Annotated in this window: 74 protein-coding genes, 3 tRNA genes and 1 pseudogene; 43 read left to right on the top strand and 35 right to left on the bottom strand. The window is 61.1% G+C overall.

Annotation, left to right across the window (positions count from 1 at the left end; translation table 11 throughout):
* Positions 1–138 precede the first annotated feature (138 nt).
* From ACFOKJ_RS12600 to aroQ, 6 genes are all read right to left on the bottom strand, one after another.
* Entirely contained in the window at positions 139–684 is a 546-nt protein-coding gene (locus ACFOKJ_RS12600; protein WP_390280115.1) for a redoxin family protein, read from the bottom strand.
* Positions 685–933: 249 nt separating this feature from the next.
* Entirely contained in the window at positions 934–2,124 is a 1,191-nt protein-coding gene (locus ACFOKJ_RS12595; protein WP_390280113.1) for a DUF3426 domain-containing protein, read from the bottom strand.
* Between the two features lie 105 nt (positions 2,125–2,229).
* A complete protein-coding gene (prmA, locus tag ACFOKJ_RS12590) occupies positions 2,230–3,117 on the bottom strand; it encodes a 50S ribosomal protein L11 methyltransferase (RefSeq protein ID WP_390280111.1) in 888 nt (295 codons plus the stop codon).
* A 3-nt stretch (positions 3,118–3,120) separates the two neighbouring features.
* Positions 3,121–4,476, bottom strand: coding sequence for an acetyl-CoA carboxylase biotin carboxylase subunit (gene accC / locus ACFOKJ_RS12585; protein ID WP_390280109.1), 1,356 nt, complete (start codon positions 4,474–4,476; stop codon positions 3,121–3,123).
* 148 nt (positions 4,477–4,624) lie between these two features.
* On the bottom strand, positions 4,625–5,086 hold the full coding sequence (accB, locus tag ACFOKJ_RS12580) for an acetyl-CoA carboxylase biotin carboxyl carrier protein (protein WP_390280107.1): 462 nt from the start codon (positions 5,084–5,086) through the stop codon (positions 4,625–4,627).
* A gap of 27 nt (positions 5,087–5,113) precedes the next feature.
* On the bottom strand, positions 5,114–5,563 hold the full coding sequence (aroQ, locus tag ACFOKJ_RS12575) for a type II 3-dehydroquinate dehydratase (RefSeq protein ID WP_390280105.1): 450 nt from the start codon (positions 5,561–5,563) through the stop codon (positions 5,114–5,116).
* Between the two features lie 280 nt (positions 5,564–5,843).
* On the opposite strand from aroQ, the gene queA reads away from it, so the two are divergent.
* From queA to ACFOKJ_RS12530, 9 genes are all read left to right on the top strand, one after another.
* Positions 5,844–6,869: a tRNA preQ1(34) S-adenosylmethionine ribosyltransferase-isomerase QueA gene (gene queA, locus ACFOKJ_RS12570; RefSeq protein ID WP_390280103.1), complete on the top strand. Its 1,026-nt coding sequence runs from the start codon at positions 5,844–5,846 to the stop codon at positions 6,867–6,869.
* Positions 6,869–7,240, top strand: a complete 372-nt coding sequence (locus ACFOKJ_RS12565) for a gamma-butyrobetaine hydroxylase-like domain-containing protein (RefSeq protein ID WP_390280120.1) — start codon at positions 6,869–6,871, stop codon at positions 7,238–7,240. Before queA ends, ACFOKJ_RS12565 begins: the two co-directional genes overlap by 1 nt.
* 2 nt (positions 7,241–7,242) lie before the next feature.
* Positions 7,243–7,974: a bifunctional demethylmenaquinone methyltransferase/2-methoxy-6-polyprenyl-1,4-benzoquinol methylase UbiE gene (ubiE, locus tag ACFOKJ_RS12560; RefSeq protein ID WP_390280101.1), complete on the top strand. Its 732-nt coding sequence runs from the start codon at positions 7,243–7,245 to the stop codon at positions 7,972–7,974.
* Entirely contained in the window at positions 7,974–8,492 is a 519-nt protein-coding gene (locus ACFOKJ_RS12555; protein ID WP_390280099.1) for a M15 family metallopeptidase, read from the top strand. Before ubiE ends, ACFOKJ_RS12555 begins: the two co-directional genes overlap by 1 nt.
* A 28-nt stretch (positions 8,493–8,520) precedes the next feature.
* Positions 8,521–9,192 carry an OmpA family protein gene (locus tag ACFOKJ_RS12550; protein WP_390280097.1) on the top strand — a complete coding sequence of 224 codons (672 nt, stop codon included), beginning with the start codon at positions 8,521–8,523 and terminating at the stop codon, positions 9,190–9,192.
* A 165-nt stretch (positions 9,193–9,357) separates the two neighbouring features.
* On the top strand, positions 9,358–9,933 hold the full coding sequence (locus tag ACFOKJ_RS12545) for a ubiquinone biosynthesis accessory factor UbiJ (RefSeq protein WP_390280094.1): 576 nt from the start codon (positions 9,358–9,360) through the stop codon (positions 9,931–9,933).
* Between the two features lie 162 nt (positions 9,934–10,095).
* Entirely contained in the window at positions 10,096–11,628 is a 1,533-nt protein-coding gene (gene ubiB / locus ACFOKJ_RS12540; protein WP_390280092.1) for a ubiquinone biosynthesis regulatory protein kinase UbiB, read from the top strand.
* Between the two features lie 114 nt (positions 11,629–11,742).
* Positions 11,743–13,050, top strand: a complete 1,308-nt coding sequence (locus ACFOKJ_RS12535; RefSeq protein ID WP_390280090.1) for an NAD(P)/FAD-dependent oxidoreductase — start codon at positions 11,743–11,745, stop codon at positions 13,048–13,050.
* 435 nt (positions 13,051–13,485) lie between these two features.
* Positions 13,486–13,848: a hypothetical protein gene (locus ACFOKJ_RS12530; RefSeq protein ID WP_390280088.1), complete on the top strand. Its 363-nt coding sequence runs from the start codon at positions 13,486–13,488 to the stop codon at positions 13,846–13,848.
* A gap of 187 nt (positions 13,849–14,035) precedes the next feature.
* Here ACFOKJ_RS12530 and ACFOKJ_RS12525 read toward each other — a convergent pair whose 3' ends face one another.
* Together ACFOKJ_RS12525 and ACFOKJ_RS12520 are read right to left on the bottom strand one after the other, a co-directional pair.
* The gene (locus ACFOKJ_RS12525) at positions 14,036–14,386 is read right to left on the bottom strand and encodes a GlpM family protein (protein ID WP_390280086.1); all 351 of its coding nucleotides are present in this window, start codon (positions 14,384–14,386) and stop codon (positions 14,036–14,038) included.
* Positions 14,383–14,754: an Mth938-like domain-containing protein gene (locus tag ACFOKJ_RS12520; RefSeq protein ID WP_390280084.1), complete on the bottom strand. Its 372-nt coding sequence runs from the start codon at positions 14,752–14,754 to the stop codon at positions 14,383–14,385. Before ACFOKJ_RS12520 ends, ACFOKJ_RS12525 begins: the two co-directional genes overlap by 4 nt.
* Positions 14,755–14,883: 129 nt before the next feature.
* Between ACFOKJ_RS12520 and ACFOKJ_RS12515 the strand changes: the two genes are divergently transcribed.
* From ACFOKJ_RS12515 to ACFOKJ_RS12475, 9 genes are all read left to right on the top strand, one after another.
* Positions 14,884–16,113 carry a pyridoxal phosphate-dependent aminotransferase gene (locus ACFOKJ_RS12515; protein ID WP_390280082.1) on the top strand — a complete coding sequence of 410 codons (1,230 nt, stop codon included), beginning with the start codon at positions 14,884–14,886 and terminating at the stop codon, positions 16,111–16,113.
* A gap of 218 nt (positions 16,114–16,331) precedes the next feature.
* A complete protein-coding gene (locus tag ACFOKJ_RS12510; RefSeq protein WP_390280080.1) occupies positions 16,332–17,642 on the top strand; it encodes a homoserine dehydrogenase in 1,311 nt (436 codons plus the stop codon).
* Entirely contained in the window at positions 17,635–17,958 is a 324-nt protein-coding gene (locus ACFOKJ_RS12505; protein WP_390280078.1) for a hypothetical protein, read from the top strand. Before ACFOKJ_RS12510 ends, ACFOKJ_RS12505 begins: the two co-directional genes overlap by 8 nt.
* A 1-nt stretch (position 17,959) precedes the next feature.
* Entirely contained in the window at positions 17,960–19,366 is a 1,407-nt protein-coding gene (thrC, locus tag ACFOKJ_RS12500) for a threonine synthase (protein WP_390280076.1), read from the top strand.
* Between the two features lie 107 nt (positions 19,367–19,473).
* The gene (gene flgA / locus ACFOKJ_RS12495; protein WP_390280074.1) at positions 19,474–20,151 is read left to right on the top strand and encodes a flagellar basal body P-ring formation chaperone FlgA; all 678 of its coding nucleotides are present in this window, start codon (positions 19,474–19,476) and stop codon (positions 20,149–20,151) included.
* Positions 20,152–20,223: 72 nt separating this feature from the next.
* Entirely contained in the window at positions 20,224–20,511 is a 288-nt protein-coding gene (flgM, locus tag ACFOKJ_RS12490) for a flagellar biosynthesis anti-sigma factor FlgM (protein WP_390280072.1), read from the top strand.
* Between the two features lie 14 nt (positions 20,512–20,525).
* Positions 20,526–20,990: a flagella synthesis protein FlgN gene (locus ACFOKJ_RS12485; protein WP_390280070.1), complete on the top strand. Its 465-nt coding sequence runs from the start codon at positions 20,526–20,528 to the stop codon at positions 20,988–20,990.
* A 65-nt stretch (positions 20,991–21,055) separates the two neighbouring features.
* Positions 21,056–21,973 carry a CobD/CbiB family protein gene (locus tag ACFOKJ_RS12480; protein ID WP_390280068.1) on the top strand — a complete coding sequence of 306 codons (918 nt, stop codon included), beginning with the start codon at positions 21,056–21,058 and terminating at the stop codon, positions 21,971–21,973.
* Between the two features lie 111 nt (positions 21,974–22,084).
* A complete protein-coding gene (locus tag ACFOKJ_RS12475; RefSeq protein ID WP_390280066.1) occupies positions 22,085–23,530 on the top strand; it encodes a DEAD/DEAH box helicase in 1,446 nt (481 codons plus the stop codon).
* 241 nt (positions 23,531–23,771) lie between these two features.
* Here the strand turns inward: ACFOKJ_RS12475 and ACFOKJ_RS12470 are convergent, their stop codons facing one another.
* The 5 genes from ACFOKJ_RS12470 to ACFOKJ_RS12450 form a co-directional block, all read right to left on the bottom strand.
* Positions 23,772–24,338, bottom strand: coding sequence for a LutC/YkgG family protein (locus ACFOKJ_RS12470; RefSeq protein ID WP_390280064.1), 567 nt, complete (start codon positions 24,336–24,338; stop codon positions 23,772–23,774).
* Complete coding sequence (locus ACFOKJ_RS12465; protein ID WP_390280062.1) at positions 24,335–25,717, bottom strand: lactate utilization protein B; 1,383 nt, start codon at positions 25,715–25,717, stop codon at positions 24,335–24,337. The genes ACFOKJ_RS12470 and ACFOKJ_RS12465 overlap by 4 nt, the downstream gene beginning before the upstream one ends.
* Complete coding sequence (locus tag ACFOKJ_RS12460; RefSeq protein ID WP_390280060.1) at positions 25,714–26,469, bottom strand: (Fe-S)-binding protein; 756 nt, start codon at positions 26,467–26,469, stop codon at positions 25,714–25,716. The genes ACFOKJ_RS12465 and ACFOKJ_RS12460 overlap by 4 nt, the downstream gene beginning before the upstream one ends.
* A gap of 175 nt (positions 26,470–26,644) precedes the next feature.
* Complete coding sequence (locus ACFOKJ_RS12455) at positions 26,645–27,547, bottom strand: cation diffusion facilitator family transporter (RefSeq protein WP_390280058.1); 903 nt, start codon at positions 27,545–27,547, stop codon at positions 26,645–26,647.
* 73 nt (positions 27,548–27,620) lie between these two features.
* Positions 27,621–28,172 carry a hypothetical protein gene (locus ACFOKJ_RS12450; protein WP_390280056.1) on the bottom strand — a complete coding sequence of 184 codons (552 nt, stop codon included), beginning with the start codon at positions 28,170–28,172 and terminating at the stop codon, positions 27,621–27,623.
* Between the two features lie 61 nt (positions 28,173–28,233).
* On the opposite strand from ACFOKJ_RS12450, the gene ACFOKJ_RS12445 reads away from it, so the two are divergent.
* The 7 genes from ACFOKJ_RS12445 to mpl all read left to right on the top strand — a co-directional run bounded on the left by ACFOKJ_RS12445 (position 28,234) and on the right by mpl (position 34,104).
* Positions 28,234–29,220: a serine/threonine protein kinase gene (locus tag ACFOKJ_RS12445; protein WP_390280053.1), complete on the top strand. Its 987-nt coding sequence runs from the start codon at positions 28,234–28,236 to the stop codon at positions 29,218–29,220.
* 185 nt (positions 29,221–29,405) lie between these two features.
* A complete protein-coding gene (locus ACFOKJ_RS12440; protein WP_390280049.1) occupies positions 29,406–30,635 on the top strand; it encodes an aspartate kinase in 1,230 nt (409 codons plus the stop codon).
* A 59-nt stretch (positions 30,636–30,694) separates the two neighbouring features.
* A tRNA-Ser gene (locus ACFOKJ_RS12435) sits at positions 30,695–30,788 on the top strand.
* A 7-nt stretch (positions 30,789–30,795) separates the two neighbouring features.
* Positions 30,796–30,872 (top strand) — tRNA-Arg (locus tag ACFOKJ_RS12430).
* A gap of 4 nt (positions 30,873–30,876) precedes the next feature.
* Positions 30,877–30,952, top strand: a tRNA-Glu gene (locus tag ACFOKJ_RS12425).
* A 207-nt stretch (positions 30,953–31,159) separates the two neighbouring features.
* Entirely contained in the window at positions 31,160–32,554 is a 1,395-nt protein-coding gene (locus ACFOKJ_RS12420; protein WP_390280046.1) for a sodium:proton antiporter, read from the top strand.
* A gap of 170 nt (positions 32,555–32,724) precedes the next feature.
* A complete protein-coding gene (gene mpl, locus ACFOKJ_RS12415) occupies positions 32,725–34,104 on the top strand; it encodes a UDP-N-acetylmuramate:L-alanyl-gamma-D-glutamyl-meso-diaminopimelate ligase (RefSeq protein WP_390280044.1) in 1,380 nt (459 codons plus the stop codon).
* Positions 34,105–34,232: 128 nt separating this feature from the next.
* On the opposite strand, the gene ACFOKJ_RS12410 is transcribed toward mpl, so the two are convergent.
* From ACFOKJ_RS12410 to ACFOKJ_RS12375, 7 genes are all read right to left on the bottom strand, one after another.
* Positions 34,233–36,092 carry a GGDEF domain-containing protein gene (locus ACFOKJ_RS12410; protein ID WP_390280042.1) on the bottom strand — a complete coding sequence of 620 codons (1,860 nt, stop codon included), beginning with the start codon at positions 36,090–36,092 and terminating at the stop codon, positions 34,233–34,235.
* Positions 36,089–36,589, bottom strand: coding sequence for a PilZ domain-containing protein (locus ACFOKJ_RS12405; RefSeq protein ID WP_390280040.1), 501 nt, complete (start codon positions 36,587–36,589; stop codon positions 36,089–36,091). Before ACFOKJ_RS12405 ends, ACFOKJ_RS12410 begins: the two co-directional genes overlap by 4 nt.
* Before the next feature lie 9 nt (positions 36,590–36,598).
* Positions 36,599–37,447 carry a phosphoserine phosphatase SerB gene (gene serB / locus ACFOKJ_RS12400; protein ID WP_390280038.1) on the bottom strand — a complete coding sequence of 283 codons (849 nt, stop codon included), beginning with the start codon at positions 37,445–37,447 and terminating at the stop codon, positions 36,599–36,601.
* A gap of 127 nt (positions 37,448–37,574) precedes the next feature.
* Complete coding sequence (queE, locus tag ACFOKJ_RS12395) at positions 37,575–38,204, bottom strand: 7-carboxy-7-deazaguanine synthase (protein WP_390280036.1); 630 nt, start codon at positions 38,202–38,204, stop codon at positions 37,575–37,577.
* An 11-nt stretch (positions 38,205–38,215) separates the two neighbouring features.
* Positions 38,216–39,232 (bottom strand): 6-pyruvoyl trahydropterin synthase family protein, encoded by a 1,017-nt coding sequence (locus tag ACFOKJ_RS17040; RefSeq protein WP_449369341.1) that lies wholly within the window; start codon positions 39,230–39,232, stop codon positions 38,216–38,218.
* 2 nt (positions 39,233–39,234) lie between these two features.
* Positions 39,235–39,930 carry a 7-cyano-7-deazaguanine synthase QueC gene (gene queC / locus ACFOKJ_RS12380; protein ID WP_390280034.1) on the bottom strand — a complete coding sequence of 232 codons (696 nt, stop codon included), beginning with the start codon at positions 39,928–39,930 and terminating at the stop codon, positions 39,235–39,237.
* 337 nt (positions 39,931–40,267) lie between these two features.
* Entirely contained in the window at positions 40,268–41,179 is a 912-nt protein-coding gene (locus tag ACFOKJ_RS12375; RefSeq protein ID WP_390280032.1) for a diacylglycerol/lipid kinase family protein, read from the bottom strand.
* Positions 41,180–41,319: 140 nt separating this feature from the next.
* Here ACFOKJ_RS12375 and ACFOKJ_RS12370 point away from each other — a divergent pair, with 140 nt between their 5' ends.
* The 3 genes from ACFOKJ_RS12370 (at position 41,320) to ACFOKJ_RS12360 (ending at position 43,490) form a co-directional block, all read left to right on the top strand.
* Positions 41,320–42,084 carry a DeoR/GlpR family DNA-binding transcription regulator gene (locus ACFOKJ_RS12370; protein ID WP_449369340.1) on the top strand — a complete coding sequence of 255 codons (765 nt, stop codon included), beginning with the start codon at positions 41,320–41,322 and terminating at the stop codon, positions 42,082–42,084.
* A gap of 2 nt (positions 42,085–42,086) precedes the next feature.
* Positions 42,087–42,671: a uracil-DNA glycosylase family protein gene (locus ACFOKJ_RS12365; RefSeq protein ID WP_390280030.1), complete on the top strand. Its 585-nt coding sequence runs from the start codon at positions 42,087–42,089 to the stop codon at positions 42,669–42,671.
* Positions 42,672–42,737: 66 nt separating this feature from the next.
* Positions 42,738–43,490, top strand: coding sequence for a substrate-binding periplasmic protein (locus ACFOKJ_RS12360; protein ID WP_390280027.1), 753 nt, complete (start codon positions 42,738–42,740; stop codon positions 43,488–43,490).
* A 4-nt stretch (positions 43,491–43,494) separates the two neighbouring features.
* Here ACFOKJ_RS12360 and glpD read toward each other — a convergent pair whose 3' ends face one another.
* Positions 43,495–44,982 carry a glycerol-3-phosphate dehydrogenase gene (gene glpD / locus ACFOKJ_RS12355; protein ID WP_390280025.1) on the bottom strand — a complete coding sequence of 496 codons (1,488 nt, stop codon included), beginning with the start codon at positions 44,980–44,982 and terminating at the stop codon, positions 43,495–43,497.
* A gap of 153 nt (positions 44,983–45,135) precedes the next feature.
* A complete protein-coding gene (gene glpK, locus ACFOKJ_RS12350; RefSeq protein ID WP_390280023.1) occupies positions 45,136–46,638 on the bottom strand; it encodes a glycerol kinase GlpK in 1,503 nt (500 codons plus the stop codon).
* Between the two features lie 252 nt (positions 46,639–46,890).
* On the opposite strand from glpK, the gene ACFOKJ_RS12345 reads away from it, so the two are divergent.
* Positions 46,891–52,611: an EAL domain-containing protein gene (locus tag ACFOKJ_RS12345; protein ID WP_390280021.1), complete on the top strand. Its 5,721-nt coding sequence runs from the start codon at positions 46,891–46,893 to the stop codon at positions 52,609–52,611.
* A 51-nt stretch (positions 52,612–52,662) separates the two neighbouring features.
* Positions 52,663–53,808, top strand: a complete 1,146-nt coding sequence (locus ACFOKJ_RS12340; protein WP_390280018.1) for a response regulator — start codon at positions 52,663–52,665, stop codon at positions 53,806–53,808.
* Between the two features lie 331 nt (positions 53,809–54,139).
* On the opposite strand, the gene ACFOKJ_RS12335 is transcribed toward ACFOKJ_RS12340, so the two are convergent.
* From ACFOKJ_RS12335 to ACFOKJ_RS12325, 3 genes are all read right to left on the bottom strand, one after another.
* Positions 54,140–54,823 (bottom strand): type 1 glutamine amidotransferase domain-containing protein, encoded by a 684-nt coding sequence (locus ACFOKJ_RS12335; RefSeq protein WP_390280016.1) that lies wholly within the window; start codon positions 54,821–54,823, stop codon positions 54,140–54,142.
* Between the two features lie 323 nt (positions 54,824–55,146).
* Entirely contained in the window at positions 55,147–56,247 is a 1,101-nt protein-coding gene (nemA, locus tag ACFOKJ_RS12330) for an N-ethylmaleimide reductase (protein WP_390280015.1), read from the bottom strand.
* 86 nt (positions 56,248–56,333) lie between these two features.
* Positions 56,334–56,939: a TetR/AcrR family transcriptional regulator gene (locus ACFOKJ_RS12325; protein ID WP_390280012.1), complete on the bottom strand. Its 606-nt coding sequence runs from the start codon at positions 56,937–56,939 to the stop codon at positions 56,334–56,336.
* A 321-nt stretch (positions 56,940–57,260) separates the two neighbouring features.
* Between ACFOKJ_RS12325 and ACFOKJ_RS12320 the strand changes: the two genes are divergently transcribed.
* From ACFOKJ_RS12320 to ACFOKJ_RS12310, 3 genes and pseudogenes are all read left to right on the top strand, one after another.
* The gene (locus ACFOKJ_RS12320; RefSeq protein ID WP_390280010.1) at positions 57,261–59,000 is read left to right on the top strand and encodes a TniQ family protein; all 1,740 of its coding nucleotides are present in this window, start codon (positions 57,261–57,263) and stop codon (positions 58,998–59,000) included.
* A 20-nt stretch (positions 59,001–59,020) separates the two neighbouring features.
* Positions 59,021–59,458 carry a hypothetical protein gene (locus ACFOKJ_RS12315; protein WP_390280008.1) on the top strand — a complete coding sequence of 146 codons (438 nt, stop codon included), beginning with the start codon at positions 59,021–59,023 and terminating at the stop codon, positions 59,456–59,458.
* Positions 59,455–59,883 (top strand): annotated as a pseudogene (locus tag ACFOKJ_RS12310) (TniQ family protein); the annotation flags it as partial. The gene ACFOKJ_RS12315 and the pseudogene ACFOKJ_RS12310, both read left to right, overlap by 4 nt.
* An 875-nt stretch (positions 59,884–60,758) precedes the next feature.
* Here the strand turns inward: ACFOKJ_RS12310 and ACFOKJ_RS12305 are convergent.
* From ACFOKJ_RS12305 to ACFOKJ_RS12290, 4 genes are all read right to left on the bottom strand, one after another.
* Positions 60,759–62,027, bottom strand: a complete 1,269-nt coding sequence (locus tag ACFOKJ_RS12305; protein ID WP_390280006.1) for an AAA family ATPase — start codon at positions 62,025–62,027, stop codon at positions 60,759–60,761.
* Entirely contained in the window at positions 62,020–64,275 is a 2,256-nt protein-coding gene (locus tag ACFOKJ_RS12300; protein WP_390280004.1) for a hypothetical protein, read from the bottom strand. Before ACFOKJ_RS12300 ends, ACFOKJ_RS12305 begins: the two co-directional genes overlap by 8 nt.
* Positions 64,266–65,162, bottom strand: a complete 897-nt coding sequence (locus ACFOKJ_RS12295) for a TnsA endonuclease N-terminal domain-containing protein (protein ID WP_390280002.1) — start codon at positions 65,160–65,162, stop codon at positions 64,266–64,268. The genes ACFOKJ_RS12300 and ACFOKJ_RS12295 overlap by 10 nt, the downstream gene beginning before the upstream one ends.
* Positions 65,163–65,542: 380 nt before the next feature.
* Positions 65,543–65,824 carry a hypothetical protein gene (locus ACFOKJ_RS12290; protein ID WP_390280000.1) on the bottom strand — a complete coding sequence of 94 codons (282 nt, stop codon included), beginning with the start codon at positions 65,822–65,824 and terminating at the stop codon, positions 65,543–65,545.
* Between the two features lie 173 nt (positions 65,825–65,997).
* On the opposite strand from ACFOKJ_RS12290, the gene ACFOKJ_RS12285 reads away from it, so the two are divergent.
* Both ACFOKJ_RS12285 and ACFOKJ_RS12280 read left to right on the top strand, forming a co-directional pair.
* Positions 65,998–67,125: a hypothetical protein gene (locus ACFOKJ_RS12285; RefSeq protein WP_390279998.1), complete on the top strand. Its 1,128-nt coding sequence runs from the start codon at positions 65,998–66,000 to the stop codon at positions 67,123–67,125.
* A 466-nt stretch (positions 67,126–67,591) separates the two neighbouring features.
* A complete protein-coding gene (locus tag ACFOKJ_RS12280; protein ID WP_390279996.1) occupies positions 67,592–68,635 on the top strand; it encodes a GGDEF domain-containing protein in 1,044 nt (347 codons plus the stop codon).
* A gap of 241 nt (positions 68,636–68,876) precedes the next feature.
* Here the strand turns inward: ACFOKJ_RS12280 and ACFOKJ_RS12275 are convergent, their stop codons facing one another.
* Positions 68,877–70,193: an MFS transporter gene (locus ACFOKJ_RS12275; protein WP_189372343.1), complete on the bottom strand. Its 1,317-nt coding sequence runs from the start codon at positions 70,191–70,193 to the stop codon at positions 68,877–68,879.
* Between the two features lie 109 nt (positions 70,194–70,302).
* On the bottom strand, positions 70,303–71,472 hold the full coding sequence (locus ACFOKJ_RS12270; RefSeq protein ID WP_189372341.1) for a M20 aminoacylase family protein: 1,170 nt from the start codon (positions 71,470–71,472) through the stop codon (positions 70,303–70,305).
* Here ACFOKJ_RS12270 and ACFOKJ_RS12265 point away from each other — a divergent pair.
* The gene (locus ACFOKJ_RS12265) at positions 71,410–72,552 is read left to right on the top strand and encodes a LysR substrate-binding domain-containing protein (RefSeq protein WP_390279994.1); all 1,143 of its coding nucleotides are present in this window, start codon (positions 71,410–71,412) and stop codon (positions 72,550–72,552) included. The two genes, ACFOKJ_RS12270 and ACFOKJ_RS12265, sit on opposite strands and share 63 nt — an antisense overlap.
* 83 nt (positions 72,553–72,635) lie before the next feature.
* Here ACFOKJ_RS12265 and ACFOKJ_RS12260 read toward each other — a convergent pair whose 3' ends face one another.
* Positions 72,636–73,043, bottom strand: coding sequence for a peroxidase family protein (locus ACFOKJ_RS12260; protein WP_390279992.1), 408 nt, complete (start codon positions 73,041–73,043; stop codon positions 72,636–72,638).
* A gap of 198 nt (positions 73,044–73,241) precedes the next feature.
* Positions 73,242–73,856, bottom strand: a complete 615-nt coding sequence (locus ACFOKJ_RS12255) for a tyrosine-type recombinase/integrase (RefSeq protein WP_189375362.1) — start codon at positions 73,854–73,856, stop codon at positions 73,242–73,244.
* A 226-nt stretch (positions 73,857–74,082) separates the two neighbouring features.
* Here ACFOKJ_RS12255 and ACFOKJ_RS12250 point away from each other — a divergent pair, with 226 nt between their 5' ends.
* Positions 74,083–75,612 carry a hypothetical protein gene (locus ACFOKJ_RS12250; RefSeq protein ID WP_390279989.1) on the top strand — a complete coding sequence of 510 codons (1,530 nt, stop codon included), beginning with the start codon at positions 74,083–74,085 and terminating at the stop codon, positions 75,610–75,612.
* 163 nt (positions 75,613–75,775) lie between these two features.
* Here the strand turns inward: ACFOKJ_RS12250 and ACFOKJ_RS12245 are convergent, their stop codons facing one another.
* On the bottom strand, positions 75,776–76,690 hold the full coding sequence (locus ACFOKJ_RS12245; RefSeq protein WP_390279987.1) for a LysR family transcriptional regulator: 915 nt from the start codon (positions 76,688–76,690) through the stop codon (positions 75,776–75,778).
* Between the two features lie 211 nt (positions 76,691–76,901).
* Here ACFOKJ_RS12245 and ACFOKJ_RS12240 point away from each other — a divergent pair, with 211 nt between their 5' ends.
* The 6 genes from ACFOKJ_RS12240 to ACFOKJ_RS12215 all read left to right on the top strand — a co-directional run bounded on the left by ACFOKJ_RS12240 (position 76,902) and on the right by ACFOKJ_RS12215 (position 83,744).
* Positions 76,902–78,203, top strand: coding sequence for an MFS transporter (locus ACFOKJ_RS12240; RefSeq protein ID WP_390279985.1), 1,302 nt, complete (start codon positions 76,902–76,904; stop codon positions 78,201–78,203).
* A gap of 39 nt (positions 78,204–78,242) precedes the next feature.
* Positions 78,243–79,142 carry a L(+)-tartrate dehydratase subunit alpha gene (ttdA, locus tag ACFOKJ_RS12235; RefSeq protein ID WP_390279983.1) on the top strand — a complete coding sequence of 300 codons (900 nt, stop codon included), beginning with the start codon at positions 78,243–78,245 and terminating at the stop codon, positions 79,140–79,142.
* A complete protein-coding gene (gene ttdB, locus ACFOKJ_RS12230; protein WP_390279981.1) occupies positions 79,139–79,747 on the top strand; it encodes a L(+)-tartrate dehydratase subunit beta in 609 nt (202 codons plus the stop codon). Before ttdA ends, ttdB begins: the two co-directional genes overlap by 4 nt.
* 269 nt (positions 79,748–80,016) lie before the next feature.
* A complete protein-coding gene (locus tag ACFOKJ_RS12225; RefSeq protein WP_390279979.1) occupies positions 80,017–81,645 on the top strand; it encodes a methyl-accepting chemotaxis protein in 1,629 nt (542 codons plus the stop codon).
* A 119-nt stretch (positions 81,646–81,764) separates the two neighbouring features.
* Positions 81,765–82,625 (top strand): fumarylacetoacetate hydrolase family protein, encoded by an 861-nt coding sequence (locus tag ACFOKJ_RS12220; RefSeq protein WP_390279977.1) that lies wholly within the window; start codon positions 81,765–81,767, stop codon positions 82,623–82,625.
* Between the two features lie 42 nt (positions 82,626–82,667).
* Positions 82,668–83,744: a tartrate dehydrogenase gene (locus ACFOKJ_RS12215; protein WP_390279975.1), complete on the top strand. Its 1,077-nt coding sequence runs from the start codon at positions 82,668–82,670 to the stop codon at positions 83,742–83,744.
* Positions 83,745–84,023: 279 nt separating this feature from the next.
* Here the strand turns inward: ACFOKJ_RS12215 and ACFOKJ_RS12210 are convergent, their stop codons facing one another.
* Complete coding sequence (locus ACFOKJ_RS12210; RefSeq protein ID WP_390279973.1) at positions 84,024–85,031, bottom strand: LacI family DNA-binding transcriptional regulator; 1,008 nt, start codon at positions 85,029–85,031, stop codon at positions 84,024–84,026.
* Between the last annotated feature and the right edge of the window lie 313 nt (positions 85,032–85,344).

Raw genomic sequence — 85,344 nt, 5'->3', positions numbered from 1 at the left:
TGCTTCCAAAACAACGGCGGGGGCGTGAATGCCCCCGCGTTGTGAAAAAGCTGCCATCCCGTTACCCAACCAAACAGGTTCGATCTGCTAAGTGAACGGCATTACCCTCGGGTGCCTTTTTTTGTACGTGCGTGACTCTCAGGCGGTTTGCTGGCCACTGGGGGCGGGCAGGGTGGCCACCAGCGCATTGCGCAGCCGTGCAATGTCGAAATCGTCATCGGCATTGTCCAGCAGCTGTGCGTGCAGGATGCGGTCCTGTTCGTCCACCAGCCACAGTGCCGGACAGGTCATGCCGGCCAGCGGATAGTCCTGCAGCAGCACGCCGAAATGCTTGTGGAAGTCGCGGCCGCGCAGGGTGGACAGCAGCACCACATTGGGCAGGCCATGCTCCTTGCGCGCGCGGTGCAGGCTGAACGGTGAATCCACGCTGATCACGATGAACTGCAGCAGCGGCCAGCCTTCCAGTTTGCGTCGCAACTCCTGCAGCAGTGCCAGGCCTCCGGTTTCGGCATCCAGCGACAGCAGGGTCACCACCAGCTTGGTGCGCCCCAGAAAGGACTCCAGCGAGACATCCCGCAAGTGTTCGTCCACCAGCATGAAGCTGGGCAGGGTCTGCCCGGTGTCTGGAAAATTACCCGTTACCGCCAGGCTGTCATCGCCATATTGCAGGAAGTGTTGTGTCATGCCGGTCTCCATTCGGGCCTTGTTCTGGCTTTCATGGTGGCCCAGCCTGCATAAAAAGCAAGGTTGGCCGCGGCCAACCTTGTGCATGGCGGAATGTCGTCGTTACTTAGAGCGTGTTCACGATCTAGCGAGCTAGGGCGAGACAAGGCGAAAACGCCTGAGGAAGCGGAGTTTACACAGAGTAAATGCGCATACCTGAGTTGAACTTAACGCCGTATCGCCGACGCGCAGCAGATCGTGAACAGGCTCTCAGGGGTAGTAGAAATCCAGGCTGTAGCCCTGTGCCTTGCCCTCGGTCACCTCCATGCGCAGTTGCAGCTTGACCTCGCTATTGGCATTGAACTGCCCCAGTTTGAAGTCCTGCGCTTTCAGATACTGCTGTGGCAGCAACACCTTGCGCACCATCACCTGGTCGTTACCGTTTTTCAGGGTCAGCTCCAGCACCGGGTATTTCTGCGGGTAGGTCGCCAGGTTTTTCAGGGTGGCGTTCAGCTGGATCAGCTTGTCATGGCCGGGAATGAAGGACAGCTCCGACCATTCGGTGCGAATCAGCTGGCGATCGCCCGGCAGCGGCACGCTGCAGCCCAGCGGCGCGCATGCCGCCTCCAGCAGCGGGCGCAGCTCCGGCAGCTCGGCTGCGGCACGGGTACGGTTGACGAACAGGAACTGGGCCAGCAGCAGCGCCAGCAGCAGCAGGGCCAGCAGTGTCAGCAGCACGTTCTGCCACCACGGACGGCTACTACGCGGAATATCGGCGACAGGCTCCTCTGCCGGAGCTTGCTGCGCATCTGCTGCCACCTCCTCGAAGGCTTCGCGTTCTTCTGCCCATACCGGCGGTACTGCCGGGCTAGTGCTGACGGCGGGTGCGTCGGCAAACGGGTTGCTCGCCAGTGCTTCCACTGCCGGTTCCGGAGCTTTGTGCGGCCGCAATGCGGCTGCCAGCGCCTGCTCGAACTCCGCCAGCTGCTGGCGGCCGCCTTGTTGCTCGGCGTCCTGGGCGGCGGTGCGGAAATCCGGTGCGATGCTGCTTGCGACAGGCGCCGGTGCTGCCGGTGCCTCATGCTGGCGCAGCACGTCGTAGTCCGGCAGGGCCAGGTCTTCGTCGCGGAACACCGGGGTTTCCTCCGGCACTGGCGGGCTTGCAGGGGCTGCGGGGCGCTCTGGCTCTGCCTCGGCCTCCGGCTGGAAGTCCGGCAGCTCCAGCTCGAAATCATCCTCTTCCAGCGGGCCGGGCGCCGCGGTCGGCGTGGCGGGCGGTGCCGCCGGTGGCGGCAGCTCGATCTGCTCCGGCTCCTCGGCGCTCAGGGCTTCGAAATGGCTTGGAGCGTGAAACACATGATTGCAGCGACCGCAGCGCACCATGCCACCGGCCAGTGCCAGGTGGGCATCGGTGACTTTGAACTTGGTCTGACAGGCGGGGCACTGCGTGGTATGGCTCATGTCGATTCTGTATTGCCGTGTGGGGTTGGCCGCACCGGAGCGCGGGCATGCAAAAGGGCCGCTGGTATTACCGGCGACCCCGTGTTGCCTTGCCGAGCGCGACGCTCAGCGTTTGCGGCCGGTCAGGCGGGTCCAGCCTTCGTCAAACACTGCCGGTTCCATGTCGAACCATTGTGCGTAGATGGCGGACAGCTCGTCGGCCTGTTCGGCCAGGATGCCGGAAAGCACGATTTTACCACCGGTTTTCACATGGCTAGCCAGCAATTCGCCCAGCATGCGCAGCGGGTTGGCCAGGATATTGGCCAGCACTACGTCGTACTCGCCCGGCTGCAGGCTGTACGGCAGGCCGAAATCGCCGCTCACGCCGTTCTGTGCCGCGTTGTCGATGCTGGCGCGCACCGCCTGGGCATCGATATCGATGCCACGGGTGGCGCCGGCGCCCAGCTTCATGGCGGCGATCGCCAGGATGCCGGAGCCGCAGCCGTAATCGAGCACGGTTTCACCGCCCTGGATATTGCCATCCAGCCACTGCAGGCACAGCCGGGTGGTGGGGTGGCTGCCGGTGCCGAATGCCAGGCCCGGGTCCAGCTGCAGGTTGATGGCGCTCGGGTCCGGCGATACGTGCCAGGTCGGGGTGATCCACAGCCGGTCGGAGATGCGGATCGGGTCGAACTGGCTTTGTGTCAGCCGCACCCAGTCCTGCTCTTCCACGCGGCCCAGCTGGTACTGGGGTACCGCGATGCGGCAATCGTTGGCCGCAGCGGTAATCAGCAGTGCCACGTCGGCATCTTCGGTAAACAGCGCGTTGATCAGGCTGTGGCTCCACAGCTGGTCAACCGGTTCGCCCGGTTCGCCGAAAATCGGCTGTTCCTCGGCGGTGCCGGCCAGCGCATCCTCGATGGTGGCCGACAGCGCGCCGATATCCATCAGCGCATCGGCCAGCTTTTCGGCAATGGCCGAATCGGCCTGAATGGTGGCTTGCTGCCAGGGCATGGGTTAACTGCCTTTCTTCATCTGCGCCAGGCGCTCTTCCAGGTAATGGATGCTGGTGCCACCGTGGCGGAACTCGCCATCCATGAACAATTCCTGATGCAGCGGGATGTTGGTCTTGATACCGGTAATCACCATTTCCGACAGCGCCACGCGCATGCGGGCCATGGCCTGTTCGCGGGTATCGCCGTAGGCGATCAGCTTGCCGATCATGGAATCATAGTGCGACGGAATGGTGTAGCCCTGGTAAATGTGCGAATCGATGCGGATGCCAGGGCCGCCGGCCGGGTGATAGCTTTCGATCTTGCCCGGCGACGGAATGAAGTTGAACGGGTCTTCCGCGTTGATGCGGCACTCCATGGCGTGGCCCTTGAACACGATCTGCTCCTGGCTGAAGCGCAGCTTTTCGCCGAAGGCGATGCGAATCTGTTCCTGCACGATGTCGATGCCGGTGATCAGCTCGGAAACCGGATGCTCCACCTGTACGCGGGTGTTCATCTCGATGAAGTAGAACTCGCCGTTCTCGTACAGGAATTCAAAAGTACCGGCACCACGGTAGCCAATGCGGCGGCAGGCGTCGGCGCAGGCCTCGCCAATGCGCTGGCGCTGTTCATCGGTGATGCCCGGCGCCGGCGCTTCTTCAATGATCTTCTGGTGGCGGCGCTGCATCGAGCAGTCGCGCTCGCCCAGGTACACGGCATTGCCGTGCTGGTCGGACAGCACCTGGATTTCGATGTGACGCGGCTGCTCCAGGAATTTTTCCATGTACACGGTGGGGTTGCCGAATGCGGCACCGGCTTCGGTACGGGTCATGTTCACCGAGTTGATCAGCGCGGCTTCGGTATGCACCACGCGCATGCCGCGGCCACCACCACCACCGGCGGCCTTGATGATCACCGGGAAGCCGATCTTGCGGGCGATCTTGGTGATTTCCTTCGGGTCGTCCGGCAGCGCGCCGTCGGAGCCCGGTACGGTGGGCACGCCGGCTTCGATCATGGCGTGCTTGGCGGACACCTTGTCGCCCATCATGCGGATGGTTTCCGGACGCGGGCCGATGAACACGAAACCGGATTGCTCCACGCGCTCGGCAAAGTCGGCGTTTTCCGACAGGAAGCCGTAGCCCGGGTGAATGGCCTGGGCGTCGGTCACTTCGGCGGCGGCGATCAGTGCCGGCACGTTCAGGTAGCTCTGGCCGGACGGTGCCGGACCGATGCATACCGATTCGTCGGCCAGTTTCACGTACTTGGCGTCGCGGTCGGCCTCGGAGTGCACCACCACGGTCTTGATGCCCATTTCGCGGCAGGCGCGCTGGATGCGCAGCGCAATTTCGCCACGGTTGGCGATAAGGATTTTTTCAAACATGTTCGCTTCTCCCGGCAAAACCCCCCGGCACAGTCTTGCCTGCGCAACAGGGGGTTCGCCCGGGCTGTTCTGCCAGCCCTAACAACACGTCAAAAACGGAAAGGGCACCTTGTCGTGCCCTGTCGTCAGCATTCGATAAATTAGCTGCTTACTCGATGATGAACAGCGGTTCGCCGTATTCCACCGGCTGACCGTCTTCGGTCAGGATGGCCTTCACCACGCCGGCGCGCTCGGCTTCGATTTCGTTCATCAGCTTCATGGCTTCGATGATGCACAGGGTATCGCCGACATTCACGCTCTGGCCCACTTTCACGAACGGCTCGGCGTCCGGGCTCGGCTTGCTATAGAAGGTACCCACCATCGGGGATTTCTGTGCCTTGCTCATGTCGGTGGCCGGTGCGGCCTCGGCAGCCGGGGCGGCAGCGGCAGCTACCGGTGCAGCGGCCATCTGCGGCGCTACCTGGTAGTGCATCGGCTGAGCCATTGCCACGGCATGGTTGGCGGAGACACGGGTGATGCGAACTTTTTCTTCGCCTTCGGTCACTTCGAGCTCAGCAATGCCGGATTCCTCGACGAGATCGATCAGCTTTTTCAGTTTGCGCAGGTCCATGGTTTTCCTTCGGTAGTAATTCGGGTGTTATGCCGGCGTGGCCAGACGCTGCATCGCGTGGGCCAGGGCCAGCTCGTAGCCATGAGCGCCCAGGCCGCAAATCACGCCTACCGCCAGATCCGAAAAATACGAATGGTGGCGGAAAGGCTCGCGGGCGTGGACGTTGGACAAGTGGACTTCGATAAACGGTACCTTGACCCCGGAAATCGCGTCGCGAATGGCGACACTGGTATGGGTAAAGGCAGCCGGATTGATGATGATCATCGCCGTGCCATCGGTCAGGCAGGCGTGGATGCGTTCGATCAGGACATGCTCGGCATTGCTCTGCAGAACGTCCAGTTCGAAACCACCCGCCTTGGCCTGCTCACGCAGCCGGGTATTGATGTCATCCAGGGTGTCCCGGCCATAGTGCTGTGGCTCGCGCAGTCCGAGAAGATTCAGATTGGGGCCGTGCAGCACGAGGATTTTTCGGGTCAAGGTTGAGGTCCCTGTTTTGATATGGCCGCGAGTTTGCCGCAATTGTCAGCACGATGTCCAGCAATTGCCACATTTCAAACGGTTGTTTGCCGTGGCGACCTGTTGGTAAAAAACAGCGAATTGGAGCGAAAGCACTAGCTGCCGGCGGCATTGTAACGAGCTTGTCGCCTGACTGTGCCTGTCCATTTGGGCCGGCTTGATCCAGGGCAAGTTGCCACGGTTGATGCGCCGGGGCAGGCAAAAGGTATAATCCCGCGGTTTACTGAACCAGAAGCTTCACATGCACGTTTCCGATTTCGACTACCACCTGCCGGAGCAGTTGATCGCCCAGCACCCGCCGGCCGAGCGCGGCAGCAGCCGCCTGTTGCTGGTGAATGGCAGCACGCTGCAGGACCGCCGTTTCACCGAATTTGCCGACCAGCTGCAGGCTGGCGACGTGATGGTGTTCAACGATACCCGCGTGATCAAGGCACGGCTGTTCGGTGAGAAGGACAGTGGCGGCAAGGTGGAAGCGCTGGTGGAGCGGGTGCTCAACGAGCACGAGGTGCTGGCGCATGTGCGCGCCAGCAAGTCGCCCAAGCCGGGTACCCGCATCATCTTCGCCGGCCGCTGGCAGGCCGAGATGGTGGCGCGCGCCGACGAGCTGTTCCATCTGAAGTTTCTGGATGCGGCCAACGTGTTCGATATTCTGGATGCTTCCGGCAAGCTGCCGCTGCCGCCCTATATCGAGCGCGACACTGACGCCGAGGACGACGAGCGCTACCAGACGGTATATGCCCGCGAAAAGGGCGCGGTAGCCGCTCCCACCGCCGGTCTGCACTTTACCGATGCCATGCTGCAGGCGCTGCGCGACAAGGGCGTGCAGCTGTGCAATGTCACCCTGCACGTCGGCGCCGGTACTTTCCAGCCGGTGCGGGTGGACAACATCGCCGAGCACAAGATGCACAGCGAGATCTACGATGTGCCGCAGGCCACGGTGGATGCGATCCACGCTGCGCATGCGGCTGGCCGCAAGGTGCTGGCGGTAGGTACTACCAGCATGCGCGCGCTGGAATCCGCTGCCCGTGATGGCGGCCTGAAAGCCGGGCGCGGCGAGACAGACATCTTCATCACCCCGGGCTTCCGTTTCCAGGTGGTGGACATGCTGCTGACCAACTTCCATCTGCCCAAGTCCACGCTGCTGATGCTGGTGTCGGCGTTTGCCGGTTACCAGGAGATGCGCGCGGCCTATGCCCACGCGGTGGCGCAGCAATACATGTTCTTCAGCTATGGCGACGCCATGCTGCTGACACGCAAGGAACCATGATGAGCGGATTGCAGCACGACAGTGCCAGCCCGGTGGAAATCCAGCTGCACGCGGTATCGCAGCTGCTGGAAATCGGCTACGACGACGGCGCCAGCTTCAGCCTGCCGGCGGAATACCTGCGGGTGTACTCGCCATCCGCCGAAGTGCGCGGCCACGGTGTGGGCAACGAGGTGTTGCAGGTGGGCAAGAAGAATGTGGCCATTACCGCGCTGGAGCCGGTGGGGCATTACGCGCTGAAGATCGTGTTCAGCGACGGGCACGACAGCGGCTTGTACAGCTGGGCTTATCTATACGAGCTGGGCGTGAAGCACGACCAGTACTGGCAGGATTATCTGAATCGCCTCGCCGCCGCTGGCGCGAGCAGGGAGTAGACATGAGCAAGACCCACTTTGGTTATCAGAGCGTCGAGGAAAGCGAAAAGGCCGGCAAGGTGGCCGAGGTATTCCACTCGGTGGCGCAGAAGTACGACGTGATGAACGACCTGATGTCCGGCGGCCTGCATCGCGTGTGGAAGCACTTCACGCTCACCACCTCCGGCGTGCGCCCGGGTGACAAGGTGCTGGATATTGCCGGCGGCACCGGTGACCTGGCACGCGGCTGGGCCAAGCGCGTGGGCAAGAGCGGCGAAGTGTGGCTCACTGACATCAACAGCTCGATGCTGACCGTGGGGCGCGACCGCCTGCTGGACGAGGGCGTGATGCTGCCGGTATCGCTGGCCGATGCCGAAAAGCTGCCGTTCCCGGACAACTACTTCGATGCGGTGTCGGTGGCCTTCGGCCTGCGTAACATGACGCACAAGGACGCGGCGCTGAAGGAAATGTGCCGGGTGCTGAAGCCGGGCGGCAAGCTGTTCGTGCTGGAGTTCTCCAAGGTATGGAAGCCGCTGTCGCCGTTCTACGATTTCTACTCCTTCAAGGCACTGCCGATCATGGGCAAGCTGGTGGCGAATGACCCCGGCAGCTACCAGTACCTGGCGGAATCCATCCGCATGCACCCGGACCAGGAAACCCTGAAGCAGATGATGCTGGATGCCGGTTTCGGCCGCGTCGACTACCACAATATGACCGGCGGCGTGGTGGCGCTGCACAAGGGCGTCAAGTTCTGATGACGCCGCAACTGGCTGCGCGTCTGGCGGAACTCGGTATCGATCCGCAGCAGTTGGCCGCACGCGGCTTGCAGGAATACGCCGAACCGGAGGCGCTGGTGGTGGCGGATAGCAACGCTGCCGGTAGAATATTCGAACTGATTGCGCCGGCCGCTGTCGCATGGCAACGGCTGCGCGACGCGGCTGCTGCCGATGGCGTGACGCTGTTTCTGGTGTCCGCCTACCGCAGCATCGCCCGTCAGCACGAGATTGTCGCCGCCAAACTGGCGCGCGGCCAGAATATCAACGACATCTTGCGGGTCAGTGCCGCGCCCGGTTTCAGCGAGCATCACAGCGGACGTGCCATCGATATCGGCACCCCGGGCTCGCCGGTGCTGGAGCAGGCATTCGAGAATACGCCGGCCTTTGCCTGGCTGCTCGCCCATGCCGCGGAATTCGGCTATACCCTGAGTTATCCGCCCGGCAATGCCAGTGGCTATCTATACGAGCCATGGCACTGGTGCTGGCAAGCCGGCTGACCTGCCTTGCCCCCATGGAGTAACAAGCATGAACAAACGACTTTCCACTACCGCCCTGATCACCATGGTTTCCGCCGCGCTGCTGGCCGGTGGTTGCGCCAATATGGACCAGTACTCCAACAGCCAGACCGGCGCCGTGATCGGCGCGGTAGGCGGCGCGGTGCTGGGCGCCGCGGTATCCAGCAAGAAGGATCGCACCAAGGGCGCCATCATCGGTGCGGTGGGTGGCGGCCTGGCTGGCTACGCCGTGGGTACCTATATGGATAACCAGGCCAAGGATTTCGAAAAGCAGCTGGCGCCGCAGATCAAGTCCGGTGCCATCGAACTGCAGCGCAATGCCGACAAGAGCCTGACCGTGGTGATGACCTCGGCCACCGCCTTTGACAGCAACTCCGCCGCGCTGAAGTCCGGCTTCCTGCCGACGCTGGATACCATCTCCGGCATCGTGCGCAAGTACGGCAAGACCACGCTGGATATCGAAGGCCATACCGATGCTTCCGGCAATGACCGCATCAACCAGCCGCTGTCCGAGCAGCGTGCCGCCTCGGTAGAGCAGTACCTGCTGTCGCGTGGCGTGCAGCAGGAGCGCATGCAGGCTATCGGCTATGGTTCCAGCCGCCCGCGCGCCGACAACAAGACCGAAGCCGGCAAGCAGCTGAACCGCCGCGTGGAAATCCACATCGTGCCGGTAGTGCAGTAAGTCGTAGCGCAATGGCCATGCAGACCTCCGGTCTGTGCTGGCCGCTTGCTGCTGCAATCGGCGGCCGGGTTTACCCGGCCGTTGTCGTCATGGCCCCCGATAGGGGAAGCTTGTCGCAACTTTCGGCTGCATCATGTTATGTATCCGCAGATAAGGACATCAGGCATGGGTTTGCGCATTGCTACCTTTAATCATCTGCTGAACCAGCACCCGGAGGTGCGTGCCGAACTGGCGCAGCATGCCGGGCGCCGCATTGCCATTCACCTGCCGCCTGTCGAACTGGCCGGCGTGGTAACCAGCGATGGCTGGCTGGCTGCCTGCGAGGGCGAGCCAGAAGCGCGCTTGCGGCTGAAGCATGGCGTGGCGCTGGCACAGCTGACCGGGCGCGAGCCGGACCTGGCCGATATCGTGCTGGAAGGCGATGCCGAGCTGGCGGCCGAGGTTGGCCGCATCGTGCGCCGCCTGCAGTGGGATGCCACCGAAGACCTGTCGCGGGTGGTGGGCGATGTTGCGGCCAACCGCGTGCAGGGTTTCGTGCGCGGCCTGTTCGGCATCAAGGGCGAAATCGGCGGCCGGCTGCTGGAGAACTGGGTGGAGCACCTGCGCGAAGAAGCGCCGCTGCTGGCCAAAAAACAGGACGTGGCGACATTCGTGGCCGCGGTGGACGAGCTGCGCGAGGATGCTGACCGTTTCGACAAACGCCTGACGCTGTTGCAGCAGCGGCTGGATGGCGAGCGCTGACACCGCTGCCGCGTGAGATCTGGCCGGCGCCACCCGCCGGCTTTTTTGTTGCCGCCCAAGCTGCGGCATTGCCATGCCGCCCCCGCCGCGACTATGCTTCGCGCTTTGCGCGGTATGCCTCGTGGCGTGCTGCGGCCAACCTTATCCCCGACTGAATCCATCATGCGTATCGCGCGGCTCGCCAAGATCGTTGCCACTTTCTATCGTTACGGCCTGGACGACTTCCTGGTCGACCGCCCACGGGTGCGGCTGCTGCACTGGCTGTTCCGCCTCACGCCGGTACCGCGCGACCTGTCGCAACCGCTACCGGTGCGCGTGCGCCTGGCGCTGGAAAACCTGGGGCCGATCTTCGTCAAGTTCGGCCAGGTACTGTCTACCCGCCGCGACTTGCTGCCGGAAGACTACGCCGACGAGCTGGCGCGGCTGCAGGACAAGGTGCCGCCGTTCGAGGCTGCCACCGCCCGCGAGGTGATCGAGCGCAGTCTGGGCCAGCCGATTGCCGCGCTGTATGCCGAGTTTGACGACGTGCCGGTGGCCAGTGCCTCGGTGGCGCAGGTGCACCGCGCGCGACTGCATAGTGTTGGTAACACGCCGGGCCACCAGGTGGCGGTGAAGGTGCTGCGCCCGGCGATCAAACCGGTGATCCAGCAGGATCTGGCGCTGATGGCCACCCTGGCCGGGCTGGTGGAACGCTTCCTGCCGGACGGCAAGCGGCTGAAGCCGCGCGAAGTGGTTGCCGAGTTCGATCGCCACCTGCACGACGAACTGGACCTGATGCACGAGGCTGGTAATGCCAGCCAGCTGCACCGCAACTTTATCGGCAGCGACATGCTGATCGTGCCGGAGGTGTACTACGACTACAGCAGCCGCGACGTGCTGACGCTGGAGTGGATGGACGGCATTCCGGTAGGGCAGATCGAGCGCCTGCGCGAAGCGGGCGTCGACTTGAAAAAACTCAGCCGTTTTGGTGTGGAAATCTTCTTCACCCAGGTGTTCCGCCATGGCTTCTTCCATGCCGACATGCACCCGGGCAATATCTTCGTGGCCGACGATGGCCGCTATATCGCGCTGGATTTCGGCATCGTCGGCAGTCTCACCGAAACCGACAAGCACTACCTGGCGGTGAATTTCCTGGCCTTCTTCAACCGCGACTACCACCGCGTAGCCACCGCGCACATTGAATCTGGCTGGGTGCCCAAGGAAACCCGTGCCGAGGAGCTGGAAGCGGCGGTGCGTACCGTGTGCGAACCGATCTTCAACAAGCCGCTGTCGCAGATTTCCTTCGGCATGGTGCTGCTGCGGCTGTTCGAAACCAGCCGTCGCTTCAACGTGGAGATCCAGCCGCAGCTGGTGTTGCTGCAGAAGACGCTGCTGAATATCGAAGGCCTGGGTCGGCAGCTGGACCCGGAGCTGGACCTGTGGGACACCGCCAAGCCCTTCCTCACCAAGTGGATGAACGAGCAGATCGGCTGGCGTGGCCTGCTGCGCACTCTCAAGCACGAGGCACCGCAATGGGCCACCACGCTGCCGGCGCTGCCGCGCAAGCTGAACGAGGCGCTGTCCGGACAGACGACTGAACTGATGGTGCAGGGTTATATCCAACTGATGCGCGAGCAGAAGCGGCAGAACTTCCTGCTGATGCTTATTGCATTACTATTGGTAGTGCTGCTGCTCAGCGGCTGGCTGGGACACTGATATCCCTCTGCGGTTAAGCCACATCGGCTGGGCTGGCGCGAGAAGCGTTACCCCAGCCGTTTTGTTTATGCGGCAGGCGGCTGCGGTAACGCATTCTGATCATGAGGAGTTGTCATGTTGAGTCGCTCTGCAGTCTTGCCCAGTATTGTCATCGTCGGCGGCGGCGCCGGCGGCCTGGAATTGGCTACCCGCCTGGGGCGCAGCCTGGGTCTGCGTCACAAGGCGCGCATCGTGCTGGTGGATGGCGCCGCCACCCATGTCTGGAAACCGCTGCTGCACGAGGTGGCTACCGGTGCCCTCAACACCGGCGAAGACGAAGTGAATTACTTTGCCCACGGCTACCGCAACGGCTACGAATTCGAATTCGGCTACATGCAGGCGCTGGACCGGGCGCGGCGGGTGATCCGGCTGGCGCCGATCCATGGCAGCGACGGCCAGCTGCTGAGCCCGGAGCGGGAGGTGAGCTACGACTGGCTGGTGCTGGCGGTGGGAGCGGAGGCCAACGACTTCGGTACCCCCGGTGTGCGCGAACACGCGATGCAGCTGAACACCCCGGCCGATGCCGAGCGACTGCGGCATCGCCTGCTGGAACTGGCTTTCAAGTGCAGTAGCGGGCAGCAGACCGACCTCGATATCGCCATTGTCGGCGGTGGCGCCACCGGGGTGGAGCTGGCGGCAGAGCTCAATCATACCGTGCGCGAGATGCATGTTTACGGCGCGCGTCTGCAGCCGGCACAGGTGCATATCAGCGTGATCGAAGGCAGCGAACGGGTACTGGCGGCAGCGCCGCCGTCGCTGTCTGCCTATGCGCAGGAGCAGTTGGCCGCACGCCATGTGCGCGTGCTGACCGGCAGCCGGGTAGCGGCGGTGACCCCAGATGGCGTGTCGTTGCAGGATGGCAGCCTGGTGGCCGCCGACATCACGGTATGGGCGGCGGGGGTGAAGGCACCCGGCTGGCTCGCCACCCTTGGCGACCTGGCGGTGAACGGCATCAACCAGTTGCAGGTGGACGAGCGCTTGCGCTGCGCCGGCCAGGACACTATCTACGCGCTGGGCGATTGCGCGGCCTGCGACGGCGGCAATGGCCGCCCGCTGCCGGCCACCGCGCAAGTGGCGCATCAGCAGGCGAAGTGGCTGGCTACCGAACTGCAGCAGCGGCTGGCTGGACAGCAGGCGGTACTGTTCCAGTTCAAACCGCAGGGCATGATGGTGTCGCTGGGCAAGCACACCGCAGTGGGTAGCCTGGCAGCCATCGTCGGCCCCAAACGTGATTACTACGTGGAAGGGCGTGGCGCCAAGCTGATCTACGCCTCGCTGTACCGCATGCACCAGGCGGCGGTACACGGCTGGCTGCTGGCTACCTTGCTGTTTATCGGCGACAAGCTGCGGCGGGTGGCCAAGCCAGCGTTGAAGCTGCACTAGCCGCCAATCTGCCGCCGTAACGACAAGGCCGCCCGCGGGCGGCCTTGTGCTTTGCGATGCGGCCAACGTTGGCCGCAAAGGGAACTGCATCGATTTTACTGCCAACTTGCATGGACTATCCATTGTCATGGTTTGTGGCGGGTAGATTAATTTCTATGGCATGCTCCGCCCTGGCCCCAGCAGTACTTCATGAACCACTCGCAGCAAACACGTCATTTCATCGGAAGCTGCTAACGCTGGTGGTTATACCGAATCTCAACCTTCATAGGAAATCTCAGGGTGTATTGCATAAGCTGTGGTGAAAATAATCACGAAGGTTCCGCACGCTGTATCCGCTGCGGACACGATCTGGGGTCGCTGAGAGAGGGGCAATTCAAAAAAGCGCAGCTTGATTCATCCAGCATTGCACTGTGGAATCCTGATGTCGCAGCACTCTTGAGCCTGCTGTTCAGCCCAGCCTTCGGGGCGATTATCCATGCGTTAAATTGGCTCCGGCTGGGGCAGAGACGTCGAGCAACAAATGCCTGGCTATGGGCACTATTTATCTTGGTTGCAAAGGTCGTTTACTCTATTTATGCCATGAATGCCAACTCTGACAAACTCACCTGGAGTGACGGTTACAAGCTGATGCAGTTTGTGATGATCATTCTCTGGTATTTCTGTGCGGCGCGTAGTCAGGGCCAATATATCGCCCGCGAAATGCGCGGCGGCTATCGACGAGAGAGCTGGTTTATCCCTGTCTGCATCGCCATCATCATGTTTGGTTCTCTAGGGGTTCTGGCCGACTCGTTAGAGTAGCGGTCGAGTTTTCGCCGTTAATGCTGTCGCGCGAGTTACTGACCCGGATGCAAACCGTTCATCAGGTTGCGGCAGCTTTACCTGGCATGACAGTTGTCCTGCAATTGACAACGCCCCGCGTGAAACGGGGCGTTTGCTGTTTGCGAAGTGGGCCGGTTCCAATTTTACTTGCGGCCAACCCGCAGGCTCAATGCATCAAGTAATGCCAGCCCCACAGCAGCAGGCCGGCGGCCACGGCCCAGCAGGCGGTGGCGGCGAGCAGGGTGATTGGTAGCGATAGCCTTGTTGCCAGCCAGTACACCGCCAGCAGATACACCGCGTATGGCAGCAGCGAGCCAAGGCCGAACAGGGCGGTCTTGCGCAGTGCGTCGGCACCGCGTGCGCTGCCCACGATGTAATGGGCGATCAGCGCGAAAGTGGGAAACAGCGGCACCAGCCCGGCAATGTAGAAATAGCGGCTCTGCGACAGCAGGCTGATCAGCAGCACCGCCAGCGCGCCGAGCAGCGCCTTGCCGGCCAGCGCCAGGTCCGGCGTCATGACTCGCCCAGCAGCACGGCGATGACCTGGCGGTCTTCCGCCAGCAGGATATTGTAGGTGCGGCAGGCGGCATTGCTGTCCATCACCTCCACGCCGATGCCGGCATTACTCAGTGCGGCGGTCAGGCGCGGGTGCGGAAAGCGCAGCCGTTGGCCGCTGCCGAAGATCACCACCTCCGGCTGCAGCGCCAGCAGGTCGGCAAAATGCTCTGCGGCCAACGCTTCGAATGACGTCGGCGCCCACGGCTGTACGCTGTCGGCAGTCACGATCAGGCTGCCGCTGAAGCGCTCGCCGTTGATCTCGACATAACCCGCGCCGTAGGCGGTAAACAGCTTGCTTCCGGCGGTTTTCGCTTCGTGTAATTTCATGGTGGAGTCCTGTCGGTGCTTGTAGTGCAGTGCACCACGTATTGGGATAGGATTATAACCCGCCTGTACGCAGCAGACGTGCAGCGGGACAATTGCCGGATCCACCACCAAATAACAGTGACAGCCCCCATGCAGCCTATCCAGAAATCGCAAAAACTCGCCAATGTCTGCTACGACATTCGCGGCCCGGTCCTCGAACACGCCAAGCGCATGGAAGAGGAAGGCCACCGTATCATCAAGCTCAATATCGGCAACCCTGCGCCGTTCGGCTTCTTCGCGCCGGACGAGATCATCGAAGACGTGATCGTCAATCTGCAGAACGCCTCGGGCTATTGCGATTCCAAGGGCTTGTTTGCCGCGCGCAAGGCCATCATGCATTACGCGCAGCAGAAGCAGATTCCCAATGTGGGCATGGAAGACATCTACGTCGGCAACGGCGTGTCCGAGCTGATCGTGATGGCGATGCAGGCCTTGCTGGACAATGGCGACGAGGTGCTGGTGCCGGCGCCGGACTACCCGCTGTGGACCGCGGCGGTAAGCCTGGCCGGCGGCAAGCCGGTGCACTACCTGTGCGAAGAGGAAAAGGGCTGGCTGCCGTCGATTGCCGACATCCGTGCCAAGATCACCCCCAATACCAAGGCGCTGGTGATCATCAACCCGAACAACCCCACCGGCGCGCTGTACCCGGATTACATCCTGCAGCAACTGGTGGAGGTGGCGCGTGAGCATGGCCTGCTGCTGTACGCCGACGAAATCTACGACAAGGTGCTGTACGACGGCGCTACCCATACCTCCATCGCCTCGATGGCGCCGGACCTGATGGTGTGTACCTTCAACGGCCTGTCCAAGAACTACCGTGCCTGCGGCTACCGTGCCGGCTGGCTGATCCTGTCCGGCGACAAGCGCCGCGCCAAGGATTACATCGAAGGCCTCAACATGCTGGCCTCGATGCGTCTGTGCGCCAACGTGCCAGCACAGTACGCGATCCAGACCGCGCTGGGCGGCTACCAAAGCATCGACGACCTGGTGGCGCCGGGCGGCCGCCTGGCGCGTCAGCGTGACCTGGCGCACAAGCTGCTCACCGAGATTCCGGGTGTCAGCTGCGTCAAGCCGCAGGGCGCACTGTATCTGTTCCCGCGCCTGGACCCGGACATCTACCCGATCGAGGACGACCAGCAGTTCATCCTGGAACTGCTGCAACAGGAGCGCGTGCTGCTGGTGCAGGGCAGCGGCTTCAACTGGATTGCGCCGGATCACTTCCGCGTGGTATTCCTACCGAACAGCGACGATCTGACCGAAGCCATCGGCCGCATCGCCCGCTTCCTGGAAAACTACCGCAAACGCCACGGAACCGAATGATGCGCAATGTGCATGCCGCCTGCCAGCAACACCTTGTCAAAGCCAAGGTGGTGGTGGGCATGGCCGGTAGTTAACAAGGGGGCGCTTGCGCCCCCTTGTGCTGCCTGGAGAGAAGAGACCGCAGTACATGATGCAGACCATCGAGTCGGGCCGGTAATGCCGGCCCCGCTGGATAGCCTGAATCCAGGGACAAATAAACAGAACTTAGGAGTTTCACTATGAAGCCAATCAATATTGGCCTGATGGGCGTGGGGACGGTCGGTGGCGGTGTCGCCACCGTATTGAAGCGTAACGCTGAGGAAATCAGCCGTCGTGCCGGACGCGAGATCCGCCTGACCATCGCTTCGCGTCGCAATGTGGAAATGGCCCGCGATCTGGTAGGCCCGGACGTCACCGTGGTGGCCGACCCGTTCGAGGTAGTGAACCACCCGGACGTGGACATCGTGGTGGAACTGATCGGCGGCGATACCGTGGCCAAGGAGCTGGTGCTGCAGGCCATTGCCAACGGCAAGCACGTGGTAACCGCCAACAAGAAGCTGCTGGCGGTACACGGTAACGAGATCTTCGCCCGCGCCCAGGAAAAGGGCGTGATGGTGGCGTTCGAGGCTGCTGTAGCCGGCGGCATTCCCATCATCAAGGCACTGCGTGAAGGTCTGTCGGCCAACCGTATCGAATGGCTGGCCGGCATCATCAATGGCACTTCCAACTTCATCCTCACCGAAATGCGTGAGAAGGGCGCCGACTTTATCGACGTGCTGAAGGAAGCGCAGCGTCTGGGCTATGCCGAGGCCGACCCGACCTTCGACGTGGAAGGCCACGACGCCGGCCACAAGCTCACCATCATGGCGGCCATCGCCTTCGGTATTCCCATGCAGTTCGACAACTGCTACCTGGAAGGCATCAGCAAGCTGGAAGGCAAGGACATCCAGTACGCCGAGGAACTGGGCTACCGCGTGAAGCTGATCGGCCTGACCCGCCGCACCGAGGCTGGCGTGGAGCTGCGCGTGCATCCGACGCTGATCCCGGAAGACCAGCTGATCGCCAACGTCAACGGCGTGATGAACGCGGTGCTGGTGCGTGGCGACGCAGTGGGCCAGACCCTGTTCAACGGCCCGGGCGCCGGCGCGCTGCCGACTGCCTCCGCGGTGGTGGCCGACCTGGTGGACGTTACCCGCCTGATGACCGCCGATCCGGGGCACCGCGTGCCGCATCTGGCGTTCCAGCCGGATCAGCTGAAAAACCTGACTATCCTGCCGATCGACGAAGTAGTGAGCAGCTACTACCTGCGCATCCAGGCGGTGGACCGTGCCGGCGTGATGGCCGACATTACCCGCCTGCTGGCGGAGAACGGCATCTCCATCGAGGCGCTGATCCAGAAAGGTGCCATCGCCGATGGTTCCGCCGAGATCGTGATCCTGACTCACCGCGTGGTGGAAAAGGCCGTCAACAAGGCCATCGCCGCCATCGAGGCGCTGGACAGCGTGGCCGGCAAGGTGGTGCGTCTGCGCATGGAAGAGCTCAATGGCTAAGCACAGCATTGCCGTGTTGCTATGCCTGCTGCTGGCAGGCTGCGCCAGCCTGATGCCGCGCTCGGTGGCGGAGCAGAAGCTGGGAGAGGCTTGCCGAAGCAAGGTCAACAACACGCCATTGCTGCCGGTATTGCTGTCTAGCCAGAAGCGGGTGGACAGCTACTGTGGCTGCGCCAGCAACAAGCTGGTGAGCAGCCTTAGCGATGAGGAAATGCAGGAAGTCGCCAGCAAGGGCAAGGCCCTGCTGAGCGACCCGAAATGGCAGGGCCGCCTGCTGAACGTGGGCTTGCAATGCCTGGATACCCTGGTTGAATGATATGAAATACATCAGCACCCGTGGCGGCATGGCGCCGCTCGAATTCTCCGACACCATCCTGATGGGCCTGGCCCCGGATGGCGGCCTGGCACTGCCGGAAAGCTACCCGCAGGTTGGCCGCACCCAGCTGGATGCCTGGCGTGGTCTGTCCTACGCCGAACTGGCGTTCGAAATCATCCGCCTGTTTGCCACCGATATCCCGGAGGCAGACCTCAAGGACATTCTCGACCGCACCTATACCGCCAAGGTGTACGGCAGCGAGGCCATCACCCCGGTGAAGCGCCTGCATGACGGCCTGGTGATCCTGGAACTGTCCAACGGCCCGACGCTGGCGTTCAAGGACATGGCGATGCAGTTCCTCGGCAACCTGTTCGAGTACGTGCTGGCGAAAAAGGGCGAGCAACTCAACATCGTTGGTGCCACCTCCGGCGACACCGGCTCCGCCGCCGAATACGCGATGCGCGGCAAGGCTGGCATCAACGTGTTCATGCTCAGCCCGGACGGCCTGATGAGCCCGTTCCAGCGTGCGCAGATGTACAGCCTGCAGGATGCCAACATCCACAACATCGCCATCAAGGGCATGTTCGACGATTGCCAGGACATCGTGAAGGCGGTGCAGAACGATCACGCCTTCAAGGCGCAGTACAAGGTGGGCACCGTCAACTCCATCAACTGGGCGCGGGTAGTGGCGCAGGTGGTGTACTACTTCAAGGGCTACTTCAACGCCACCAGCAGCAACGACGAAAAAGTCAGCTTCTGCGTGCCGTCCGGCAATTTCGGCAACGTCTGCGCCGGCCACATTGCCCGCCAGATGGGGCTGCCGATCGAGCGCCTGATCGTGGCCACCAACGAGAACGACGTGCTGGACGAGTTTTTCAAGACCGGCCGTTACGCGCCGCGTGGCACCGCCAATACCTACGTTACCTCCAGCCCGTCGATGGACATCTCCAAGGCCTCCAACTTCGAGCGCTTCGTATTCGATCTGGTTGGCCGCGACGGCGGCAAGGTGAAGACACTGTGGGCCGAGGTGGATGGCGGCAAGGGCTTTGACCTGGCCGAACTGCTGGCGCAGGTGCGCGAGCAGTTCGGCTTCGTGTCCGGCAGCAGCAGCCACGCCGATCGTCTCGCCACCATCCGCGCGGTGGATGCCGAGGATGGCGTGGTGGTGGATACCCACACCGCAGACGGCATCAAGGTGGCACGCGAAGTGCGCCAGCCGGGCGAAACCATCGTCTGCCTGGAGACCGCGCTGCCGGCCAAGTTTGCCGACACCATCCGCGAAGCCCTGCAGCGCGAAGCACCGCGCCCGGCCGGCTTCGAAGGTCTGGAAGACCTGCCGCAACGCGTGACGGTATTCGACGCCGATGCCGAAAAAGTGAAGGCGTACATCCGCCAGGCGCTGGGCTGATCGCACAGCCACCCTGGCAAACCCATGGCCGGCATTGCTGGCCATGGGTTTTTTTACATTCCGATCCCGTCCTGCCCTGCTGGCACCGCACGGGGTAGAATGCGGACATGAAGCAATTTTTCCTATTCCTGCTGTGCTGCTGCCTGCTGCCTTCGGCCCTGGCGGCAGTGCAGGACACCCGCCAGCTGGAGCAGGCGGCCAACCGCTTTCTGCAGGCACAGCAGGGCAAGGACGGTTTTGCCTATCAGCTGCGGCTGCCTGCCCGCATGCCGCAGATGCAGCGCTGTGAACAGCCGCTGCAGGCGGCCTGGCCGGCGGGCGATGCCCGTCCACAGCGTAATGTGCTGCTCAGTTGTCCGACGCTGGGCTGGAGCCTGAGCCTGCCGCTGGATGCCACCGAGTTGCAGCAGGTGCTGGTGACTACCCGGCTGATTCGTGCCGGCGAGGTGCTGCAGGCGGGTGACATCCGCTTTGCCGGCATCAGCAACCGGGCGCAGCTACGCCAGGGGCTGACTGACGAGCGTCTGGTGATCGGTCAGATGGTGCGCAGTACCATGCCGGCCGGGGTGATGCTGACCAGCAACCAACTGCGCAGCCCCTACCTGGTGAGGATGAATCAGCCGGTGCGCGTGCTGGTGCGAGGCGATGGTTTCACTGTAAGCAGTGATGGCGTGGCGCTGGGCAATGCTGGCGCCGGCGAGCGGGTCAACATACGCGTAGCCAATGGCAAGGTGGTTTCCGCCCTGGTAGAGGCCGATGGTGCTGTCTCGATACAACTGCAGTAAAAAAAGCCATCAAGTTTCAGTTTTTTCAGGCGATAATAGGAATAACCGTTAAAAGATTCTGGCAGGTGAATCATGAAAATCGACAACTCAGGCAAGGTTGCAACCAACTTTACCGTTCCCAGCCGCACCAGCAGCAAGCCGGAAAAGCCCGCTGCCGGCAGCAATGGCGAGAGCGTTGCGATTAATCCGTTTGCAAGCCGCCTGCAGGGCATGGAGCAGGCCGCGGCCAGCGCGCCTGGCTTCGATGCCGACAAGGTGGCTGCCATCAAGTCCGCCATCGCCTCCGGCCAGTTCACCGTGCACCCGGAAGCGATTGCCGATGGCCTGATTGCCTCCGCCAAGGAATTGCTGGCGGGATGACCCGGCACTAGATCATGGATGTTTCCGCCCTGCTGGCCCTGTGCCAGTCTGAAATGGCCGCGCTGGATGCCCTGCAGCATACGCTGGAGGAAGAGCAGCGGGCCATTCTGCGTTTTGATGCCTTCCAGCTGGAGGAAATGGCGCATACCAAGCTGCGCCAGTTGGAAGAACTGACCGCCGCGCGCGAAAAGCGTCTGGCCTTGCAGACCGAGGCCGGGCTGGCGGATTCGCTGCACTGGCAGGCGTGGCTGCTACAGGCGCCTGCCGAGTTGCGCCAGCAATGGCAGGGCATGGAAAAGGCCATTATCCGTCTGAAGACGCTTAACGAAGTCAACGCTACCCTGGCCCAGGAGCGCATGCAGTTCGCCAGCGAGGTGCTGGATTCATTGCGCGCCTCCAGCCAGGCCATCACTGGCTACGGCCGTCACGGCAATCTGTCCGGCACACTGAGCGGCTCACGCCGTCTGGGTTCCGCCTAGCCCCGTCCTTCCTGCGGTTTTGTGGTATCTTCCACCGCGGGAAACCAACAACCATCCGCGTATCCATGACCCTGATTTCGCTGATCGCCGCACTGGCACTCGAACAACTGCGCCCGCTGGGTAACCGTAACCGCGTCTGGCTGCTGTTCATCCGTTACGCCAACCACCTGGAACGTAGCCTGAATGCGGGCTACAACCGCCATGGTGTCATGGCCTGGCTGGCAGCCATGCTGCCGGCACTGGCGCTGGCGCTGGGCGGCTATTACCTGCTGAACGCCATCAGCCCGGTACTGGCTTTTGCCTGGAACGTTCTGCTGCTGTACCTCACCATGGGCTTTCGTCATTTCTCCGGCTATTTTTCCGAGATTTCGCTGGCGCTAAACGAGGGCCGCGATTTCGAGGCACGCCAGGCCTTATCCAGCTGGATCAACCAGCCCACCAGCGAGCTATCGGTGGGCGAGGTGTCGCGCCTGGCTATCGAGCAGGGCGTGGTGGATAGCTATCGCCATGTGTTCGGCACCATGTTCTGGTTCGTGGTGCTGCCCGGCCCGTCCGGTGCGGTGCTGTACCGCTTCTCGCAGCTGCTGGCGCAAAAGTGGGGCCAGCGCGGTAGCGATGACCTGTTCGGCCGTTTTGCCGGTCGTGCCGGCGAATGGCTGGACTGGATTCCGGTACGCCTGAGCGCCATCAGCTTCGCCATCATGGGCGACTTCGAGGACGCGGTGTACTGCTGGCGCTCGCAGGCCCGCACCTGGGGCAACTACGCTACCGGCATCCTGCTGGCATCCGCCGCCGGTGCGCTGGGGGTGAAGCTGGGCGACCCGGTTCGCCAGAACTACACCATCAATTTCCGCCCGGAGCTGGGTGTTGGCGACGAAGCCGACCCCAACTACCTGAAGAGCGCGGTGGGGCTGGTGTGGCGTACCGTGCTGCTGTGGTTGTTCGTGATCCTGTTGCTGAGTGTGGTCAGCCTGTTCAGCTGAGCTGGCCCGAGACTGTGCGCCGCCGCGTAAGCCAGGCGGCGCTTCGCATTTTAATGATTTGCAGGTTTGCCGCCGCGAAAATGCCGCGGCAGGCCGATTGGAGTTGCTGACATGTCGTTTGCCGAGCTAGGCCTGGCACCTGAAATCCTGCGCGCCATCGACGAGATGGGCTACTCGGAAGCCACCCCCATCCAGGCCAAGGCCATTCCGCTGGTACTGTCCGGCCGTGACCTGTTGGCCGCGGCGCAAACCGGTACCGGCAAGACCGCCGCTTTCCTGCTGCCCATCCTGGAACGCCTGAAGAAATTCGCCAATCCCAGCGTATCGCCGGCTATGCATCCGGTACGCGCGCTGATTCTGTCGCCCACCCGCGAGCTGGCCGACCAGATCGGCGTCAACGCCAAGGCCTACACCAAGCACCTGCCGCTGCGCAGTACTACCATTTTTGGCGGTGTGAACATGGACCCGCAGGTAGCCGAGCTGCGCCGCGGTATCGAGATCGTGATCGCCACGCCGGGCCGTCTGCTGGACCACGTGCAGCAAAAGACCATCCAGCTCAACAAGGTTGACGTGCTGGTGCTGGACGAAGCCGACCGCATGCTGGACATGGGCTTTATCCAGGACATTCGCAAGATCATGTCGATGCTGCCCAAGGAGCGTCAGACACTGCTGTTCTCGGCTACTTTCGCGCCGGAAATCAAGAAGCTGGCCGCAGACTTCATGCGCGACCCGCAAACGGTGGAAGTGGCGCGCCAGAACTCCACCAACGCCCAGGTAGAGCAGCTGGTGTACGCAGTGGATGGCTACCGCAAACGCGCGTTGCTGTCGCACCTGATCCGCGAACGCGATATGAGCCAGGTGATCGTGTTCTGCCGTACCAAGATTTCCGCCGACCAGCTGTCGCGTGACCTGAAGCGCGACGGCCATGCCGCCGAAGCCATTCACGGCGACAAGGCGCAGAGCGCCCGCCTGGAAACGCTGACCCGCTTCAAGGCTGGCGAAGTGAAAGTGCTGGTGGCCACCGACGTGGCGGCACGTGGTCTGGATATTTCCGAGCTGCCGTTCGTGGTGAACTACGAAATGCCGAATTCGCCGGAAGACTACGTGCACCGTATCGGCCGTACCGGCCGTGCCGGCGCCTCCGGCGTGGCCATCTCGCTGATGTCGCCGGACGAGACCAAGCAGCACGAGGCCATCGAAAAGCTGACCAGGCAGACGCTGCCGCCGCAGACGGTGCAGGGTTACAGTGGCCGCCGCGAAGAGGGGAATGGCGAGGCCGCACCGCGTCGAGAACGTGCGGAACGTGGCGAGCGCGAAGATCATCGTGAACGCCGTGAGCCGCGCGAAGCACGCGACAGCCGCGAACGCCGCGAGCCGCGTGAGCGCGATAGTGGCCGCAGCCTGCTGCAGCCGACCGAGCGCCCGCGTGAACGCGACGACGGCGAAGGCCGCAAAGTGGTGAAAAAGCTGGGTGTTGGCGGACGCATACTGCCGCAGCGCCAGCGCGAGGTGCCGGCACTGCTGCTGCCGCCGCGTTACAAGGTGGAGCGCAGCTAAGCACTGTCCACCGGTATCACTCGCAAGGCCACGACTGTTGTCGTGGCCTTTCTCACGTTTGCGGCCAACGTTGGCCGCACACAAAACGGCGTCGTAGCCCGGATAAGCGCAGCGCATCCGGGAAGCAGCCGACAGTGTCGTTTCCCCGGATGCGCCTTTGGCTTATCCGGGCTACGTGCAACATTGCGCCAAAAAAAAACGGCCCCAGCGGGGCCGTGAAGCGAAGCAACAACGCAGTATTTCAGACAAAGATCACCAAGGCCGCCATGGCGCCATGCGCACCCATCACCAGGCTTTGCTCGATGTCGGCGGTGCGCGAGCTGCCGCTGATGAAGGCGCCGAAGCCGTGCTCGTCGATACGGATGCGGCTGTAGGCGTCGAGCATGGTGTCGACGATGGCATCGCGCGGCACCACCAAAACTAGCTTCTGGGTGAGGAAGTAGATCGAGCGCCAGTCGTTGCCGGCGTGGCTTACCCACACCGCGGCGTTTTCCGCCACCGCCAGCTGGCCCGGCACGATGGCGATGTCTACGTCCTGCCAATCGTGCGGGTTGGCCGCCTGTTCAGTGCCTTCCGCAGTGAGATCGATCAGGCGGCCGTGTTGCGGCCAACGTTGCCGCACCGCATCCAGCACGCTCTGGCCGTCGGCCAGGGTAATGGCTTCGCCGCCCAGGTTGCGGATCAGCCCGGCAAAGGCTGCCAGCTTGTCGTCGTAGCGGATGAAGGGTACGGCGTGGATGTCGGGCAGGGCGGGGCCTTGCGGGCGGTTCTGCTTCAGCTTGGCCAGTATCTGTTCGCGGCTGCTCATGCTTTTTTCTCCTGGCGCGCGCGCCACATGTCCTTGAAGCTCTGTGCCGGCATCTCCGGCAGCTCGCGCCCGGCGCGACTCCAGGCGCTGCCGGCAGTCAGTGCCTGCGGCACGATGGGCACCACCTTGCGCATCAGTTTGCCGCCGGCATCCATCAGCGTAGGGTGCTGCGTGAGGAAGCGCATCGCCAGCAGTCCCATCTTCTTGGCCGGCTTCAGCGTGCCGGCATCGAAGGCGCGCTTGCGCTGCAGGATCAGCTGCTCGTGCAGGTTGATCTTCACCGGGCAGACATTGCTGCATGAGCCACAAGTGGTACAGGCGAAGGCCATGCTGCCGTGTTTTTTGATGTCGCGGCTGGGGCCCAGGGTGGAGCCGATCGGGCCGGGGATGATGTAGCTGTAGCTGTGGCCGGAGGAGCGGCGATACACCGGGCAGGTGTTCATGCAGGCGCCGCAGCGGATGCAGCGCAGGCTCTGGTAGAAGTCGTCGTTGCCGAGGATGTCGCTGCGGCCGTTGTCCACAATCACGATGTGCATCTGCCCGCCGGGGCGCGCACGGTGGAAGTGCGAGGTGTAGGTGGTGACCGGCGAGCCAATGGCGGAGCGCGCCAGTAGGCGGGTGAACACGCCCAGGTGTTCCAGCTTGGGGATGATCTTCTCCAGCCCCATGCTGGCGATGTGAATGGGTGGCAGCGCGGTGCCGAGGTCGGCATTACCTTCGTTGGTGCACACCACCACGCCACCGGTTTCGGCAATGGCGAAGTTCACCCCGGTCAGGCCGGCATCGGCGGTAAGGAAATGTTCGCGCAGGTTGGCGCGTGCGGCGTGAGTGAGGTAGGTCGGATCGTTGTTGCCGGCCTCGGTGCCCAGCTCGCGGTGGAATAGCTCGGAAATCTGTTCCTTTTTCAGGTGGATGGCCGGCATCACGATGTGGCTGGGCGCTTCGTGGCGCAGCTGCACGATGCGCTCGCCAAGATCGGTGTCGATCACCTCAATGCCATGTTGCTCCAGGTAGGGGTTGAGCCCGCATTCCTCGGTGAGCATGGATTTGGACTTCACCAGCTTTTTAACGTTGGCCGCAGCCAGGATGGCGTGCACGATGCGGTTGTGCTCGGCAGCATCGGCGGCCCAGTGCACGGTCACGCCATTGCGCTCGGCATTGGCCTGGAATTCGGCGAGGTAGTCGTCCAGCCGCGACAAGGTGTGCGCCTTGATCTGCTGCGCCAGCGCGCGCAGCTGTTCCCACTCCGGCAGCTGCTGCGCCTGGGCGTCGCGTTTCTGCCGTACCCACCAGATGGCGCTGTCGTGCCAGCGCGCGCGCTCGCGGTCGGCCAGGAATTCGGCGGCGGCATCCGGGTGCTTGATGTTGTCGTCCTTCATGCCGCACCTCCGCGCCCGGTGAGGATTTCCACGATGTGCAGCGGGCGGATGGGTCGGCACTTGTTGCGGATGATGCCGCCCATGTGCATCAGGCAGGACGGGTCGGCGCCAACGATGAACTCGGCGCCGGTGGCTTCGTGCTGTGCCACACGGTCTTCGCCCATCGCCACCGATACTTCCGGCTCATCCACGCTGAAGGTGCCGCCAAAGCCACAGCATTCGTCGCGGCGCTCCGGCAGGAGTACTTCCACGCCGTCCACCAGCTGCAGGATGCGCTCCAGTCGCGAGTGGTAGGGAATCATCAGCTCGGACGGGGCGGCGTGCTGCAGCTCGCGCAGGCCATGGCAGCTCTGGTGGATGGACACCGCATGCGGGAAGTACACCGGCTTGGGCAGCTGTTCCACCTTGAGGATGTCCTGCAGGAATTCGATGATCTCGTACACCCGCGGCTGCAGCGCGCGGTAGGCGGCGTTGTCGGCGATGTACCAGCTGTAGTGGTGCTTGACGTAGGAGGTGCAGCTGCCGGAGGGCGACACCACGTAGTCGTAGTGCTTGAACAGCTCGGTAAAGCGGCTGGCGGCCTCGCAGGCGCCGCGGCTGTCGCCGTTGTTGCTCAGGGGTTGGCCGCAGCAGGTCTGCGCCAGCGGATAGTCGACCTCGATGCCGTAGCCCTCCAGCAGCTCGGCGGTGGCCATGGCGACATGCGGGTACAGCTCGTTGACGAAACAGGGAATGAACAGCGCGACTTTCATGGCGATTGGGAGTCTCCGATGCTTGCCCGTGGCGGGCTGGGGCCATGCTGTGGATTAAAGCCGCTGGCGGCGGGACTGCCAATGCGGACTTACCCTTGTTTATGCCGGCAGCGATGGCGACAGGCGTGAAAAAGCCGGGCTGGCCCCGGCTGTGGTGTTGGTAGTAAGCGGCGTTTTACACCGGGTCGACGTGTGTCATCACATCCAGCACCGGATAGGCTGCCATTACCCGCTGGCGGGCCTCCACCGCAATATCGTGGCCCTGGCGCACGGTCAGCTCGGCATCCAGTTCCAGATGCACGTCCACCAGAATCATGTCGCCCATGCGGCGGGTGCGCAGATCATGCAGCCCCAGCACGCCCGGCGTTTCCAGTACTAGCTGGCGGATGCCGCTGACGCTGTCTTCATCGGCGGAGCGGTCCATCAGGTCGCCCAGGGCTTCCCAGGCAAAGCCCCAGCCGGTCTTGCCGATCATGAAGCCCACCAGCAGTGCCGCCACCGGGTCCAGCCACGGGTAGCCCAGCAGGTTGCCACCGATACCCAGCGCCACCACCAGCGAGGAGGCGGCGTCGGCACGGGCGTGCCAGGCGTTGGCCACCAGCATGCTGGAGCGCACTTTCTCGGCAATGGCCAGCATGTAACGGAACAGCGCTTCCTTGCTGAGCAGGGTGATTACCGCCACTACCAGGGCGATAGGGTGCACGCTAGTCATTGGCGTGTTGCCGGCAAACTTGCTCGCCGCGGTCCATAGCATGCCGGCACCGGCGGCGAGCAGCAGCACGCCCAGAATCAGCGAGGCGGCGGTTTCGTAACGATGGTGACCGTAGTGGTGGTCGTCGTCGGCTTCCTTGCGGCTGTGATGGCCGGCCAGCATGGCCACGAAATCCGCCAGCAGGTCGGACAGCGAGTGCATGGCATCGGCCACCAGTGCCTGCGAGCCGGCAAACAGGCCCACCACTGCCTGTACCACGGTCAGCAGCAGGTTGAGTGCAACGCTCACCCACAAACTACGGCGGGCGGCAATATGTTCACGGGCATCAGTATGTTCGTGATCTGGCAGAGTGGGGATCAGGCTCATGGCATCGAAGGGAAAAATGGCTTGGTGGCATTCTAGTGGCGGAAACTTAAGGCGGCATGAATATTGACTCGGCTTATTCCGAATCATTGTCCTCGTCGTCGTCCAGCGGTGGCAGTTTGTCCAGCAGCGTGCCCAGCAGACTCTGGCTCAACCAGGGCGGCACCCCCTGCAATTCCCAGCCAGCCTGGTGGCCGCACATGGCGATGCCTCGCAGCAGGCGGTGAAAGCTGGCCCGGCTGAGCTTGAGATTGAGCGTGCTATCGCCGATCACGAAGCCGATGCTGGCGTAATCCTTGCCGGCCTTGGCATCCAGCCCGGTACACAGCCGGATGCCGCTATCGCTGGCGCGTGCCGGCGCCTTGCTGCTGTACTGCAGCGGGCTGCCGCCAGCGCTGTCCGGCAGATCCTCGCCATCCATCGCCATCTGGTGTTCCAGCGCAATGCGCTCTTCCTGGCTGCCGGTACCCGGCACCCCTTCGCCCGGTACCTGCGAGGCAAAGATGCCGGCAATGTCATGCACGATGGCCTGCGCCAGGCGCCGGGTCAGCCATAATTTGTGCTCGCCGGGTCTGATCACCACCAGGATGCGGTCTTCGGCTTCAAAGTAGCTAAAAGATGTGCTCATGACTGGATGGTAAGCGAGCCACCGGCATGCGCAAAGCCTGGTCGCAGCGCATAATGCCGGCATGAATACCTTACATCCCTATGCCGCGCTGACGCCGGACCTGATCCTGGATGCGGTGGAAAGCCTGGGCCTGCGCTGCGATGGCCATCTGTTGGCGCTGAACAGCTACGAAAACCGTGTCTACCAGGTGGGTATGGACGATGGCGCGCCGCTGGTAGCCAAGTTCTATCGCCCGCAGCGCTGGAGCGATGCACAGATCCTGGAAGAGCATCGTTTCGCCGCCGAGCTGCTGGCAGCGGAGATTCCGGTGGTGGCGCCGCTGGCCTTCGATGGTGAAACCTTGCTGCACTGGCAGGGCTATCGCTTCGCGCTGTTTCCGCGCCGCGGCGGCCGCGCGCCGGAGCTGGAAGACCCGCAGGTACTGCAGTGGCTGGGGCGCTTTCTTGGTCGCATCCACCTGGTGGGGGCAGCGGATGATTTCAGCCTGCGGCCAACCCTGGACAGCCAAAGTTTCGGTTACCAGGCGCTGGCGCGCATCCTGGCCTGCCCGCAACTGCCGGCGCACCTGGCTCCCAGGCTGGAGGCCGTGGCGCGCGAAGTGCTGCAGCAGGTGGACGCTGCCTTCGCCACGCTGCCTGACCTGCGCTGGCTGCGCAGCCACGGCGATTGCCATGCCGGTAACGTGATGTGGACGCCGGACGGACCGCATTTTGTCGATCTGGACGACAGCCGCATGGCGCCAGCGGTACAGGACCTGTGGATGCTGCTGTCCGGCGAGCGCCAGCTGCAGGCGGCGCAGCTGGCCGAACTACTGGCCGGTTACGAGGATTTTGCCGAGTTCGACTACCGCGAGCTGCGCCTGATCGAGCCCCTGCGCACGCTGCGGCTGCTGCACTACAGCGCCTGGTTGGCCGCACGCTGGGAAGATCCGGCCTTTCCGGCGGCGTTTCCGTGGTTTGGCAGCGAGCACTACTGGCTGGCACGCATTGCCGAGCTGCAGGGCCAGGCCGAAGCCATGCGCGAGCCGCCGCTGTTTGCCATGCCGTGATGACGGCATGCATACAGTTGCCGGCGAAATTTGCCATGCGGCTGTATCCGGCCGGCCATGTGCCATTTGCGCGTGGTGCATAGCAATAACCGCTATAAAAATCGGGCGCGAACGCCTTGCCAGCCGGGGCGGTCTCGGGCCAGAATCGTTGTCCGACATCCAAACCCGATCTGAAGAAAACAAACATGGCACTTATCGTACAAAAGTACGGCGGTACCTCGATGGGCTCCCCGGAGCGCATCAAGAACGTGGCCCGCCGTGTCGCCAAATGGAAAGCCCAGGGACATCAAGTGGTGGTTGTCGTGTCCGCGATGAGCGGCGAGACCAACCGCCTGATTGCCCTGGCCAAGGAAATCCAGGAATACCCGGACCCGCGCGAGCTGGACGTGATCATGTCCACCGGCGAACAAGTCACCATCGGCCTGCTGGCCATGGCGTTGAAGGAAATCGGCGTGCCGGCCAAGAGCTACTGTGGCTGGCAGGTGCGTGTCACCACCGACAACTCCCATACCAAGGCCCGTATCCAGTCCATCGACGACGCTGCCATGCGCGCCGACCTGGGCGAAGGCCGCGTGGTAGTGGTAGCCGGTTTCCAGGGTATCGATGAAGACGGCAGCATCACCACTCTGGGCCGTGGCGGCTCCGATACCTCCGCCGTGGCCATGGCCGCCGCGCTGGGTGCCGACGAATGCCAGATCTACACCGACGTTGACGGCGTCTACACCACCGACCCGCGCGTGGTGCCGGAAGCCCGCCGCCTGAAGACCATCACTTTCGAAGAGATGATCGAGATGGCCAGCCTGGGCTCCAAGGTGCTGCAGATCCGCTCGGTGGAGTTCGCCGGCAAATACAAGGTACGCCTGCGCGTGCTCTCCAGTTTCGAAGACGAGGGCGAAGGCACACTGATTACGTTTGAGGAAGATGAGAATATGGAAAAGGCCGTTGTTGCCGGTATCGCGTTTGATCGTAACGAAGCTCGCATCAATGTGAAGGGCGTGCCGGACAAGCCGGGCATCGCCTACCAGATCCTGGGCCCGATCGCCGATGCCAATATCGAAGTGGACATGATCATCCAGAACGTGGGTGAGAACGGCACCACCGACTTCTCCTTCACCGTGCCGCGCGGCGAGTTCCAGCGCACCCTGGCGATCCTGCGCGACGTGCAGACCCATATCGGCGCCGGCAAGATCGATGCCGATGACAAGGTTGCCAAGGTATCCATCGTTGGCGTGGGCATGCGTTCGCACTGCGGCATCGCTTCCACCATGTTCCGCACCCTGGCCGAAGAAGGCATCAATATCCAGATGATCTCCACTTCCGAGATCAAGGTATCGGTGCTGATCGACGAGAAGTACCTGGAACTGGCAGTACGCGTACTGCACAAGGCCTTTGGCCTGGACCAGGCGCAGGCATAAATTCTGCAAGCAAGGCTTGACAGAGGGCGCTATGTTAATTAATATGGCGTTCTCTTGACGGAGAAATGGCCGAGAGGTCGAAGGCACTTCCCTGCTAAGGAAGCATACGGGCTTAAACCTGTATCGAGGGTTCGAATCCCTCTTTCTCCGCCAGAACCGCGCACCCGTAGCTCAGTTGGATAGAGTATTTGGCTACGAACCAAAGGGTCGGGCGTTCGAATCGCTCCGGGTGCGCCACCCAGTCCCCATCGTCTAGAGGCCTAGGACACCGCCCTTTCACGGCGATAACCGGGGTTCGAATCCCCGTGGGGACGCCAGAATCAAGCAAAAAAGCCACCGCAAGGTGGCTTTTTTGTTTTGTTTCTCCAGAATGTCTGGCTTGCCCGCTGCCGGCGGTGAGCGCATTCTCGCACGCCGGGCGGTATTTCTTGGTGGCAGGGGAATTTCTGGCCGTGGCGGGGCTCGGATAATCTTGCCCGCTGCCTTGCCGGCGGCACGGCTTGCCGTGCTTACAAGGAGAATCCATGAACCGACTGCTTCCCGCTTTTGTCCTGCTGGCCGTGCCAGCGCTGGCCCAGGCTGCCACACTGGATGGCGCCAGCCTCAGCCTGGCCTGGGGTTTGCCGTTTGCCGGCATCCTGCTATCCATCGCGCTGTTCCCGATCTTTGCCCCGGGTGTGTGGCATCACCATTTCGGCAAGATCACCGCCGGCTGGACGGCACTGTTCCTGCTGCCGTTCGCCGTCAGCTTTGGCGCCGGTACCTCCGCCGCGCTGGTGGTGCATGCGCTGCTGGCCGAGTTCATCCCCTTCGTGGTGCTGCTGTTCGCGCTGTATACCGTGTCTGGCGGCATCCTGGTATGGGGCAATCTGCATGGTTCGCCGGCGCTGAACACCGGGCTGCTGGCACTGGGTACACTGCTGGCGTCCGTCATGGGTACCACCGGCGCGGCCATGCTGCTGATCCGCCCGCTGCTCAAGGCCAATGACAATCGCCGCCACAATGTGCACGTGGTGGTGTTCTTCATCTTTCTGGTGGCCAATATCGGCGGCGGTCTGACGCCGCTGGGCGATCCGCCGCTATTCCTCGGCTTCCTGAAAGGCGTGGATTTCTTCTGGACGCTCAAGGCAATGGCGCTGCCGGTGCTGCTGCTGGTGTCGGTGTTGCTGGCACTGTTCTACGCGCTGGACAGCCATTACTTCCGCAAGGAGGGCGTGCTGCCGCGCGACCGTACCCCGGATTCGGCAGTGAAGCTGTATGGCTTGCGCAATGTGCCGCTGCTGCTGGCCATCATCGGCGCGGTGCTGCTGTCCGGCTTCTGGCAGCCGGGCATCAGTTTCGATGTACTGGGCACACCGGTGGCATTGCAGAATCTGGTACGTGATGGCCTGCTGCTGCTGATTGCCGCCGTGTCCTTGCGCATCACCCCGGCGCAGGTGCGTGCCGGTAACGAGTTCAATTGGGCGCCGATGCTGGAAGTGGGCAAGCTGTTTGCCGGTATCTTCATTACCATCGCACCGGTGATCGCCATCCTGCAGGCCGGCCAGCAAGGCCAGCTGGCATCGCTGGTACGGCTGGTAACCGGCAGCGATGGCACGCCGGTCAACGGCATGTATTTCTGGATGACCGGCCTGTTGTCGGCGTTCCTGGACAATGCGCCCACCTATCTGGTGTTCTTCAACCTGGCCTCTGGCGACGCGGCACAGCTGATGGGGCCGCAGGCCGGTACGCTGCTGGCCATTTCCATGGGGGCGGTGTTCATGGGGGCGCTGAGCTATATCGGCAATGCACCCAACTTCATGGTAAAGGCCATTGCCGAGCAACGCGGTATCGCCATGCCCAGCTTCTTTGGCTACCTGCTGTGGTCGAGCAGCATCCTGCTGCCGCTGTTCCTGCTGCTGGGGTGGATGTTTTTCTGAGCCAGCGGTAGGGCGGAAGCCCGGTATTACCGGGCTTCCGCCGTGATGGGACGATGGCGGATCGCCCCTGCCGGGGCATCCGCCCTACCCGAGAGCATGGCCGCATGCGGCCAACTGTGCCGCTTTGCGGTATCCTTGCCGCTTTCCCGAATTTCTCGCGCTCTACCATCATGCATATCCACATTCTCGGTATCTGCGGCACCTTCATGGGCGGTATCGCCGCCATCGCAAAGGCTGCTGGCCACAAGGTCACTGGCTGCGACGCCAACGTCTACCCGCCGATGAGCACCCAGCTGGAAGCCATGGGCATCGAGCTGATGCAGGGCTTCGGTGCCGAGCAGGCGGATATCGGTGCCGATGTGTTCGTGATCGGCAACGTGGTGACGCGCGGCAAGCCGCTGATGGAAGAGATCATGAATCGCGGCCTGCCGTATATCTCCGGCCCGCAGTGGCTGGCCGAGAATGTGCTGCACGACAAATGGGTGCTGGCGGTGGCCGGCACTCACGGCAAGACCACCACCAGCTCGATGCTGGCGTGGATCCTGCAGGATGCCGGCCTGGAACCGGGCTTCCTGATCGGCGGTATTCCGGAAAACTTCGGCATCTCCGCGCGCCTGCCGGGCGCGCCGCGCCAGGATGCGGCCAGCGTGAGCCCGTTCTTCGTGATCGAGGCCGACGAGTACGACACAGCCTTCTTCGACAAGCGCAGCAAGTTCGTGCACTACCACCCGCGCACCGCGGTGCTGAACAACCTGGAGTTCGACCACGCCGATATCTTCGCCGACCTGGCGGCCATTGAAACCCAGTTCCACCACCTGGTGCGCACCGTGCCGGGCAATGGTCTGGTAGTGAGCAACGGCCGCGAGGCCAGCCTGCAGCGCGTACTGGAGCGTGGCTGCTGGACGCCGGTAGAACAGTTCGGCAGCGATGCCGGCTGGCAGGCCGGCGCGGCGGATGCCGATGGCAGCTTTGATGTGCTGCTGCATGGCGAGCGGCTTGGCCGCGTGGTGTGGGACGTGCCGGGCGAGCATAACCGCCTCAACGCCGTGGCGGCCATTGCCGCCGCGCGCCATGTCGGCATCACGCCGGCGGTGGCCATCGATGCGCTGTCGCGCTTCAAGAGCGTGAAGCGGCGCATGGAAGTGAAGGGCAGTGTGCGCGGCGTCACCGTGTACGACGACTTTGCCCACCATCCCACTGCCATCACCACCACCATAGCCGGCCTGCGCCACAAGGTTGGCCGCAAGCAGCGCATCCTGGCGGTGCTGGAGCCGCGCTCCAACACCATGAAGCTGGGCACCATGAAGGCGGCGCTGCCCGAATCGCTGGCCGATGGCGACGTGGTGTTCTGCTACGGCGCGCCCAACCTGGGTTGGAGCGTGGCCGAGGCGCTGGCACCGCTGGGCGCCAAGGCGCAGTGCTTCGACGATATCGACGCGCTGGTGGCCGCCATCGTGGCTGAGGCGCGCGAGGGCGACCAGGTGCTGGTGATGAGCAATGGCGGCTTCGGCGGCATTCACGGCAAGCTGCTGAGCGCGCTGGCGGCTTGATGGCGGATCGCCCCGACGGGGCATCCGCCCTACGGAAACAACAATGCCCGGCAAAGCCGGGCATTGTTGTTTTACCGCTGCCATTCTGTCCCCGGATGCGCCTTCGGCTTATCCGGGCTACGAACTGGCTACGGATTGTCGCCGCGCGCGCTTTCCACCCGATTGCGGCCGCTGCGCTTGGCGCGGTACATGGCGTGGTCGGCTTCCTTCAGCAGGTTGGACAGCTGGTCGCCGCATAGCTGGCGTTCGGCCACACCGGCGGAGAAGGTCACCAGCAGCAGGTGCTCGTCCACCTGCTGCGGCTGTGCTGCCAGGCTGTCGCGCACCTTGTCCAGCAGCGCATGCGCCTCCAGCAGGGTGAAGCCGGGCAGGGCGATGGCGAACTCCTCGCCGCCCAGGCGGCCGAACAGTGCGACATCCGGCAGCAGGCTCATGATGGTGTTGGCACTCTGGCGCAGCACACTATCGCCTACCGCATGGCCGTAGTGGTCGTTGATGGATTTGAAACGGTCCACGTCCAGTACTGCCACCGCGAACGGCTGCTGGTCGCGGCGCGCCAGTTCCAGTGCCTTGCCGGCGTTGCTCAGGAAATGGCGGCGGTTGGCGATGCCGGTCAGATCGTCGCGGGTAGCGCGCTGGTACAGCTCGTGCTGGGTGGACTGCAGCTGCACCAGGGTGCGCTCGGTGGTCTGTTTTTCCTGCTCCAGCCGTTGCGCGTGCAACAGGCGCTCGGTGATGTCGACAAAGCTCAGCACGATGGCGCGTCGTTCGCGGAACAGCAGCGGGCGCATCGACAGCACGCTCCACAGCCGTTCACCGCTGCGGGTGACCAATTCCACTTCGCGCTCGTTTACCAGCTGCTGCTCTTTCAGCTGCTGCCGCAGCTGGCGATAGTGCTGCGGCTCGGCGAACAGCTGCTCGATATCGTGGCGGAACAGTGCCTGGCGCTGGTAGCCCAGCATGCGCAGCGCGGCTTCGTTGGCGGTGAGCAGGGTTTGCTGCTCGGCATCCAGCATCAGCACGCCCACCTGTACGGTATCGATCAGCGTTTGCTGGTCGCGTTGTTCATCCACCAGCTTCTGCAGCCGTTCGCGCAGGCTGTTGTTGGTGAGGGTGAGCAGATGGGTGGCCTGGGTGACTTCCTGGCTATGACGAATGGCATAGCCCAGCTTGCGGTTGACGCGCACGATCAGCAACAGTAGCAGCAGGCTGAGCAGGCTGGCGGCGGCGACCAGGAACAGGGTGAACAGCAGGAAGGGGCGCAGGTCCTGTTGCGGGGTGAATTGCACCGAGAGTGCGCCGGGGATGCTGTTCAGGTCACGACTTTCGCTGCGGGTGTGCAGCAGCACGCTGTCGTCGCTGGCCGGATGTCGCCCTGCCAGCTGATTGCCCTGTGCATCCAGCAGCGCAAAGTGCGGGTGTGGCATCAGCAGCTCCTCGTCCAGCAGGGCGCTGAGCGAGACAAAGCCGCTGAGCAGGCGGCCACAATCCGGCTGTTCGTCGGGGCAGGCCAGCATGCTGAGCTGCAGGCGGTCCGGCATGTCGCTGGTGCTGGCGGGCAACAGCAGCAGCTTGCCGGCGGGCGGGTGCTGCGACAGCAGCTGCTGCATGGTATCGCGCGCCGTGGCGCTCAGCGCCTGCGGCGAGCCCAGCGGCTGGCTTAGCTGCTCGTGTTCCAGCATCCACAGCTGGCCATTCTCCAGCGGGTACAGGGAGACTGCCTGGCGTGCCAGGCCGCTGTCTCCCTGACCGAACAGCTGCAACTCGCGCTGCAGGGTGGAGAGCCGGCTGTCCACGGCGCGGGTGGCCTGGGCCAGCCAGGTCTGCTGGCGTAGCGACAGGCGCTGCTGCAGGCTGCTGGCGCGTTCGTGCACCACTTCGGCTACCAGCCACCACAGCAGCAGCAGGAACAGCGCGGTGAGCAGGCTATCCAGCCAGCGCAGGCGGCTGTCACGTTGTTCGATCAGCGGCGCGCTACCCGGATTCATCGGCGTTTACCTACTTGCTGACGATGGCCGCGAAATACCCAGCGTTCCCAGTTCTGCTGCATAGCCTCGCCCAGCGCGGGCCACTGGGCCAGCAGGACATGGCCGGCATCCTGCGGCTGACAGCTGCGGATGACTACCGGCAGGTGCAGGCTCAGGGCGGAGTCCAGGCCGGGCTGCAGGCTAAGCAGCCACTGGCTGCCTGCCGGCAGAGCATCCTGCTGATGCCAGGCCAGGCTTTCCAACCCGATGCGGCAGTTGCACAGCCGCAGGCCCTGCGGCGGGTGGGCGCGCAGCGCCAGCTCCAGCGACAGATCCAGTTTGGCTTCCAGCCGCTGCAGTTGCGGCGAGTTGTCGGCACTGTCGGCCGGGGTGGCGAGAATGGCCAGCGCCAGCCGCGTTTCCAGCAGCGCGCGCGCGGTTTCCTGCGCATCGCACTGATGCAGGGCGATGGGAAGTTGGGCGTCGAAGCTGGCGGTATCGAGCTGGGGCAGGTTCACGTTGGCCGCTTACAGGAACAGTTTGCAGATACCATCCAGGCCGCTGACGTTCAGCCGGTAGGCCGCCTGGGCGCGCACCACCGGCTTGGCATGGGCGGCCACGCCCACGCCGGCTTCGGCCAGCATCCTGAGATCGTTGGCGCCATCGCCCACCGCGATCACCTGATCCGGGCGCAGGCCCAGCTCATCGCGCTTGGCGATCAGCAGCCGGCGCTTGGCTTCGCCGTCCACGATATCGCCCAGTACGCGACCGGTAAGCTTGCCGTCCACTACCTCCAGCTGGTTGGCTGCAGTGTAGTCGAGGTTCAGCTCGGCTTTCAGGCGTTCGGTGAAGTAGGTGAAGCCGCCGGAAACCAGCATGAACCTGACGCCATGCTCGCGGCAGGCGGCCAGCAGTTCACGGGCGCCAGGCATCAGTTGCAGGCGTTCATCGTACACGCGCTGCAGCGCGGATTCCGGCAGGCCGGCCAGCAGCGCCACGCGTTCGCGCAGCGACTGGGTGAAATCCAGCTCGCCGCGCATCGAGCGCTCGGTAATGGCGGCCACCTGCGGCTTGAGGCCCTGCATGTCGGCGATTTCGTCGATGCATTCGATGGTGATCAGCGTGGAATCCATGTCGGATACCAGCAGGCCGAAATCGGAGAAGCGACGTTCGCCATCGACAAAGTTGGCATCCACACCCAGCGCCTCTGCGCGCTCCAGCACCACCTCGCGCCGCGCCGGGTTGCAGCCGCTAACGCGGGCGACGCCGTGTTGAATGGCGGGAACGTTGGCCGCACCAGCCAGGATGGACAGCTCGGTTACGCTGGTGGGGTCGAGCTGGGGGGACTGCAGGACGAGAATCTGGTTGGCGCTCATGGCGTGGCGAATCGATAGGGTTGAATGAAGACTGCCGGCGATTATGCCATGCGTTGCGCCAGCGGGTGCTGCCGCATCCAAACGGCGGTTTGTGTTTGACCGCCAGCGCCCCGCGTGCAGCGCCTGCTCAGCGGATATTCACCACCTTGTGGGTCTGCACCGACAGCCGCCACTCGGGGTGCGCCATGCACCAGGCAATCGCCTCGCGGGTGTTCTGGCGCTGCTGCGGGCTGTCCATCGGCTGCAGGTAGTAGTGCTCGAAGGCCAGGTCCGCCGGCAGTTCCGACGGCAGCAGGGTGGGCTGCGGGTAGACCAGCTTCAGCTCGTTGCCGCTACGCTGCACCCAGTCGGCGCCGGCCTTGGGGCTGACACAGATCCAGTCGATGCTGGCCGGGGCTGGCAGGCTGCCATTGGTTTCCACCGCCACTTCGAAGCCCACCGCATGCATGGCGTCCACCAGCGCGGTATCCAGTTGCAGCAGCGGCTCGCCGCCGGTGAACACCACGTAGGGTTGGCCACCGGCGCCCTGCCATTCGGCGGCGATGCGTGCGGCCAACTCGCTGGCGGTGGGGAACTTGCCGCCATCGTCACCGGTGCCGACAAAATCGGTATCGCAGAACTGGCAGATGGCCTTGCTGCGGTCTTCCTCGCGGCCGGACCACAGATTGCAGCCGCTGAAGCGGCAGAACACCGCCGCACGGCCGGCCTGGCGGCCTTCGCCCTGCAGGGTGTAGAAGATTTCCTTTACCGTGTACATGCGTGCGCTCCTCAACGGCCGAACAGCAGCGGCCAGCGCATGTCGCCATGCCAGCTCAGCGATACCCCGTGCTGCGGGGTGTTCATCAGGTCGATGCGCGCCAGTTCCGGCACGCGTGGCTTGAGCTGGCCGTGAATCCACTCCACCACGCTGGCGGTGTCGTGGCCCTGGATACCTGGGAGCTGGTCCAGCGGGTTGTGGTCCAGCTGGCGGTAGATCGGCTTGAAGCGTTCCTTCACATCGCCGAAGTCCAGCACCCAGCCCATCACCTGGTCGAGCTTGCCTTGCAGCATCAGGCGGATCAGGTAGCTGTGGCCGGTGTACATGCCTTCGTCGTTGAATGGCACCGCGCTTTCAAAGTGCTGTTCCTTCCAGATGCGGAAGTTCTGGCCGTCGAACTGGCTGCCGGCTGTGTGCGTCTCGCGCACCTCCACCCAGGCCAGGCCGGCCAGTGCCGGCTGCAGCTGCTGGTACAGCCAGGCCGCCATCACCTCGCTGGTGGGGTTTTCCAGGCCGGGGATGTCGTTCAGGTAGCGGTGGTTCAGCCGCGCGAACAGCGGCGGCCAGGCCTTGAGCAGGATGTCGTTCACGCTGGCCTTGTCGGCAGCGGCGACGATGCGCACGCCAAAGCCGTGGCCGTGCAGGCGGCCACATTTGTGGCCCGGCGGCACGTGCGGTAGCTGATGGGCAGCCTCGAAGCGGGTGTCCAGGTAGACATAGCCACGGCCGTCCTCGTCCAGCAGCACGCCGCGGTCCGGCGCGCTGGCCAGGTGCAGGTCTACCGGCAGGCTGCATTGCGCGGCCAGATGCTGTGCCAGCGCCAGGTCGTCGCAGTGTTCCAGTTTGTGGTTCAGATGGCAGTAATCGAGTGCGGCGGCAGCATGCTGCAGCTCGGTGGCCAGGGTGAGCTGGCCCGGCACGGCATTGGCGCGTGCCAGCACGCGGAAGCTGTGGCCATGCTCGCCGATGCCGGGCAGGGTGCGTGCGGCCTCGAAGCCGGCGGCGGCCAGCTGATTGTGGCTGTTCATGCTCAGGCTCCCTGGCTGCGCAGCAGCAGCGGATCGATCACGCCGGCTTCGTCGAAGCCCTTGGCGCGCAGCTCGCAGGAGGCGCAGTGGCCGCAGGGCGGCACTTCGCCGTTGTAACAGGTGTGGCTCCAGGCCAGCGCCTCCATGGCGCCTACCTGCTGCGCCAGGTGCACGGTCTCGGCCTTGCTCATGAACATCAGCGGCGTGTGCAGGGTGACACGGCTGTCCATGCCCAGGCGCAGTGCCAGCTCCAGTGCCTTCAGCGTGTTTTCGCGGCAATCCGGGTAGCCGGAGTAGTCGGTCTGCGCTACGCCGGTCACCACGTGCTCGATGCCGCGGGTATAGGCAAAGGCGGCGGCGAAGCTCAAGAACACCAGGTTACGGCCCGGCACGAAGGTGTTGGGCAGCGCGCTGTCGTCGTCGGCGCGGGCGCCGGCTTCCGGGGCGATGGCGTCGTCGGTGAGCGCATTACCGCCGATGGCGGCAAAGGTGTCGATGGGCAGCACGGTCTGGCGCACGCCAGCCATGGCGGCCACCTTGCGCGCGGCATCCAGCTCTACGCGGTGGCGCTGGCCGTAATCAAAGGTAACGGCCTCGACGTTGGCCGCGCCGAATTCGCGCAGCGCCCAGTACAGGCAGGTAGTGGAGTCCTGGCCGCCAGAAAGGACAACCAGGGCTTTACGGGTATGGTTTGGCATGATTCCGTCGAATAACAGTCGAGTGGAAAAGGTGCGCACACGGGATCGGTCTCACCCGGCGCGGCGAACCGGGCATTTTACCGCACTATAGCCTTGAGTTGACGGGGTTTTTTGTGGGGTGGCCAAGCTTGTGTGTCGATATCGTCTTGCCAGCCAAGCCGCTACCAAGCATGCGGCCAACGTTGTGTAGCGCCAGCGGGTAGCCCGGATAAGCCGCAGGCGCATCCGGGGTGTGGCGGCCTGTGGATGGGGTTCCCCGGATGCGCTGCGCTTATCCGGGCTACGGGGGCTTGCGCAGTAACGGCGGAACGCCCTGCGGGCTTCCGCCCTACATGTGTTACCACCCCGCCAGGCAGTTCAGCGCAGCCGGTTCGATGTCGAAGCGCACCGGCGTGCTGCCGTACAGCTCGCCGTCCAGCTCCAGCGCGCATTCCGCGGCCACGCCGGCCACCGTCAGCGAGCGGCCGCGCAGGTATTGGATGCGAGGGTCGTCCAGCCGCCGCGCCTGGCGCAGTTGCGGTAGCAGGCGCAGAAAATCCAGGCTGCCGGCATTGCGGATCAGCACCACGTCCAGCAGGCCGTCGTCGCAGCGCGCCTCCGGGGCGATGCCGAGGCCGCTGCCGAAGTAGCGGCCGTTGGCGGCGGATACGCAGGTGAAGGCGCCATCGATCTGCTCGCCATCCAGCGTCAGCCGCATGGCTTGCGGCTGCCACGCCAGCAGCGCCGCGCCCACCGCGCTGTAGAACGCCAGGCTGGCCGGCAGCCGGGATGGCATGCGCTTCACCCGGCGCACGATGTCGCTGCTGATGCCGATGGAGCCGATGTTGTTGCACCAGTTCACGCGGCCGTCGGCATGGCTGACGCGGATCAGGTCCAGCGGGCGCAGCCGGTTGGCCGCAATCATGCCCAGCAGCCGTGGCAGGCTGTCGCCGCTTTGCAGGCTGCGGGCGAAATCGTTGCCGGTGCCGGTGGGCAGCACGCCCAGCACCACCTGGCGGCGCAGCTCGTCCGGCGCCTGCATCAGCCCGTTCACCACTTCATGCACGGTGCCGTCGCCGCCGACGGCAATCACCCAGCGCGCGCCGGACTGTACCGCTTCGCGCGCAAGGCGGGTGGCGCTGTCGGCCGAGGTGGTGAGCAGTACGTCGATATCGAAGCTGCCGGCCAGTGGCGCCAGTTGTTGCTCGCTCAGGCCATGCGGGTTATGGCGGCCATGAACGATGAACACGATGCGGGGCAGGAGAGTCATGATGGTGGCGCGTGGTGGCGATGCCGGCATTATGCAGTGCCGCTGCCGGCTGGCAATACTGGCCGCCGGGAGCGCCGCTTGCGGCCAACCTTGGCGCCTCGGTTACAATGCCCGGTCCCCATTCCTTTCATGCCCGCCGCATGCTGATCCTCAATCAACGCCAGAAAGACCTGCTCGCCTGGGTAAAACGCGAGGGTTACGTGTCGGTGGACCGGCTGGCCGCGCAGTTCCAGGTCACCACCCAGACCATACGTCGCGACATCACCCTGCTGGCGGAGCACCGCCTGCTGCAGCGCTATCACGGTGGCGCCAGCGTGCTGTCCAGCGTGGAAAACGTGGCCTACGACGCACGCCAGGTGCTGATGGCGGACGAAAAGCGCCGCATCGCGCAGGCGCTGGCGGCGGAGATTCCGGACAACGCCTCGCTGTTCATCAACCTGGGCACCACCACCGAGGAGGTGGCGCGGGCGCTGGCGCAGCATCGCGGCCTGCGGGTGATCACCAACAATTTCCACATTGCCAACCTGATGTGCGACTACCCGGACTGCGAAGTGCTGGTGGCCGGCGGCAGCCTGCGCAAGCGCGATCGCGGTCTTACCGGCGAGGCTACGGTGCAGTTCATCCGCCAGTTCAAGGTGGACTACGCCATCATCGGCATTTCCAGCATCGAGGCCGACGGCACGCTGCGCGATTTCGACTACCGCGAGGTACAGACCAGCCAGGCCATCATGCAGCAATCGCGGCAGGTGTGGCTGGCGGCGGATCATTCCAAGTTCGACCGTCCGGCCATGGTGGAGCTGGGCCACCTGACGCAGGTGGATGCGCTGTTCACCGACCGGCTGCCCAGCATGCCGATGCAGGAAGTGCTGGCGCAGGCCGGTACCCGGCTGGTGGTGGCGGGCTGAAGATGGACGCCAGCGCGCGCTTGCTGGCCGACGTGCGTGCCTGTCGGCTGTGCGCGGCCAGCCTGCCGCTGGGGCCGCGCCCCTTGCTGCAGCTGGCGCCGTCGGCGCGCATCCTGATTGCCGGCCAGGCGCCGGGGCGCAAGGCGCACGCCAGCGGCGTGCCATTCGACGACGCCAGCGGCGAGCGGCTGCGGCAGTGGCTGGGTGTGGATCGCGCCTGTTTCTACGATGCGGAACGTATCGCCATTCTGCCGATGGGGCTGTGCTACCCCGGCAGCGGCAAGTCCGGTGATTTGCCGCCGCGGCCGGAATGTGCGCCGCAGTGGCGTGCCGCGCTGCTGGCGCAACTGCCGCAGTTGCAGCTGACGCTGGTGTTGGGGCAGTACGCGCTGGGCTGGCACCTGCCGCAGTACGCCACGGTAGGCGCTGCGGTGGCCGACTGGCAGGCCACGTTGTCACGCGGTGTGCTGGCGCTGCCGCACCCCAGCCCGCGCAACCAGCGCTGGCTGGCACAGCACCCGTGGTTTGCCGCCGAGGTGCTGCCGGTACTGCAGGCGCGGCTTACGGCTTTGCTTCACGATTTATGACGTTTGCTGGGCGCCGGCCATGTTGGCGGCTACCATGCAGGCATGATGTTGCCAAATGGGCGTTCCATGATGTTCAAGACAGGCTGGCTGTGCCTGCTGGCCATGCCGGCGTTGGCCGCAACCCCGGGCTACAGCTTTGTGACCGAAGAGTTTCCCCCTTATAGCTATGCGCAGGGCGGCCAGGCTGCCGGCCCGATGGCCGATGTGCTGCGTGCGCTGTGCCGGCGGCTGGAGCGTAGCTGCCGCATCGAGGTACAGCCGTGGCGGCGTGCGTTGCAGCAGGCCGAGGCCGGCAGGGTGGATGGCATTTTCACGGTGGTGGATATGCCGGAGCGGCGCCAGTATTTTCATATCAGCCCGCCGGTGATCCGCGCCCGCTACGTGTTTGTCGAGCTGGCGGTTTCGTCAAAACCCTGGCGTGGTCTGCCGGACCTGGCCGGACGTGCCGTGGGGGTATACGGCCCGTCTGCCACCGAGTCCGCGTTGCGGGAACTGGGCGCCGGTTACAGCTATCAGGCCAGCCAGGAAACCGACAACCTTGTGGCGTTGCGCAAGCTGGCCGCCGGCCGCTATGGCCCGGACGGACTGGTGCTGGTCAACGAAGGAGCGGCGCGCTGGCTGATCGAGAATCAACACATCACCGGCCTGCGCATGTTGCCGCCGGTGCGTGACCTGATGTACGCCTTCGGCCTGTCGCGTTTGCGGCTGGAGGAGCCCGAAGCAGCGCGCTTCGCTTCTGCCTTGCATCAGCTGTGCCACAGTGGCGAGATGGCACGGCTGGTGCGTCCTTACGGCTTGCAGCCGGCGCCCTGCAGCTAGACCATCACGGCTGGCGGTAGCCGGCCAGCCAGGCATCCACTGCGCCATCCGCCCCGGCCGGCAGGTGCAGTCGCAGCTTGCTGCGCCGCCACAGAATGTCTTCCGCGCTTTGCGCCCATTCCTTGTCTACCAGGTAACGCAGCTCGGCCTCGTACAGCCCGGGCTGGATTTCGCTCCCCAGTGCCGCCAGGCTGTCGGCGCCGGCCAGTACGCTGTCCACCCGGCTGCCGTAGGCGCGTGCCAGCCGTGCGGCCAACGCTGGCGGCAGCCATGGCTTGTGCTGTTGCAGGCCGGCCAGAAAGGCGTCGAAGCTGCCGCCTGGCAGGTCGCCACCCGGCAGGGGCGTGCTGGCGGTCCAGCCGGGCCGCGCGCAGCCCAGCAGCGGTGCCATCCGGTCCAGCACCTGCTCCGCCAGCTTGCGGCAAGTGGTGATCTTGCCGCCGAACACCGACAGCAGCGGTGCGCCGTTGCTGTCCAACTCCAGCGCGTAGTCGCGGGTGACGCCGCTGGCGTTGCCGTGCGCGTCGTCCAGCAGCGGCCGCACGCCGGCGTAGCTGGCCACCACATCGGCCGGGCCGATCTGCCGGCTGAAGTAGCGGTTGCTCATCGCGCACAGGTAGGCCACTTCGTCGCTGTCTATCGCCACCTGGTTGGCGTCGCCGTGGAAATCCACGTCGGTGGTGCCGATCAGGGTGAAGTCCTGCTCGTAGGGAATGGCGAAGATGATGCGCTGGTCCGGGTTCTGGAAGATGTAGGCATACGGGTGGTCGAACAGCCGCCGCACGATGATGTGGCTGCCTTTCACCAGGCGGATGGCCTTGTGCGCCGGCGCGTGGATCACCCCGCCCAGCAGCTGCTGCACCCAGGGGCCGGCGGCATTCACCACGGCGCGGGCGGCCACTTCATGTTGGCCGCGCGCATCCTGCAGCGTGCAGATCCAGCCATCGCCACTGCGGCGTGCCGCCACGCAGGCGGAGCGGGTGCGGATGTCGGCGCCGCGTTCGGCGGCATCCATGGCGTTCAGCACCACCAGCCGCGCATCGTTCACCCAGCCATCGGAGTATTCGAAACCGCGCTGGTAGCGCGGCTGCAGCGGCGCGCCGGCCGGGTGGCGTTCGAGGTGGATGCCGTGGCTGGCGGGCAGACGCCGGCGCCGCGCCAGGTGGTCGTACAGGAACAGCCCGCAGCGGATCAGCCAGGCCGGGCGCTGCGCGGCGTCGTGCGGCATCACGAAGCGCAGCGGCCACATGATGTGCGGCGCGGCGTCCAGCAGCACTTCGCGCTCCTGCAGTGCCTTGCGCACCAGGCCGAACTCGTAGTGTTCCAGGTAGCGCAGGCCGCCGTGGATCAGCTTGGTGCTGGCAGAGGAGGTGTGCGCGGCCAGGTCGTCCTTTTCGCACAGCAGCACTTGCAGGCCGCGGCCGGCGGCATCGCGGGCGATGGCGGCGCCATTGATGCCGCCACCGATTACCAGCAGGTCAACAGTTTGCACTTGGCGTTTCCTTGCTGCCGGCGCGCGGGCACCGGGCATGAATCAGTCATGGCGGCAGGATAGGTAAAAGCACACAGCAAAACAACAAAAAACGAAGATTTGATGTTGGAAAAATGTTGTATTTCCGGTGCCGGCTTGGCCGCAGCGGGGTGATCAGGCGCTGTCCTGCGCCCAGTGGATGGCGCTGCGTACCGCGCGCTGCCAGCCGGCCCGGTAGCGCGCCACCTCGCTTGCCGGCATGGTCGGCTGGAAGCGGCGCTCCAGCTGCCACTGCTGCTGGATGTCGGCGCAACCCTGCCAGTAGCCCACCGCCAGCCCGGCCAGATAGGCGGCGCCCAGCGCGGTGGTTTCGGTGATCTTCGGCCGCAGCACCTGGCAGCCCAGCATGTCGCTCTGGAACTGCATCAGCAGGTCGTTGACGCAGGCACCACCATCCACGCGCAGCTCGCTGATGGCGATGCCGGCATCGGCCTGCATGGCGGCGAGCACGTCCATGGTCTGCAGCGCGATGCTGTCCAGCGCGGCGCGGGCAATGTGCGCGGCGCTGCTGCCCTGGCTCAGCCCCAGCAGCGTGCCGCGCGCCTCCGGCTGCCAGTGCGGTGCGCCCAGGCCGGCAAAGGCCGGCACCAGGTACACGCCGCCGCTGTCCGCTACCTGTGCGGCCAGGGCGGTGACTTCGGCCGCGTGCCGGATCAGCCCCAGGCCGTCGCGCAGCCATTTCACCACCGAGCCGCCGATGAAGATGCTGCCTTCCAGCGCGTACTGCACCTGGCCATCCAGCTGCCAGGCAATGGTGGTCAGCAGCTGGTGGTGCGAGGCGATCGGCGCAGTGCCGGTGTTCAGCATCATGAAACAGCCGGTGCCGTAGGTGTTCTTCACCATGCCCGGCCGGGTGCACTGCTGGCCGAACAGCGCCGCCTGCTGGTCGCCGGCCGCACCGGCAATCGGCAGCGCCACGCCAAACAGCGCCGGGTGGCTGTAGCCGTACACCTCGCTGCTGCTTTTGACTTGCGGCAGCACGCTGGCGGGGATATCGAACAGGGCCAGCAGCTCGTCATCCCACTGCAGGGTATGGATGTTGAACAGCATGGTGCGCGCGGCATTGGATACATCGCTCACGTGTAGCCGGCCACCGCTGAGCTGCCAGATCAGCCAGCTGTCGATGGTGCCGAATGCCAGCTTGCCGGCGGCGGCGCGGGCACGGGCGCCGGGTATGTTGTCCAGCAGCCAGCGCAGCTTGCTGGCGGAAAAATAGGCATCCAGCTGCAGGCCGGTCTTGTCGCGGATCATGTCGGCTGCGCCCTGCTGGCGTAGCGACTCGCAGAACGGCGCTGTGCGGCGGTCCTGCCACACGATGGCGTGGTGCAGCGGCTGGCCGCTGTCGCGGTCCCACAGCACGGTGGTTTCGCGCTGGTTGGTGATGCCGATGGCGGCTATCTGGCTGGCGCTGATGCCGGCGCGGGCCAGGGCATCTGCCGCCACTGCCTGCTGCCCGGCCCAGATTTCCAGCGCGTCGTGTTCCACCCAGCCGGGCTGCGGGTAATGCTGCCGCAACTCCTGCTGTGCCTGCGACACGATATTGCCGCCGCGATCGAACACGATGGCGCGCGAGCTGCTGGTGCCCTGGTCCAGGGCCAGGATGAATGGTGCCGGCATGGTGTGGTCCTTGTGACTGCTGCATCGCCGCTGGTTACGGCCAGCTTCATTATGGCGTCATGTGTTGCGTTAATAGTACATACCTGCACCACAGGGCGCCTGCGGCCTGGCGTTACTTATTGCTACTGGTTTATCGAAAAATATTCACCTAGAGTAGGAAAGCATGCCAGAAGCGTATGCATCAGGCTTGCATTCCCCCGTAGCCAGCCACTGGCTGCCATCAGTGATTCCATGCAGAGGATGCGCTGCCGCATGAGCAAAGCCAGAACTCGCGTGCCACTGGACGCCACCGCACTGGACACCCTGCCGCTGGCCGCCTTTCGCGCCGAACTGCCCGGCCGGCTGAGCCATGTGAACGCGGCATGCTGCCGGCTGCTGGCCTTGCCGGCCGGCGAGGCGCTTGGCATGGGCTGGCTGTGCCGCATCGCTCCCGACGAACAGGCCCTGCTGTTGGCCGCATGGCAGCTGGCCGAGGCGCAGCACGACACGCTGCAATACGCCTGCCGCTTGCAATTGCCTGGCGGCGAGCTGCCAGCCCTGCTGCAGGTAAGCCAGGGCGTGGGCTGCCTGCTGCCGGGTCTGCTGCCCGCCATGGCAGCTACCACGCAAGAGGCCGCCGCGCTGCCCTATATGGTGTATCGCTGCCAGCCGGATACCGCGCGCACCCTCAGCTATTGCAGTGGCGGCGTGCAGAGCATTACCGGGCTGCCGGCCGCCAGCCTGCTGGGGCGCCCGGCGTTCGGGCTGGCGCGGCTGGTGCACGCGGCCGATGCGGCGCGGGTGCAGCAACAGTGGCAGCAACTGCTGCATGGCCAGCAACCGTGCCAGCTCAGCTACCGGCTGGTAGCCGCCGATGGCAGCGTGCGCTGGGTGGCCGACAGTTGCCACGGCGTATATGACGCCGATGGCAAGCTGCTGTACGTGCAGGGGTTTCTGGCCGATATCAGCCACCGCCAGCCGCAGCAGGGCGAGGGCGGGCCGGCACTCAGCCTGCAGGAAAGCTACGACCAGCTGCCGGAGCTATTGCTGTCGCTGGACCCGTACAGCGGCCTGGTGCTCAACTGCAACCGCACCCTGCAGGAGGCGCTGGGCTACCCGCGCGAGCGCATCGTTGGCCGCAGCATCTTCGAATTGCACACCCCGTCCAGCTGCCGCCAGCTGCAGCAGGTGATCCTGCCGCAGCTACTGGCCGGAGAAGACGTTGGCGGGGTGGTGCTGGAGGCGCTGGCCAGCGATGGCGAGCTGCTGCCGGTGGTGCTGGATATCAGCGCGGTGCGCGATGCCGAAGGCCGCATCATCCGCGCCCGTGCCCGCTGGCACAGCCAGCAGGCCCTGCAGCGGCGGGTATCCAGCCTGGAAGCCGACCTGCGGCTGCATGCACAGATACTGGACTGCATGCTGGAGGGCGTGTGCTTGGTGGATGCCGCCGAGCAGCGCATCCTGTACGCCAACCCGCGCCTGCAGGCCATGTATGGCTACCCGCAGGGCAGCATGCTCGGCCTGCCGCTGGCGCGGCTGCTGTCCAGCGATGGCCAGAGCCTGCCGCCGGCGCTGCTGCCCGCCTTGCAGCAGCATGCCCACTGGCTGGACGAGTGCCCCTGCTACCGGCTGGATGGCAGCGAATTCTGGGCGCGCAGCGGGGTGTCACTGTTCCGCCACCCGCGTGACGGCATGGTGTGGCTGCTGTCGCAGCAGGACATCACCAGCAGCCGCCTGGCGCAGCAGCAGCTGGCGCTGTCCAGTGCCGAGCTGACGGCGGTGGCGCGCATCCAGGGCGACTACATCGAGCATCACGACGAGCAGCACACCTACGAAACCATTCTGGCCCAGCTGCAGCAGCTTACCGGCAGCAGCTATGGCCTGGTGGGCGAGGTGCTTGCCGATGGGGACGGTCAGCCATTCCTGCGCCTGCACGCGCTCACCGACATCAGCTGGGACGACGCCTCGCGCGCCGCCTATGCCACGCTGTCAAGCGGCGGGCTGGAGTTTCACCGGCTGGATACCCTGCTTGGCCATGTCGTGCGTACCCGTCAGCCGCTGATAACCAACCAGCCGACGCAGGACGCGCGTGCCGGTGGCTGCCCGCACGGCCATCCGCCGCTGGACTGCTTCATGGCGGTGCCGGTGATGCATGGCGACGACATGGTGGGGCTGGTAGGGTTGGCCAATCGCCAGGGGGGTTACGACGAACAGCTGCTGGCACTGCTGCAGCCGCTGTTGCTGACCTATGGCCAGGTGATCAGCGCCAGCCGTAACCGCCATGCCTTCCGCCAGGCCAGCGAGGCGCTGCATCAGGCCGAGGCGCGCTGGAAATTCGCCATCGATGGCGCCGGTCACGGCGTGTGGGACTGGGATATCTGCAGCCAGCGGGTGGTGGGCTCCGCGCTGCTGGCGCAGATGCTGGGCTATGCCGAAAACGAGCTGTCCACCGCCGAGGCCGACTGGCGCGAGCGGGTGCACCCGGACGACCGCGACAAGGTGGAAAGCCGGCTGGCTACCGCCTTGCAGGCAGATGGCGGTACCTTTGTCACCGAGCACCGCCTGCAACATCGGGATGGCAGCTACCTGTGGGTGCTGGGCCGCGGCATGGTGATCAGCCGTAATGCCGATGGCGAGCCGCTGCGCATGATCGGCACCTTTACCGACATCAGCCACAGCAAGGCCACCGAGCTGGCGCTGCAGGCCAACCAGCTGCGCTTGTCCACCATGATCGACACCGCCATGGACGGCATCATCACAACCGATGCCGCGCTCAACATCGTGGTATTCAACCCGGCGGCGGAGCGCATGTTCGGGGTGAGTGCGGCCAACATGATAGGCCAGCCGCTGGACTGCCTGTTACCCAGTGGCAAGGCGGGGCGGCATCGCGACCTGATGCTGGAATTCGCTGACGAGGCGCAGCGTAGCGGCGGCATGGCCAGCCGCAGCGCCCGCCCGCTGCTGGGGCGGCGCGCCGATGGCAGCCAGTTCCCGGTGGAAGTGTCGATTTCCTACGCCGACAATGGTGGCGAGCCGATCTACACCGCGATGGTGCGCGACATCACCGAGCGCAAGGCGGCAGAGGAAGAACTGCTGCAGCTGGCCACCACACTGGAATACCGGGTGCAGGAACGCACCCGCGAACTGGAGGCGGCGCGCGAACAGGCGGAAAGCGCCAACCGTGCCAAGAGCAGCTTCCTGGCCAATATGAGCCACGAGATACGCACCCCGCTCAACAGCGTGCTGGGCATGGCCCACCTGGCATTGCAGACCCGGCTGGACGACAAGCAGCGCGACTACCTGAGCAAGATTGCCATTTCCGGCCAGCACCTGCTGGGGCTGATCAACGACATCCTGGACTTTTCCAAGATCGAGGCCGGCAAGCTGGCACTGGATAACACCGACTTCGACATCAAGACCCTGCTCGAAGAGTTGCGTGCCTTGCTGGCGCAGCGCGCGGCGGAAAAAGGGCTGCAACTGGAGATCGTGCTGCAGCCGCAGGTGGCGCGCTATCTGCACGGCGATGTGCTGCGGCTGCGGCAGGTGCTGCTGAACCTCTTGAGCAATGCCATCAAGTTCACCGACCGTGGCACGGTAAGCCTGCTGGTGAGCATGCAGCCAGGCGAACGGGTTGGTTTCAGCGTGTGCGACAGCGGCATCGGCATCAGCGAAGAGGCGCAGGCGCGGCTGTTCCAGAGCTTCGAGCAGGCCGACGGTTCCACCACCCGCAAGTACGGCGGTACCGGCCTGGGGCTGGCCATCAGCTACCAGCTGCTGCAGCTGATGGGCGGCAGCCTGCAAGTGCACAGCCGGCCGGGGCAGGGCAGCGAGTTCCGCTTCAGCCTGCTGTTGCCGGCCATCAATCACGCGCCGCCGCCGCCAGTGGCACCGCGCCCGGCGCAGAACTACCGCCGCCAGCTGGCCGGCAAGCGGGTGCTGCTGGCCGAGGACCACCCTTTCAACCAGCAGGTTGCCAGCGAGTTGCTGCAGGCGGTGGGCATGCAGGTGAGCATTGCCGCCGATGGCAGGCAGGCGCTGCAGCAGGCGCAGCGCCAAGCGTTTGACGTGATCCTGATGGACATGCAGATGCCGGAGCTGGACGGGGTGGAGGCCAGTCGCCTGCTGCGCCGCGAGCCACGGCTGGATGCGGTGCCCATCATTGCCATGACCGCCAATGTCAGCACCGAGGACAGGCAGCGTTGCCTGCATGCCGGCATGAATGACTTTGTCGGCAAACCGATACAGCCGGACAAGCTGTACCACACCCTGGCCTACTGGCTGGACGACAGCCATCCCGCCAGTAGCGAGGCGGCCTCTGCCAGCCCGCCGCCAGCGCAGGCCGAGCCGGCTGCCGAGCCAATGCCGGCCGCCGAGGAAGCACCGCTGCTGGATACCGAAGTGCTGTGCAGCATGCTGGGCAGTGATCTGGACAAACAGCAGCGCTATTGCGACAAGTTCGCCAGCTGGCTGCAAGAGGGGTTGGCCGCATTGCAGCAACAGGTGGCGCAGCGTGATGGCGATGGCGTGGCACGCGAGAGCCACCGGCTGAAATCCGTGGCGCGCACCGTGGGCGCCATGGCGCTGGGCGAGGCGCTGGCCGAGCTGGAAAAATGGCCGCAGCAGCGCGGCACCGCCGATATGGACAACGGCCTGGCGCAGGTGCAGCAATGCTTTGCCGCCACCCTGGCGCAGCTGCAACAGCGCCAATTGCTGAGCACGGCTACGGCGCCTGCCACCGCCGAGCCTGTCGAGCTTGCCGAGTCCGCCGTGATATTGCCCGGGGGTGACCGGCTGATGCTGGTGGATGACGACGCCTTCACCCTGGAATACCTGCAGCAGCAGCTGCAGGAACTGCAGGCCGGCGAAGTGGTGACCTGCGCCAGCGCACGTGCGGCACTGGCGGCCATGGACGGCCAGGCCGCGCCGGGCTGGCTGTTTGTCGACCTGCAGATGCCGGACATGGATGGCATCGCCTTCCTGCGCTTGCTGGGCGAACTGCACTACCCGGGGCGGGTGGTGATCTTGTCCGGTATGGACAGCCATGTGCTGAAAGCCACCGAGCGGCTGGCGCGTTCATTCGGGCTGGATTTTCAGGGCGCGCTGGCCAAGCCGGTGAGCCGCGATGCGCTGCGCAGCCTGCTGCGGCAGCAACAAGCCGGCCGCCATGCCGTGCGGCCCAGCCACAGCATGAACGAGCCGCAGCTGGATGAGGCCGAGCTGCGCCGCGGCCTGTTGCACGGCGCCATCGAACTGTATTTCCAGCCCAAGGTGGATACCGTCAGCTGGCAGGTGCGCGGCGCCGAATGCCTGGCACGCTGGCATCACCCGCAACTGGGGTTGCTGGGGCCGGGCCTGTTCGTGCCGATGATGGAGTCGCTGGGGCTGATCGACGACATGACCTTCATCGTGCTGCAGCTGGCGATGCAGCAGCAGCAACAGTGGCAGCAACAGGGCATGGACCTGCAACTGGCGGTGAATGTCTCGATGGACAACCTGTCGCGGCTGGACCTGCCGGAACAGTTTGCCGAGCTGGCACGCCAGCATGGCGTGGCGCCGGGCGACATCATGCTGGAAATCACCGAAACCCGGCTGGGGCGAGACCACGTGATGTGCCTGGACATCCTCACCCGGCTGCGCATCAAGGGCTTTGGCCTGTCCATCGACGACTTCGGTACCGGCTTCTCCACCATGGAACACCTGATGCGCACCCCGTTCACCGAGCTGAAGATCGACCGCGCCTTCGTTACCGGCGCCAGCCGCGACCCGTGGGCGCGCACCATCCTGGAAGAAAGCGTCAGCCTGGGGCGGCGCTTTGCACTCAAGCTGGTGGCCGAAGGGGTGGAAACCCAGGAAGACCTGGACCTGGTGGTGGCCGCCGGCTGCCAGGTGGTACAGGGCTATTTCATCGCCCGGCCGATGCCGGCGGGCGAATTCGTGCGCTGGCTGCACGACTGGCAATTGCAGCACGAACAACTGGTAGATAGTGGCAGCTAACAGCAAGCCGCCGCGCAGGCAGGCGGCCAGCGTCAACAAGGGGAACGCATCATGGATGAAACAGAGCGGGCAACATTGCTGGTGGTGGACGACGATCTTTTCATGCAGGAATTCATTGCCGACAGCCTGGGCGAACATTACCGGGTGCTGTGCGCCGATAGCGCTGGCGCCGGGCTGGAGCTGGCGCGGCAGCAGCAGCCGGCGCTGATGCTGGTGGACGTGCAGATGCCGGACATGGATGGCTATGCGCTGTGCCGCGAGGTGAAGGACGACTGGGACATCAGCGACACGCCGGTACTGTTCCTGTCGGCACTGGATGGCATCGAGGACCGCCTGCGCGGCTTCGAGGTGGGCGGCGAGGATTTTGTCACCAAGCCGGTGAGCCCGCGCATCCTGCAGGCCAAGATCGACCGGGTGCTGGCATTGCAGCAGGAGCGCCACCAGCTCAAATCGCAGGCACAGTACGCCACCAGCACCGCCATGACCGCCATGACCAGCATGAGCGAAACCGGCCTGCTGCTGGAGGTGATGAAGCGTTTCAACCAGTGCAGCGAGCCGCGCGAGCTGGCGCAGGCATTGCAGGAATCACTGGCGCTGTTCGGCGTGGATGGCCCGGTGGAGCTGCTGCTGTCGGACGAGGCCAGCATTGCGCTCAACAATCGCGGCCCGGCCAGCGAGCTGGAAATCTCGGTGCTGCGCCACATGGCCGGCATGGACCGCATCACCCAGTACAAGAGCCGGCTGTCGATCAGCTACCCGCACGCACGCCTGGTGGTGGTGAACATGCCGCTGGACGATCCGGACCGCTGCGGCCGGCTGCGTGATCACCTGGCCATGCTGCTGGAGGCTGCCGAGGCACGACTGGCCGCGATCAACAGCGCCCGGCTGGCCAGCCGGCGTGGCGACGCCATCAGCGGCACCATCGAAACCCTTACCCAGGTGCTGGCGGATATCGACCACAAGCAGCGCCAGGGCCGCGCCGACGCACTGACCGTGCTCAACAGCGTGCTGATGCGGCTGGAACAGTCGCTGGTGGGGCTGGGGTTGACCGAACGCCAGGAAGAAGCCTTGCTGGATCTGGTGCGGGAAGGGCTGGAGGATGTGTACGGCAGCCAGCAGGCCGAGGCCGGCTACCAGGACCAGCTCAGCGCGGCGGTGCACGGCCTGCAGCAGGCGATACACGGCGGCGGGAGGTAGGGTTGGGCAGTAGGGCGGATGCCCAGCGGGGGCGATCCGCCAGTTTGCGGCCAACGTTGCATGGCGGATCGCCCCCTGGGCATCCGCCCTACAGCATGTAGCCCGTAGCCCGGATAAGCCGCCGGCGCATCCGGGGCGTTTTGCCCACTTTCCCGGATGCGCTGCGCTTATCCGGGCTACCGGGGCATGCCTGCTGCCGCCCCAGCAGCGCACGAGCCATGCCTTCCGACGAGGCCGGGTTCTGGCCGCCCGTAGCCCGGATAAGCCGCCGGCGCATCCGGGGCGTTTTGCCCACTTTCCCGGATGCGCTGCGCTTATCCGGGCTACCGGGTCATGCCTGCAGCCGCCCCAGCAGCGCCCGCGCCACGCCTTCCGACGAGGCCGGGTTCTGGCCGGTGATCAGCAGGCCGTCTTCCACCACGTATTCGCCCCAATCCGGGCCTTTGCTGTAAACGGCGCCTTTTTCCTTCAGGCTGTCTTCCAGCAGCAGCGGTACTACCGTGATCAGGCCCACCGCCTCCTCCTCGCTGTTGCTGAAGCCGGTAACACGCTTGCCGGCCAGCAGCGGGCTGCCATCGGCAACGCGGGCGCGCAGCAGTACCGCCGGCGCGTGACATACCGCCGCCAGCGGCTTGCCGTCGGCGATGGTGGCGGCAATCAGCGCCAGCGAATAGGCATCATTGCTCAGGTCCCACAACGGGCCGTGGCCGCCGGGGTAGAACACGGCATCGAAATCCCGGGCGTTGATGCCGGCCAGCGGCAGTGTTTGGGTCAGCTTGGCCTGCAAGGCGGCGTCGGCATTGAAACGCTCGGTGGCGGGCGTGCTGAAGGCCGGGTCCGCGCTTTTCGGGTCGATCGGCGGATGCCCGCCCTTGGGCGAGGCCAGAGTGATCTGCACGCCGGCATCGGCCAGCAGGTAGTAGGGGGCGGCGAACTCCTCCACCCAGAAGCCGGTCTTGTGGCCGGTATCGCCCAGCTGGTCGTGGCTGGTCAGTACGAACAGCACGTGCTTCATGGTGTCTCCTCGCGGGTGATTGCCAGGTTGCTTGCGGCCAAGCCCGTGTGGCCGGTATCAGCAGCATAGTGCAGACGGAGCCGGCCTGTGGGGCCGCTGNCCGTAGCCCGGATAAGCCAACGGCGCATCCGGGGATGGGGCCGCGCCCACGCTTTTGGACCCCGGATGCGCCGTTGGCTTATCCGGGCTACCCGTTTCCTTGGCATCCGCCCTACGGGTCAGGGAGGGCCAGGTGGTACAAATAAAATGCCGTTCACTGGCAACAGTGAACGGCATTTACATGGGGCAAGCAGGCAGGCCGCATGCGGCCAACTTTTACACGCTTACTCCGCCAGTGCCGGGTAGTCGGTGTAGCCTGCGGCACCGCCGCCGTAGAAGGTTTCCGGCTGCGGCTGGTTCAGCTCGGCGCCACGGGCGAAGCGCGCCGGCAGGTCCGGGTTGGCGATGAACGGGCGGCCGAAGGCCACCGCGTCGATCAGCCCGGCGCCAATCAGCTGTTCCGCCTTGTCCACGGTGTAGCCGCCAGCGGCCACGATGGGGTGCGGGTAGACGGCGCGCACGGCCTTGCGGAATTCATCCGGCCATTTCGGGCCGCCGGCCCAGTCCGGCTCGGACAGGTGCAGGAAGGCGATGTTGCGCTTGGCGATTTCGCCGATCAGGTACAGCGCCATTTCCTGCTGGTCGGTCTCGGACAGGCCGTTGAACACGCCCAGCGGCGACAGGCGGATACCCACGTGCGCGGCGTCCCATTCGGCAATCACTGCATCCAGCACTTCCAGCACGATGCGGGCGCGGTTCTGCACGCTGCCGCCGTACTGGTCAGTGCGCTGGTTGGCCGCAGGTGACAGGAACTGGTCCAGCAGGTAGCCGTGGGCACCGTGGATTTCTACCAGGTCGAAGCCGGCGCGGCGCGCGTTGTCGGTGGCGCGGCGGTAGTCTTCGATCAGGTCGGCGATCTCGGCGGTTTCCAGCGCACGCGGGGTGGAGGTGGGAGCACGCACCAGCTGGCCGTTTTCGTCACGGATATTGGTGTTGCTGTCGGCCTTGATGGCGGACGGCGCCAGCGGGGCATCGCCGTTCGGCTGCAGGCTGGTGTGCGAGATGCGGCCGGTGTGCCACAGCTGGATGGCGATCTTGCCGCCTTCGGCATGCACCGCGTCGGTTACCTCGCGCCAGGCGCGTACCTGCTCCTCGCTGTAGATGCCAGGCGCGCCGGCATAGCCCTTGGCGGTGGGGGAGATGTGGGTGCCTTCGTTGATGATCAGACCGGCACCGGCGCGCTGGCGGTAGTACTCGGTGGCCAGCGCGGTGGGCTCGTCGCCCGGCTCGGTATTGCGCAGGCGGGTCAGCGGTGCCATCAGCACGCGGTTGTTCAGGGTAATGGCGCCAAGGCGCAGCGGGGTAAGCAGTTTGTCGGCTTGCATGAGTAATCCTCTGCTGGGTAATGATTAGACCGGTCGTCTAGTTTTGTTGCCAAAAAAACCGTCTGCCCTGGCAAACGGTCGCGGTGCTAGGCTGCGTTACATGGCTGCAGCAGGCCCTGGGTATGAATCATTGCCGCCTGCAGCGGTTGCAGGCTGTGCTGGGTCTTGTACATCAACGCCGCACCCAGCCACAGGCTGTACAGTGCATAGGCGGTATCGTCCGGCGGCAGCTGCGGCTTGATCGAGCCATCGGCCTGGCCGGCGCGGATGCATGCGGCCAACCTTTGCACGATGGCCAGCATGCCTTCGTCCAGCGCCACCCGCATCGGCTCGGACAGGTCTGACACCTCCGCCGCCAGCTTCACCGCCAGGCAACTCTGCGCCTCGCAGCGGGCATGGTTGTCCAGCCATTGCTGGAAGTAGGCCAGCAGCCGCTCACGGCCATTGCCCACCTGTTCGTCGGTGAGCAGGCTGCCCACCCGCTCGCGGTAGCCGCTGAAGTAGCGCATCAGCATCGCCACCCCGAAGTCCTCCTTGGACTTGAAGTAGTGATAGAACGAGCCCTTGGGTACGCCGGCCTCCGACAACAGTTCGGTAAGCCCCAGCGCGGTAAAGCTGCGGCCATGAATCAATTCCTCGCCGGTGGCCAGGATGTGTTCGCGGGTGTCGGGTTGCTGCCGGTCTCGTGTCATGCCGGCACTATAGTACGATTAGACCGGTCGGTCTAGTGGGGCGAACAGCGGTTGGCAGAACAGATTTGTTCCTGCCAATTAAAGTCGCAAACAGTTTAATAAAGTCGAAAACAAAACATTAAAGTCGAAAACAACCTCAAAGCCTTGCCAGACAAGGCTTTGAGGTTGTTCGTGATTTTTATGTCATTTGAAATTCGCATGTGATAGCCAGCTGATGGCTGCCGCCCATGACTGAGAGATAGGGATGGCTGGAGTCCGGCCAGTGCCGTTATCCAGGTCCCCAATGAAGAATGGCTGCTTTACAACCGGAAAGCCAGCATCATGCACCTACAAAATTTAGGGCAATCTAGGGGGCGGGTGATCTCTCGTTCGCCCTATCCTATTCTTACTCGCTTGCCTGACGAGACACTTTTCAGTTGGGTGAGCCGGCTTGATGCATTCTGGGGTCTTCCTAGTACCAATCTGACATGTCTGGTTCTTTTTGGGCACTTTGCTCAGGCCATTTGTCATGCTTTTCCCGACCATTTGGCACGTTTTGCAATGCAGGTTGGGGTAGATGGTTCGCCTACTTCATTGTTCACGGAGACGACGCTGCTTAGCTTCTATCGCCCTTTCCTTTCTCGGGGTGCGCTTGAGTCGGCTGAACGTGATCTTTTGCTGGGGTGGGGAAAATCCTTAGCCAAGCGCTTAGGTTGGCTCGCGTATCACAAGTGGATACATCACCCCCTGAAAGCTTGCCCTGACTGTATTGAGGAGGATCACAGGCAAACCGGGTGGAGCTATTGGCATCAGGTGCATCAGTGGCCCGGTGTGTGGGTATGCCCAAAACATGGTGTGCCGCTTCACGTTCTTGAACCATGCAATGCCGATACTCATGAGTTGGTGCTGCCTTTGGCATACATTTCGCATCTGCGGCCTGTCGCTTTGCCTGAGCAGTTGCTTGAGCCTTCAAGAGCTCTAGCCCATTTCATTTCTGGTGTCGTGCATGAGAGGTTTGTAATACAGCCCGAGGTCTTGCTGGCCTTGTACTATCAACAGGCCGCTAGTCATGGCTGGATTAACGATGCTGGTCAAATGCAATGGGTTGATGCCGCCAGTTCGTATATTGCGCATTGCCACCATCTCACCGCTATTCCGGAACGCCATTTCCTCCCCGAGACGATCCAATCGTCTGGCCGTGTCCTTTACCAGGTATTCCGTGATGAAGGCTTGGCCTTACATCCATTACGCCACTTGCTGGTCATGTATTGGTTGTGGGGCGATGTATCGGCATTCTGGAGGGACTATTGCCATTGCTCGCGGATGCCACAGGGACTGGTTCATGCCGCAAAATTTGATCCGCCGGTGATCCCAAAAGAACTACCGCTCCAGAGAGAACTGGAGGCCTTATATGCCGCCGTACAAGGGAATCTTGCGGATATGGCTGAGATATTGGGTATCTCATTACTCCAACTTCGGAAGCAGTTCCGTTTGCACGGCATTCCCATGAGCGCCTCCGTAGCGGTAGAGCCTTCCGAATGGACGTTGTTGCTTGGCTCAGGGTTGGATAAAGGCATGAGTAGTTTGGAATTATCAAAACTACTGAAGTTGCCGCGAACGCAGATTTGTGCCGCCATTCATCGTGATCGAGCGCTGCTGACACGCTGGCAAGATGGCCGTAGGAATCTCCAAGTCGAAAAGGCCAGAAAGCACTTTGCGTCGCTGGATATCTCCTCATGCTTTGAAGCGAAGCCTTTGCCACTGCTGTTGGACCAGAAGCTCTGCTGGTTTCTCATTCGTCAGGATAGGGCCTGGCTGTTGGGACATTTGCAGAGGCGGGTGAGAGTGTGGGCTCAGTTCACGACGCCTGGCGTTGGTTTGTCGGAAGCCGATGTTTCACTCTGTGCACAGATGCTGCTGTATTCGATTCGTAGCCGCTTGTTTCCTGCATTCAAGTTTGTGAATAGTCGGGGCGCTTTTTGTCGCCATATCCCTGGTTTTTCATCACTCGGCAGACGTCTCTGCCACTTCCCATTGTCCCAGTCTTTGCTCGCTAGCCTGACAGCACCAACAGAGGCCTGAGTACTGCCACCCTGGATGGCTTGTTCTGGAATAGCGCTCAAGCTATTATTCTGTTATTCATAAATGTAAAAATTGATTCTTTAAGAATGATTGATGTCGCGATGAAAGCAAGGGCACTGCATGCCGCCTCACTAGTGAAGCTGCATGGCCTGTCTCAAACGCAGATTGCAGAGGCAGTGGGAGCCAGCCAGCCGCAGGTCAGCCGCGTCCTGCAAGGTCAAGGGCTTCGTCGCTCCAGGGTGTATGAAGATGTGTGCCTCTACGTTGAGCGATTCGATCATGGGGTCACAGAACAAGCCGTCCGAGAGTGTGGCGAATTGATCTCCGCTCTTAAGGACACGTGGGACGGTACGGCGGGTCATGCCCGGGCGTTGGCGACGGTGATCCGTTCCTTACGAGTATTGGGGCCAGAACGTGTTATGGGGCCTGAGGTGCAAGGAGTGGAGCAGGACAGATGATTTATGTGCAGCCGCTGCCGGATGAACTCGATCGTGGTTATCTTGGCCGATCAATGCGATGGAACGGTTTTCAGAAGGAAAAAGAATTCGTCGATTACATGGCGTCATGTTTTGGTGTGAAGGGGGTATCGCGCCGTGATGCTCCCTTGGTAATGCTGCTGAGCCGTCTTGCTGAATTACCTATCCCAACATTCGTGAAGCAGCATACAACCTTGCCATTCCGGCGAGGGATTACTTCCTATCTGCCCGGTTTGGAACATGGCAGTGAGCAGGGCCGAAGCATGCTCTGGTCGAGTGGGATGCGGATTGCCCGACCCGGAGCCTACTTCTGTGTGCATTGCGTGTTGTCCGATCTGACAAGCACTGGAGTGACGTACTGGCGACGTATCTGGCAACTCCCTGGCCACTTTGTCTGTCAGCAGCACCGGGAGCCATTGCGCTATGTCACGCATGAAAAGGCCTTTCAGGTGAGTCCGGCAGCATTTCTATTCGAAAGTCTGCAGGTACCGAATGAGTGGATGATGTTTCTGCAGGTGAACCCGGCGATTCAGCGATTCATTGAGATTGCCGATTATTTGATGACACGTCCGCATGCGCTGGACGTGCGGGATGTGTCATGTGTTCTCAAAGCGCAGGCGGACAAGCATGGTCTGCAAACCTATGCTGGCCCAGTCAAGCTGCCGCTGCTTAGCGATCTGGTTACCAGTCAGTTTGACCCGGCTTGGGTGCAAGAAGTGTTTCATGAACTGACCGGCAAGCATCGGGGGGATTGGTTTGACCCGATTGATGGAGTGCTGTGCAAAAAGACCAGTGCCTCGTCGGTCATCGCCTACATGCTTGCTACGGCTGTGCTGTATCCGGATACCAAGTCGGCGATCGAAGCCTTGTCTAGCGCCAAGGCGGTTTCGGTATGGTTGAATCGAGGAAAGAGTAGCAAGATCGTCTTGAATGTGAACCGGCTGCGTGAGCTCTATATCGAAGAGAGGGGGAGCCATGCTGGCGTTGCCCAGCAGTTTCCCTCGACGGCAGCGCAAATTGTCACGTTGCGGCTGAATGAACTGGGGTTGCCTAATCTCAGCCAGCAGATGAGCCGGAACCAAAAGCTATTCGATGGAATGGTGGCTTTTCTGGAGGGAGGAAGTTCGTTGACCGAAGCCGCTGAAAAGTCCGGAGTGACGGTGTCTGCTCTGGAGATCTTGTTGCGTCGTTCAAGTGTAGGATTACTGCAGGCATTACAGGCAATGCCTGTAATGCCTGCAGGGGGGAATGACGACTGGGCAAACTGCCAAGCTGACGGGATTCAGCTGGAGAAAAATTCGCGCCAGAAATCGTCCGTGGGCAAGAGATCCTCGTACCGTGCCATACGTAGGGGATCGTTGCTTCTTAACGCCTCTACTGCATCCTTGACGGGGGCCAGGTAGGTCGAGGCGGCACGCTCAATATCATCGGTGGTCAGTGCATCGCGGCGAGTGTTCTCGAACGCCACTCGATGGGTCGCAATCCAGAGCGCGATGATGAGCCGGGGAACACCGGCAGTGTGTTTATGGATCAATTCCGCGACGTCATCCGAGAGTGGCAATGGTGTCTGCACATACTGGTACTGGAACAGTGTTTTCAGGAATAGCTCGCGATATTCCGGCTCCGAGGGGGTCTCAAAATGTTTTAGGTGATGGAAGCCGGAGGTGGCAAACCGCTGGGCATTACTCAGGCGTTTCGTCAGCGCATTGATACCGTCAGGGGTGCCTGAGAGGATGAGAGGTATTTGCCACGTATTGATTAATGATAACAACCACTTCAGACATTGGTCCTCGATGATTTTCAGCTCCCGCTGTTCGCCGATCCTGGCTTTCTGCTGTCGAGTTTTTTTCGACTCCAAGCTGAAAAAATTCTGCACTTCATCCAGATGTAATACTCCAAGGAAATGAGTAAGTGCGACCTGCCTCCATTCGTTTAGCATGGGAAGTCCGTCTTTGGCCGAGCCGCCATAACGACCCTCGAAGCGTGGCAGGCGTTCGGGTAACCACTGTCGCATCGCCTGATCCCAACTAATCATCAGGTTGGCCGCGAGCTCGACAGCCTTACCGTTAGCGGGTACATCAGCGGTCAGCCAGACCATTTGATGATGTGGTCCCGCTATATTCGGGAAACGTTCGTGAGTAATCACTTGCCTTGGGTAACAATGGAATGCACGCAGAATCGCCTCGGTTTTGCCTGTGCCAGAGTGTCCGATCACGACGGCCGCCTGTGGCGGCGCACGCGGCGTTTTATGTTGAATGCTCTCCCCACTAATCAGTTGCCATGAAAGTGGGGCATTGGGATCTCGGTAACGGTACCCCTGGCGAACGCACAGATCGATAGTCTCCTGTATCCGCAGCCCATCTAGGGATGGAATGTACAAATCCCGAAGCGACATGAGGAGATGTCGTCTAGTGTGCCTAGGGACTGATTCAATATTTTTAGGGGCAGGCGGAAGAAACCCTAATGCCACAGCAGCTGCTTTACGGGAAAGGATAGGTCCCAGATTCTGGGTCAGGCAGTTGTGGCCATAGGGGTCAAATAGCTCAGCCATGATGATCCTCCGAGTAATTGGTGGCCGACATGAGCTGCTGCATCATATGAAAGTGTTCCTCCATGTCTTCAGTACGTTCCTTAACCCCCTTATTCACACGGTCTTCCACGTTGATTGGCTGGTTTTTCTGGGTAAATCGATAACGGTGCTCCAGCATCCGTGCTTCAGAAGCGGAAAGTTCGGGTCCGTCGTATTGGTCCAGAGCCATTTGGGTCGCTGCAATGGCGCGATTCTTGATCGATTGATACTCTTCAAGAGAGCGGAGCGCCTGCATTACGCGAACATGTTCTTGTTCTGCCCGGTTGGTGCGCGCGTAGACAAAGGCGTCCAATACCTCGTCCGAGGTTAGTTCAGCTGAGGCATTTGCCTGATCGGATAGCGTTAATTCGAGCAGCCCATTGTCCCTTGGTGGCGGAGTCCAGATGCGCGACACAGAACCAGGGAAATAACTGCAATCAATATCCCATCCCCCCAAGGTTCGGGCATAGGTAGTCCATTGCTTTTCGTTGATGACCTCGGACTCATAGAGCAGTCCGTTTTGCATGACGCCACTGCGAGTTACCCTGGCCGGTGCCTGAGGTAATAGTGACGAGATTAACTGGTTTTGAGGCAGGGCACGGCGAAAACCAATCCCCATTTCATGACCCCAGTGCCATAGTCCAGCCGGGCTGGGGAACACACCTGTTGCTCGCATATGGGCGTCGAGCCGGTGTTCCCGGTTGGCGGTCAGGTTGTATTCGGTAAAAATGGTATATAAGAGGTGGGTATAGTCCCGAATGGTCAGCACAGCATCCTGCATTTTGACGCGTTTGAGCTCCAGTTCTTTTCTCCGCATGTCGATGGCGCCAGGTACGAAGGAGAACACCTTGTCCTTAATAATTCGATGTGGAACTTCGACGCACCCCTTGAAGTCCGGCCGGTAGGGTGGGGTGTAACTGAAGCAGGGAATCAATTCTGCTCCGGTGATCCGTGCAGCTTGGGACAGGTATTCGCCACGGTCGCACCATATGCTGTAACACATGGTCGGGGCCGGCGAGAGGGACAGCACTGGCTGGTAGCCCCACAGGTCAGCGATCAGGGCAGGGTCAGATGCCGCACAGAACAGTGCGATTTTGGCCATGTGCCAGCTGGGACCCGTCAAGCACACATAAAACCCAACTATGGCCGAGCTCCACACGTCGACGATGATGTAAACAATCGGTCGCCCGATGACCCAAGCTCGGTTGAGCGAGGAGCGCAGATAAACATCACCCACCGTCGAGTCGATGGCCCAGGTATGCCCCGGGCCAGAAATGCCTTGCCAGGATCGACCGGTCATACCTCGCATATTGCGCAGAAAATGCCCTTTGGTGGTCTGAGCCATTAAGCGTTCCAGCCTCGATGTATCAACCTCTAATACACGGCGGATTTGCGCACGATTAGGATAGTCCCCCAGCTTTACGTCGATGGGAACGAGTTCACCATTGACCTGCTTATAGCGTTGGATGAAAGCGCTGCCCAAAATCATCGAGCAACGCTTAGGCATAGCCGGTTTAGGCGAGGGAATTGCCTTATCGGCAGCCATGATCCGATGGCGCCAGTCCGTATTCATCCCTGGTTGTTCCGAAGGGAGATCCTCACCATATGCTCGTGCAATGCGTTGCTTGGTAGTTTTGGCGCCGGCTTTTTTGCGCCCCCCTGGATCGCAAGGTCTGGCAACTCCAGGTGCACCACAGCGATCCTTGCGAGGTCGAAGGCTTGACTCGCTAAAGCCGAGTCGGCATAGGACTGAGAATAACTTTGTCACCGTGGACCGGCTGGCCCCGGTCCGTTCTATTGCCTCTTTGATCAAGCGGCTGACACTCTGATAGGCGAGGATATGTTCTCGGAGTGTGGCAAATGCAAGGAAGTCCTTCATGATCTCGAGTCGTTTTCCATACAACTCGCGATCTTTTTCGGGGGGCGATGACAGATATAGCGATTCCTGTTCGATTTCCAGTGCCTGCAGCATCTTGGTGTTATCCAGTTGGCGCAGGGTTACATGGTCCAACCAGATCAGCGTGCCAATCCGCGGTGGAGGGGCTTTCTTGCGAGGGTGACGTGTCGTCTCAGCTTTGCGGCGCCCTTGGCGATTAGGGGGCCTCTCATCTGGTGGATCAAGTCGGACAACGCAGGTTTTACCGAGCCGTTTCTCGTCCAGAATGACTCGGTAGGTCCCTGCATCTTTGCCATCAATGATTCGGATGACTTGGTTGTGCATCAGGTCCATGCCGTCCTCCTCATCACGATGGGGTTTTGTGCGAGGAAGGCGGGCTGGTCCAGGCATTTGAGTAGAAGGTGAGGGCGCCAGCCGCGGGTGAGATCGATCGGGAGATAGCCCAGACATACGGCTTGCCACAGTGCTCTTTGGGAAAGCTCCATCTCTCCTGTGACATTGGATAGGTATCGTAGGATGGATGTGAGTGATTGTTCCGGCAGGGTTTGAACAGTGTTGGCTACCAGTGTGATGACATTTTCTGGAGCGGGAATGTCCAGAGCCCAAGGCGCTATTCTCCGTAGAGCCAAACCGACGCGTTTGTCGTACTGGTTCGGCGTAATCAGGAGCCACTGAACATTCCGTACCTGCCAGTAGGCCTGTTCAATCTCTAGCAGTTGTATTTTCCGGGGGCTTTTGAGCTCCTCCGCTGTCTTGTAAGCGATGGCCAGCAGCTCCAGCCGACCGTTGGGCTGTTGCAAAACGAGGACTAGGTCGGTCGACATGACCCAAGGGGCAGCTTCGCCATTCCCAGTTGTCTTTGGGTGTTTGTGACCTAACTGGTCGGCGATATCTTGTGTGCCAGGAAAACCCTGTGAAATCGAGCCTGGGTAGTAGTCGCACATTTCATGGTGCGCCGTCTTGAGTGACAGCGGAAACTGCTCGCGTAGATCGTGAATTCCCGGCTGCATGGTGACAAACAGGGTCATGATTAGCTCACCATCACTGAGCAGTTCACGTTGCCGGCCTCGCCAGTTGAGCAGATGCGAGCGCCCCAGGCTGGCAGGATCTCCTCGACTAACACGGTGCCAGGGAATGTATTCGGCATAGATGCCGGTGCCTCGTCCCTCCTTACGGAACCGTTCTAGAACCGTGGGAGTAAAACGCTTGGTGGTGCGCATGTTGCTATCCTCCGTTTCGCCTGGGCGAGGTGGGGCCTCGCTGGCGATGCAGCGATCAAAAAAAGGGAAACGGGGGATTGACGATGCGCGGACGCGCTCGTAGACTAAGTTTGCAATGTACTTAAGTCGGGTCACCCCCGGCTGGAAAAACGCACGGTTTGCAGACCGTGCGTTTTTTTTTGGGGCATCAGATTTACATCATTTAGATACTTTCAGGGTCAAGGTCATACGCATACAGGCCAATCGTTTTTTGACTTAGCTTGACTACAGCGTCAAACCTATCAATCCACCTGGTAGCATGTCATGTGTCGATAGCGATTGATAATCATATGGCATATTAGTTTTTTCTCTTCTGCAATGAAAAAATTATGAAGGAATGTTCATTTGCCAAGTGATTTTCCTTGTTTGCCATCAGCGAGGGGCGCATTCATCCGCTGCGCGGCCATCCATCTCGCCACATCCCTCGATAGTGCAAAATATCCGCTACGTCCTTCTACTTGGAATATGGCGATTGGTACCGTGCGACGGCTAATCGACTGACGCCACGCTGCAGGGGAGGAGTAACCCAATACCTTCCACAGCACCCGGCTGGGCAGCATGGGCCCATGGCGATCGATCAGATTACTTTCCAGTTCGGCTGTCAGGTCACTCAGCAAGGACATGGGTTACTGCCTGTTACGTTAATTAGCTCTTAGCCTATCCCAGTCACTATCACTTGGCGATCCCATAAAATCACTCGAATTGTTACTGTACTTTTTGATATATTTTTACTTATATATCAATAGGTTGTTTGTCTTTGGTTGAGTTGTTAATTCACCGTAATGTGGGGCAGACGATGATTCTACTTGTGTCAAAAAATCAAAATCGCGATCCCGTTGATGTCATGCGTGTTCGCTACTGGTATCAGGGCATCATGACGACCCTTGACTGCCAGAACCCGTACCAAGTGGAGAAGCTCTTGGAGCCCGAGCGGTTTAAGCGTAAGCATCAGCGCACGGAGTACCCCAACAAATGGGGGAGCTATGTTGCTGGAGAGCACACCCCGCAAATACGGCATGTTCGCAAGGTGGAGATAAAGGTGCCAGGATCCGCCCGTGAACTGAACCATCCTCTGTGGGCGATTCTCAAAATGAAGATGGAAGGCAAAGAGGTATCTTCCATCGAGTGGATGGGCCGACTAGATCCAACAGTTCAGACCTGTGTACTGCAACCTCAACACGATTGCTTCGGTGCACCCCGGATGCTGGCCCCATTCAGTTCTCGACAGGGGCAGAAGTTATTGCGGCGCGGCGATCTCGATGCGCTGGCTGCATTGGTGTTGTATTGGGGCGAGGCTGATCATCAGGAAGATAGTGAGGCCTTGGAAGAGTTGGGGAGGATGATCTATAAGTTGTTGCTGATTGTTGGACTGGAGTTTTACAGGCGCAACTTGAGCGCCGAATTGCTGGTGCTGTTCAAGGCTTCTATCCTGGATGCAACTCCTTGGGTGGACGGTTATTTTGCCGTGGACGCGCAAACCTTTGAGATAAGTATTCTACTTTTGCATCATTTATCCTATCCCGCCGATTATCCCGGCAAAACACCTCAATGGCGTAAACAGGTAGGACGCATGCTGTTATTTCTTTCCGGCAGGTTCGGCGATGACATCAAGTTTGCCATGCGCCCATTTTGTCAGCCTGCTTGGGAGGCAGGACCACCTACCCGTGACGATTGGGCTTGGTGGGAACAAAGTCGTCGCTTTTGGGCATGGGGATGGCATTGCCTCCTTAATAGAACTGAGGGGAAATTTCCTCCTTACGAGGATTGCGTGCTGGGAATATGCACCCATTCTCTTCGGAACCGACCTCTACGCAGGCGGCTTGGGCAATATCAGATGTTGACCTTGCCGGATGAGTGTGTGATTGAAAAATACGGTGAATGGCTTGGTGTTGCGGCTGGTAAAGTCCCCAAGAGACGTACATAGCACGCCTGCTGGTGCAGACTGATAATGTTTTCAGTTTGGAAACCCTGCGGCAGCCAAAAGTGAATCGCCACTCCTCCCCAATATCCTTAACTATCCATGAGCGATTTCCATGTCAGTTGCCGATAGCTGTTAGATGGAAGCGCGATGGCGGCTTGCTGGGCATTGTTGGCAATGGCAACGTCCGACCATTGCAAGCCATTACTGGCTACTTAGGGTCGGCTATTCAGGTTGTCGCAACGCTGTGGGAGCTGCCTGTCGCTCAACTTCTGCACGTCGGCCTTAACAGACATCTCTCACCACCGCAGCAACACCGGCTCCTGTTCCCAAAGCGGACTGCTAAGATTTCAGAGCTTGTGCCAGTAATATGCGCCAGGGAAATGTGGGAGGGGAGCTACGACGAACTAGGCTGCAAGCGATAGATCCACTACAGTATTCTATTCGTATGTTATCAGGGTGAAGTGCAAGTATGGACACGGTACTCTCGCAGCTTTCCTTTTCCCTCAACACGGCCAAAACGGTTGATCAGCTGATTCGCCCGCTGCTGGAAATGCTCGGCCAGATCACGGGCATGGAGTCCACCTATCTCACCAGCATCGAACTGGGGAATGGTGTGCAGCATGTTCGCTATGCGCGTAACACCGGCACTATGAAGATCGGGGAAGGACTCTCCGTGCCGTGGGAAGATACTCTGTGCAAACGTTCGCTGGACATGGGACTGATGGCGACCAATCAGGTCAGTACGCTATGGGGCGAATCCACCGCAGCGCGCGAGCTGGGCATCCGTAGCTATCTGAGTGCACCAGTGCGTAATGCCGAGGGCGGGCTGATGGGCACCTTATGCGCAGCGAGCGCCAACCAGATCAGTGTGCCGCCGGAAACCGAAACCTTGCTGCAGCTATTCGCCAATATCGTGGCCAACTTCATTGAGCGAGAAACACTGGTGCAGAGTCTGCAGGCGGCCAACTCGCAGCTGGCCTCGTTTGCGCTGACCGATACCTTGACCGGCTTGCCCAATCGCCGCGCACTATTTGATGAACTGGAGCGTTTGCTGGCGCAGGCCGTGCGAACCAGCTGTAGCATCCTGGTGGGGGTAATCGATCTGGATGGTTTCAAGCAAATCAATGACCAGCATGGCCACCAGGCTGGTGATGAATTTCTGCAGGCGGTGTCCACCCGGCTGCAAACTGTTCTTCGGGCAAGCGACATGCTGGGACGCATGGGAGGCGACGAATTCGTGGTGATTGGGCCTGGCCCAGATTGGATCAACACGGGCCTGCCCGGTACGCTGATTACCGATGGCGAGCCTGCGGCTGCAGCCCGAGTCCTGCAGCAGCGACTCTCCGATGCCACGATAGGCAATTACCTGTTGGGGAATCAGACTCTTCCCTACTACGGTGCTAGTGTAGGCGTGGTAGCGCTGGCTCCGTTCGGATTGCATAGTGCAGCGGCAATAAAGCTGGCAGACAGCGAAATGTATGTGGTGAAGCAAGCCAGAAAACAGCACAGCTAATTTATATGGCTATCAGGGTCAGCGGCCGTGAGTCGGCCAAAGCAGACGGTCACAGACATTGTGACTACGTCCGCTTCAGACTTCAAACGGCTGTTCAAAAGAAAAAAGACCGGCGTTGCTTCTCGTGCGTAGACTGAGTACCAAATATTTGCGCGATTAAAGAAGACTCCGCTCTTTAGCCTGTTGCTACAGCCGGTTTACCATCACATCGCTTTAACTGTGAGTCAGCGCGGGCTGCGGCTTACTCGATCGGTCGACCGGCTGTTTCGCGCACCATCGCCCAGCCAATCAGCGACAGCAGCCCGCAGCCGATGACATACAGCGCCGGTGCATTCGGGTTGTCAGTCAGGCGGATCAGTCCGGTGGCGATGAACTGTGCGAAGCCGCCGAACAGCAGCACCCCGATACAGTAAACCAGTGACATGCCGGTAGCGCGTACCCGCCGCGGGAACAACTCGGGCAGGATGACGACCGTAGGCACAGTGTGTAGCACTTGTATCAGCGCCAGGCCGGCAGTGACTGTCAGTAGGGTTGGTAGTGTGGGATGGGCATTCAACAGCACGAATGCCGGATAAATGATCGCCAGCAGGGCCAGGCGGGGCCACAGGATGGACGGTTTGCGCCCGATGCGATCGGAAAGTATGCCTGCCAGTGGTGCCATCAGCATCGATACCACCGCGCCGGTCAGCCCGGCCCACATTGCCAGCTTGAGCGGCATGCCCAGCACCGTGGCGGCATAGTTGGTCAGGTAGTTGAGGATGATGTAATTAGCGGCGGTGCCGCCAATCACCAGCAGGACGCCGGCTACCAGCTGGCGGCGATACGGCCCGAAGACTTCCGCTACGCTACCCAGTCCTTCGGATGCATTGGAGGTATCGGCGGTTTCGTGCAGATGCCGCCGGATGTACAGGCCGGCCGGTACCACCAGCATGCCCAGTACAAACGGAATCCGCCAGCCCCAGCTTTCCAGCGCCTCGGTTGACAGGAAGTTCGTCAGCGCCAGCCCGCACACCGAGCCCAGCAGAATGCTCAGCGACTGGCTGAATAGCTGCCAGCTGCCGTAGTAGCCGCGGGAGTTGTCGTCGGCATATTCGAGCAGCAGCGATGTCGAGGCGCCAAGTTCGCCGCCAATGGCGAAGCCTTGCAGCAGCCGGCCGACCACAATCAGCACCGGTGCCGCCAGCCCGATCTGTGCATAGCTCGGGGTCACCACGAAAATAGCGGAGCCAAGCGCCATCAGCCAGAGCGTCAGCATGAGCGCCGGTTTGCGCCCGGCACGGTCGGCATAGGCGCCGATAACGATACCGCCCAAAGGGCGTGCAGCGAAGCCGACGCCGAATGTCGCCAGAGACAGCATCAGCTGGCCAAAGGCGGAGTCAACCGGGAAGTACAGCCGGCCGATCAGGGTGGCAAAAAAGGTGTAGACGGTGAAGTCGAAGAACTCCAGGCCATTACCCAGGGTAATGGCGGCGATGGAGCGCACGCTGGCGCGCTTTTTGCCCGGGCGGTCGAGTGTGCGTCCGACGGCTTGAGCCGGCGTAGTGAGGCTGGTAGACATGATGGTAAGTTTCTCTTGGTTGACTTGGGGTCACTGCATTCAGGTGCTTCGTAATTGTTATGGTTGACCGGTCGCGGCTCTTTGGCTGATCCGGTCGGGGTAAAACTGATCAGGCCAGAAACTGCTGGGTGAGCTTGACCCAGTAGGTCGCGCCCAGCGGCAGGATTTCATCGTTGAAGTCGTAACCCGGGTTATGCACCATGCAGCCCCCTTTGCCGTCGCCATTGCCGACAATCAGGTAGCAGCCGGGACATTGCTGCAGCAGGTAAGCGAAATCCTCGCTGCCGGTGAGCTGTGTCATGTTGTCGATCAGGCCGTCTTCGCCCAGCCAGTCGCGTGCCACGGCTTTGGCCAGTTCAGTCTCGGCGGCAGTGTTGACCAGCACCGGATAGCGCCGCTGGTAGTCGACCTCTGCCTGTGCGCCGAAGCTGGCGGCCTGGGCTTCGGCCAGGGCGGTAATGCGCTGTTGCAGCAGTTCGCGCACCGCCGGGTTGAGCGAGCGGATCGACAGCCGCATTTCGGCGTTATCCGGAATCACGTTCGGTGCCTGCCCGGCGACGATCGCACCCACGGTGACGATGGCGGTTTCCAGCGGCGGCACATTGCGTGCCACCACGCTTTGCAGCGCCATGGTCAGCGAGGCGCAGACCACAACCGGGTCCACCGCTTCATGCGGCATGGCGCCGTGTCCGCCACAGCCCTTGATTTTGATGATGGCGCTATCCGACGAGGCCATGAAGGCGCCGGGCAGAAAGCCGAAGCGTCCGGTCGGGTAGCCCGGCATATTGTGCAGGGCAAAGACCGCATCGCACGGGAAGCGGTCGAATAGCCCGTCTTCCAGCATTTTCTGGGCACCGGCCAGGCCTTCTTCCGCCGGCTGGAAAATCAGATTGAGCGTGCCGTTGAAATCACGGTTGGCCGCAAGATACTTGGCGGCGGCCAGCAGGGTGGCGGTATGGCCATCATGGCCGCAGGCGTGCATCTTGCCGGCATGGCGGCTGGCGTAGGGCAGCCCGGTGGCCTCGTCAATCGGCAGCGCGTCCATGTCGGCGCGCAAGCCCAGCCGTTTGTCACCATTACCGTTTTTTAGCGTAGCGACCACGCCGGTGCCACCCAGGCCGCGGTGTACCTGGTAACCCCAGGCACTCAGACATTCGGCGACTAGATCGCTGGTGGCAAACTCCTCGAAACCGAGCTCGGGGTGGGCGTGGATCTGATGGCGCAGTTCGACCATCTCTTTTTCGATGGCACGGATGCCTGGCAGGACCGGGTCTGTCATGTTGTGTCTCCTCGTTGCCGCCACAGGAAAGCGGGGCTGCTGAAAATCATCTTAATTGGCGATTTTTTGTTTCGGGAGAACCAGTTTTGTTATCTTGATTACCTAAGGTTGTCAGGGGGGGGCGAGATGAAACTTCATCAACTGCAGGCATTGGTGGCGATTGCCGATTGCGGCAGTATCCGTGGCGCGGCGCGCCGGCTTGGCCTGTCGCAGGCGGCGCTGACCAAAGCCGTGCGCGAGCTGGAGGCGCAGCAGCAGTTGCCGCTGCTGATCCGGCATGTCAGCGGTGTGACCTTCACGGAGTTTGGTACGGCGCTGCTTAGCCATGCCCGGCTTGTCGTCGGCCAGCTGGAGCGGGCCGAGGCAGAGCTGTCGCTGCTGCGCGGCCATGCCGAAGGGCGCTTGAGCGTCGGTGTCACCCCCTTTATCGAGCTGACTTTTCTGCCCGCTGTGGTGCGCCGCTTTCGCGCCAAGATGCCGCATGTGCGGCTGGAGCTGTTCGAAGGCTTGTCGGCGGTGTCGCTGCCCAGGCTGCGCAACGGGGAGCTGGATTTTGTCGTCGCGCCCCACATTCCCGCCATGCCGGCACAGGAGTTCGAGTGCGAAGACTTGCTGCTGTACCAGAATGTGGTGATCGCCCGGCAAGGGCACCCGCTGGAAAACAGCAGCTCGCTGCACCAACTGCTGGAAGCGGACTGGGTGGTGAACTACAGCCCGACTTCCTACGAGCCGTTCATGCACAACCTGTTCTGGCAGCATGGCGCGCAGATCGATGAGCAGCGGCTGGTCAGGGCGCATTCCTTGACCCTGCTGCTATCGCTGGTGCGCCATGCCGACATGTTCAGTTACTGCCCCGAGCCGCTGCTGGTGGCGGAGCCGATGCTGGAGTGGATCCGGGTGATGACGCTGGAGCAGCAGTTCGAAACCGGCAAGCTCGGCATCATTAGCCGGCGCGATACCACCCGCAGTGTGGCGGCAAAATGCTTTGTCGATTGTCTGATCCAGGAAATACGACGCTGCGCGCGCTCCGCAAGCGCGGTCGATTGCCGGCTCAGCGAGAAGCTGACGTTGCTGATCTGACGGGGATCTGCCCGGAGAAAAAACAGGGCAAACCATGACCGGGTTTGCCCTGTTCGTTGCAGGTTGGCCGCAGGCGGCGCGGCTTATGCCAGCTCGAAGCGATCCAGGTGCATGACCTTGTTCCAGGCGGCGACAAAGTCGCTGACAAATTTCTGCCCGGCATCGCTGCTGGCGTACACCTCGGCCAGCGCCCGCAGTTGCGAGTTGGAGCCGAACAACAGATCCACTACCGTTGCCGTCCACTTCAACTCGCCGCTGTGGCGATCGCGCCCTTCCAGTACGCCGGCGGTGCTGCCCGGCTGCCACTTGGTGCCCATGTCGAGCAGGTTGACGAAGAAGTCATTGCTCAGCGTTTCCGGCCGCTTGGTCAGAAGGCCATGCGGGGTCTGGCCGCTGTTGGCGTTCAGCGCGCGCAGGCCGCCGATCAACACTGTCATCTCCGGCGCGTTCAGCGTCAGCAGCTGTGCCTTGTCGAGCAACAACTCGCCCATGACGCCTTCCAGTCCTGGTGCCGCATAGTTGCGGAAACCGTCGGTCTTGGGTTCCAGTACCGGATACTTTTACGGCTGCTTTCAATATGAAAGCAGTCGTCTTTATTTGGGTAAGCGAAAGACAGCTATGGCCGAAAAGCTTGGTGGCGGTACAGGATAGCCGCCACCTTGGTGGAAAAGTGTGGTCGTAACGACTACCTAAATTTCGATCTGCTCTGAAATTTCCAAAGCATCATCGACTTCTATCCCGAGATACCGCACAGTGCTTTCTAACTTGGTATGACCAAGCAAAATTTGCACCGCTCGCAGGTTCTTTGTTTTCTTGTAGATCAAAGTTGCTTTGGTGCGTCGCAACGAGTGAGTACCGTAGATTGATGAGTCCAGCCCAGCGGTTTCGACCCACATGTGCACTATCCGTGCATATTGGCGAGTCGATAAATGTGGAGAGTCTTCCAACCGACTAGGGAAGAGATACTGATCACTGCGCAAATGTGCTTTCTCTAGCCAGGCGGCAACGGCCAACCTGGTCGGCTCTGTTAGCTCAAACTGTACCGGGCGTTGTGTCTTGCGTTGGACGACAATAGCACGGGGCAAAATCTGGTTTCCATTCGTAACGTCGCGCACTCGTAAGCTGACTAAGTCACAGCCACGTAGTTTGCTGTCGATTGCCAAATTGAACATGGCTAAGTCTCGAACCGCGTGCTTATTCTGGAGGTGGATCCGGATCGCCCAGATGTCTTTTGGCTTTAGAGGCGGTTTCTGGCCAATCAGCTTGCCTTTGTTCCATGCCTCACGCTTCGGTGTGGTACCCATGACAGACTCCTTTTCAGTGGAAAGGAATCTGATTATTGGTGGCAACGCAGTACAGCGAGGAGGAAGCCGCGGATCGGCCTTTGCTGCCATTGATGGTGGAGTCTTCCAATGGCCGATATCGTTCAATTTACGGTCATTGACCAATAGCACGCAATGCATTCGGCTTATTTCGCGGTGAGTAAGGCATAATTAGCATTGATAAATTACAAGGCGTTATGGATACGTCATGGGCAATTCAATCGCTCTTGTTGCAGATTACTTCCGAGTCAGCCATGTCTCTTCCGCGACTATTCCCAACTCGCGCCTGAGCAACATTCTTGCCAAGATGCATCAGGGGAGGTCGCTGACGAAGCATTCGCTGGATTTTCTGCAACAGCAAAACCTACCAGAACTATATCGACTTGCCTGCAGAGAGATCACTTATGAGGCGTACGTTGCGGGGCTCGACCCCGACTATTTGAGGATGCATCAGGTTGCTCAGTCGGCGAGTCAAGCGAAGGATGCCGAGCTGCAGGCACTTGCAGCCCACTACCTAGCTCAGAAGTCCAATCACTCTGCTCGCAAAAACGTACGAAAAATGGATTCGGAAGCCGAGCGCCAGCTCCGCCGCAAGCGTGAGCGTGAAGCTACTGAAGCTGTCCTCGCGGCGCAAAGAACTCGCCAAGCAGAGTGGAAAGCACAGCGTGTGCGCAATTGCGAACTCGCTGCGGCCACTTACCACTCCCGCGCAAACACCCCGGGTTACTGCGAACCGACCGCTCAGGACCTTGCTCGTTACTTCCACTTGGAGCATATCGCTGCGGCAGTTAGCGCCCCTCTGAGCGATCTTTTGGACGCTCTCTATCGCGGGCGTCCGCTAACCGCCGATGAGCTTACCTACCTGAAGCACAGTGCACCTTCCGATCTGTATCGACTCGCATTCGGCCAATTGCCCCTCGACGAGTACATCGCGTTAGCAAAAACCGTTGAGGCCGAGGCGTTTGCTCGTAAGGCCAGGGAGGAGGCAGCAGCCGCGGCACGTATCGCACGAGAAAGGGATCCTGAATACATCAAGATGATGCAGACGCAAGCGCTGTACAAAAAATACGATGTATCGTTGACTGACAAATCGATGATGCCAAGGATGACGAAACTCCTCCAGCAGATCGATGCCGGCGAGCGCCTACCGAACGAAGATTTGAAGTGGCTCGGTACTAGCGCTAAACGGTATTTCACTGCGCCCATCCGGACGGCGTATCACCGTCTGGAGGCTGATTTTCATGCCGATCAGTACCTCCGCACCCAGAATCCATGGAATGCCATTAACGCCTGCGGGCATTACCGTAAGTGCAAACAGACGGAGGTTGCTCTCCGTTTGATCGATAGCATCGCAGGCAATCGTATTAAGCAACCCAAAGTGCAATCTGCGGCGCTTACTACCCGCGGCGGGGTTATGCGGGACCTCGGCCGGAGTTCTGAAGCAATTCAAATGGGCGAGACGGCGCACAAACTGATGCCTCAGGACTATCGCCCATGCACGCTGCTTGGGGCAGTACATATGGAGCTACGCAACTTTGAGACGGGTCATAACTGGTACGAAGAGGCACGAAAACGAGGTGCCCCCGAACAAGGCATCGACTCCGAACTTCGAAGCATCTTCCAACAATTGGATTCGGCCGGCCGTGAGGCGATGAAGAGCTTCCTGCTTGCGGAAGACTCGCACCGATACAGTTGGCTAAAGCAGACCAGATATCAGGAAACAAAAAAGCGAGGATAGCGAATCGCTAGGGACTGATATGTCTTCTCCATGGGAACTGCAGCCAATCAGAAGGGGCAGCGGCAGATCGTCGGCCAAAGCGGTCAGAGAGGTGCGGTGGGAAAATCGTCTGCAAACTTGTATAAAGCCGCCGCAACTAGCCGTCCATAGGTCCTGGAGCAAATCACCAGGAGCTCCCTTGGCTAGGGCTGTCAGCATGCTGACTCAGATATTTTCGTAGATGATCCACAAAATAAGCGACCTTTGCAGAAAGATTAAGCCTTTCGGGATAGACGGCATAGATATCGGCTGGAGGTGTGTCGTAATCAGACAGAACCTGCATCAGTCGGCCACTTCGCAAATACTTGGCTACATCCCATTCGGCACGCATCAGAATGCCTTGTCCCTCCAGCGCCCAGTTGAGGGCCACTTCCCCATCGTTGGTACTTAGCTTGCCATTCACTTTGATAGTGTCTGTCTGTTTCCCCCGGCTCAAACGCCAGTTGCCATACGCAGATTCGTTTTGTCGCAGCACGATGCATTGATGCTTGGTCAGGTCGTGCGGGTAGCTCGGTGTGCCATTGGCACGCAGGTAGTTTGGCGAGGCGACCAGCAAACGCCGGTTGCTGGCAACCTTTTTGGCAATCAAGCGTGAATCCGGGATGTCGCCAAAGCGGATTGATACATCTATGGTCTCATCCGGCAGGCTGACTGGTCGATCAGTAAGAAGCAACTGCACTTCGACATCGGAATACTGCTTGGAAAACGCAGAAATGGCAGGGCCAATATACGAGCGCCCGAAACCCAGTGGCGCATTAACGCGTAGCAGCCCCTTCGGATCGGCGCGGCTGCTAGAGACCAAGCGCTCCATCTCGTCTATTTCACTGAGAATGCGTACAGCATTTTGGAAGTAGACCTCTCCTTCGCTAGTCAGACTAATCCGACGAGTTGTCCTATTCAAAAGGCGGACGCCCAGTCTCTCTTCCATTTGCGCGAGGCGGCGAGACACGGCTGGTGGGGTCAGGTTCAACTCACGTGCCGTGGCAATAAGACTGCCCTGCTTGACCAGCAGGCAAAAGAAAGCCAATTCAGAGTGCATGGTGATTGGTAAATTTTTTGCAATGATGTTTTAACTTTACATCGATTCATCTTCTCTAGGAAAGCTCTACTCTCCACTCCAAGTCACACCTGACGGAGCGTCATTCGATTCGAAGCACTGGATTGAGGGCAAAAAATTTAAGCCGCATAAGACGGTTGAGAGTTCGTTGCCATAGGCAGCGATGAGTTTACAAAGTAAGAGGAGACATTCCATGGAATTGGAAATCGAAAAGCGCACATTGCGCCGTATCAGCTGGCGTATTGTGCCCTTCATTATGCTCTTGTATTTCGTGGCCTACATTGACCGAGTCAATATTGGCTTCGCTGCGCTGACCATGAAGGAAGATCTTGGCTTTACTGCTTCGATTCTCGGCTTTGGCGCGGGCATCTTCTTCTGGGGCTATTTCCTATTCGAAGTGCCTTCCAACATTGTTCTGCACAAGGTTGGAGCGCGTCTCTGGATAGCTCGAGTCATGGTTACATGGGGCATCATTTCCGGAGCCATGGCTTTCGTTGAAGGTCCAACCAGCTTCTACGTCATCCGCTTCTTGCTAGGGGCCGCCGAAGCAGGCTTCTTCCCTGGCATCATCTTGTATCTCAGCTATTGGTTTCCCGCCCGTCATCGCGCTGGCGTGACTGCCTTCTTCATGGCTGCAGCACCAATCTCTACAGCATTTGGCTCACCAATCTCGGCGGCCCTGCTGGAGATGCACGGTGTCTTGGGCCTGGCTGGCTGGCAGTGGATGTTCATCCTCGAAGCAATTCCCGCTCTTATCCTCGGCGTTGTCGTCTTCTTCTATATGACCGACAAGCCAGAACAAGCCAAGTGGTTGAAAGACGACGAACGCACTTGGTTGGTTAAAGCAATGAATGAAGAAGCCGCGGGTAAGGGCGATGGTGCCAAGCACAGCATTTTGAGCGGTCTGGCCAATCCCAAGGTGCTTGCACTGGCCATGATCTACTTTGGTACATCGGCCGGACTGTACACCCTCGGTATCTGGGCGCCGCAGATCATCAAGCAGCTCGGTGTTTCGTCGATGACCGTCGGCTTTCTCAATGCCATCCCGCCAATCGTTTCGGTTATCGCCATGGTGATGTGGTCTCGCCATTCCGACCGTACGGGTGAGCGTACCTGGCATGTCATTCTGGCCTGTGTTGCAGCCGCAGTCGGGCTGGTGGTTGCTGCTGGGGCCAGCAGCATCGTCGGCCTGATTGCGGCCCTGACACTGGTCAACGTTGGCATCAGCTGCGCCAAGCCACCGCTGTGGAGCATGCCGACCATGTTCCTGTCTGGCGCCGCCGCCGCCACGGGTATTGCCACTATCAACTCGATCGGCAATCTCGGTGGATTTGCTGGCCCGGCAATGATCGGCTGGATCAAGGACCAGACAGGCAGCTTCGCAGGTGGACTTTATTTTGTCGCCGGTCTGCTGGTGGTCTCCGCAGTACTGACTCTCGTGTTGGCTCGATTTCAGGAGCCCAAGGTACTAGCTGACAAAGCGGTATCTAACTGAAACGTGCCCCATCCCAACTGTTTTAAAGAGGAACATCAAATGGACAAAGAAGCCGCAGTCCAGTCATTGACGGACACCATGGCCAAATTCACGGCGTACATCGGAAAGCGCCTGCCTAAAGACGTAAAAAATAAGCTGGCGGATTTGCGCACCCTGGAGACTAACCCGCTCGCCAAGTCAATCTACGACTCGATGGCTGGTAACCAGGAAGCCGCTGACAAACTGGATCGCCCGAGTTGCCAAGATACTGGTGTCATTCAGTATTTTGTCGAAGCCGGGGCCAACTTCCCACTGCTCGGTGAATTGGAGGAAGTCCTCCGGGAGGCAACTGCAGGTGCAACGCGGATGGGCCCTTTGCGCCATAACGCTGTCGAAACCTTCGACGAAAAGAATACCGGCACCAATACCGGTACTCAAATTCCCTGGCTGGACTGGCGCATCGTCCCCGCCTTGGACAGCTGCACCATCGACGTTTACATGGCGGGTGGCGGTTGCACGCTCCCGGGTGCGGCCAAAGTGCTGATGCCGGGCCAGGGCTACGAGGGAGTCGCCGAGTTCGTCATGGATGTAATCACGGAGCGTGGCGTTAACGCCTGCCCACCGCTGCTTGTCGGTGTTGGTGTTTCGACATCGGTTGAAACCGCTGCTCGCCTTTCCAAATTGGCCATCATGCGTCCGGTTGATTCTAAGAGCACCAATCCACGGGCGGCACTGATGGAGGATCTGCTTGAACAAGGACTCAATGAAATCGGTATTGGTCCCCAAGGACTGACAGGTAACAACAGCGTGATGGGAGTCAATATCGAATCCTCTGCACGGCATCCATCCACTATCGGCGTAGCCGTAAATACCGGCTGCTGGGCGCACCGTCGCGGCAAGATCCGCATCAATGCCGATATGTCTTACGAAATTCTTTCCCACGAAGGAGTGGTGCTGTGAAAAAAATTCTGACTACCCCGATCAAGGATGAAGATCTGGAAAGCCTCAACGTAGGTGACGTGGTTTATTTGACCGGTCGCCTAGTGACCTGCCGCGATGTTGCCCATCGTCGCCTAATCGAACAAGGCCGGGAGCTGCCGGTTAACCTCGAAGGCGGGGCGATCTTTCACGCTGGCCCAATCGTACGCAAGAAAGATGACGGCAATTTCGAGATGGTTTCCATTGGGCCGACCACCAGTATGCGTATGGAAAAATTCGAGCGTGAATTCATCAAGCAGACGGGGGTAAAACTGATTGTCGGAAAAGGCGGCATGGGACCGGAAACAGCGGCCGGCTGCAAGGAAAACAAAGCAGTGCATGCCATTTTCCCAGGTGGCTGTGCAGTACTGGCTGCGACCCAGGTTGAAGAGATCGAAGGCGCTGAATGGCAAGATCTGGGTATGCCGGAAACCCTCTGGATTAATCGGGTGAAGGAGTTTGGCCCGTTGATTATTTCCATCGACACCAAAGGCAATAACCTGATCCAGCAGAACAAGGATGAGTTTAATGCCAAGAAAAAGCCAGTTCTCGAGCGGATCTGCAAGCAACTTAGCTTTATTAAGTAATTGGCTTTTTTAGTATCGTAGTGGTTTTGGCGGCGTGGTGGGTGGTGCACCCTCATGCCGCCCCTTCTGCTTGATACACATGCCTAATGTACACCGTTGTTAGTTGCGCCCCAAAAACAAGATCAACTTACTAAATTATCGTCGACCTAATTTTTTCATCATTTAAAAATAGATGACAAAGGTGCAAACGGATTTTCATTTTTAGTTACACATAATCTATTTGCAAAAATATCAAAAAATTCTTACTAGAAAATTTTGGAAGAGACCAGGTGAGCTTTAATTTCAATATGACGGTAGGTAAGCGTCTGGGCGTCGGTTTTTCCTTGGTGCTTACCCTATTGGTAATGATTGTCACTTTGGGAGTATGGCGCTTACATGAGGTGGCGCTTGCCACTCAAGAGATGATGCATCGGCCGATAGCCAAAGAGCGCCTAGTAAGTGATTGGCATACGAATATCATCGCCGGCGTCCGTCGCAGCACCGCGGTCGCAGTCAGCAAGGATGAAAACCTTGCTCAGTTTTTTGCCGAAGATCAGAAAAACGCCACCAAGCAAAATAATGCCCTGCAACAGCAGATTGGAACGCTGTTGTCTTCGGCTGAAGAGAAAGCCATGTTTGCCGAAATCGGGAACAAACGGCAGCACTTTTTGCAAGCCAGGGACAGCATGACCAATGCAAAGAAGGCGGGACAGAAAGAGCTTGCCGAGCAGTTATTCCGAGCACAGTTTCTTCCTGCCTCAAAGATGTATCTCGAGAAAATGCAGGCATTTCTCGGGCTGCAGCGACGCGAGCTTGATCGCCATGCACGTTATGTCGATGAAATCTATCGCGAGAGTCGCATCTGGATGCTGACTCTTGGTATTGGTGCCGTGCTGTTGGGCATTCTTGTGGCCTGGGCAATTGCTAGAACTATTACACGCCCACTGAAGCAGGCTATTGAAGTGGCTAAGCAAGTTGCCGCCGGAGATCTAACTGTTAAGGTCAAGACAAATGCTACTGATGAAACTGGCAATTTATTGAGAGCTTTAGCTGCAATGTCTGATGGCCTCTCCCTGGCTGTTGAGCGTGTGCGATACCAGGCGGAAGAGGCGGCAATGATGACTTCTCAGATTGCCAGTGCATCGCAACAAATTGCTCATCGTTCGCAAACCCAAACTGTTGCTGCGGCATCAACGGCGGTAGCTGTAGAGAAAATATCTGCCGGAATTATCTCTATCAGCCAACATGCGAATGAGTTGCAGGGGTTGACACAAACTAGTCTTGTTCAGGTTCAGGAAGGTAATCGGGCAATGGATTTGATGGTAGAGGAAGTCCGCAATACCGAGCAATCCGTTGAGAGCATTGCTATTTCGGTTCATGAATTTGTCGCCAGTGTACGTACCATTACTGACATGACAGGGCAGGTCAAATCGATAGCCGAGCAAACGAATTTGTTGGCTCTCAACGCGGCTATCGAGGCGGCACGAGCAGGTGAGGCTGGGCGAGGCTTTGCTGTAGTTGCTGATGAAGTAAAAAAACTAGCGGCGGAATCTGCTAATTCAGCATGCCACATTGATGAAATTACCACTCTTCTCAATTGCCAATCAGTCAAAGTAGAGAGATTTCTCGATAGTGGTCAGCTGGCGCTTAATGCGAGTCGCCAATACTTAGAATCGTTGATCTTTGTGCTAGCTGAATCTGGTGCCTCTGCCGAGAAAGCCAGTCGAGGCGTTATGTTGATGGCAGGGTCCGTGCAGGGGCAAGCAGAAGCAAGCCAGGGCATTTCGCTGAATGTCGAGCAGATCGCCAGAATGGCTAACGATAATCATGTTGCCATTCAATCTAGTAATGAATTGACTATAAAAATGAAACAGCTATCTGATCAGCTTTATGAGTCTGTGGCAATGTTCAAAATATAAATTATATTAGCTGTCATTATTATTTTTTGACGTTGCTTGGCGTTTTAATTAATGATTTTTATTTGAAATTGTATTCATGATGGCTTGGGGTCCTTTTCATAATAATTGGAGTGTGTGACGTGAGGCTAACCAGTTTTATCCCTCTTGGCGAAAATCGCAAAAGCTATGGCATTGTTACCGAGAAAGGCATTATCGACGTAGGTCGGCACCTTGCTTATCAGTATGCTGATCTCAAGGCCGTCCTCGCAGCTAATGCGATGCCATCCATACAAGCGTTCTGTAATTTTCCTGCGAACTACCTACCTAAGGAAGTGAGTTTTCTTCCTGTCATTGACAACCCCAACAAAATTTTCGGCGTGGGCATGAATTACCAGGAAAAGCGTCATGAGTTTAACGAAGCAAACCCAGCGCCAACCTTGTTCATTCGCTTCGCCGACTCACAAACAGGGCACAACGATTTCGTATTGAAACCTACGCAATCGAACGAACTGGATTACGAAGGCGAGTTGGCTATTGTCATTGGTAAGGCCGGCAAGAACATCAGTCAGCAAGAAGCAATGTCGCATGTCGCCGGGTACAGCTGTTATATGGATGGCAGTGTACGAGACTGGCAGCACAGCTGGTTTACTGCAGGGAAGAACTGGCCCAAAACTGGCGCCTTTGGTCCCTGGTTGGTGACAAGCGATGAACTGCCAGACCCGCATGATTTGGCAATCGAAACGTATCTGAATGGCCGCAAGGTTCAGGATGCCAGAACCAGCGGCATGATCCATCAAATACCGGCGCTGATTGAATACATCAGCACCTTCAGTGCGCTGTCCGCCGGCGATGTCATCCTGACCGGCTCGCCCGGTGGTGTCGGTAAGAAGCGTACCCCCCCCCTGTTCTTACAAGACGGGGATACAGTCGAGGTGTATGTCGAAGGAATCGGCACGTTACGAAATGCGGTCAGAAGCGCGGAGACTTACGCAGATCACTAAGTCCCGCCCCAATTGCTGCGAGCCAGCATTTACCTGGAGACAATGATGAATCCTCACCGAATTGCCGTCATCCCTGGCGATGGCATCGGCAAAGAAGTGGTGCCAGAAGGACTACGCGTGCTCGACGCTGCGGCCAGCAAGTTTGGCATCGCGTTCCATTGGGATGAGTTCGACTGGAGCTGCGACTACTATCTCAAACACGGCGTGATGATGCCCGAAGATTGGAAGGGACAGATCGGCACTCACGACGCCATTTACTTCGGTGCTGTCGGCTGGCCGGCTCAGGTGCCTGACCACATCTCGCTGTGGGGTTCGTTGCTAAAGTTTCGACGTGAGTTCGACCAGTATGTGAGCCTGCGTCCGGTGCGGCTGATGCCAGGGATCCCGTCCCCGTTGGCCAACCGCCAGGTCGGTGACATCGACTTCTACGTGGTGCGTGAAAATACCGAAGGTGAGTATTCCAGCCTGGGGGGCAAGATGTTTACCGGTACCGAGCGCGAGTTCGTGGTGCAGGAGAGTGTCTTCACGCGGCAGGGTATCGACCGCATCATGAAGTTTGCTTTTGAGCTGGCGCAGCAACGGCCTAAGAAGCATGTGACCTCCGCCACCAAGTCGAACGGCATCTCGATGTCAATGCCGTACTGGGACGAGCGTTTTACCGCAATGGCCGCCAACTACGCGGACATCCGTACAGATAAATACCACATCGACATCCTGACCGCCCACTTTGTGCAGCACCCTGACTGGTTTGATGTAGTGGTGGCGTCCAACCTGTTCGGTGACATCCTGTCCGATCTTGGTCCGGCCTGCACTGGCACGATCGGAATCGCCCCATCCGCGAACCTGAATCCGGAACGATGCTTCCCGTCGCTGTTCGAGCCGGTCCACGGTTCCGCACCGGATATTGCCGGCAAGGGTATTGCCAATCCAATCGGCCAGATTTGGGCTGGCTCGATGATGCTTGAGCATCTTGGATACCGGGAGGCAGCAGCCTCAGTCATGAGGGCAATCGAAACCGTGTTGGCTGAAGGTCCCCGAACGCCGGATATGGGGGGCAAAGCGACCACGGTTGATGTTGGCAAAGCGGTTGCATCGGTCATTAGTTCAGAAGGATGCTGAACGGTAGTCGACAATATTGCCCTCCACAGGCAGTAAGCTTTGTAGAGTTCCACATAGTTTACTAGTTGTATTAATGGCTGCTTCTCGGGAGGAAGCAGCCATTTTTCCCTCTTGGCCGCCAAGACTGCTTTGGCCGAACTGCTGCCGAGCTGGCGGACGCAAGGTCAGTTGGTCGGCCAAAGCCGCCCCTCGTTATCCAGAAGAAAGATGGCGGCTTCCTCTTTGAAAGCCGCCATTAATGTATCTAGCAAACGAAGGGCGATTCAATTAACAAGCGCATTATAAATTTGCCGCCGTGTGAATAAGGCACGGCAAGATAATCTGGTTACGCTCCTGCCGACCGTGGCCAGCCAAGAAGCCCTGCATCGACTCCACCAGCCGCACTGACATCCATTCCAATGGATGTGATAGCACCATCTGAACCAAGTCATCGGTGAGCGCTGCACGCGTCACTTCGGTCAGGTCATGGCAAACCACGACAAGTCCCGTTGGGCGCTGCAGCCGAAGCGCCTCAAGCACCCCTTCTATTCCGCCACCTGCAACATAGATTCCCACTAAGTCCGGATGTCTATCCAGTAACTCTAGCGTTGCTGCTTGTGCAAGATCTTTATCTTCTAGGCTAGGCAGCGTCTCTAGAACCTGAAGTTGCGGTGCATATTCGCGCAGATAGGCGCGAAAGCTTATTTCGCACTGTTCCTGACATAGATAGCGATGACTTCCCAGGATCAGCCCGACCTTGCCTGGGGTTGCCAGTTTTGCCATTGTCCACGCCGCGCTCCGGCCAACCTTGCGATTATCCAGACCGATATAGCCAGCACAGGCATCGGCACTCAGGTCAGAAACCAGGGCAAATACTGGCACGCCACGCTGCGCTAGGGTGTCAATGGCTTGGCTGATGAGTGGATGGTCTGCGGCGACCAGCGCTATCGCATCAACATCCTTGCCCAAGGCCAACAGCTCGGTAGCAATGTGTTGAGGGGTCAGGCTGGTCAGGTTAACGATGCGGCACTTGGCCCGGCCATCACATGCATCGATAACGGCCTGGGCCAGTTCGCGATAAAACGGCGTGGGTTGTTGTAACACCACTCCGAGCCGGGGTGTGGTTTGTTGCTCTGCGATACGGCGCTGAATCAGACCAACACGGCGAAATCCTAGCGTCTGCGCCGCATCTAGTACTTTTTGCGCCGTTTGCGGGCGTACTTTGGCCCGTTTATTGATTACACGATCGACCGTCGCGACGCCCACCCCCGCCAGTCGAGCCACATCCTCCATGGTTGGTTCAGCCATGATGTCTCCATTTTGATAGTTCTATCAAAAATAATTCTTCATTTTTGATAGTTTTTGAAATGCGAATGGCTACTCTTGTTGCCTAGTTTAATCAGCATATTAAACTGATCATATCAGTAAATACTTGCTGAATTTCATTAGCGTATATCAGAAAAACTATCAAAAATATTGCCGCCACCAGAGGCGGTATTAGCCACTGGAGACACACCATGAAAATCGCGCTCGACCCCTATATGCACCGCCACCTCAGCCTGCCGGCGCTGGTGCAGAAAACCGCCGAGCTGGGCTATGACCAGATCGAGCTGTCGCCCCG

Origin of the sequence: Vogesella amnigena (assembly GCF_042648905.1) — a bacterium.
Taxonomy (GTDB): Bacteria; Pseudomonadota; Gammaproteobacteria; order Burkholderiales; family Chromobacteriaceae; genus Vogesella; species Vogesella amnigena.
Note: the sequence above shows the minus strand (reverse complement) of the source record. Positions and strands in the feature narration are given on the sequence as shown.

Bases quoted from the DNA above. Each gene is read 5' to 3' on its own strand.
- ACFOKJ_RS12600 (WP_390280115.1), bottom strand. From the start codon at position 684: ATGACACAACACTTCCTGCAATATGGCGATGACAGCCTGGCGGTAACG.
- ACFOKJ_RS12595 (WP_390280113.1), bottom strand. From the start codon at position 2,124: ATGAGCCATACCACGCAGTGCCCCGCCTGTCAGACCAAGTTCAAAGTC.
- prmA (WP_390280111.1), bottom strand. From the start codon at position 3,117: ATGCCCTGGCAGCAAGCCACCATTCAGGCCGATTCGGCCATTGCCGAA.
- accC (WP_390280109.1), bottom strand. From the start codon at position 4,476: ATGTTTGAAAAAATCCTTATCGCCAACCGTGGCGAAATTGCGCTGCGC.
- accB (WP_390280107.1), bottom strand. From the start codon at position 5,086: ATGGACCTGCGCAAACTGAAAAAGCTGATCGATCTCGTCGAGGAATCC.
- queA (WP_390280103.1), top strand. From the start codon at position 5,844: ATGCACGTTTCCGATTTCGACTACCACCTGCCGGAGCAGTTGATCGCC.
- ACFOKJ_RS12565 (WP_390280120.1), top strand. From the start codon at position 6,869: ATGAGCGGATTGCAGCACGACAGTGCCAGCCCGGTGGAAATCCAGCTG.
- ubiE (WP_390280101.1), top strand. From the start codon at position 7,243: ATGAGCAAGACCCACTTTGGTTATCAGAGCGTCGAGGAAAGCGAAAAG.
- ACFOKJ_RS12555 (WP_390280099.1), top strand. From the start codon at position 7,974: ATGACGCCGCAACTGGCTGCGCGTCTGGCGGAACTCGGTATCGATCCG.
- ACFOKJ_RS12550 (WP_390280097.1), top strand. From the start codon at position 8,521: ATGAACAAACGACTTTCCACTACCGCCCTGATCACCATGGTTTCCGCC.
- ACFOKJ_RS12545 (WP_390280094.1), top strand. From the start codon at position 9,358: ATGGGTTTGCGCATTGCTACCTTTAATCATCTGCTGAACCAGCACCCG.
- ubiB (WP_390280092.1), top strand. From the start codon at position 10,096: ATGCGTATCGCGCGGCTCGCCAAGATCGTTGCCACTTTCTATCGTTAC.
- ACFOKJ_RS12535 (WP_390280090.1), top strand. From the start codon at position 11,743: ATGTTGAGTCGCTCTGCAGTCTTGCCCAGTATTGTCATCGTCGGCGGC.
- ACFOKJ_RS12525 (WP_390280086.1), bottom strand. From the start codon at position 14,386: ATGACGCCGGACCTGGCGCTGGCCGGCAAGGCGCTGCTCGGCGCGCTG.
- ACFOKJ_RS12520 (WP_390280084.1), bottom strand. From the start codon at position 14,754: ATGAAATTACACGAAGCGAAAACCGCCGGAAGCAAGCTGTTTACCGCC.
- ACFOKJ_RS12515 (WP_390280082.1), top strand. From the start codon at position 14,884: ATGCAGCCTATCCAGAAATCGCAAAAACTCGCCAATGTCTGCTACGAC.
- ACFOKJ_RS12510 (WP_390280080.1), top strand. From the start codon at position 16,332: ATGAAGCCAATCAATATTGGCCTGATGGGCGTGGGGACGGTCGGTGGC.
- ACFOKJ_RS12505 (WP_390280078.1), top strand. From the start codon at position 17,635: ATGGCTAAGCACAGCATTGCCGTGTTGCTATGCCTGCTGCTGGCAGGC.
- thrC (WP_390280076.1), top strand. From the start codon at position 17,960: ATGAAATACATCAGCACCCGTGGCGGCATGGCGCCGCTCGAATTCTCC.
- flgA (WP_390280074.1), top strand. From the start codon at position 19,474: ATGAAGCAATTTTTCCTATTCCTGCTGTGCTGCTGCCTGCTGCCTTCG.
- flgM (WP_390280072.1), top strand. From the start codon at position 20,224: ATGAAAATCGACAACTCAGGCAAGGTTGCAACCAACTTTACCGTTCCC.
- ACFOKJ_RS12485 (WP_390280070.1), top strand. From the start codon at position 20,526: ATGGATGTTTCCGCCCTGCTGGCCCTGTGCCAGTCTGAAATGGCCGCG.
- ACFOKJ_RS12480 (WP_390280068.1), top strand. From the start codon at position 21,056: ATGACCCTGATTTCGCTGATCGCCGCACTGGCACTCGAACAACTGCGC.
- ACFOKJ_RS12475 (WP_390280066.1), top strand. From the start codon at position 22,085: ATGTCGTTTGCCGAGCTAGGCCTGGCACCTGAAATCCTGCGCGCCATC.
- ACFOKJ_RS12470 (WP_390280064.1), bottom strand. From the start codon at position 24,338: ATGAGCAGCCGCGAACAGATACTGGCCAAGCTGAAGCAGAACCGCCCG.
- ACFOKJ_RS12465 (WP_390280062.1), bottom strand. From the start codon at position 25,717: ATGAAGGACGACAACATCAAGCACCCGGATGCCGCCGCCGAATTCCTG.
- ACFOKJ_RS12460 (WP_390280060.1), bottom strand. From the start codon at position 26,469: ATGAAAGTCGCGCTGTTCATTCCCTGTTTCGTCAACGAGCTGTACCCG.
- ACFOKJ_RS12455 (WP_390280058.1), bottom strand. From the start codon at position 27,547: ATGAGCCTGATCCCCACTCTGCCAGATCACGAACATACTGATGCCCGT.
- ACFOKJ_RS12450 (WP_390280056.1), bottom strand. From the start codon at position 28,172: ATGAGCACATCTTTTAGCTACTTTGAAGCCGAAGACCGCATCCTGGTG.
- ACFOKJ_RS12445 (WP_390280053.1), top strand. From the start codon at position 28,234: ATGAATACCTTACATCCCTATGCCGCGCTGACGCCGGACCTGATCCTG.
- ACFOKJ_RS12440 (WP_390280049.1), top strand. From the start codon at position 29,406: ATGGCACTTATCGTACAAAAGTACGGCGGTACCTCGATGGGCTCCCCG.
- ACFOKJ_RS12420 (WP_390280046.1), top strand. From the start codon at position 31,160: ATGAACCGACTGCTTCCCGCTTTTGTCCTGCTGGCCGTGCCAGCGCTG.
- mpl (WP_390280044.1), top strand. From the start codon at position 32,725: ATGCATATCCACATTCTCGGTATCTGCGGCACCTTCATGGGCGGTATC.
- ACFOKJ_RS12410 (WP_390280042.1), bottom strand. From the start codon at position 36,092: ATGAATCCGGGTAGCGCGCCGCTGATCGAACAACGTGACAGCCGCCTG.
- serB (WP_390280038.1), bottom strand. From the start codon at position 37,447: ATGAGCGCCAACCAGATTCTCGTCCTGCAGTCCCCCCAGCTCGACCCC.
- queE (WP_390280036.1), bottom strand. From the start codon at position 38,204: ATGTACACGGTAAAGGAAATCTTCTACACCCTGCAGGGCGAAGGCCGC.
- ACFOKJ_RS17040 (WP_449369341.1), bottom strand. From the start codon at position 39,232: ATGAACAGCCACAATCAGCTGGCCGCCGCCGGCTTCGAGGCCGCACGC.
- queC (WP_390280034.1), bottom strand. From the start codon at position 39,930: ATGCCAAACCATACCCGTAAAGCCCTGGTTGTCCTTTCTGGCGGCCAG.
- ACFOKJ_RS12375 (WP_390280032.1), bottom strand. From the start codon at position 41,179: ATGACTCTCCTGCCCCGCATCGTGTTCATCGTTCATGGCCGCCATAAC.
- ACFOKJ_RS12370 (WP_449369340.1), top strand. From the start codon at position 41,320: ATGCTGATCCTCAATCAACGCCAGAAAGACCTGCTCGCCTGGGTAAAA.
- ACFOKJ_RS12365 (WP_390280030.1), top strand. From the start codon at position 42,087: ATGGACGCCAGCGCGCGCTTGCTGGCCGACGTGCGTGCCTGTCGGCTG.
- ACFOKJ_RS12360 (WP_390280027.1), top strand. From the start codon at position 42,738: ATGATGTTCAAGACAGGCTGGCTGTGCCTGCTGGCCATGCCGGCGTTG.
- glpK (WP_390280023.1), bottom strand. From the start codon at position 46,638: ATGCCGGCACCATTCATCCTGGCCCTGGACCAGGGCACCAGCAGCTCG.
- ACFOKJ_RS12345 (WP_390280021.1), top strand. From the start codon at position 46,891: ATGAGCAAAGCCAGAACTCGCGTGCCACTGGACGCCACCGCACTGGAC.
- ACFOKJ_RS12340 (WP_390280018.1), top strand. From the start codon at position 52,663: ATGGATGAAACAGAGCGGGCAACATTGCTGGTGGTGGACGACGATCTT.
- ACFOKJ_RS12335 (WP_390280016.1), bottom strand. From the start codon at position 54,823: ATGAAGCACGTGCTGTTCGTACTGACCAGCCACGACCAGCTGGGCGAT.
- nemA (WP_390280015.1), bottom strand. From the start codon at position 56,247: ATGCAAGCCGACAAACTGCTTACCCCGCTGCGCCTTGGCGCCATTACC.
- ACFOKJ_RS12325 (WP_390280012.1), bottom strand. From the start codon at position 56,939: ATGACACGAGACCGGCAGCAACCCGACACCCGCGAACACATCCTGGCC.
- ACFOKJ_RS12320 (WP_390280010.1), top strand. From the start codon at position 57,261: ATGCACCTACAAAATTTAGGGCAATCTAGGGGGCGGGTGATCTCTCGT.
- ACFOKJ_RS12305 (WP_390280006.1), bottom strand. From the start codon at position 62,027: ATGGCTGAGCTATTTGACCCCTATGGCCACAACTGCCTGACCCAGAAT.
- ACFOKJ_RS12300 (WP_390280004.1), bottom strand. From the start codon at position 64,275: ATGGACCTGATGCACAACCAAGTCATCCGAATCATTGATGGCAAAGAT.
- ACFOKJ_RS12295 (WP_390280002.1), bottom strand. From the start codon at position 65,162: ATGCGCACCACCAAGCGTTTTACTCCCACGGTTCTAGAACGGTTCCGT.
- ACFOKJ_RS12290 (WP_390280000.1), bottom strand. From the start codon at position 65,824: ATGTCCTTGCTGAGTGACCTGACAGCCGAACTGGAAAGTAATCTGATC.
- ACFOKJ_RS12285 (WP_390279998.1), top strand. From the start codon at position 65,998: ATGATTCTACTTGTGTCAAAAAATCAAAATCGCGATCCCGTTGATGTC.
- ACFOKJ_RS12280 (WP_390279996.1), top strand. From the start codon at position 67,592: ATGGACACGGTACTCTCGCAGCTTTCCTTTTCCCTCAACACGGCCAAA.
- ACFOKJ_RS12275 (WP_189372343.1), bottom strand. From the start codon at position 70,193: ATGTCTACCAGCCTCACTACGCCGGCTCAAGCCGTCGGACGCACACTC.
- ACFOKJ_RS12265 (WP_390279994.1), top strand. From the start codon at position 71,410: ATGGCGCAGTTCGACCATCTCTTTTTCGATGGCACGGATGCCTGGCAG.
- ACFOKJ_RS12270 (WP_189372341.1), bottom strand. From the start codon at position 71,472: ATGACAGACCCGGTCCTGCCAGGCATCCGTGCCATCGAAAAAGAGATG.
- ACFOKJ_RS12260 (WP_390279992.1), bottom strand. From the start codon at position 73,043: ATGGGCGAGTTGTTGCTCGACAAGGCACAGCTGCTGACGCTGAACGCG.
- ACFOKJ_RS12255 (WP_189375362.1), bottom strand. From the start codon at position 73,856: ATGGGTACCACACCGAAGCGTGAGGCATGGAACAAAGGCAAGCTGATT.
- ACFOKJ_RS12250 (WP_390279989.1), top strand. From the start codon at position 74,083: ATGGGCAATTCAATCGCTCTTGTTGCAGATTACTTCCGAGTCAGCCAT.
- ACFOKJ_RS12245 (WP_390279987.1), bottom strand. From the start codon at position 76,690: ATGCACTCTGAATTGGCTTTCTTTTGCCTGCTGGTCAAGCAGGGCAGT.
- ACFOKJ_RS12240 (WP_390279985.1), top strand. From the start codon at position 76,902: ATGGAATTGGAAATCGAAAAGCGCACATTGCGCCGTATCAGCTGGCGT.
- ttdA (WP_390279983.1), top strand. From the start codon at position 78,243: ATGGACAAAGAAGCCGCAGTCCAGTCATTGACGGACACCATGGCCAAA.
- ACFOKJ_RS12215 (WP_390279975.1), top strand. From the start codon at position 82,668: ATGATGAATCCTCACCGAATTGCCGTCATCCCTGGCGATGGCATCGGC.
- ACFOKJ_RS12210 (WP_390279973.1), bottom strand. From the start codon at position 85,031: ATGGCTGAACCAACCATGGAGGATGTGGCTCGACTGGCGGGGGTGGGC.